This is a genomic window from Bradyrhizobium sp. JR3.5, from assembly GCF_054057015.1.
Window position 1 is genome coordinate 1 of the sequence record NZ_JBSRYV010000002.1, and the last position, 113,521, is coordinate 113,521.

General features: G+C 64.4%; 100 protein-coding genes, 2 tRNA genes, 1 other RNA gene and 11 pseudogenes (1 of these 114 cut by a window edge). 43 read left to right on the forward strand and 71 right to left on the reverse strand.

Annotated elements, in window-relative coordinates:
• The first annotated feature begins 122 nt into the window (after positions 1–122).
• The gene (locus tag ACVWW1_RS16590; RefSeq protein ID WP_176528776.1) at positions 123–1,466 is read left to right on the forward strand and encodes an IS1380 family transposase; all 1,344 of its coding nucleotides are present in this window, start codon (positions 123–125) and stop codon (positions 1,464–1,466) included.
• A gap of 176 nt (positions 1,467–1,642) precedes the next feature.
• Here ACVWW1_RS16590 and ACVWW1_RS16595 read toward each other — a convergent pair.
• The 4 genes from ACVWW1_RS16595 to ACVWW1_RS16610 form a co-directional block, all read right to left on the reverse strand.
• A tRNA-OTHER gene (locus ACVWW1_RS16595) sits at positions 1,643–1,706 on the reverse strand.
• A gap of 448 nt (positions 1,707–2,154) precedes the next feature.
• Positions 2,155–3,354 carry an IS256 family transposase gene (locus ACVWW1_RS16600; RefSeq protein ID WP_456655533.1) on the reverse strand — a complete coding sequence of 400 codons (1,200 nt, stop codon included), beginning with the start codon at positions 3,352–3,354 and terminating at the stop codon, positions 2,155–2,157.
• Between the two features lie 175 nt (positions 3,355–3,529).
• Positions 3,530–4,738, reverse strand: coding sequence for an ABC transporter substrate-binding protein (locus ACVWW1_RS16605; protein WP_456660599.1), 1,209 nt, complete (start codon positions 4,736–4,738; stop codon positions 3,530–3,532).
• Between the two features lie 42 nt (positions 4,739–4,780).
• On the reverse strand, positions 4,781–6,136 hold the full coding sequence (locus ACVWW1_RS16610; protein WP_456656708.1) for an NAD(P)/FAD-dependent oxidoreductase: 1,356 nt from the start codon (positions 6,134–6,136) through the stop codon (positions 4,781–4,783).
• A gap of 75 nt (positions 6,137–6,211) precedes the next feature.
• Between ACVWW1_RS16610 and ACVWW1_RS16615 the strand changes: the two genes are divergently transcribed.
• The 3 genes from ACVWW1_RS16615 to ACVWW1_RS16625 all read left to right on the forward strand — a co-directional run bounded on the left by ACVWW1_RS16615 (position 6,212) and on the right by ACVWW1_RS16625 (position 9,611).
• A complete protein-coding gene (locus tag ACVWW1_RS16615; protein ID WP_456656709.1) occupies positions 6,212–7,282 on the forward strand; it encodes a helix-turn-helix domain-containing protein in 1,071 nt (356 codons plus the stop codon).
• A 424-nt stretch (positions 7,283–7,706) separates the two neighbouring features.
• Positions 7,707–8,027: a hypothetical protein gene (locus tag ACVWW1_RS16620; RefSeq protein WP_456656710.1), complete on the forward strand. Its 321-nt coding sequence runs from the start codon at positions 7,707–7,709 to the stop codon at positions 8,025–8,027.
• Positions 8,028–8,084: 57 nt separating this feature from the next.
• A complete protein-coding gene (locus ACVWW1_RS16625; RefSeq protein WP_456656711.1) occupies positions 8,085–9,611 on the forward strand; it encodes a hypothetical protein in 1,527 nt (508 codons plus the stop codon).
• Between the two features lie 364 nt (positions 9,612–9,975).
• Here ACVWW1_RS16625 and ACVWW1_RS16630 read toward each other — a convergent pair.
• The 7 genes and pseudogenes from ACVWW1_RS16630 to ACVWW1_RS16660 all read right to left on the reverse strand — a co-directional run bounded on the left by ACVWW1_RS16630 (position 9,976) and on the right by ACVWW1_RS16660 (position 16,593).
• Positions 9,976–10,051, reverse strand: a tRNA-Lys gene (locus ACVWW1_RS16630).
• A 165-nt stretch (positions 10,052–10,216) separates the two neighbouring features.
• Positions 10,217–10,798 carry a Spy/CpxP family protein refolding chaperone gene (locus ACVWW1_RS16635; RefSeq protein WP_456656712.1) on the reverse strand — a complete coding sequence of 194 codons (582 nt, stop codon included), beginning with the start codon at positions 10,796–10,798 and terminating at the stop codon, positions 10,217–10,219.
• Between the two features lie 211 nt (positions 10,799–11,009).
• On the reverse strand, positions 11,010–12,293 hold the full coding sequence (locus tag ACVWW1_RS16640; RefSeq protein WP_176529941.1) for a TRAP transporter large permease: 1,284 nt from the start codon (positions 12,291–12,293) through the stop codon (positions 11,010–11,012).
• Positions 12,293–12,865, reverse strand: a complete 573-nt coding sequence (locus tag ACVWW1_RS16645; protein WP_092115779.1) for a TRAP transporter small permease — start codon at positions 12,863–12,865, stop codon at positions 12,293–12,295. Before ACVWW1_RS16645 ends, ACVWW1_RS16640 begins: the two co-directional genes overlap by 1 nt.
• A gap of 290 nt (positions 12,866–13,155) precedes the next feature.
• A complete protein-coding gene (locus ACVWW1_RS16650; protein WP_207831615.1) occupies positions 13,156–14,160 on the reverse strand; it encodes a TRAP transporter substrate-binding protein in 1,005 nt (334 codons plus the stop codon).
• Positions 14,161–14,679: 519 nt separating this feature from the next.
• Positions 14,680–15,890, reverse strand: a pseudogene (locus tag ACVWW1_RS16655) (ABC transporter substrate-binding protein).
• 115 nt (positions 15,891–16,005) lie between these two features.
• A complete protein-coding gene (locus tag ACVWW1_RS16660; protein ID WP_176529936.1) occupies positions 16,006–16,593 on the reverse strand; it encodes an exopolysaccharide biosynthesis protein in 588 nt (195 codons plus the stop codon).
• Between the two features lie 89 nt (positions 16,594–16,682).
• Between ACVWW1_RS16660 and ACVWW1_RS16665 the strand changes: the two genes are divergently transcribed.
• A complete protein-coding gene (locus ACVWW1_RS16665; protein ID WP_176529935.1) occupies positions 16,683–17,219 on the forward strand; it encodes a hypothetical protein in 537 nt (178 codons plus the stop codon).
• A 38-nt stretch (positions 17,220–17,257) separates the two neighbouring features.
• Here the strand turns inward: ACVWW1_RS16665 and ACVWW1_RS16670 are convergent, their stop codons facing one another.
• The 5 genes and pseudogenes from ACVWW1_RS16670 to ACVWW1_RS16690 all read right to left on the reverse strand — a co-directional run bounded on the left by ACVWW1_RS16670 (position 17,258) and on the right by ACVWW1_RS16690 (position 24,872).
• Positions 17,258–17,992: a substrate-binding domain-containing protein gene (locus ACVWW1_RS16670; protein ID WP_456656713.1), complete on the reverse strand. Its 735-nt coding sequence runs from the start codon at positions 17,990–17,992 to the stop codon at positions 17,258–17,260.
• Between the two features lie 31 nt (positions 17,993–18,023).
• Entirely contained in the window at positions 18,024–18,818 is a 795-nt protein-coding gene (locus ACVWW1_RS16675; protein ID WP_456656714.1) for a dienelactone hydrolase family protein, read from the reverse strand.
• A gap of 55 nt (positions 18,819–18,873) precedes the next feature.
• Positions 18,874–21,661: pseudogene (gene fdhF, locus ACVWW1_RS16680) on the reverse strand (formate dehydrogenase subunit alpha).
• Positions 21,662–21,695: 34 nt separating this feature from the next.
• Positions 21,696–23,410: pseudogene (locus ACVWW1_RS16685) on the reverse strand (NAD(P)H-dependent oxidoreductase subunit E).
• 208 nt (positions 23,411–23,618) lie between these two features.
• Positions 23,619–24,872 carry a molybdopterin molybdotransferase MoeA gene (locus tag ACVWW1_RS16690; protein WP_456656715.1) on the reverse strand — a complete coding sequence of 418 codons (1,254 nt, stop codon included), beginning with the start codon at positions 24,870–24,872 and terminating at the stop codon, positions 23,619–23,621.
• Positions 24,873–25,067: 195 nt separating this feature from the next.
• Here ACVWW1_RS16690 and ACVWW1_RS16695 point away from each other — a divergent pair, with 195 nt between their 5' ends.
• Entirely contained in the window at positions 25,068–25,952 is an 885-nt protein-coding gene (locus tag ACVWW1_RS16695) for a formate dehydrogenase accessory sulfurtransferase FdhD (protein WP_207831630.1), read from the forward strand.
• Positions 25,945–26,577 carry a molybdenum cofactor guanylyltransferase MobA gene (mobA, locus tag ACVWW1_RS16700; RefSeq protein ID WP_456656716.1) on the forward strand — a complete coding sequence of 211 codons (633 nt, stop codon included), beginning with the start codon at positions 25,945–25,947 and terminating at the stop codon, positions 26,575–26,577. The genes ACVWW1_RS16695 and mobA overlap by 8 nt, the downstream gene beginning before the upstream one ends.
• A 58-nt stretch (positions 26,578–26,635) precedes the next feature.
• Here the strand turns inward: mobA and ACVWW1_RS16705 are convergent, their stop codons facing one another.
• Positions 26,636–27,628, reverse strand: coding sequence for a LysR substrate-binding domain-containing protein (locus ACVWW1_RS16705; protein WP_456656717.1), 993 nt, complete (start codon positions 27,626–27,628; stop codon positions 26,636–26,638).
• A 412-nt stretch (positions 27,629–28,040) separates the two neighbouring features.
• Between ACVWW1_RS16705 and ACVWW1_RS16710 the strand changes: the two genes are divergently transcribed.
• Positions 28,041–29,321, forward strand: a complete 1,281-nt coding sequence (locus ACVWW1_RS16710) for an FAD-binding oxidoreductase (RefSeq protein WP_456656718.1) — start codon at positions 28,041–28,043, stop codon at positions 29,319–29,321.
• A gap of 89 nt (positions 29,322–29,410) precedes the next feature.
• On the opposite strand, the gene ACVWW1_RS16715 is transcribed toward ACVWW1_RS16710, so the two are convergent.
• Entirely contained in the window at positions 29,411–30,973 is a 1,563-nt protein-coding gene (locus ACVWW1_RS16715) for a 2-isopropylmalate synthase (RefSeq protein WP_207831638.1), read from the reverse strand.
• 406 nt (positions 30,974–31,379) lie between these two features.
• Positions 31,380–31,949 (reverse strand): bifunctional transcriptional activator/DNA repair enzyme AdaA, encoded by a 570-nt coding sequence (locus tag ACVWW1_RS16720; RefSeq protein WP_456656719.1) that lies wholly within the window; start codon positions 31,947–31,949, stop codon positions 31,380–31,382.
• 125 nt (positions 31,950–32,074) lie between these two features.
• Here ACVWW1_RS16720 and ACVWW1_RS16725 point away from each other — a divergent pair, with 125 nt between their 5' ends.
• Both ACVWW1_RS16725 and ACVWW1_RS16730 read left to right on the forward strand, forming a co-directional pair.
• Complete coding sequence (locus ACVWW1_RS16725) at positions 32,075–32,500, forward strand: nuclear transport factor 2 family protein (RefSeq protein WP_456656720.1); 426 nt, start codon at positions 32,075–32,077, stop codon at positions 32,498–32,500.
• A 360-nt stretch (positions 32,501–32,860) separates the two neighbouring features.
• Complete coding sequence (locus tag ACVWW1_RS16730) at positions 32,861–35,068, forward strand: spermidine synthase (protein WP_456656721.1); 2,208 nt, start codon at positions 32,861–32,863, stop codon at positions 35,066–35,068.
• A gap of 237 nt (positions 35,069–35,305) precedes the next feature.
• Here the strand turns inward: ACVWW1_RS16730 and ACVWW1_RS16735 are convergent, their stop codons facing one another.
• The 6 genes and pseudogenes from ACVWW1_RS16735 to ACVWW1_RS16760 all read right to left on the reverse strand — a co-directional run bounded on the left by ACVWW1_RS16735 (position 35,306) and on the right by ACVWW1_RS16760 (position 41,333).
• Positions 35,306–36,247 (reverse strand): polyphosphate kinase 2 family protein, encoded by a 942-nt coding sequence (locus ACVWW1_RS16735; protein ID WP_456656722.1) that lies wholly within the window; start codon positions 36,245–36,247, stop codon positions 35,306–35,308.
• Positions 36,213–37,223 carry a branched-chain amino acid ABC transporter permease gene (locus ACVWW1_RS16740; protein ID WP_092115807.1) on the reverse strand — a complete coding sequence of 337 codons (1,011 nt, stop codon included), beginning with the start codon at positions 37,221–37,223 and terminating at the stop codon, positions 36,213–36,215. The genes ACVWW1_RS16735 and ACVWW1_RS16740 overlap by 35 nt, the downstream gene beginning before the upstream one ends.
• Positions 37,220–38,102 (reverse strand): annotated as a pseudogene (locus tag ACVWW1_RS16745) (branched-chain amino acid ABC transporter permease). Before ACVWW1_RS16745 ends, ACVWW1_RS16740 begins: the two are co-directional and overlap by 4 nt.
• 193 nt (positions 38,103–38,295) lie before the next feature.
• Positions 38,296–39,002, reverse strand: a pseudogene (locus tag ACVWW1_RS16750) (ABC transporter ATP-binding protein).
• 5 nt (positions 39,003–39,007) lie between these two features.
• Entirely contained in the window at positions 39,008–39,781 is a 774-nt protein-coding gene (locus ACVWW1_RS16755) for an ABC transporter ATP-binding protein (protein ID WP_173637918.1), read from the reverse strand.
• Between the two features lie 241 nt (positions 39,782–40,022).
• The gene (locus tag ACVWW1_RS16760) at positions 40,023–41,333 is read right to left on the reverse strand and encodes an ABC transporter substrate-binding protein (RefSeq protein ID WP_456656723.1); all 1,311 of its coding nucleotides are present in this window, start codon (positions 41,331–41,333) and stop codon (positions 40,023–40,025) included.
• A gap of 322 nt (positions 41,334–41,655) precedes the next feature.
• Here ACVWW1_RS16760 and ACVWW1_RS16765 point away from each other — a divergent pair.
• A pseudogene (locus ACVWW1_RS16765) lies at positions 41,656–42,123 on the forward strand (RidA family protein).
• Between the two features lie 97 nt (positions 42,124–42,220).
• Here ACVWW1_RS16765 and ACVWW1_RS16770 read toward each other — a convergent pair.
• Complete coding sequence (locus ACVWW1_RS16770) at positions 42,221–42,922, reverse strand: NUDIX hydrolase (RefSeq protein WP_456656724.1); 702 nt, start codon at positions 42,920–42,922, stop codon at positions 42,221–42,223.
• Between the two features lie 42 nt (positions 42,923–42,964).
• A complete protein-coding gene (locus ACVWW1_RS16775; protein WP_456656725.1) occupies positions 42,965–43,990 on the reverse strand; it encodes an ABC transporter substrate-binding protein in 1,026 nt (341 codons plus the stop codon).
• Here ACVWW1_RS16775 and ACVWW1_RS16780 point away from each other — a divergent pair.
• Complete coding sequence (locus ACVWW1_RS16780) at positions 43,989–44,168, forward strand: hypothetical protein (protein ID WP_456656726.1); 180 nt, start codon at positions 43,989–43,991, stop codon at positions 44,166–44,168. The two genes, ACVWW1_RS16775 and ACVWW1_RS16780, sit on opposite strands and share 2 nt — an antisense overlap.
• A gap of 265 nt (positions 44,169–44,433) precedes the next feature.
• Here ACVWW1_RS16780 and ACVWW1_RS16785 read toward each other — a convergent pair whose 3' ends face one another.
• Positions 44,434–44,796, reverse strand: a complete 363-nt coding sequence (locus ACVWW1_RS16785) for a hypothetical protein (RefSeq protein ID WP_456656727.1) — start codon at positions 44,794–44,796, stop codon at positions 44,434–44,436.
• Positions 44,797–44,992: 196 nt separating this feature from the next.
• Between ACVWW1_RS16785 and ACVWW1_RS16790 the strand changes: the two genes are divergently transcribed.
• Positions 44,993–45,502, forward strand: a complete 510-nt coding sequence (locus tag ACVWW1_RS16790; RefSeq protein ID WP_456656728.1) for a 4Fe-4S binding protein — start codon at positions 44,993–44,995, stop codon at positions 45,500–45,502.
• 35 nt (positions 45,503–45,537) lie between these two features.
• Complete coding sequence (locus ACVWW1_RS16795; protein ID WP_456656729.1) at positions 45,538–45,783, forward strand: hypothetical protein; 246 nt, start codon at positions 45,538–45,540, stop codon at positions 45,781–45,783.
• Positions 45,784–45,998: 215 nt separating this feature from the next.
• Here ACVWW1_RS16795 and ACVWW1_RS16800 read toward each other — a convergent pair whose 3' ends face one another.
• Together ACVWW1_RS16800 and ACVWW1_RS16805 are read right to left on the reverse strand one after the other, a co-directional pair.
• Positions 45,999–46,724 (reverse strand): SDR family oxidoreductase, encoded by a 726-nt coding sequence (locus tag ACVWW1_RS16800; RefSeq protein ID WP_456656730.1) that lies wholly within the window; start codon positions 46,722–46,724, stop codon positions 45,999–46,001.
• Between the two features lie 19 nt (positions 46,725–46,743).
• Positions 46,744–47,635 (reverse strand): annotated as a pseudogene (locus ACVWW1_RS16805) (SDR family oxidoreductase).
• Between the two features lie 92 nt (positions 47,636–47,727).
• Between ACVWW1_RS16805 and ACVWW1_RS16810 the strand changes: the two are divergent.
• Positions 47,728–48,571 (forward strand): annotated as a pseudogene (locus ACVWW1_RS16810) (helix-turn-helix transcriptional regulator).
• On the opposite strand, the gene ACVWW1_RS16815 reads toward ACVWW1_RS16810, so the two are convergent.
• Together ACVWW1_RS16815 and ACVWW1_RS16820 are read right to left on the reverse strand one after the other, a co-directional pair.
• A complete protein-coding gene (locus tag ACVWW1_RS16815) occupies positions 48,568–49,353 on the reverse strand; it encodes an ABC transporter permease (protein ID WP_456656731.1) in 786 nt (261 codons plus the stop codon). The pseudogene ACVWW1_RS16810 and the gene ACVWW1_RS16815 overlap by 4 nt on opposite strands.
• Positions 49,353–50,168: an ABC transporter ATP-binding protein gene (locus ACVWW1_RS16820; protein ID WP_456660600.1), complete on the reverse strand. Its 816-nt coding sequence runs from the start codon at positions 50,166–50,168 to the stop codon at positions 49,353–49,355. The genes ACVWW1_RS16815 and ACVWW1_RS16820 overlap by 1 nt, the downstream gene beginning before the upstream one ends.
• 125 nt (positions 50,169–50,293) lie before the next feature.
• Here ACVWW1_RS16820 and ACVWW1_RS16825 point away from each other — a divergent pair, with 125 nt between their 5' ends.
• A complete protein-coding gene (locus tag ACVWW1_RS16825) occupies positions 50,294–51,139 on the forward strand; it encodes a ketopantoate reductase family protein (protein WP_456656732.1) in 846 nt (281 codons plus the stop codon).
• Positions 51,028–51,300, forward strand: coding sequence for a ketopantoate reductase family protein (locus ACVWW1_RS16830; protein ID WP_456656733.1), 273 nt, complete (start codon positions 51,028–51,030; stop codon positions 51,298–51,300). The genes ACVWW1_RS16825 and ACVWW1_RS16830 overlap by 112 nt, the downstream gene beginning before the upstream one ends.
• Before the next feature lie 32 nt (positions 51,301–51,332).
• Here the strand turns inward: ACVWW1_RS16830 and ACVWW1_RS16835 are convergent, their stop codons facing one another.
• The 4 genes from ACVWW1_RS16835 to ACVWW1_RS16850 all read right to left on the reverse strand — a co-directional run bounded on the left by ACVWW1_RS16835 (position 51,333) and on the right by ACVWW1_RS16850 (position 56,310).
• Positions 51,333–52,457, reverse strand: a complete 1,125-nt coding sequence (locus ACVWW1_RS16835) for a hypothetical protein (protein WP_456656734.1) — start codon at positions 52,455–52,457, stop codon at positions 51,333–51,335.
• The gene (locus tag ACVWW1_RS16840) at positions 52,405–54,786 is read right to left on the reverse strand and encodes a C2 family cysteine protease (RefSeq protein WP_456656735.1); all 2,382 of its coding nucleotides are present in this window, start codon (positions 54,784–54,786) and stop codon (positions 52,405–52,407) included. Before ACVWW1_RS16840 ends, ACVWW1_RS16835 begins: the two co-directional genes overlap by 53 nt.
• A gap of 177 nt (positions 54,787–54,963) precedes the next feature.
• Positions 54,964–55,110 carry a hypothetical protein gene (locus ACVWW1_RS16845; protein ID WP_456656736.1) on the reverse strand — a complete coding sequence of 49 codons (147 nt, stop codon included), beginning with the start codon at positions 55,108–55,110 and terminating at the stop codon, positions 54,964–54,966.
• Positions 55,111–55,500: 390 nt separating this feature from the next.
• A complete protein-coding gene (locus ACVWW1_RS16850) occupies positions 55,501–56,310 on the reverse strand; it encodes an IclR family transcriptional regulator (protein WP_456656737.1) in 810 nt (269 codons plus the stop codon).
• A gap of 126 nt (positions 56,311–56,436) precedes the next feature.
• Between ACVWW1_RS16850 and ACVWW1_RS16855 the strand changes: the two genes are divergently transcribed.
• Genes ACVWW1_RS16855 through ACVWW1_RS16890 form a run of 8 tightly spaced genes read left to right on the forward strand, consistent with a single transcriptional unit; the run spans position 56,437 to position 62,349 of the window.
• Positions 56,437–57,666 carry an ABC transporter substrate-binding protein gene (locus ACVWW1_RS16855; protein WP_456656738.1) on the forward strand — a complete coding sequence of 410 codons (1,230 nt, stop codon included), beginning with the start codon at positions 56,437–56,439 and terminating at the stop codon, positions 57,664–57,666.
• A 58-nt stretch (positions 57,667–57,724) separates the two neighbouring features.
• Positions 57,725–59,077 (forward strand): aromatic ring-hydroxylating oxygenase subunit alpha, encoded by a 1,353-nt coding sequence (locus ACVWW1_RS16860; RefSeq protein ID WP_456656739.1) that lies wholly within the window; start codon positions 57,725–57,727, stop codon positions 59,075–59,077.
• Entirely contained in the window at positions 59,074–59,880 is an 807-nt protein-coding gene (locus ACVWW1_RS16865) for an SDR family NAD(P)-dependent oxidoreductase (RefSeq protein ID WP_456656740.1), read from the forward strand. Before ACVWW1_RS16860 ends, ACVWW1_RS16865 begins: the two co-directional genes overlap by 4 nt.
• Before the next feature lie 30 nt (positions 59,881–59,910).
• A complete protein-coding gene (locus ACVWW1_RS16870; RefSeq protein ID WP_456656741.1) occupies positions 59,911–60,504 on the forward strand; it encodes a 3-phenylpropionate/cinnamic acid dioxygenase subunit beta in 594 nt (197 codons plus the stop codon).
• A gap of 15 nt (positions 60,505–60,519) precedes the next feature.
• Positions 60,520–60,714, forward strand: coding sequence for a hypothetical protein (locus tag ACVWW1_RS16875; protein ID WP_176529905.1), 195 nt, complete (start codon positions 60,520–60,522; stop codon positions 60,712–60,714).
• Positions 60,715–60,737: 23 nt separating this feature from the next.
• A complete protein-coding gene (locus ACVWW1_RS16880; protein ID WP_456656742.1) occupies positions 60,738–61,133 on the forward strand; it encodes a hypothetical protein in 396 nt (131 codons plus the stop codon).
• 15 nt (positions 61,134–61,148) lie between these two features.
• Positions 61,149–61,565 carry an FAD-dependent monooxygenase gene (locus tag ACVWW1_RS16885; RefSeq protein ID WP_456656743.1) on the forward strand — a complete coding sequence of 139 codons (417 nt, stop codon included), beginning with the start codon at positions 61,149–61,151 and terminating at the stop codon, positions 61,563–61,565.
• Positions 61,477–62,349 carry an FAD-dependent monooxygenase gene (locus ACVWW1_RS16890; protein ID WP_456656744.1) on the forward strand — a complete coding sequence of 291 codons (873 nt, stop codon included), beginning with the start codon at positions 61,477–61,479 and terminating at the stop codon, positions 62,347–62,349. Before ACVWW1_RS16885 ends, ACVWW1_RS16890 begins: the two co-directional genes overlap by 89 nt.
• 33 nt (positions 62,350–62,382) lie before the next feature.
• On the opposite strand, the gene ACVWW1_RS16895 is transcribed toward ACVWW1_RS16890, so the two are convergent.
• From ACVWW1_RS16895 to ACVWW1_RS16910, 4 genes are all read right to left on the reverse strand, one after another.
• The gene (locus tag ACVWW1_RS16895; protein ID WP_207831682.1) at positions 62,383–62,652 is read right to left on the reverse strand and encodes a DUF3551 domain-containing protein; all 270 of its coding nucleotides are present in this window, start codon (positions 62,650–62,652) and stop codon (positions 62,383–62,385) included.
• 78 nt (positions 62,653–62,730) lie between these two features.
• Positions 62,731–63,003, reverse strand: a complete 273-nt coding sequence (locus ACVWW1_RS16900) for a DUF3551 domain-containing protein (RefSeq protein ID WP_456656745.1) — start codon at positions 63,001–63,003, stop codon at positions 62,731–62,733.
• A 41-nt stretch (positions 63,004–63,044) separates the two neighbouring features.
• Positions 63,045–63,755, reverse strand: a complete 711-nt coding sequence (locus ACVWW1_RS16905) for a hypothetical protein (RefSeq protein WP_456656746.1) — start codon at positions 63,753–63,755, stop codon at positions 63,045–63,047.
• A gap of 124 nt (positions 63,756–63,879) precedes the next feature.
• A complete protein-coding gene (locus ACVWW1_RS16910; protein ID WP_176529900.1) occupies positions 63,880–64,716 on the reverse strand; it encodes a metal-dependent phosphohydrolase in 837 nt (278 codons plus the stop codon).
• A gap of 225 nt (positions 64,717–64,941) precedes the next feature.
• On the opposite strand from ACVWW1_RS16910, the gene ACVWW1_RS16915 reads away from it, so the two are divergent.
• The 3 genes from ACVWW1_RS16915 (at position 64,942) to ACVWW1_RS16925 (ending at position 67,661) form a co-directional block, all read left to right on the forward strand.
• Complete coding sequence (locus ACVWW1_RS16915) at positions 64,942–65,157, forward strand: hypothetical protein (protein ID WP_074131807.1); 216 nt, start codon at positions 64,942–64,944, stop codon at positions 65,155–65,157.
• A 168-nt stretch (positions 65,158–65,325) separates the two neighbouring features.
• The gene (locus tag ACVWW1_RS16920; RefSeq protein ID WP_456656747.1) at positions 65,326–66,114 is read left to right on the forward strand and encodes an ATP-binding cassette domain-containing protein; all 789 of its coding nucleotides are present in this window, start codon (positions 65,326–65,328) and stop codon (positions 66,112–66,114) included.
• Entirely contained in the window at positions 66,111–67,661 is a 1,551-nt protein-coding gene (locus tag ACVWW1_RS16925) for an ABC transporter permease/substrate-binding protein (RefSeq protein ID WP_456656748.1), read from the forward strand. Before ACVWW1_RS16920 ends, ACVWW1_RS16925 begins: the two co-directional genes overlap by 4 nt.
• A 139-nt stretch (positions 67,662–67,800) precedes the next feature.
• Here ACVWW1_RS16925 and ACVWW1_RS16930 read toward each other — a convergent pair whose 3' ends face one another.
• Both ACVWW1_RS16930 and ACVWW1_RS16935 read right to left on the reverse strand, forming a co-directional pair.
• On the reverse strand, positions 67,801–69,513 hold the full coding sequence (locus ACVWW1_RS16930) for a sulfatase-like hydrolase/transferase (RefSeq protein WP_456656749.1): 1,713 nt from the start codon (positions 69,511–69,513) through the stop codon (positions 67,801–67,803).
• A gap of 153 nt (positions 69,514–69,666) precedes the next feature.
• Positions 69,667–70,368, reverse strand: a complete 702-nt coding sequence (locus tag ACVWW1_RS16935) for a TetR/AcrR family transcriptional regulator (protein WP_456656750.1) — start codon at positions 70,366–70,368, stop codon at positions 69,667–69,669.
• Positions 70,369–70,478: 110 nt separating this feature from the next.
• Between ACVWW1_RS16935 and ACVWW1_RS16940 the strand changes: the two genes are divergently transcribed.
• Positions 70,479–71,099, forward strand: a complete 621-nt coding sequence (locus tag ACVWW1_RS16940) for a hypothetical protein (RefSeq protein ID WP_456656751.1) — start codon at positions 70,479–70,481, stop codon at positions 71,097–71,099.
• A gap of 22 nt (positions 71,100–71,121) precedes the next feature.
• Here the strand turns inward: ACVWW1_RS16940 and ACVWW1_RS16945 are convergent, their stop codons facing one another.
• The 3 genes from ACVWW1_RS16945 to ACVWW1_RS16955 all read right to left on the reverse strand — a co-directional run bounded on the left by ACVWW1_RS16945 (position 71,122) and on the right by ACVWW1_RS16955 (position 72,498).
• Positions 71,122–71,355, reverse strand: a complete 234-nt coding sequence (locus ACVWW1_RS16945; RefSeq protein ID WP_092115842.1) for a hypothetical protein — start codon at positions 71,353–71,355, stop codon at positions 71,122–71,124.
• A gap of 27 nt (positions 71,356–71,382) precedes the next feature.
• Complete coding sequence (locus ACVWW1_RS16950; RefSeq protein WP_456656752.1) at positions 71,383–71,781, reverse strand: lysozyme inhibitor LprI family protein; 399 nt, start codon at positions 71,779–71,781, stop codon at positions 71,383–71,385.
• Between the two features lie 492 nt (positions 71,782–72,273).
• Positions 72,274–72,498: a hypothetical protein gene (locus ACVWW1_RS16955; RefSeq protein ID WP_456656753.1), complete on the reverse strand. Its 225-nt coding sequence runs from the start codon at positions 72,496–72,498 to the stop codon at positions 72,274–72,276.
• Between ACVWW1_RS16955 and ACVWW1_RS16960 the strand changes: the two genes are divergently transcribed.
• Both ACVWW1_RS16960 and ACVWW1_RS16965 read left to right on the forward strand, forming a co-directional pair.
• Positions 72,497–72,934: an adenylate/guanylate cyclase domain-containing protein gene (locus tag ACVWW1_RS16960; protein ID WP_456656754.1), complete on the forward strand. Its 438-nt coding sequence runs from the start codon at positions 72,497–72,499 to the stop codon at positions 72,932–72,934. The genes ACVWW1_RS16955 and ACVWW1_RS16960 overlap by 2 nt on opposite strands.
• Before the next feature lie 182 nt (positions 72,935–73,116).
• Positions 73,117–74,223 (forward strand): DUF2336 domain-containing protein, encoded by a 1,107-nt coding sequence (locus ACVWW1_RS16965; RefSeq protein ID WP_456656755.1) that lies wholly within the window; start codon positions 73,117–73,119, stop codon positions 74,221–74,223.
• 163 nt (positions 74,224–74,386) lie between these two features.
• Here the strand turns inward: ACVWW1_RS16965 and ilvC are convergent.
• The 8 genes and pseudogenes from ilvC to miaA form a co-directional block, all read right to left on the reverse strand.
• A pseudogene (gene ilvC / locus ACVWW1_RS16970) lies at positions 74,387–75,408 on the reverse strand (ketol-acid reductoisomerase).
• Between the two features lie 150 nt (positions 75,409–75,558).
• Positions 75,559–76,167 (reverse strand): LysE family translocator, encoded by a 609-nt coding sequence (locus ACVWW1_RS16975; RefSeq protein ID WP_456656756.1) that lies wholly within the window; start codon positions 76,165–76,167, stop codon positions 75,559–75,561.
• A gap of 7 nt (positions 76,168–76,174) precedes the next feature.
• A complete protein-coding gene (locus ACVWW1_RS16980) occupies positions 76,175–77,053 on the reverse strand; it encodes an EamA family transporter (protein WP_456656757.1) in 879 nt (292 codons plus the stop codon).
• A gap of 44 nt (positions 77,054–77,097) precedes the next feature.
• A pseudogene (locus ACVWW1_RS16985) lies at positions 77,098–77,794 on the reverse strand (class I SAM-dependent methyltransferase).
• 3 nt (positions 77,795–77,797) lie between these two features.
• The gene (gene ilvN, locus ACVWW1_RS16990; protein WP_016841057.1) at positions 77,798–78,340 is read right to left on the reverse strand and encodes an acetolactate synthase small subunit; all 543 of its coding nucleotides are present in this window, start codon (positions 78,338–78,340) and stop codon (positions 77,798–77,800) included.
• 21 nt (positions 78,341–78,361) lie between these two features.
• Complete coding sequence (locus tag ACVWW1_RS16995) at positions 78,362–79,348, reverse strand: threonine dehydratase (protein ID WP_456656758.1); 987 nt, start codon at positions 79,346–79,348, stop codon at positions 78,362–78,364.
• Between the two features lie 196 nt (positions 79,349–79,544).
• The gene (locus ACVWW1_RS17000; protein ID WP_176529888.1) at positions 79,545–81,320 is read right to left on the reverse strand and encodes an acetolactate synthase 3 large subunit; all 1,776 of its coding nucleotides are present in this window, start codon (positions 81,318–81,320) and stop codon (positions 79,545–79,547) included.
• Between the two features lie 450 nt (positions 81,321–81,770).
• On the reverse strand, positions 81,771–82,700 hold the full coding sequence (gene miaA, locus ACVWW1_RS17005) for a tRNA (adenosine(37)-N6)-dimethylallyltransferase MiaA (protein WP_456660601.1): 930 nt from the start codon (positions 82,698–82,700) through the stop codon (positions 81,771–81,773).
• Here miaA and serB point away from each other — a divergent pair.
• Positions 82,699–83,604, forward strand: a complete 906-nt coding sequence (gene serB, locus ACVWW1_RS17010) for a phosphoserine phosphatase SerB (protein WP_456656759.1) — start codon at positions 82,699–82,701, stop codon at positions 83,602–83,604. The two genes, miaA and serB, sit on opposite strands and share 2 nt — an antisense overlap.
• A 112-nt stretch (positions 83,605–83,716) precedes the next feature.
• Here the strand turns inward: serB and ACVWW1_RS17015 are convergent, their stop codons facing one another.
• The 12 genes and pseudogenes from ACVWW1_RS17015 to ACVWW1_RS17070 all read right to left on the reverse strand — a co-directional run bounded on the left by ACVWW1_RS17015 (position 83,717) and on the right by ACVWW1_RS17070 (position 94,295).
• Positions 83,717–85,213 carry a Do family serine endopeptidase gene (locus tag ACVWW1_RS17015; RefSeq protein WP_456656760.1) on the reverse strand — a complete coding sequence of 499 codons (1,497 nt, stop codon included), beginning with the start codon at positions 85,211–85,213 and terminating at the stop codon, positions 83,717–83,719.
• Between the two features lie 186 nt (positions 85,214–85,399).
• A complete protein-coding gene (locus ACVWW1_RS17020) occupies positions 85,400–85,600 on the reverse strand; it encodes a DUF2065 domain-containing protein (protein ID WP_456656761.1) in 201 nt (66 codons plus the stop codon).
• A 108-nt stretch (positions 85,601–85,708) separates the two neighbouring features.
• On the reverse strand, positions 85,709–86,608 hold the full coding sequence (gene hflC / locus ACVWW1_RS17025) for a protease modulator HflC (protein ID WP_176529884.1): 900 nt from the start codon (positions 86,606–86,608) through the stop codon (positions 85,709–85,711).
• Positions 86,605–87,747 carry an FtsH protease activity modulator HflK gene (gene hflK, locus ACVWW1_RS17030; protein WP_207831710.1) on the reverse strand — a complete coding sequence of 381 codons (1,143 nt, stop codon included), beginning with the start codon at positions 87,745–87,747 and terminating at the stop codon, positions 86,605–86,607. Before hflK ends, hflC begins: the two co-directional genes overlap by 4 nt.
• A 144-nt stretch (positions 87,748–87,891) precedes the next feature.
• The gene (locus ACVWW1_RS17035; RefSeq protein ID WP_456656762.1) at positions 87,892–88,404 is read right to left on the reverse strand and encodes a dihydrofolate reductase; all 513 of its coding nucleotides are present in this window, start codon (positions 88,402–88,404) and stop codon (positions 87,892–87,894) included.
• The gene (locus ACVWW1_RS17040) at positions 88,404–88,889 is read right to left on the reverse strand and encodes an N-acetyltransferase family protein (protein ID WP_456656763.1); all 486 of its coding nucleotides are present in this window, start codon (positions 88,887–88,889) and stop codon (positions 88,404–88,406) included. The genes ACVWW1_RS17035 and ACVWW1_RS17040 overlap by 1 nt, the downstream gene beginning before the upstream one ends.
• 8 nt (positions 88,890–88,897) lie before the next feature.
• Positions 88,898–89,692, reverse strand: a complete 795-nt coding sequence (locus ACVWW1_RS17045) for a thymidylate synthase (RefSeq protein ID WP_456656764.1) — start codon at positions 89,690–89,692, stop codon at positions 88,898–88,900.
• A gap of 176 nt (positions 89,693–89,868) precedes the next feature.
• Positions 89,869–90,849 (reverse strand): tripartite tricarboxylate transporter substrate binding protein BugD, encoded by a 981-nt coding sequence (locus tag ACVWW1_RS17050; protein ID WP_176529879.1) that lies wholly within the window; start codon positions 90,847–90,849, stop codon positions 89,869–89,871.
• Positions 90,850–91,036: 187 nt separating this feature from the next.
• Positions 91,037–92,555: pseudogene (locus tag ACVWW1_RS17055) on the reverse strand (tripartite tricarboxylate transporter permease).
• A 4-nt stretch (positions 92,556–92,559) separates the two neighbouring features.
• Positions 92,560–93,060, reverse strand: coding sequence for a tripartite tricarboxylate transporter TctB family protein (locus ACVWW1_RS17060; protein WP_176529877.1), 501 nt, complete (start codon positions 93,058–93,060; stop codon positions 92,560–92,562).
• 93 nt (positions 93,061–93,153) lie between these two features.
• Positions 93,154–93,687, reverse strand: a complete 534-nt coding sequence (locus tag ACVWW1_RS17065; protein ID WP_456656765.1) for a chromate transporter — start codon at positions 93,685–93,687, stop codon at positions 93,154–93,156.
• On the reverse strand, positions 93,684–94,295 hold the full coding sequence (locus ACVWW1_RS17070; RefSeq protein WP_456656766.1) for a chromate transporter: 612 nt from the start codon (positions 94,293–94,295) through the stop codon (positions 93,684–93,686). The genes ACVWW1_RS17065 and ACVWW1_RS17070 overlap by 4 nt, the downstream gene beginning before the upstream one ends.
• Positions 94,296–94,395: 100 nt before the next feature.
• On the opposite strand from ACVWW1_RS17070, the gene ssrA reads away from it, so the two are divergent.
• The 6 genes from ssrA to ACVWW1_RS17100 all read left to right on the forward strand — a co-directional run bounded on the left by ssrA (position 94,396) and on the right by ACVWW1_RS17100 (position 98,164).
• Positions 94,396–94,762, forward strand: a transfer-messenger RNA (tmRNA) gene (gene ssrA / locus ACVWW1_RS17075).
• A gap of 143 nt (positions 94,763–94,905) precedes the next feature.
• Positions 94,906–95,427 carry an SspB family protein gene (locus ACVWW1_RS17080; RefSeq protein ID WP_456656767.1) on the forward strand — a complete coding sequence of 174 codons (522 nt, stop codon included), beginning with the start codon at positions 94,906–94,908 and terminating at the stop codon, positions 95,425–95,427.
• Between the two features lie 176 nt (positions 95,428–95,603).
• A complete protein-coding gene (fumC, locus tag ACVWW1_RS17085; protein ID WP_456656768.1) occupies positions 95,604–97,019 on the forward strand; it encodes a class II fumarate hydratase in 1,416 nt (471 codons plus the stop codon).
• 275 nt (positions 97,020–97,294) lie between these two features.
• Positions 97,295–97,483 (forward strand): DUF4169 family protein, encoded by a 189-nt coding sequence (locus tag ACVWW1_RS17090; protein ID WP_173637960.1) that lies wholly within the window; start codon positions 97,295–97,297, stop codon positions 97,481–97,483.
• Entirely contained in the window at positions 97,480–97,755 is a 276-nt protein-coding gene (locus ACVWW1_RS17095) for a ribbon-helix-helix domain-containing protein (protein ID WP_024580116.1), read from the forward strand. Before ACVWW1_RS17090 ends, ACVWW1_RS17095 begins: the two co-directional genes overlap by 4 nt.
• Before the next feature lie 55 nt (positions 97,756–97,810).
• Positions 97,811–98,164, forward strand: a complete 354-nt coding sequence (locus ACVWW1_RS17100) for a VOC family protein (protein ID WP_456656769.1) — start codon at positions 97,811–97,813, stop codon at positions 98,162–98,164.
• Positions 98,165–98,232: 68 nt separating this feature from the next.
• Here the strand turns inward: ACVWW1_RS17100 and ACVWW1_RS17105 are convergent, their stop codons facing one another.
• The 3 genes from ACVWW1_RS17105 to ACVWW1_RS17115 form a co-directional block, all read right to left on the reverse strand.
• Complete coding sequence (locus ACVWW1_RS17105; RefSeq protein WP_456656770.1) at positions 98,233–101,013, reverse strand: hypothetical protein; 2,781 nt, start codon at positions 101,011–101,013, stop codon at positions 98,233–98,235.
• Entirely contained in the window at positions 100,985–101,935 is a 951-nt protein-coding gene (locus ACVWW1_RS17110; RefSeq protein ID WP_456656771.1) for an AsmA family protein, read from the reverse strand. The genes ACVWW1_RS17105 and ACVWW1_RS17110 overlap by 29 nt, the downstream gene beginning before the upstream one ends.
• 190 nt (positions 101,936–102,125) lie before the next feature.
• Positions 102,126–103,358 carry a cytochrome P450 gene (locus tag ACVWW1_RS17115; protein ID WP_456656772.1) on the reverse strand — a complete coding sequence of 411 codons (1,233 nt, stop codon included), beginning with the start codon at positions 103,356–103,358 and terminating at the stop codon, positions 102,126–102,128.
• A 172-nt stretch (positions 103,359–103,530) separates the two neighbouring features.
• On the opposite strand from ACVWW1_RS17115, the gene ACVWW1_RS17120 reads away from it, so the two are divergent.
• Positions 103,531–104,142: a TetR/AcrR family transcriptional regulator gene (locus tag ACVWW1_RS17120; protein WP_456656773.1), complete on the forward strand. Its 612-nt coding sequence runs from the start codon at positions 103,531–103,533 to the stop codon at positions 104,140–104,142.
• Between the two features lie 4 nt (positions 104,143–104,146).
• On the opposite strand, the gene ACVWW1_RS17125 is transcribed toward ACVWW1_RS17120, so the two are convergent.
• Positions 104,147–105,439: an MFS transporter gene (locus ACVWW1_RS17125; RefSeq protein ID WP_207831728.1), complete on the reverse strand. Its 1,293-nt coding sequence runs from the start codon at positions 105,437–105,439 to the stop codon at positions 104,147–104,149.
• Between the two features lie 587 nt (positions 105,440–106,026).
• Here ACVWW1_RS17125 and ACVWW1_RS17130 point away from each other — a divergent pair.
• Genes ACVWW1_RS17130 through ACVWW1_RS17145 form a run of 4 tightly spaced genes read left to right on the forward strand, consistent with a single transcriptional unit; the run spans position 106,027 to position 111,156 of the window.
• The gene (locus tag ACVWW1_RS17130; RefSeq protein ID WP_456656774.1) at positions 106,027–107,619 is read left to right on the forward strand and encodes an adenylate/guanylate cyclase domain-containing protein; all 1,593 of its coding nucleotides are present in this window, start codon (positions 106,027–106,029) and stop codon (positions 107,617–107,619) included.
• Positions 107,600–107,935 carry a tetratricopeptide repeat protein gene (locus ACVWW1_RS17135; RefSeq protein ID WP_456656775.1) on the forward strand — a complete coding sequence of 112 codons (336 nt, stop codon included), beginning with the start codon at positions 107,600–107,602 and terminating at the stop codon, positions 107,933–107,935. The genes ACVWW1_RS17130 and ACVWW1_RS17135 overlap by 20 nt, the downstream gene beginning before the upstream one ends.
• Positions 107,890–109,086, forward strand: a complete 1,197-nt coding sequence (locus tag ACVWW1_RS17140) for a phosphatase PAP2 family protein (RefSeq protein ID WP_456656776.1) — start codon at positions 107,890–107,892, stop codon at positions 109,084–109,086. Before ACVWW1_RS17135 ends, ACVWW1_RS17140 begins: the two co-directional genes overlap by 46 nt.
• Before the next feature lie 39 nt (positions 109,087–109,125).
• Positions 109,126–111,156, forward strand: coding sequence for a hypothetical protein (locus tag ACVWW1_RS17145; RefSeq protein WP_456656777.1), 2,031 nt, complete (start codon positions 109,126–109,128; stop codon positions 111,154–111,156).
• A gap of 81 nt (positions 111,157–111,237) precedes the next feature.
• Here ACVWW1_RS17145 and ACVWW1_RS17150 read toward each other — a convergent pair whose 3' ends face one another.
• Together ACVWW1_RS17150 and ACVWW1_RS17155 are read right to left on the reverse strand one after the other, a co-directional pair.
• Positions 111,238–111,981: an ABC transporter ATP-binding protein gene (locus ACVWW1_RS17150; protein WP_456656778.1), complete on the reverse strand. Its 744-nt coding sequence runs from the start codon at positions 111,979–111,981 to the stop codon at positions 111,238–111,240.
• Positions 111,962–113,521, reverse strand: partial view of a branched-chain amino acid ABC transporter ATP-binding protein/permease gene (locus tag ACVWW1_RS17155; protein ID WP_456656779.1) — the 3' portion only. The gene runs 240 nt beyond the window's last position; 1,560 of the gene's 1,800 nt are visible here — the last part of the coding sequence; the start codon falls outside the window, past its right edge; its stop codon occupies positions 111,962–111,964. The genes ACVWW1_RS17150 and ACVWW1_RS17155 overlap by 20 nt, the downstream gene beginning before the upstream one ends.

The following is a 113,521-nucleotide window of genomic DNA, read 5'->3' on the forward strand; positions in this document are numbered from 1 at the left end:
CTAACCCGTCTTATTCATCAGCGGCTTGTTGAGAGGCTGGCGAGCGTGGCGTAAGCCGCTGAGATGGCGTAGGATCGGTTGCTGACACCCACCCTCCGCGCATCCGGGCCGCCACACTCACCATGACCGACGATACGAGTCTGCCGTTCTCATTTCCAGCCGTTTCCCGCAAGAAGATCACAGCCTCGTTCGACGGCGGCAAGCTGACGTCGGATGGCGGCGTCATGCTTCTGGCCATGGCGGACCGGCGCCTCGGCTTGGCCGCGAAGTTGTCCTGCGTATTCCCCGAGCGGCGCGATCCGGGACGCATCGTGCACAGCCTTGCGGATATGATCCGCGCCCGCATCTTCGCCATCGCGTGTGGCTACGAGGATGGCAATGATCTCGATCGTTTACGCGGCGATCCGGCGTTCAAGCTGGCTTGCGGCCGACTGCCGGACACTGGCCGGGATCTGTGTTCGCAGCCGACCCTATCGCGCCTGGAGAATGCACCACACCTGCGCGAGGTGATCCGGCTGAGCTCTGTGCTGGTTGACCTATGGATGGACAGCTACGCGCGAGCGCCGAGCGCAATCACGCTCGACATCGACGACACGGTCGACGTGGTGCATGGCCGTCAGCAACTCTCGCTGTTCAACGCCCATTATGATGAACACTGCTTCCTGCCGATCCACGTCTACGACACCGAGCACAGCCGGCCTGTTGCGGTCATCCTGCGCCCCGGCAAGACGCCGAGCGGCCGCGAGGTGCGGGCACACCTGCGCCGCCTGGTTCGGCGCATTCGCCGGCGCTGGCCCGATACGCGTATCACCTTCCGCGGCGACAGCCATTACGCCGGCCCCGAGGCGATGACTTTTTGCGAGCAAAACGGCGTCGATTACATCTTCGCGCTAGCCGGCACGAAGCCGCTCGCCAGAAAGGTCGACGAGGTCTGTGATGCATTTCGAACCGAACGTGCGATCGAGAACAAGATCGTGGTTCGCGGCTACACCGAGACCCGCCACGCGGCCGGCTCCTGGCATCGTGAGCGCCGCGTCGTCGCCCGCATCGAGGCAACCCAACAAGGGCTCGACGTCCGCTACGTCGTCACCAGCCTGGATATCGGCTCGGCTGAGTGGATCTATGACAGCCTCTATTGCGCTCGCGGACAGGCCGAGAACCTGATCAAGCTGCACAAGACCCAGCTCGCCTCCGATCGCACCAGTTGCCGCTCGGCGCTCGCCAACCAGGTCCGCCTCGTCTTCCACACCGCCGCCTATTGGCTCATCCTCGCCGTGCGCGATGCCATCCCAAAGCCGCGCGATCTGGCAACGGCCGAGTTCAACACGATCAGGCTCAGGCTTCTCAAGATCGCAGCCCGCGTCATCGAGACCGCCACCCGCGTCCGTCTCGCCTTCGCTGCGGCGTGCCCCGACGCCGACCTGTTCCGCGGCTTGGCAAACGCTCTGGTCCCGCAAGCACCCTGACGCGCGGGGCATGAGCCCCCGGTCACCCCGCTGCCGTCCTCCAACGCGTTCACGAAGTCGGGTCGAAAAGCGGCGAAAAAGCCGAAGCGTTCGCGCGCGCCTTCACCCCGACCGGAAATGTTCCAGCTGCCCCGCCCGGCAATCATGAATAAGACGGGCTAAGTGCCTGAGTTTGCTGGCGCTCCCTAGGGGAATCGAACCCCTGTTTCAGCCTTGAGAGGGCCGTTGTCCCGCAATCAATCCTTCCCGCAATATAACCCACCACTTGTTGGTATTTTTGTTGGTATCCGACAGATCAACATCTTACCAGATGATTGATTCTACTTACAAAATCCACGCATATGGTAGCTGCCGGGCCCACCAGAAATCAACGGCTTAGTCGCTGTTACTTCATTGGCTCTGAGCCACCGCACCAGAAATGCACGGCTTTGCTGCTCGTTGCCGAGGTTCAGTGCTTGGCAAGCTAGTCAGCCTTGCTTGATCTGACCATAGTCTCTGGTTTCACATCGTAGAATCGGCGGCCTTGTCGCGCGAAAACGGCAGAACATCAATCTTCGATTCCATGGCCGAACGAACCGCCAACGGCCGGCCATGTCTGGCAAACGGTTCGTCGTCGCCCCTGATCGTGCCCCGTGATGTGGTGTAGCTGGCGGCGGGTGACCGCGTTCGCCGGCGAGAGCCGGGCTGGTCAGCTGGCGATAGCCGTGAGGCTGACGTTGGGATCATCGCTCAATGGCGCGATTGTTTCCAGCGTCATGTAGCGAGCGCGTTGGACCGCCCATTCGTCGTTCTGTTCGAGCAGGATCGCCCCGATGAGGCGGACGATGGCATCTTCGTTGGGGAAGATGCCGACCACTTCGGTCCGCCGCTTGATTTCGCCGTTGAGGCGTTCGATCGGGTTGGTGGAGTGCAGCTTGGTCCGATGCTGCGGCGGGAACGTCATGTAGGCGAGCACGTCGGTCTCGGCCTCGTCGAGGAAGCAGGCCAGCTTTGGCAGCTTGGGGCGCAGCTGGTCGGCAACCTTACGCCATTGGGTGCGGGCGGCTTCGGCATCGTCCTGAGCAAATGCGGTGGCGATGAAGGCGGAGACGACGCGCCGGCCGCTCTTGCCGGCATGCGCCAGCGCGTTGCGCATGAAGTGGACACGGCACCGCTGCCAACTGGCGTTGAGCACCTTGGCCACGGTGGCCTTGATGCCCTCGTGGGCGTCGGAGACGACGAGCTTGACGCCGCGCAGGCCGCGGCGGGCGAGCTTGCGCAGGAACGCGGTCCAGAACGTCTCGGCTTCGGACGGTCCAATATCCATCCCGAGAACCTCGCGCCGGCCGTCACTGTTGACGCCGACCGCGACGATCACCGCGACAGATACGATACGGCCGTTCTGGCGCACCTTCACATAGGTGGCGTCGATCCACAGATACGGCCAGTCGCCCTCGATCGGACGGGCGAGGAATGCCTTCACCTTGTCGTCGATCTCCGCGCAGAGCCGGCTCACCTGGCTCTTGGAGATCCCGCTCATCCCCATCGCCTGCACCAGATCGTCGACCGAGCGGGTCGAGACGCCCTGCACATAGGCCTCTTGCACCACGGCGGTCAGCGCCTTCTCGGCCATCCGGCGCGGCTCCAGGAAACCCGGAAAGTAGCTTCCCTTGCGCAGCTTGGGGATGCGAAGCTCGACCGTGCCGGCCCGGGTCTCCCAGGTCCGGTCGCGGTAGCCGTTGCGCTGGGCCAGGCGCTCGGGATTCTTCTCGCCGTAGGCTGCCCCGGTCTGGCCTTCGACTTCCATCTCCATCAACCGCTGGGCAGCAAAGCCGATCATCTCGCGCAACAGATCGGCATCAGGGGTCTTCTCCACGAGCGTGCGCAGGTTCATCATGTCGTCGGTCATCGGTGGTTCCTCGGTTGCGTTGGCGTGTCGCAACCCGATCCTACCGGAGAACTGCCGGTGACCACCGCAAAGCCGCCCGCCCGCTACGGCGCTATTGGAGGCGCGCGTCCGGGCGGCTTTGCTCTACCGAGCTACACCACCTCCGGGGACACGACCGTCGCCCCTCCTGGCTAAGCTAGTTCGAAGAAGGTGCAACCTGCTCGGCGTGCCCATCCAATATCGGGCCGAACATCTGCCATCGCTCGCCCATGAAGCGCATCATTTGTACCTGCTCGATCGGAAAGAAATCCGTCGGAGTCGTCTTTATGCGAATGCCTGGAATCAAAGTGTCGATCTCAAAGTCGAGATTGGCCACCACCTTCATGACGTTCTCGCGGGTGAGGTTATCGCCGCAGCGCTTCAGCACCTCCACGAGTGCGGCCGATGCGTTGAAGGCGATTGACGGACTGCTGCCCGAACGGTCTGCCTCAGGATAGTATTTGGCCATGAAGGCATGGAAGCGCCGCATGCCCGGGTGGCTCTCCCATTGCGGATCGGTGACATTCATCTGAAAGCCGGCACTGAGAATACCCTTGGCGTTATCGAGCCCGGCGGGTTTCAGCACTGCTGCAACGGACACCGATATGTTCGTCACGATATGGATGGGATGCCAATTGAGCTCAGCGAGCTTCTTGATCGCTTGCGCGGCAACTTTCGGCGTGGCGAAGTCGAGGAAAATATCGGGATGGGCGGCCTTGATCGCAACGACCTGCGAGTCCACCGTTGGTGTGCCGGTTTCATACGGCGTACTGGCGACAACCATCCTGTCGTAGTCATCTCGCAGACCGTCCTTCAACCCCAGAAGATAGTCCTTTCCGAAATCGTCGTTCTGGTAGAGCACGCCGATTTTGGCGTTGGGATGATGCTCGAGAATATAGGCTGCGTAGACGCGCGCTTCAGCGCGATAGTTTGGCTGCAAGCCGATCGTCCAGGGGAAATGCGCAGGGTCGCCCCAGCGCGAGGCGCCGCTCAACACGAACAGCTGCGGCACGCGCATCGTGTTCATGTACCTCTGGATGGCGGCATTGGTCGCGGTGCCAACGGCGCCGAAGATCAGAAAGACTTCGTCGCTTTCAACCAGCTTGCGCGCCTGCTCTACGGTCTTCGGCGGACTGTAGGCGTCATCGTAGGAGATGAAGTCGATATTACGGCCATTGATGCCGCCGTCGTCGTTGACCATGCGGAAATAAGCGCTCATGGTCTTGCCGATGATGCCGCAGGCGGATGCCGGACCGCTGTATGGCATGATGTTGCCGATCTTGATCTCGGTGTCGGTCACGCCGGGACCGTATTGCTTCTGGGCAGACGCGCCGCCCGCAAACAGAGCGAGTGCCGCGGACAGCATCACCAATTGTAGAGCTCTGACGGCCATTGGACCTCCTCCTTCTCATTGCACAGGAACGGTGGCAGCCATCAGCACCGTTACCCGATCGACGATCTCCGGGTCGCGCAGAGCGCTTGATGGCTTTATGAGATGACCGACCTCGATCATGATCCGATGCACCGTTGCGTCCTCCACAGCGAGGCGCTGCAGCGCGGCGTTGAAATTCAAGCGCTGGTAAAAATCATTCGGGCGTTGCCCGCGCGTCTTCTCAAAAATGAAGTCGCTCTCCGCCACAGCCCACGGCGCGGCGAGCAGGTTCTGAATCGCCGTAAAGAAAGACCGCGCCAGTTCCCTGAGTGGGTCAGCGTCGAAAGCTCGCGCCTCAATTAACCGTTTCAGCACGCATACTTCCTGCGCGGCCACACTCATTCCCTGGCCAAACGCCGGATTGAAGCGGCAGATCACGTCGCCGAGCGGCAAGAGACGATCCGGAAAGCGCTCAAGCGCCTCGAAGCGCCGGCGAATGCTGCACGGAAAGACGAACCGGTGAATTGGACCAATCGGCACGGCGTCCTTGATCGCGGCATGAATCGTCTGCGTTCGCAGCGTGCCGGCAAACGCGATGAAGTCCCCGACGTTTTCCGGCACCGTTCCGCCGTGCATATGCGTGAGATTGACTTGCCAGCGGTCGTTCTCGACTGGAACGAGCAACCCACCGCGGCCGCTCTGGGCGGAAGCCCGATGCAGCACCGCGCGCCAGTCAGGCGGCGCGGAAGTTGGAATCCGGAACAGCGCCGTTGCGTAATGCAGGTCGATGCCGATCTGTATCTCCTCAGGCCTCGGCAGGCCAACCCTGTCCAGCAATTCGAGGGTTAGTGCGCCGCGCGACGATGCGTCGACGATGAAGTCGGCCGCGAGCTCGATGCCTCGTCCATGGGCATCGTCGTAACGGACGCCGATGACTGCGGTTCGGTCGGCGGATTCCAGCAATTGAGTGACCCGGCAACGCGATATCAGCGCAATATTGCCGTGCTTCTCGATCAGGCGCCTCACCGCGAATTCCAGGAGCGGCCGCGTCAAGGACAGAAAGTCGAATCCAAGATCACGCCGCGGAAACGGATCGAAGCCTGGCAATTCCAGCCGAGATTGAGAGCCGAGCCGCACGCGGATGGCCCCGGCCCGCTCGAGCCTGGTTTCCAGTTCCGGCAAGAACTCGATCAGCGCATCGAGACCGCCCTTGAGCAAAACGTGAATTTGCCGCGCCTGGGGCGTGCCGATGCGCGCGATCGGCTCGGAAGGCAAGGCGTCGCGCTCAAGCACGGTGACGGTTTCGAAGTATGCAGACAGGGCCTTCGCAGCGACGAGACCGCCAATACCAGCTCCGACCACGATCGCATGTCGCCCAAGCAATTTCGGCATCGCAATGACCCACCCGGGAAATGGCGTTGAGCGCTTTCGGTCCGCTGTCTCTTAAGATCACCCAAGCTCGAGGTCTTGGACTGGAGGGAACGACGGCTTGGACTAAAGTGCCCTGATTTGGTAGAAGCGTACTCGGCGAAACGATCCTTGTTGGCCCTTGGAAGAGGACGGCTGATGCTGACTTCGACGCCCGGCTACACGGTTGTTCGGTTCTCGAGCCGCACTTTGCCGGACCAGGGGCGAGGCAAAGCGCTCGAAGAGCTGCATGAGCGCAGCCTGCTTCCGACCAAATTTGTTCGCTACGGCAACGCGGCGCCGCGGGTCGATCTTGTCAACCGCACGATGCCCGGGCTCCGCATTCTGACGGCGAGCTACGCGAGCGTCCGCCGCGAGGGCGTGAGGCAGGAAGGCGACCTCCTCTACCTCTGCATGACCCTGAGTGGGACGACCTTGGGGCGCCAATGCGGATGCGAGATGGTGCTCGGTGAGGGGGACGCCGTGCTGATGACCAACGAGCAGGCCGCCTGGACCATGACCTCGCCCTCGTCCGTCAAGATCGCCGGAATACGCGTGCCCCGGTCGGCTATTGCGCCGCTTGTTCCCAAGCTCGAAACCGCAACGATGCGACGGATCATGAGGGATACAGGCGGGCTGAGGCTCCTGAGAAAATATCTCGATGTCGTCGCCGACGATGAGGCGTTGGCGGCGCCCGCCTCGCAGCGCCTCATCATCAGCCACTTCTATGATCTCGTCGCGCTGGCACTTGGTGCGAGCAGCGACGCCAAGGCGCTTGCCGCGGACAGAACCGTGGGCGCGGTCCGGCTGGCAGCGATCAAGGCCGACATCATCGCCAACCTCCATGACGGGAATCTGAACGCGACGACAGTCGCGGTCCGCAATCGCGTAACAGTGCGCTATCTGCACAAGCTGTTCGAGAGCGAGGGCGTCACCTGCTCAGAGTTCGTACTCGGCCAGCGCCTAGCGCGCGCCTTTGGCATTCTGAGAAACCCATTGCATTCGCGTCGCGCGATCAGCACGATCGCGTTCGAACTCGGTTTCAATGATCTCTCGTACTTCAACAGGGCGTTTCGCCGGCACTACAACGCGACACCATCCGACATCAGAGATGGTGCGAGGGCAAAATAAGGTCGTCGCCTGGGGCAGGCTGGACGCTTGGCCGCGGACCGCACCAGTTTCGCACCAGAAACGACCTCATCGAATCGCAACGAACACGAACGAAATCGAACGAAAATGCAGGAAAATCAACGAAGCTAACGGATATCCCGTCGCTCATAACGGCGTAGTTCAAGGATCGACCTCGCTAGCCAGCTAGTGAGTCCTTGGCCCGATCAAGTATAAGTCGGGATCACCGCACCAGTTGCGACCTGGATGCCGTGACTCTCTAAAGCGCGAATGTGCGGACTAATAGCCCTGCTAGCATCCTATTTGCACTCCAAAGAAGCCGAATTCCCTACGCCCGATGCGGGACCCTTTCGCGTTCGTTTTCTCTGCTCTTATGTTGCATGGACGTCGGCCAAAGTAGCTAAGAGTGACAAGGCATCGCGGAATTATGCATCTGCGTCCGGTGAATACTTTACAGAGCATAGTACTGCCGTATTCCTCGGCCGAGGTTGCGGCGGCGATCGGCATCTCGCTAGATACATTCTATCGGACGCGCCAGATCCGACATGGCCGCGACGGACTGCCAGCGCCGATCAGCGAACGCGGTCCGCTCAAATGGGAGCGCAGCGGCTTCGATGCTTGGCTGACTCGCCACCATCCAATCCGTCCGAAGACCATCGCTATTGACACATTTGCGCCACCGGCGGCGGCAAGCGATGAAGAGCATCGCGAGCGGCTGCGAATGGCCTATGGACACCACGGCGCTTGACATTCTGTTGGGCTCGATTCCAATGGGTCCACATCTCACTTGGCACCGAGGCTGGCTATGGCCGATCCGAAGTTTCCCTACGTGAAGTGGCGCGACGGCCGTCCACGCTCATCGCATGGCGCTTACGCCCGGGCACTCGGCTTTATCGATGGCGACCTGCGCCATCCGCCAAATGATGAAAAAGGCCGCCCGGTTGGTCGATGGTTCAATCTTCAGGAGGCATCCGACTTCTCCGACAAAAGAAAGTCTGAAATCGAGGCGGCGCGTCGCGCTGGTAAATTGCCGAAGAAGATTACCGTTCGCAAACGTAGCACGATCGAAGACCTTCTCGACGACTGGAGCAAATCGGACGAATTCAAGGCGCTGTCAGCCTCCTCTCAAACTTCCTATCGCAAGTGTATCTCCGCCATTCTCTACCGGCCACAAACGCGCGAGGCCGCGGCGAAAATGCGAGCCGAAATCCGCGCCGCGAGGCTGCTTGGCGTGGCCGAGCCCGCGCGCGAACTCGAAGCGATCGCGACTGCCACCCCTTCATCGATCGGCAAGCCGGAGTTCCGAGCATTCTACAACTATGCGAAGTCGGTACGCGGCCATCATATGGCGCTGGCGATGATTGCAGCACTCTCAGCCGCATTCACTTGGGGGCAGGAAAGCATTCTGTGGCGTCTCGGACCCAACCCGCGCGAAGGTATGGAGTTCGATCATCCAGATGGCCGCATCGTGCTTGTCGCAATGCCTGAATTTTCCGCGTGGGTCGCCGCAGCTGATGCAATCGAGCGGCCCTCAATCGGCGACAGTCTCTACCTCGCGCTATTCACCGGGCAGCGCCAAACCGACCGTCTGATCATGCGCAACGAGAGCGGTGTCGAGGGACGTCACGCGTTCCGACAGAGCAAGACTGGCGAACTGGTCGACATCAAGGAGGCGCCACAACTCAGCGCACGGCTGAACGCATCTCGCGTGCGAGTAAAGGAACTCAAGTTACGTCTTCAGCTTGAAGCGGTCCCGTTCGAACTCGTTGTCAACGAGGACAATGGGGAGCCGTACGACGAGAGCACTTATCGCCATTGGGTCTCAACCGCGCGCGCGGTCGCCGTTTTCGGCTTTCTGGCACAGGATACTATCCGGCAAGCAATTGTGCGCGCAGAGCGGCTGAGCACTGAGTTGATCGGAAGTGTCAACAAACTCTTTGCACCTTTCCCACTCGATGAAGAGAACAAGGCGCACCGCGCCCGAGCGGTTGACCAGCGCGAGCGTGTCTTGGCGGAATGGCTTAGCGCGCAAGCCGCGCGCGATTGCAATGGCGACGAAACAGCGTGGCGACTCAAGCCGTGCCCTGCCCTGATATTCGTCAACGGCGGAGGTGAACTCGACCAGAAGCACGACCAGGATCTACGCGATACCTGCGTGATGCTACTCGACCGGGCCGGCTGCGACCTGTTGACGATCTGCGATATCACCGGGCACTCGTACCGAAGTGCACAGACTATCGTAAAGCACTACCGCGCCCGCAATGTGGACCGCGCCGATTCCGGTATCGACCGGCTCCAATTGCAGGTTGGTAAGGAAGGGATGAAGGGCTGACCGCAAGACCGGTTTTCCGGCTCCTTAAGCCCTTCACGGTCCTGTGGTGCCCACCCCGACAGTATTGGAGTTGCACAGCGCGGCCCGATAACGGCGTCGGCCCCAGGCAATCTTCACAGCCGGTCATCGGACCTGATTCCGGGTAAATTCTACCGAGTCAGCACTTCGCTTCAAACCGGGCGGCAGCAATCCCTCGGCCGGTTTTTGTCGAAGTGAGGGCAGGTATCGGATGCGACTAAAAACGCCCAGAAGATCATATCTCGTCGCATGGCGTGCGACGTACGACCACAAAAAGCGTCGCACGAGACCAGTTTTGTTCTATCGGCCAAATTAAAAAAGCCCTTGCGGGCCAACCTCTTGAGGGTGGTGGGCGCACCAGGGCTCGAACCTGGGACCCGCTGATTAAGAGTCAGCTGCTCTACCAACTGAGCTATGCGCCCGGAACTTGTCCGGAAATGACCCTCGCAAGAGAGGCCGTCGTTTAGCAAAGCGATTCCGCGATGTCCAGCAAGCTGGCGCAACTTTTCCCGACTTTCTGACAGCCGAAAAGCCGCCGGATTCCAGCGGCCTTTCATAGGCTTGGCGAGGATGCCGGCGGCTGGCTGTCAGAGCCGGCCGGAGCGCTCCTGATCCGGACCGTCGTCGCGGTCGAAATGATGGTCGCGGCCGCCGCGCTCCCAGCGATCCATGCCGCGCTCGAGGCGATGGCGGCGCCAGCCCTCTGCGCCGAAGCCGCGCCCTTCCATGTGGGTGAGCATGGTCAGCCGCCGCTTCTGGTTGTCGTCGAGCGTCTTGTAGAGCGGGTCGGCGGCATCGGCGATCTTCTTCAGCGACGCCGCGGTCGCGGCCATGTTGTCGGCGCGCTCGCGCAGCCGCGCGACCGGATCATCCGGCTTGTCGGCCTTGTCCGCATCGGTCTTCTCCGCGGCCATCCGCGCATTGGCGCGATCGAGCCGCATCTTGGCGAAGTCGCGCACCGCGGTTTCGACCGGCGGCCACAGCTTCTCCTGATCGGCGGTCAGCTTCAGCCCGGCGTGCACCGCGGCAATGCGCGCGTCGAGGAAGGCGGCCCGATCCTCGGGGCTCATCCGCATCTGGCCATGGAACCACGGGCGATGCTGGGCATAGACCGCGGTCGAACCGGCAATCGTGAGCGCCGCGATGCCGGCGAGCAGAACTTTCTTCATCCAAACCTCCTTTGAAGGTTGCCTGAGAATGATACCGCCTGCTGCGGCCTTCAACTTACGGATTGGACAGAGAGACCTTTCTTGCCAAGATGTAATCCGCTTCATTGCCCGCCAGAAACATCCAAAGCGCGAGGTCGCGCTTTGGTTTTCTGATTGTTTGCGCATGATCTCGTCGGAAAACCGCTTCACACTTTTCCGGATCATGCGCTCGCTAGATCATTCCCAACAGCCGCGGCAGCCACAGCGAGATCTCCGGCACGTAGGTGATCAGGCCGAGGAACACCAGCATCGCGCATAGCCACGGCAGGACCGAGATCGTGATCTCGCTGATGCCCATCTTGGCGATGCTGCTCGCGATGTAGAGATTGAGCCCGACCGGCGGATGGCACAGCCCGACCTCGGTGTTGACGATCATCAGGATGCCGAGATGCACCGGATGCACGCCGAGCTTGGTCGCCAGCGGAAACAGGATCGGCGCCATGATCAGGAGGATCGACGACGGGTCCATCACGTTGCCGGCGAGCAGCAGGATGACGTTGACGACGAGCAGGAACATCCAGACCGAGAAGTTCTTGTCGATGATCCAGGCCGCCATCTCCTGCGGGATCTGTTCATGCGTCATCAGGAACGAGAACAGCACCGCGTTGGTGATGATGTAGAGCAGCATCGAGCTCATGCTCGCCGCCTGCAGCAGCACCTTCGGCACCTCGGAGAGCTTCAGCTCCTTGTAGACGAACACGGTGATGAAGAAGGCATAGGTGGCGGCGACCGCGGCCGCTTCGGTCGGCGTGAAGATGCCGCCATAGATGCCGCCGAGCACGATCGCGATCAGCGACAGGCCCCAGATGCTTTCGCGGAACGCCGTGAACTGCTGGCCGATGGTCGCGCGCGGCATCTTCGGATAGCCGTTGCGCCGCGCCACGAAGAAGGTCACCGCAGCCAGCATCAGCGCAAGCAGCACGCCCGGCACGATGCCGGCCATGAACAGCGCGCCGATCGAGGTGTTGGTGGAGACGCCGTAGAGCACCAGGATGATCGAGGGCGGCACCAGGATGCCGAGCGCGCCCGAGGTCGAGATCACGCCGACACCGAAACGCTTCGGATAGCCGTGATCGACCATCGCCGGCATCATGATCGAGCCGATCGCGACCACAGTGGCGACGCTCGAGCCCGAGATCGCCGCGAACATCGCGCAGGCCGCGACGCCGGCTAGCCCAAGGCCGCCGGGCAGATGCCCGACCAGCGAGGTCGTGAACGCGATCATGCGCCGCGCGACGCCGCCGCGGGTCAAGAACGTGCCTGCCAGGATGAAGAACGGGATCGCCATGATGCCGAAATTGTCGAGGCCCGAAAACAGCTTCAGGCCGACGCTCTCGATCGGCACCTCGGTCATGGTGAACAGGAAGGTGAGCACGGTCAGGCCGAGCGAGATCGAGATCGGCATGCCCGTCAGCATCAGGGCAAACAGCAGTCCGAAGATAAGTGCGGCGCTCATCACGCTTCTCCAAGCGCGACGGGCGCGGTCTTGCTGGTCTCGACGCCATCGACATGGGAGGCGTCATGGTGCGGCAGCTCGTCGGTCCACCAGTAATTCCAACACACCTGCAGGAAGCGGAAGCACATTAAATAGGAGCCGAGCGGGATGCAGGCGTAGACGATCCAGCTCGGGATCTCGAGATCGGGCGAGACCTGATCGGTGTGCATCAGCTCGAACACGAACTTGGCACCCATGGTGCCGACGATCGCGGTGAACAGCGCGCCGCCGAGCAGGCCGAAGCTGATGGTGCGCTTGCGCCAGGCGTCATTGAGGCGATTGATCAACACGTCGACGCCGACATGGATGCCGGTGCGCACGCCATAGGCGGCACCGAACTTCGCCATCCAGATGAACATGTAGATGCACAGTTCCTGCGACCAGGCGAGATTGATGCCGAACAAATACGGATAGAGCACCGGCACGTCGACCAGGAAGCGGTGCACGACCGTGACGAAGGTCAGAAGCGTCGCAGCGCCCATCAGGCTCGCGATGATGATTTCCTCGAGCCGGTCCAGAATTTTCAGCAGCATTGATCTCCCCTGTCATGGCCTGATGCGGCAACCGGCCACGGCACCCAGGCCGCGGCCTCACGCGGCCGCGGCATTCGTTAGATTTGCGAGACGGCTCTCGGCTGAGAGGCCCGTCCACACACTCAGTCCACCTCTCCCCGCCTGCGGGGGAGGTCGCATTGCATCGAAGATGCAATGCGGGTGGGGGCTCTCTCCACAACGCGACTCGCGGAGAGAGCCCCCACCCCAACCCTCCCCGCAAGCGGGAGAGGGAGCGCACCGCCTGTTCGGCGGCTAATAGGCGATCCGCCTTAGTTCATCGGGCTGCGGCCCGTTTCCTTCAGGAATTCGTCGATCAGCGGCTGGCCGACGCGCGAGGCGACGTCCTTGTAGACCGGCATCATCGCCTTGCGCATCGCCTCGTCCTGCTCCGGCGTCAGCGAGATGATCTCGGTCTTGCCCGCCTTCTTGATCTCGGCGAGCGCGTCCTCGTTCTCCTTGGCGGACTGGTTGTTGCCGAACTCGGTGGCTTCCTTCATCGCCTTGTTGAGTTCGTCGCGGATGTCGGCCGGCAGGCCGTCCCAGAACTTCTTGTTCACGACCACGACGTAGCCGATGTAGCCGTGATTGGTGACGGTCGCGTACTTCTGCACCTCATGCATTTTCTGGGTGTAGATGTTCGACCAGGTGTTCTCCTGACCGTCGACCACGCCGGTCTGCAGCGCCTGGTAGACGTCGGAGAACGCCATCACCTGCGGAATCGAACCGAGCGCGCGGAACTGGGCCTCCAGCACCTTCGAGGACTGGATGCGGAATTTCAGTCCCTTGTAGTCGGCGGGCGCGACCAGCTTCTTGTTCGCGCTCATCTGCTTGAAGCCGTTGTCCCAATAGGCGAGACCGGTCATGCCCTTGGAATCCAGCTTCTTGAGCAGCTGGGCGCCGAGCGGACCGTCGGTCACCTTGCGCAGCGATTTCAGGTCCGGGAGGATGTAGGGCAGATCGAAGACTTCGAATTCCTTGATGCCGATCGGGCCGAACTTCGAGTTCGACGGCGCCAGCATCTGCACCGCGCCGAGCTGCAGTGCCTCGAGCTCTTCCTTGTCCTTGTAGAGCGTCGAGTTCGGATAGACCTCGACCTTCACCTTGCCGCCCGTGTACTTCTCGGCGAGTTCCTTGAACTTGTCGGCCGCCTTGCCCTTCGGCGTATCCGAGGCCACCACGTGGCTGAACTTGATGACGATCGGCGACTGCGCCGAGGCCTGCCCGACAAAGGTCAAGGCCGCGATCGACGCCGCGGCCAAAATGAACTTACGCATGTTTCCTCCCGCGTATTGCGGAGCACGAATACCGGCCCCGAGACATCCGGTCGCACCATTACAGACAAGCAACGACGATTGCCATTGCCCCTTTAGCAGGGGCTAAATTGCGCCATTGCTGCACTGCAAAAATCGATACGGCGGTATCCCTTTCGGCTCTTGCGACCGTTCAATGACACCGCCCGCACGCTGTGCCCGGCCATGGCGGCGCGGTCAATGCGAGGTTTGGCAATGGCGAGTTCGCCGGGCGCGAATGCTGGTGCCCATATCCGATGTCGCCCCTGCCGCAGATCTCAGAACCGTCATCCTGAGGCGCGAGCACTTGCGAGCCTCGAAGGATGCACGGCCACCGCCGGTGGCCGTCGACCCTTCGAGGCTCGCCGAAAAGGCTCGCACCTCAGGGTGACGGGGTAGAATTTTCCGCTGCTCCTTCCATGGTCATTGCGAGCGATTCGCATGGATGCAGCAGATCTTCTGCATCCATGGATGCCGGACAGCACAGCCGCCTCTCGCTTCTCCTCAGCGCGACGCGGTGCTGATGTTCTCGCCAAAGAACTTCCATGTCTTGCCGTCGAACTTCGCAAGCTTGAACGTGTCGAAGGTGGAGTAGTCCGTCGGCGACACCGATACCGTGATGCCGGGAAGCAAGAGCGGCAGTGAGACCTTGCTCAGGCTGGTGGCCTGCTTCAGCAGGTTCTCGCGCGTCAGCACGTCTCCGCAGTTCTTCAGGATGATGGCCGTGAACTGCGCCGACAGATAACCGATCTGGTTGCTGCCATCGATCGGATTGCCTTCGGGATACCACTGCTTCATGAAGGCGAGATAGTCCTGCACGCCCTTGTCGGTGTCCCACGCGGGGTCGCCGACCACCTTGGCCGCCAGCGCGGTCATGAGGCCGGTGGATGCTTCGAGGCCGGCAGGCTCGAGCACGCCGCCGATCGAGCTCGCGACGGACACAATGAAGTGCGTGGGCTTCCAGCCGAGATCGGCGACCTTGCGGATCGCCTGCGCGCCGAACTTCGGCGTCGTGATCGTCATCAGCACGTCGGCGCCGGTGGCCTTCAGATTGACGATCTGGGAATCGATCGTGGGATCGGTCACCTCGTAGCTGAGCTCCTTGACGATCAGACCGGCCTTCTCTCCCAGCCCCTCCTTGAAGCCCTTCAGATAGTCCTTGCCGAAGTCGTCGTTCTGGTAGATCACGCCGATCTTCGCGTTGGGCAGCTCCTTGGCGATGTACTTTGCGTAGATCTTCGCTTCCTGCGCATAGGGCGGATAGAACGGCGTGGTCCACGGGAATTCCTTCGGATCGTTCCACTTCGAGGCGCCGGTGGAGATCAGCAGATGCGGGATCTTCTTGCCGTTCAGATATTTTTGGATCGACGAATTTGTCGGGGTGCCCAGTGAGCCGATGTTAGCAAGGATCTCATCCTGCTCCACGAGCTTGCGCGTCTGCTCCACCGTCTTCGGCGGGCTATAGCCGTCGTCCATGCTCAGCAGCGTGATCTTCCGGCCGTTGATTCCGCCCTGGCTGTTGATCATCTTCCAGTATGCGGCCTCGGCCCTGCCCTGCGTGCCATACGCCGAAGCCGGACCGCTGTAGGGCATGGTCTGCCCGATCTTGATTCGGTATCGCTGGCGCCGGGATCGTATTTCTTGTCGGCAGCGAGAACCGCCGAAGTGGAAACAAGGCTGAGCGCGGCGACGGCCGCGAGCGTGATGCAACGCATGTGTTCTCCCCATTCGCGTCGCTGTTTGCCGCGACGTCCGGCGAGATCATGATCAAGCCCGCGCGAGATGTCGACCCCTGAAGTCGGGACATCGAACTGCACTAGCCGTCGAGCGTCACAGCCCCATCCAGTTCATCACGGCTCCGAACGTTGCCCAGAGCGTCCATCCGAGCCCGAGCAGGCAGATCAGCGCAGCCGCCATCGCAATCGCCAGCAGCAGGCCGTCCTCCTGCAGGTAGGCGACCGCGATCAGGACGACCACCATTCCCGGAATGACGTTCACCAGAGGCAGCGGCCAGCCTGCCGAGAAGGCGAGCAGAAACACGACCAGTCCGACGAGGCGGTCGATCACGTCGCGACGCGCGTCCCAGCGCGGCCGGCTGATGCGCTCGATCGCCTGCAGCATCGGACGGACGAGAACGGTGAACCGCTTGAAGCGCTTGAAGTCGAACTGTCGCTTCGACAGGAAGCTCGGAAACGACGGCGCGCTGCGGCCACGCATCATCTCGACCGCCGGAAACAGCAGCGCCAGCGTCGCAACCGTCGCGACGCCGGGGATGATCACCAGCAGCCCCAACAGCAGCAGGAGCAGGCCGAACGACCGCTTGTCCAGGTTGCTGAGGAGCCATTCGAGATCGACGGGGCCGTCCGGTGCTTGAGCGACGAGTTCCTCAAGAAGTTGGGACGTGTGCGTGGGCGCCAATGGGGCTCCGGACGAGGGGGACATAGCTGCCAAAGTGGTCAGACTCGGCATCGATTGCAACAGCTGCCGAAGCAGACTAGGAAGCATGGGTGACCAACGATTCCGACCAGGCATGGCAGCACCATGCGCCGTCAAGCCCGATTCCCGCCGTGCGCCGCCGCTGGCCGTGGTTCCTGTTGATCGTCGTCCTCGCCTGTGCGGGCGCCGGGGGCGTCTACGCCTGGCCCCAGATCGCGCCGCTGGTCCCGTCCCTGGGCAACGCTGCGGTCAGCGACAGAGTGGCCGCAGGCGACAAGGAGACGTTGCCGGATCTGCTCGCGACCCAGCAGAAGCTCGAGGATGACATCGGCGCACTCGGCAAATCGGTGGCGGACCAGCAGGAGCAGCTGAAGGCCGTCGTCGACCAATTGGCGAGCCTGACGTCGAAGGTCGACGCGCTCCAGCGCCCGGCTCCGGCTCCCGTGCCATTGCCGGCCACGGCAGCGGCCGACCAACCGCATGCACCTGTCGCACAGGCTGCCCCGAAGCCCCGAAAGCCGCCGCCGGCTCGGGCACCAAAACCGGCAGGTCCGATTTCGACCGGTGGCGCGCCGCTCAATGTGGCACCCGGCGCCAGGGATCGCTGAGCCGCGCCGCGATCAGCGCAACAGTCGGCGACGGCAGCCTATCCGCCGAGCCGCTCCATGCCCGCCCGCTTGATTGCCGCGCGCAAGATAGCGGTATCCGAGGAAAGGAAATCGATCAGGCGCCTGGCTGCGGCAGGCGACTTTGAGTCGCTGACGACAGCGGCCGTGAAGGTCTGCACGAGCTGGAGATCCGGAGGCAGCAGACCGACAACCTCGATGCCGGTCTCCTGCACCAGTTCGCTGGTCGGCCCAATCGAGAAATTCGCCTTGCCCGCGCGCAGCGCTTCGGCCGCCTCGGTCCCCCGCGCCGCGAGGGTGAGCCGCACCGTGTCCGGCAGGTTCAGCCTGGGGAAGACGTTGTCGCGGACGAATTGTCCGCTCGTGCTGCTTGGCGCCACCACCTCGCCCGCATCGATCAAAGCCTTCCTCAGCGCGACAGCATTGCCGATGTCCGGCTTCGGAGCGCCTGAGCGAACCGCGGCCGCCAAGGGAGCCGTCGCGAGGCCCGTGTCGGATCCCGCACGAATCCGCCCGTCTTCGTTCAGCTTTCGCAGTCCTTCCCGCGAAAGGATCACCACATCCGCTTTGGTGCCGTGCGCAAGCTGATGCCTGATCGTTTTCGGACCGGTGCCCTCGGATGCGCCGGATCCGGTCTCCACCTTGATGCCGGTGCTGCGCTCGAATTCGGGCAGCACTTCCCGGTAGACCGCCGCGAAGCCGCCGGAAATGATGACCTTGATCGTTTCCGGCGTATCGGTGATTGCCGTCGTCAATGCTGCGGCACTCTCTCGGCGGCCCGTTGGCTCATTTCTGAAGGTTTGCGGCAAACAGCTTGGCCGCTTCGGCCTTCGATTCCTGATCGGCCTTGGCGTCGTATCTGAGCGGCAGGTTGAACTTCTTGCCGAGCTCGGTGGCTTCGGGGTTCGTGAACGCGTGCACGGCGCCCGGATATTCGATGATCCGGTAATCGGCCTTCGCTGCGTCGAAATCCTTCTTCAGCGCATCATACTGCTCGCGCTTCACGAACGGGTCGTCGGCGCCGTTCAGAATCAGGATTTTCGCCTTGACGGTGCCCGGCGCCGGTGCCGGCGTGTTGAGACCGAGCGTAGCGTGGAAGCCCGCAACGGCGGTGAGATCGGCGCCGGCGCGCGCCATGTTCAGCACCACCGCGCCGCCGAAGCAGTAACCGACGGCCCCGATCCGCTGAGGATTGACCGAAGCCTGCTTGGCGAGTTGCTCACGCGCCGCGTTGAAGCGCAGCTCCATCACCTTCGCATCCTTCATGACCGACCCCGCGAGCGCGCCGGCGTCCTTCGGGTTGTCGGCGGTCTTGGCGTCGCCGTACATGTCCGCAATGAAGGCTGTGTAGCCCTGCTCCGCGAACTTCCGCGCCTCGTTATGGATATGCGGCGTGATGCCCCACCATTCGTGCACCATGACGATGCCGGGCCGCTTGGCCTGGCTCGCGTCGTCATAGACGACGAAGCCCTTCATCGTGGTCTCGCCGTCGGAGTAGGTGACCGGCTCTTCCTTGACCGCGGCGTGTGCGCTCGCGACCATTGCGATGGCGCAAAGTGCTCCGACGATGATCGTTCGCATGCTGATCTCCCTGTGGGTTCGCGTCGCTTCGTTGCGTTTGTTTTGGCCCGGACGGCTATTCCGCCGCCGTCCGGATATCGATCTTCTCGGCGCGGACTGCGCAGAACTTGAACTCCGGAATCTTGCCGAACGGATCGAGCGCCGGGTTGGTCAGCAAATTCGCCGCCGCTTCCGCGTAGCAGAAACGGCATGAAGACCATGTTCTCGGGCACGTCGCGGTCGGCGCGCACCTTGACCTCGACCGCGCCGCGGCGGGTCTCGAGGCGGATGAAGTCGCCGGGCGCGAGCCCCTTCTTGCGCATGTCCTTCGGGGTCATGAACGCGACCGCCTCGGGCTCGATCTGGTCGAGCACCTGGGCACGGCGCGTCATCGAGCCGGTGTGCCAATGCTCGAGCACGCGGCCGGTCGACAGCACCATCGGGTACTCGTCGTCCGGCAATTCGTCCGGCGGGATCACCTTGGCCGGCACGATCTTGCCGCGACCGCTCTCGGTCGGGAAACCGGTCGTGAAGATGATCTCATTGCCCGGCTTGTCGGGATCGTCGACCGGATAGGTCACCGCGCCCTCGCGAACCAGCCGCTCCCAGGTGATGTTCTTCAGCGACGGCATCAGCTGCGCCATCTCGGTGAACACCTCGCCCGGCCCCGCATAATTCCAGGGCAGTCCCATCCGCTTGGCGATTTCCTGGATGATCCAGAGATCCTGCCGCGCATCGCCCGGCGGCTTGATCACCTCGCGCGCCAGCTGCACGCGGCGGTCGGTGTTGGTGAAGGAGCCGGACTTTTCGGCGAACGCCGAGGCCGGCAGGATGACGTCGGCATGGAACGCCGTCTCGGTGACGAACAGGTCCTGCACGACGAGATGATCGAGCTTCGCCAGCGCCTGGCGCGCGTGCTGCAAATCGGGATCCGACATCGCGGGATTTTCGCCCTCGACATACATGCCGTGGATTTCGCCGGCGTGGATCGCGTTCATGATCTCGACCACGGTCAGCCCGCGCACCGGATCGAGCTCCTGCCCCCACAACTTCTCGAACGCGCCGCGCATGTCGTCGCGGCCGACCGGCTGATAGTCCGGCAGGAACATCGGGATCAGGCCGGCGTCGGAGGCGCCCTGCACGTTGTTCTGCCCGCGCAGCGGATGCAGCCCGGTGCCGGGGCGGCCGACCTGGCCGGTGATCAAAGCCAGCGCGATCAGGCAGCGTGCATTGTCGGTGCCGTGGACATGCTGGCTGATGCCCATGCCCCAGAAGATGATCGACGACTTGGCGCGGGCGTAGGCACGCGCCACCTCGCGCAGCGTCTCGGCGGGAATGCCGCAGATCGGCGACATGCGCTCCGGCGTGAACTCCTGGATCTTCGCCTTCAGCTCGTCATAGCCCTCGGTATAACCGGCGATGTACTGCTCGTCGGTCAGGCCCTCGGTGATGATCGTGTGGATCATCGCGTTCAGCATCGCGACGTCGCTGCCCGGCTTGAAAGCGAGATGCTGCGTGGCATGACGCGACAGCGACTGCCGGCGTGGATCCATCACGTAGAGCTTGGCGCCTCGCTTGGCCGCATTCTTGATGAAGGTCGCGGCGACCGGATGGTTCACGGTCGGATTGGCGCCGATCACCCAGATCACCTCGGCATCGGCCGCGGCCGAGAACGGCGCCGATACCGCGCCGGAGCTCAATCCCTCGAACAAGGCCGCCACCGACGAGGCGTGGCACAGCCGCGTGCAGTGGTCGACATTGTTGGAGCCGAAGCCGGTGCGGACCAGCTTCTGGAACAGGTAGGCTTCCTCGTTCGAGCCCTTGGCCGAGCCGAAGCCGGCGAGCGCCTTGGCGCCCTTCTCATCGCGGATTTTCTTCAAGCCGGCCGCGGCAAGATCGAGCGCCTCTTCCCAGGATGCCTCGCGGAAATGGGTGTAGGGATTTGCCGGATCGACCTGGTCGTTGGCATCCTTCTTCACGCCTGGCAGCCGCACCAGCGGCTTGGTCAGCCGGTTCGGATGATGGATGTAGTCGAACCCGAAGCGACCCTTGACGCAGAGCCGGTTGTGATTGGCGGGACCATCACGGCCTTCGGCGTAGATCACCTTCTCGTCCTTGACCTCGTAGGTGACCTGACAGCCGACGCCGCAATACGGGCACAGCGAATCCACCTTGCGGTCGGGCCAGGTGACGCGCGTCTGCTTGTCGTCGAGCATCACCGCCGGCATCAGCGCGCCGGTGGGACACGCCTGGACGCATTCGCCGCAGGCGACGCAGGTCGATTCGCCCATCGGATCGTCGAAGTCGAACACGATTTTCGAGCCGTGACTACGATAAGCCATGCCGATCACGTCGTTGACCTGCACCTCGCGGCACGCCCGCACGCACAGGCCGCACTGGATGCAAGCGTCGAGATTGACGCGCATCGCCGGATGGCTGGTGTCGGCGTGCCAGCGCTCGGTGGCGGGGAAGCGGCTCTCGGTGACGCCGGTCTTCTCGGCCCAGTGCCAGAATTTCGAGTCCGGATCGTGCGAGGTCTCGCGCGCCGGCTGATCGGCGACGAGCAGCTCCATCACCATCTTCTGCGCCGCGATGGCGCGCTCGCTGGCCGACTTCACCTTCATGCCGACCGAAGGCGTCCGCTTGCAGGACGCCGCCAGCACGCGCTCGCCTTCGATTTCGACCATGCAGGCGCGGCAATTGCCGTCCGGCCGATAGTCCGGCGCGGGAGAATAGCAGAGATGCGGGATCTCGGTGCCCTGGCGCTTGGCGACCTGCCAAATCGTTTCGCCGGCCCGCGCTTCGACCTGATGCCCGTCGAGCTCGAACTGGATCGTCTGGACGGAGTTGTGATCGTTGCTCATTCAAATCCTCGTCGAATTCGCCTGCTTGATCCACCTACTCGGCGGCTTGCTGCGGACGAAACCCGTCCGGAAAATACTTGATCACGGAAGTCAGCGGATTGGAGGCCGCCTGACCGAGCCCGCAGATCGACGCGTCGCGCATCGCCTGGCCCAATTGGTCGAGCAGGTCCTTGTTCCAGACCGGTTGCTGCATCAAGAGTGCCGCCTTCTCGGTTCCGGCGCGGCAGGGCGTGCATTGCCCGCAGCTTTCATCCTCGAAGAACTTCATCAGGTTCAGCGCGGCCTCCCTGACGTCATCGGCCTGCGAGAGCACGACGACCGCGGCGGAGCCGATGAAGCAGAGCCGTATTTCTCCAGCGTGCCGAAATCGAGCGGGATGTCGTCCATCGCGGCCGGCAGGATGCCGCCGGATGCGCCGCCCGGCAGATAGGCCTGCAGCGTATGGCCGTCGGCCATGCCGCCGCAGTACTCGTCGATCAGTTCGCGCACGGTGATGCCGGCCGGTGCGAGCTTGACGCCCGGATTCTTGACGCGTCCCGACACCGAGAAGCTGCGCAGGCCGTGGCGCTCGTTGCGGCCGTGGCTCTTCCACCAGTCGGCGCCCTTCTCGACGATGTCGCGAACCCACCACAACGTCTCGATGTTGTTGATCAGCGTCGGCAGGCCGAACAGCCCGACCTGGAACGGATATGGTGGCTTGTGCCGTGGCAGGCCGCGCTTGCCCTCGATCGATTCCAGCAGCGAGGATTCCTCGCCGCAGATATAGGCGCCGGCGCCACGCCGCAGATGCAGCGTCGGACCGCCGGGCGGAAGTTTTGCGATCTCGCGCGCAAGGATCTCGCGGCAGGCCGGGTACTCGTCGCGGATGTAGATGTAGACTTCGGGCGCCTCGACCACGTGGGCGCCGATCAGCATGCCCTCGAGGAAACGATGCGGATCGGTCTCGAGATAGTAGCGGTCCTTGAACGTGCCGGGCTCGCCTTCGTCGCCGTTCACCGCCATAAGCCGCGGACCGGGCTCGCCGAGCACGGCGCGCCACTTGCGGCCGGTCGGGAAACCGGCACCGCCGAGACCGCGCAGCGACGCATCGTCGAGCGCCTTCAACAGGTCTTCCCGCGGCAACTCGCCTGAGCGCAGGCGCGCCAGCAGCCGGTATCCGCCGTCGTCGACATAGGCGTCGTAATCGATGTAAGGGGGGAGATGCACATGCGTGTCGCCGCTCTTCGCCGCAGCGAGCACGTCGCTGACGGTCGCATGATCGACGAAGTTGTGGCCGACCTCGGCGGCGGGTGCGGTGTCGCATCGGCCGACGCACGGTGCCCGCACGACGCGGATGCCGGGGCCGGCGCGGCTCTGGAGATCCTTCAGGAGCTTCTCGCCGCCGAGCATCGCGCAGGTCAGCGAATCGCAGACACGCACGGTGAGCGGCGCGATATCAGGCTCGCCTTCCTTCACGATGTCGAAATGCGCATAGAAGGTCGCGGTCTCGAACACTTCGGCGAATGACAGCCTCATCTCGTCGGCGAGCGCCGCAAGATGCGCCGCCGAAATCTGATGGTATTTGTCCTGGATCAGATGGAGGTATTCGATCAGCAGGTCGCGACGCCTCGGCCGGTCCGCGAGCAGCGCCTCGATCTCATGAGCGGCCGCAGGGTCGACCTGGCGTCCCTTGGGCGTGGCTTTCGCCCGCTTCCTGCCTGCTCCGGGATGCTCGAACGCGCGGACCTTGTGAACGTCGTCTCCACTCATGAAACCTCGCCTTGGAACCCGGCTTTGCGCAAGTTGCGCCGCTTCAACCAACTCTATTCTCTGGCATGCCACAGGCAAGCACATTTAGGAACGCCTCTAGCAGCGTCGGGTTGCCGCGCAGCCCATTGTTACTGTTTGCCTATCGGTCGATCTGAATTCCCAATCGCGCAAGCGGCCGGCTCGCGCGATCTCGACCACGTCTGCGGCATCAGAGCAGGTCGGCGTAGCCGAGAAAGCCGACCGTATCGCCCGGCTCGACCCGCACGATGGACTCGCCGAGCTCGATCAGCCCATCCGTCTCGATCAGCGACGACAACAGGCCGGCCCCTTCGCGGGGAAACTTGGTCGCCTCCAGCGAGCCGTCCGCCGCCCGGCGCAGCGAGGCGCGGACATATTCGCGGCGGCCGCTCTTCTTTTTGTAGCTGAACGCGGCACGGACCGGCATCGGCAACAACGGAGACAGGGTTGCTCCCGACAGCGCCAGCACGGTCGGCCGCACCACGTGAACGAAGGTGACGAAGCCCGCCACCGGATTGCCGGGCAGGCCGATCAGCGGCGTGCCGTCGATGATTCCCATCGCCACCGGGCGGCCCGGTTTGATCGCCATCCGCCACAGCACCAGCGAGCCCGCCTGCTCGATGCCGGCCTTGACGTGGTCCTCTTCGCCGGTCGAGACGCCGCCAGTGGTCAGGATCAGGTCGTAGCGTCGTGCAGCCTGCTTGAGCGCATTGGCGAGCCCGGCCCGTTCGTCGCGCAGGATGCCGAGATCGCCGACCTCGCAACCGAGCCGCCGCAACATCGCGATCAGCATGAAGCGATTGGAATCGAACAATTGCGCTTCGGCGCGCGGGCTGCCCGGCGCGGCCAGTTCGTCGCCGGTGGAGAACACCCCGACACGCAGGCGTCGCACCACGTCGAGCGTGGTGAGCCCGAAGGCCGCGGCGACGGCGATGTCCTGCGGCCGCAGCCGCCGACCCGCCGCCAGTGCGACATGGCCGCGTGGAATGTCTTCGCCGGCAGGACGCACATTGGCGCCGGCCTTCAGGCCCGACGGCAGGATGACGCTGCCCGCATCGTCGATCCGCACGTCTTCCTGCATGAACACGGTGTCGGTGCCGTCGGGCATCGGCGCACCGGTGAAGATCCGCACCGCCTGGCCGGGCCGTGCGGGCGCTGCCGGCGCTCCCGCCTGCACGCGCCCGGCGACGGGAAACGCGCGCTCACCGCTCGCCGGCAGGTCCGCACCGGAGATTGCGTAGCCGTCGACGGCGGAATTCATGAAAGGCGGCAGCGGCAGCGGCGCGGCGACGTCGTGGCTAAGGATGCGTCCGTCGGCGTCCACCAGAGCGACGGCTTCCGTCTCGCCGACAGGCTTGACGCGCGAGGCGATGATCGCGACGGCCTCGTCGACCGACATCATCGGTCCGCCGAAAGCGAAGCAGTCGTCGGAAAGCTGCGCCATGATGTCCCTCAGTCCTCGGCCATCGACAAGATTTGTTCGACCCACATCGCGAACTGCGGCGTTATCCTCAAGGCCGGACCATCCTTGACGAATCCTTGGCAGTTCCGGCGAAGCGGCGGAGAGTGGCCAGTCAGTCTCCGATCGTGCTTATATCCCCAGCTTCGTTGCCATGTGAACCCATTGGGACGCCGACCTGTGACCGAGAAGACCACCGCTCCCGTTATTGTTCCAGACCCGGACGACCCGCGACTGACCGAGCGCGTCATCGGCATCGATCAGACCGGCGCGCCGACCGAGATCAAGGTGCCGGTCGAGCGGCCGCTGACGCTGTACCTCAACGCACAGGAGATCGTCACGATGATGACGATCAACGACTATCCCGAATACCTCGCGCTCGGCTACCTCCTGAACCAGAACATGCTCAAATACGACGACGTCGTCACCGAGGTCGAATATGACGACGACCTCCAGGTGGTGGTGGTCCGCACCGAGCACCACACCAATTTCGAAGCGAAGCTGAAGAAGCGGACGCAGACCTCGGGCTGCGCGCAGGGGACAGCGTTCGGCGACCTGCTCGAAGCCGTCGAGAAGGTCGCGCTGCCGAAGGCCGAACTGCGGACCTCCTGGCTCTACCAGATGACCCACACCATCAACACGATGCCGTCGCTCTATCTGGAAGCGGGCGCCATTCACGGCTGCGTGCTGTGCAAGGAGAGCACCCCGGTCTGCTACACCGAGGATGTCGGCCGGCACAACGCCGTCGACAAGATCGCGGGCTGGATCTATCGCCACAATGTCGATCCGGCAGACAAGATCCTCTACACCACCGGGCGGCTGACCTCCGAGATGGTGATCAAGACGGTGCGGATGGGCATCCCGATCCTGGTCTCCCGCTCCGGATTCACGGCGTGGGGTGTCGATCTGGCGCGGCAGGTCGGATTGACGCTGGTCGGGCGCGCGCGCGGCAAGCGCTTCATCGCGCTGTCGGGTGAGGGGAGGATCGTCTACGACCAGAACCTCGACTATGTCGAAGAGGAATCGATGCGGCACAAGCGCAAGGGCGAGGCCGACAATGGCTGATATCCCGGGGACTGACATCCCGGGCGTGCTGCTGGCCGGCGGCCTCGCGCGGCGGATGGGCGGCGGCGACAAGCCGATGCGCAAGATCGCCGGCCGGACCATTCTGCAGCGGGTGATCGACCGTCTCGCCCCGCAATGCAGCGGGCTGATCGTCAACGCCAACGGCGACCCCGCGCGCTTCGCCGCCTTCGGCCTTCCCATCGTCGCCGACGATGTCGCCGATTATCCGGGTCCCCTCGCCGGCATCCTGGCCGCGCTCGATTGGACCGCGGCCAACCGGCCGGATGCGAAATGGGTGCTGAGCGCGGCGGGCGACTGTCCGTTTCTTCCGCGTGATCTTGTCGCACGCCTGGAGCAGGCGCGCGCGGCAGAGAATGCCGAACTCGCGGTCGCCTCATCCGGCGGGCAGACGCATCCGGTCATCGGTCTGTGGAGCGTGCGTCTGCGGAACGAATTGCGCCACGCGCTCGTTGAGGAGGACGTGCGCAAGATCGATCGCTGGACCGCGCGCTATCCGCTGGCGACGGTCGAATGGCCGACCGGGCCGCTGGATCCGTTCTTCAACGCCAACACCGTCGAAGACATCATGGAAGCCGATCGCCTCGCCGCACTCGACGGCGGCTGAGACGCGCGCCTGCGCTTGCGTCCGGAACGAACATCCCCGGCTGCGAGCACGCACGCAGCTAGCCGAGCTGTTCGCCGGCCCGCCCTCTCCGATCCGTTTCCACGGCGCGCAGATAGTCCAGCATCAGGCGGCCGGTTCCGGACAGGTGCGCGGCATCGCGGACCACAATCTTCAGCTCGCGCCGCCCCCAATCGTCGCGCAGCGGGATCGCACGCAGGCCCATGCCGGCACCGACGACTGCGAAGGCGCGATCGGGGATCAGGCCGAGGCCCATATTGGCCTGCACCATGCGGCAGACCGCATCGAAGCCCGGCACGTTGATGCGCAGCCGCATCGTCTTGCCGGCTTGCGTCGCCGCATATTGCGAGCGCAGATAGATCGAGCTCGCGGTGTGTAGGCCGATGTGGTCGAAATCGAGCGTCTCGATAAACAGCAGCTTCTCGCGGCCGGCGAGCGGATGGTCCGGCCGCATCACCACCACCAGATTGTCGTAGCGATAATGGAAGACCTCGAGCGCGCGGCTGTCGGCTTCGGCCGAACAGATGCCGAGCTCGGCCGCGCCCTCCTCGATGCCGCGCACAACCTGCCCGCTCGGGCGCTCCTGCAAATCGACGCGGAGCAGCTCGTGCGCGGCGAAGAAAGCCGAGAGATCCTCGGGCAGATACTGCACGATCGCCGAGAGGTTGGCGAGCATGCGGACATGGCCGCGCACGCCTTGCGAATATTCCGACAGCTCGACCGCGATCTTCTCGACATTGAGCAGCGTGACCCGGGCGTGATGCAGCAGCGCCTCGCCGGCCGGCGTCAGCGCCATGCCCTTGGCGAGCCGCTTAAACAGCGTGACGCCGAACGCCAGCTCGAAATCGTTCATCCGTTTCGACACCGCGGAGGCCGCAATCCCCTCGCGCTGCGCGGCGCGGGTGAGGTTCTGCTCGTCGCAGACGGCGACGAACAGGCGAAGCGTGGTGAGGTCCACACGGCGCGTCAGCGCGGTTTCCGCGGGTGTGGCGGCGCGCGGGATGTCGACGTCGATGATGGAGGCGAGCGGCATGGGCGGCGTCCTTGCGGGAGGGACGCTGACAGGCTAGCGCGGGCGGCCGCGCAAAAAATCCCAAACCGATCCGGAGACAGTCGGATTGTTGGGAATAGATTCCAACAAAGCCCTTCAAGGGCAAACTTTATTCCAATCGAAAACCATTCTCTTCAGCATCAGATGACGCAGCTACCGCCAATATCTGGTACAGTGCAGCCCTCGGGTGCCCCGACTAGCGTCAGCAATTGACAGGGCCCTGTTCCGACACGGACGCAGTACGCCCATCGGGCTGCCCTGCTGATTCCTTGGATCAGGAGAGCATCATGCGTGACGAAGTCAAAATTGAACTACGTGAAAATTTGCGCGGCGTGGTCATCGCGCGCGGCGATTCGAAACCGATTACGACGAAGCTCGTGCACTCTTTAACGGCATGATCGACAAGCGGCCCTCGCTCATCGCACGATGTGTCGATGTCGCCGACGTCATCGCCGCGGTGAAGTTCGGCCGCGAGAACGACCTGCGCATCGCAATTCGCGGTGGCGGTCATAATGGACCCGGTCTCGGCAGCGTGGATGACGGACTGGTCATCGACCTGTCTGCCATGAAGGGCGTGCGCGTCGATCCGGTTGCCCGCACGGCGCGGGTCGGCGCGGGATGTACCCAGGGCGATGTCGACCATGCCACCCATGTGTTCGGCCTCGCCGTCCCGGCGGGTATCATCTCGACCACCGGGATCGCAGGCCTGACATTGAGCGGCGGCCATGGCTATCTCACCCGCAAACATGGCCTCACGATCGATAATCTGCTCGAAGCCGACGTCGTGCTCGCCGACGGCAGCTTTGCCGTCGCCAGCAAGGACGAGAACGCCGACCTGCTCTGGGCGCTGCGCGGCGGCGGGGGCAATTTCGGCATCGTCACGTCCTTCCTGTTCAGGCTCCATCCGGTCAATGCCGTGTTTGCCGGACCGATCGCCTGGGATCAGCAGCATGCGCGCACGATCATGCAGCATTATCGCGACTTCCTGCCGACCGCGCCGGAGGAGCTCAGCGTCTTCCTCGGACTCAAGACAATCCCGTCAGGTCCGCCATTTCCGCAAGAGCATTGGGGAAAGCGCATCTGCCTGTTGATGTGCTGCTACGACGGCGCCGAGGACGGCGGCAGAGGAGCGCTGGCACCGCTGCTCGATGCCTTGCCGACGCCATGGTTCAACTGGATGGGGACGATGCCCTATCCTGCCGTGCAGAGCATGTTTGACGGGCTCTACCCCAAGGGCATGCAGTGGTATTGGCGTGGCGATTTCGTCAAGACGTTGCCGGACGCCGCGATCGACGCCCATCTTGAGCAGGCCGCAAAGACCCCGAGCGAATTGTCGCTCATGCATCTCTACCCGATCGACGGCGCCGTCCATCGCGTCGGCGGCGGCGAGACCGCGTGGAATTGTCGCGACGCGACCTGGTCGATGATCATCGCCGGAATCGATCCGAATCCGCAAAAGGCAGGGCCAATCACACGATGGACCAAGGCCTATTGGGAGGCGGTTCACCCGTTCGACCTCGGCGGCGCCTACCCGAATTTCATGATGGATGATGAGGGCGAAGCCCGTCTCAAGGCTACCTACGGATCCAACTATGCGCGGCTGGCTGAGGTGAAGCGCAAATATGATTCCGCCAATCTGTTCCGGGTCAACCAGAACATCAGGCCGGCCGCTTGACGCCGACTCAAAAGGTGACGGCGCGCCTGGCAAATGAAAACGCGGCGCCCAAGGCGCCGCGTTTTCGAATGCTTTGATCGAGTGAACGGTCAGCCCGCGACCTTGGTCGCCGGGACGTCGCGCTGGCGCTTCATCACGATCTTGTTCAGCGCGCCGAGATAGGCCTTGGCGGAGGCAACCAGCGTGTCCGGATCGGCGGCGCGCGCGGTCATCGAACGGCCTTCATGGGCGAGACGCACCGAGACTTCGGCCTGTGCGTCGGTGCCTTCGGTCACGGCGTGGACTTGGTACAGCTCCAGCTTGGCCTCGTGCGGCACCAGACGCTTGATGCAGTTGAAGACGGCATCGACCGGACCGTTGCCCTCGGCTTCCTCGATCTTGATCTGGCCGTCGACGTCGAGCTTCATGGTCGCGCGCTGCGGGCCATGGGTGCCGGCGATCACGGTCAGCGAGGCCAGCTTGATGCGGTCGTGCGCGGCCGCCATCTCCTGGTCGACCAGCGCCTCGATGTCCTCGTCGTAGATGTCCTTCTTGCGGTCGGCCAGCGCCTTCATCCGCGTAAAGGCATCCTCCAGCTGGTTGGCGCCGAGCTTGTAGCCCATCTCCTCCAGCTTGTGGATGAAGGCGTGGCGGCCGGAATGCTTGCCGAGCACCAGCGAGGACTGCTTCAGGCCGACCATCTCGGGCCGCATGATCTCGTAGGTCGAGGCATCCTTCAGTACGCCGTCCTGGTGGATGCCGCTCTCATGGGCAAATGCGTTGCGGCCGACGATCGCCTTGTTGTACTGCACCGGGAACGAGGTGGCCGCGGACACGACCTTCGAGGCGCGGGTCAGCTGCGTAGTGTCGATCTTGTTCCAATACGGAAACTTGTCGTTCCGCACATTGATCGCCATCACGATCTCTTCCAGCGCGGCATTGCCGGCGCGCTCGCCGATGCCGTTGACGGTGCACTCGACCTGCCGCGCGCCGCCGACGATGCCGGCCAGCGAGTTCGCCACCGCCATGCCGAGGTCGTTGTGGCAGTGCACCGAGAAGATCGCCTTGTCGGAGTTCGGCACGCGCTCGATCAGCGTCCGCATGAAGTGGGTGTATTCCTCCGGCACCGTGTAGCCGACGGTGTCGGGGATGTTCACCGTGGTGGCGCCGGCCTTGATCACCGCTTCGACGATCCGGCACAGATAGTCCATCTCGCTGCGGGTGCCGTCCTCGGCCGACCATTCGACGTCGTCGATCTGGTTGCGGGCGCGGGCGACCATGGCAACCGAGGTCTCGATGACCTCCTCGGGGGTCTTGTTCAACTTCACGCGCATATGCAGCGGCGAGGTCGCGATCACGGTGTGGACGCGGCCGCGGCGGGCGAACTTGACGGCTTCGGCGCAGCGATCGATGTCGGCCGGATGGGCGCGGGAGAGGCCCGCGATGACCGCGTTCTTGGAGCGGCGGGCGATCTCGCTGACCGCCTGGAAGTCGCCTTCCGAGGTGATCGGGAAGCCGGCCTCAATGACGTCGACGCCCATATCGTCCAGCAACTCGGCGACCTCGAGCTTCTCCTCGAAGGTCATGGTGGCGCCGGGGCACTGCTCGCCGTCGCGCAAGGTGGTGTCGAAAATGATGACGCGGTCCTTCTCGGACTTGTTCGCGGTGGCCATGTGAGAAATTCCTTTAAGCTTTGCGCCCGTCATGTTGCTTGGGCGATATCAGGGTCCGATGATCTCGTACAAACCCCTGAGTGCCCAGGCGCAAACGCCCAGCCGGCCCTCAGGGGCAGGTAAGAAGAAGGCCGCCAATAAGCAGGGTGGGCGCCGCGGCCGGGATCGTGGCGGTAGCCTGCGCCACCTCCCCCGAAATCCCATCGATTTGGCCGCGAATCAGCATTGCCAGACCCTGTTGAGCGCCGAAATCCTCGGTCAAAACCCTTGACGGTTGGTTGCCGGGACGCGCTATGCGCCGTCGTTCTAGACGATTATGGCAAGCCGCCGCAATGGGTAAAGATGGTCAGCGGGGTTGACCTATCGTGCCGCATGGCTCGGCGCGTCCGGCCCCGTCCCTGTCCCCTCACCTCCGCCCGCGCGAAGACGCGCGCAGGCTCGACGGCGAGCGGCCGTAGAGACCGGCGAAGGCGGCGTTGAAACGGCGGACGCTGCCGAAGCCGGCGCGGAAGGCGATCTCGGTCATCGCATCATCGGTGGTGTCGATCAGCCGCTTGGCGCGCTGCACGCGGCGGGTGGTCGCGACTTGCTGTGGGCTGGCGCCGACGTGGCGCTCGAACAGCCGTCCGAGGTGGCGCGCGGTGATGCCGAGCCGGTCGGCCAACGCAGCAACCGAGCCGCGCTCCAGCGCGCCGCCATCGATCAGCTTCAGCGCGCGCGCAACCGTGGAGCGCGTGCCGTTCCACGCCGGACAGAACGGCGCGGTTTCCGGACGGCAGCGCAGGCATGGCCGATAGCCCGCCGCCTCGGCCGCGGCGGCCGTCGGGTAATAGGTGACGTTGCGTGGCAACGGGTGCTTCACCGGACAGACCGGGCGGCAATAGATCCGCGTGGTCTTCACCGCGGTGAAGAAACGGCCGTCATAGCGCGCGTCGCGCCGCAGCCGCGCAGCGTTGCAGACCTCGAAGCTGAGCATGGCCGCAGACTAGCGCATCACGCGATCGGGGAAAGTGGCCGGCGGTGATGAGGTCCGATTCCGGCCAGCAGGCCTCGCCACGCCGACCTAGATCGAGCCGATCGATCACCCCTGGAGACATCGCAATGACCACCCCAACCGTCAAGGAAACCGTCCTCAATGCCTGGCAGACGTTCAGGACCCGCGACACCAACCTGATCGCCGCATTGTTCGCACCGGATGCCGAATGGATCGCGCCGGCCCGCAACGCCACCGCGATCGCGCTCGATCACACCGATCACATGATCGGCGCGGAGGCGATCGCACGCTTCATCTCGACCGAGATGCATCGCCTGTTCACCGAGATCGACATCGCGTTCCGCGCCGTTCATGCCGACAGCGACAGCGTGATCGTCGAGGAGCGCATGCGCGCGACGCTGCCGGACGGCCGGCGCTACGACAACGACTACTGCTTCGTGTTCGTGGTCGAGGCAGGCCGCATCAAGCAGGTTCGGGAATACATGGATACGCGCAAGGGCTGGCAGATGGTGTTCGGAGAGGCTGCGGCGTGACCACGGCTGCGTGCGGCGCGATTCGAGCGTGATTTCGCCCGCCTTCTCGCGAGGGGAAGGCTTCCTTCCCCTTGCGGGTCGCGCAGCCTGATTGACATCGACTAACCTATCCGCACCGTCATGGCCGGGCTCAGCCGTCCGAAGTACGGCGTCGCTTCCGCTCGCCGATGTCCCGGCCAAAACACGAGCGCAGCGAAACCCTTCCTACACCATGACAGCATGCGCGGCACCGGCCGGCGACAGCCGTGGCGCGTATGCGGCCGGGTAAATCAATCTTTGCTCAACTGGTTGCATCTAGTGTGCCGGCGGCGACCGGGTGTTAGGGCGCGTCCTTTGGTTGGTTAAGGAGATATCAGGATCATGCCCACGACGAACCTGGCCGATGGGCCCAATCAGCGCCAAGCCGGCTTCAATCTCTTCCTGGTCGGATTCCTGATCCTATTTCTCGAGCTGGCCTGCATCCGCTGGTTCTCGGCCAAGGTCGTGTTCCTGCAATTCTTCACCAATATCGTGCTGCTCGCGGCCTTCCTCGGCATGTCCTGCGGCTGCCTTGCCGCGCGGCGGACCACCAACTGGCTTGCGCTGTTTCCGGGGCTCGCCCTCGTGACCTTCGCTGCCGTGGCCACGATCATGGTGCTGTATTCCAACTGGGGCCAGTTCGCGGTCGACGTCGGCCATCAGGCCTCGCCGCAGGAGGTGTTTTTCGGCACCGAGTATCGCAACCCGGATCTCGCCAAGTTCGTCGTGCCGATCGAGGCGATCGCCGGGCTGTTCTTCGTGCTGATCGCGCTGATGTTCGTCGGCCTCGGCCAGACGCTCGGCCGCGCCTTCGACGCCTATCCCAACCGCGTCGCCGGCTATTCGCTGAATATCGGCGGCAGCCTCGCGGGCATCGTCGGGTTCTCGCTGCTGTCGTTCGCGCAGGCGCCGCCGGTGGTCTGGTTCGGCATCAGCTGCGCCGGCATCGTCTACCTGCTCTACCAGGACAAGGCGCTGTCGATCCTGCGCCTTGCGACGATCATCATTGTGGTGGGATTTACCGCCTTCTACACCGATCGTTCCGACAGCCATGACATCCGCTGGTCGCCCTATTACGCCGTCGACCTCAACAAATCGAACGGCGTGATCACCGTCAACAGCATCGGCCATCAGGAAATGATGCCGTTCAGCGAACGCGGCTCGTCCTATTCGCTCATCCACCTGCTGCAGCAGCACAGCGGCGGCGCGCCGTTCAAGAACGTCATGATCATCGGCGCCGGCTCCGGCAACGATCTTGCGCACGCATTGCGCTTCGGCGTCGAGCGCATCGATGCGGTCGAGATCGATCCCGTGATCCAGAACATCGGCATCCACAACCATCCCGACAAGCCCTATCAGGACCCAAGGGTGGTGCCGCATCTCGACGACGGCCGGCATTTCCTGCGCACCACCGAACGTAAATACGATCTGGTCGTGTATGCGCTCGTCGACTCGCTGATCCTGCACAGCGGCTACGCCAACATTCGCCTCGAAAGCTATCTGTTCACCGAACAGGCGTTCCAGGACGTCCGCCGCGTGCTGAAGCAGGACGGCGTCTTCGTGATGTACAACTACTATCGCCAGGGCTGGATCGTGCAACGCGTGGCCGAAATGGCCAAGCAGGTGTTCGGCTGCGATCCGCTGGTGCTGCCGCTGCCCTACAAGGAAACGCTGACCTCGTCGGAAGCGGTCGGCTTCACCACGATCATCGCGGGCTGCAATCCGCGCATCTCGACAGCATTCCGCGACCGCGGCCAGTTCTGGCTGAACAGCATTCCGCCGGAAAACCTGGCGGTCAACGGCTTCGACAAGCCGCAAGAAAAGGGACAGGACAAGGCTGCAGCCCAGCACGGCGACTGGGTGCCGCTGGCGCCGGCGAAACTGGTGGTCGACAATGAAGGCGCCAGGCAATCGACCAGCGACGACTGGCCGTTCCTCTATGTCAGCGGCAGGCTGATTCCCGACCTGACCGTTCGCTCGATGATCCTGCTCGGCGTGCTTGGGCTTGGCCTCGTCTATCTGTTCAAGCCGAAGGGCGCCTGGCGACCCAACAACCGGATGTTCTTCCTCGGCGCGGCCTTCATGCTGCTCGAGACAAAGGCAGTGGTGCAGATGGCGCTGTTGTTCGGCAGCACCTGGCTGGTCAACTCTGCGGTGTTCTTCACCGCCCTGCTGCTGATCCTCGCCGCCAATTTGTATGTGATCAAGGTGCCGTCGACCCGCCTGGCGCGGCACTATGCCGGGCTGCTGGCGCTGCTGGCGGTCTCGGTGCTGGTGCCGCTCGACACGTTCCTGAGCGGCGGCATCGTCTGGCGCTACGTGATCCCGTGCGCGCTGGCGCTCGGCCCGATGTTCTTCGCCGGCGTGATCTTCGCCCGCTCGTTCCGCGACGAAGCCAATCCCGATCAGGCGTTCGGATCCAACATCGCGGGATCTGTTATCGGCGGCCTCGCCGAATCGTGCTCGACCCTGCTCGGCTTCCGCTATCTCCTGATCGTGGCGATCGGCTTCTATCTCTTGTCGGCCTGGATGCCGTCACGCAAGGGCTAGCGCGCAAGGGACGCGCTGGCAGACCGGAGAACGGTACTCGCTACCGCAGATATCTGCGGTAGCGATCGAGCTCCCGTCGCAGGCGCGCGCGGCCAAAATATCGAAAACAACCCCATGCAAAGGAGCCGGCGGCTGCCGGGACTCGACCGGGCCACTTGACACGTCGGGCAAATCAAGGGCATATTTCCAGTATTCCGAAATCGCGCCTCGCCCACAGAGCGCGAGAAAAACGCCGCCCTACTTCTTCGCCACATTCTTCTCCGCCGCGCCGCCCTTGCCTTCCGCCTCCAGCGCAGCACGGACACGCTTGAATTCGCTCAGGTCCGCCTTGTCGACCTCGGGGAATTTCAGCTCGAGCCTGTCGAGCGCATTGACGATGGTCGAGCCGATCACGACGCGGGCGAACCATTTGTGGTCGGCGGGCACGATGTGCCAGGGCGCCTCCTTGCTCGCGGTCTGGTGGATCATGTCTTGATAGGCGGCCTGATATTTGGCCCACAGCGCGCGCTCGGAGACGTCGGCCATCGAGAACTTCCAGTTCTTGGCCGGCTCCTCGAGCCGGTCGAGGAAGCGCCGGCGCTGCTCCTCCTTGGAGACGTGCAGGAAGAATTTCAGGATCACGGTGCCGTTGCGGGACAGATAGCGCTCGATCGCGGAGATGTCCTCGAAGCGCTCGCGCCAGATGTTCTTGGTCACCAGCCGTTTCGGCAGCTTCTGCTTGGCGAGCACATCGGCATGAACGCGCACGACAAGGCATTCCTCGTAGTAGGAGCGGTTGAAGATACCGATGTGGCCACGCTCCGGCAGCGCGATCATGGCGCGCCACATGAAATCGTGGTCGAGTTCCTTGGTCGAGGGCTGCTTGAACGAGGACACCTCGCAGCCCTGCGGGTTGACGCCCTCGAACACGCTCTTGATCGCACTGTCCTTGCCGGCGGCATCCATGCCCTGGAAGATCAGGAGCAGCGACCAGCGGTCCTGGGCGTAGAGCTTCTCCTGGAAGTCGTTGAGCCGCGTGCGGTTGGCTTCGATGATCTTGCCGCCGACGTCCTTGTCAATGCCGCCTTTCTCGGCGGTCGGATACGATTTCAGGTGGAATTCGCCTGCTCCGTCGAAGCGGAACGGCGCGACGAAGGGCTTCAGTTCATCGGCGAGCGATGGGGACGGTTTGTTGCTCATGGCCTCTCGACGGCTTGCGGGGCGATTTGATCCGGTCGATCACGCTACCAAGAATGCCCTTGGGCAGGAAGATGATGAAGAGCACCAGCAGCACGCCATAGACCAGGTTGTCCCAGCCGACCGCCTTGGTGCCGAACGAAATGCGCAGCACCTCGGCCAGCACGATGGTGATGATGGCGCCGACGGTCGGTCCCAGCGCCACATAGACGCCGCCGACGATCGCGGCGAACACCATCTGCAGGGAGACCGCGATGCCGCTCACGGTGTCCGGCGAGATGAACATCTGGTACTGGCAATAGAGCGCACCGGACAGCGCGGTCATCAGCGCGCTGATCAGGGTGATCTTGAGCTTCTCGGCGGTGACGTTGACGCCGGCGGCGGCCGCCGCATCCTCATCCTCCGAGATCGCCTCCATGGCGTGGCGGATCATGCTGCGGTCGATCGCGCGCCAGATCACGAGACCTGCGACCCAGACTGCGAGCGCAATCAGATACCAAGTGATCTTGTCGTCGAATTGCAGTGCGAACAGCCCCTTGCCGCTCGGCGCGCGCTGCGGCGTGTAGCCGAGCGAGCCGCCGGTATAGTCGCGGGTCGCGGTGATGACCTGAAGCACGATGCCGGACAGCGCCAGGGTCACCAGCACGAAATAGTGCCCGGTGATGCGAAAGCGGAAGCAAGGATAGGCGACGACGAGCGCGAGCACACCGGCTGTCGCCATGCTCAGGGGAATCCCGATCCAGGGCGAGACGCCGAGGTGATTCCAGAGCAGCGCGGTGACATAGGCGCCGATACCCATGAAGCCGCCATGGCCGAGCGAGACCAGGCCGAAGCGGCCCATGATCGACCACGAGGTGTAGGCGAACGACCAGATCAGGATCAGCACCAACACGTGCAGATGATAGGGGTCGCGGTGCACGAAGGGCAGCGCGACGAGCGCGAGCAGCGCGATGATCCAGCCGGCGAGCCCTCTGTTCACGAGCGCCTCGCCAGGAGGCCCGCGGGCCGGATGAACATCATGACGATGAAGAAGGCGAACGCCAGCACGTAGCCCCATTCGAGATCGGAGAACAGGCCGCCGAGCGAGATGATCTCGGCAAACACGAAGGCCGCGACGAAGCCGCCGATGAAATTGCCGAGACCGCCGAGCACGCAGATCAGGAAGGTGATCGGCCCGAACGACAGCCCGACGAACGGATGCACGTCATATTGCAGCACCAGGAGGCAGGCGGCGAGACCGGCGAGCCCGCCGCCGATCGCCGAGGTGACGAGGTAGATGCGCCTGGGATCGACGCCCATCAGCGGCATGATCTGGCGGTCCTGCGCGATGGCGCGGATCGCGGTGCCGGTGAAGGTCCGGGTCAGGAACAGATAGACGCCGATCATTCCGACCAGCGCCGCGCCGAACGACAACAGTCGCGCGTAGCTGAAATTCATCTCGCCGAGCGCCAGCACCGGGAGGCGGATACCGAGATTGCGGAAGTCGATGCCGAAGGCGACGGTGGCGAAGCTCTGCAGGATGAACAGCACGCCGCCGGTGGCGAGCAGCTGGTTGATCGGCGGCGCGGTCAAGAGCGGCGCGATGACGAGGAAATGCAGCGCGGCGCCGAGCAGCGCTACCAGGAGGATGACGAGCGGCGCGGCGGCCCAGTACGGCAAATGAAACACCTGCACGAGATAGTACATGCCGTACATGCCGATCATCACGAGCTCGGCGTAGCAGATCCAGGTGACGTCGATGACGCCGAAGATCCAGGTTGAGCCCGAGCGCCAGGAGCGCCAGCACGCCGCCGAGCAGGATGCCGTTGATCACGGCCTCCAGCAGGTAGATGTCGAAAATGTCGAGGAAGGATTGCATGCTGCTAGCCGCCGTCCTTCACCTCTCCCCTCCGGGGAGAGGTCGCGCCGAAGGCGCGGGTGAGGGGTCTCGGGTGCCATGAGAGGACGCAACCCCTCACCCGGATCGCATCTATCGATGCGATCCGACCTCTCCCACGAGGGGAGAGGTGAGCCGTTGATGCCGCACGAGCTCGATCTACCTTCATCATGTTCTACACTCCCAGATACGCCTGCTTGATGGTGTCGCTGGCCGCGAGCTCCGCTGCCGTGCCGGCGGCGCGGATGCTGCCGGCTTCCAGCAGATAGGCGCGGTCGACCACACGCAGCACCTGCTGCACGTTCTGCTCGACGATCAGCACGGTCAGCCCGCTGGCGCGGATGCGCTTGACCAGCTCGAACACCTGCTGCACGACGATCCCGGCGCAAGCCCGGCCGAGGGCTCATCGAGCAGCAGCAGTTTCGGGTTCGACATCAGCGCCCGGCCGATCGCGCACATCTGCTGCTCGCCGCCCGACATGGTGCCGGCCATCTGGTGGCGACGCTCCTTCATGCGCGGGAACAGCTCGAACACGAAGTCGAGCCGCTCGGCGTAATGCGCGCGGGCGCCGGGCATGTAGGCGCCCATCTTCAGATTGTCTGCCACGGTGAGCCGCGGAAACAACCGGCGGTTTTCCGGCACATGCGCAATCCCGAGGCTGACGATTCGATGCGCCGGCGTCCTGACGACGTCGGCACCCTCCATCGATATCTTGCCGTTACTCGGGCGGATCAGGCCGGAGATCACGCGCATGAGGGTCGTCTTGCCGGCGCCGTTAGGCCCGATCACGCCGACCGCCTCGCCCGCCTTGACGTCGAGGCTGACGTCGAACAGCGCTTGGAAGCTACCATAGCCCGCGTCGATCGATCGGAGCTCCAGCATGCCGGTCACGCCCCGATCCGGCGGCGCGCCTGCTCGGCGACGGCGGCAGCCAGGCTCGCATCCGCGTCGGTGCCGAGATAGACCTCGATCACCCTGGCATCGCCCGCGACGTCCGCCGGCAGGCCTTCGGCGATCTTCTCGCCGTGATCCAGCACCATCACGCGATCGACCACCCGCATCAAGACACCCATGATGTGCTCGACCCAGATGATGGTGATGCCGAGCTCGTCGCGGATTCGGCGCAGCATGTCGGCGGCCTGGTCCATCTCGGTCTCGTCGAGACCGCCGAGGCTTTCATCGGCCAGCAACAATTTCGGTCCGGTGGCGAGCGCCTTGGCGAGTTCGAGCTTCTTCAACCCGGCCGCGCCCAGGCCTTCGACGCTGCTATGCCGATCGGTCGGCAGGCCGACCATCGCCAGCGCGCGTTCGGCTGCCTCCTCGGCCTTGCTGCGGCTGTGGCGGCCCTGGCCGTAGAAGCCGGCGAGCACGACATTCTCGAAGATGCTCAGGCGATGGAACGGCCGCGGGATCTGGAAGGTGCGGCCGATCCCGCCGACGATGATCCGGTGCGGGGCGAGACCGGCGATCTCGCGGCCGTCGAACAGGATCGAGCCTTCGGTCGGCGGCAGCGTGCCCGACAGCATGTTGAAGATCGTGCTCTTGCCCGAGCCGTTCGGCCCGATCAGGCCGAGGATTTCGCCCTGCTCGACGCGGAACGACACGTTGTTGACGGCGCAAAAGCCGCCAAACCGCTTGACCAGGCCTTCGACGGCGAGCACGGCGTCCCTTTCGCGAGCGCTAGAGCAGGAAGAAGTCAGGTGGAGACGGCTTGGCCGCAGACTCGCTGCACCTCTCCCGCTTGCGGGGGAGGTCGGAACGCATCGAAGATGCGGTCCGGGTGGGGGCTCTCTCCACAATGAGACTCGCGGAGAGAGCCCCCACCCCAGCCCTCCCCCGCAAGCGGGAGAGGGAGCGCGGTTCCTTCGCGGCTGCTGTTTGACCTGATCTCATCTTGCTCGGCTATTTGTAGCTGTAGGTGGTGCCGGCCGGCAGCGGCAGCACGGTCTCGCGCTGCATCTGGCTCTTCGGCCACACCACATAGGATTTATCGTCGATATATTGCAGCACCACCGGGAACGAGCGCGCGTTCTGCCCGGCGTACTGCTCCCCCTCGCCGTAGAACTTCACGCCGTAACCGAGCATGGTGCCGCCCTCGGGAATGTCGGTGTCGAGCGCGGCCTTGCGCAGCGCATCCGGATCGATGCCGCCATACTTCTTGATCGCGCGCGGCAGCACGTCGTCGAGGAAGACATAGGCGTTGGCTGCGCCGATGCCGACGTGGGCGGAGCGGATCGGCACGCCGGGCTTCAGCTTGTCAAACTCCTCACCGACCATCTTGATCACCGGCGGCAGCTTGGCATCCATGCCGTTCTGGTTGGCGAGCCAGATCGAGATCGGGTCGGTGTTGAAGAGATAGTTGGCGTCGGCGCCGAGGCCTTCCTTCAGCTTCTCATAGACGCCATAGCCGGCGCCGTGGCCGACGATGGCGCCGAACTTCAGCCCCTGCTCGCGCGCCTGACGGAATAGCAGCGTGATGTCCGGATTGTAACCGGTGTGGAAGATCACGTCGGGCTTGGCGCGCTTCAGCTTGGTGACCAGCGCCGACAGGTCGGGCGCGGTTGCCGAATAGCCCTCCTTGAGCACGATGTTGAAGCCGGCCTTCTTTGCACCGGCTTCGTTGCCCTTGGCGACGTCGACGCCATAGGCGCCGTCCTCATGGATGATGGCAACGCGGAGGTCCTTCGGCTCCTTGCCGAACTTGGACATCGAGTATTGCGCGATGAAGTCGGTCGTCATCATGCCGTACTGGTTGCCGGCGGCTTGCGGACGGAACACGTATTTGTAGTTCTTGCCGTCGAACACGCCCGAGGAGATGCAGGTCGTGATCCACATGAACTTCTTCATCTGGTCGACCCGGGCCGCCACCGGCACGCATTGCGCCGAGGAGAAGAAGCCCATCACCATGTCGACCTTTTCCTGCTCGAGCAGGCGGACGGCCTCGTTGATGGCGATGTCGGGCTTGCTCTGCGCGTCGGCGTAGACGGCCTCGACCTTGTAGCCCTCGACGCCGATCTTGGCGTAATGGTCGAGCATGATCTTGACGCCGGTATATTGCAGCTCCGAGCCGCCGCCGGCCAGCGGGCCGGTCAAGTCGAAGATCACGCCGATCTTGATCTTCTTGTCCTGCGCATGCGCGGCACCGGCCACGCCCAGCGCCGCAAGCGCGACAGACAGACCCGCAAGCCAGCGGGCGGCCTTCCTGACCGGCATAAATCCCTCCCCAGAGATTGTGCACTGCATTTTTTGTTCGTGCCGCCCTATCACAGGGGGAGCGGCCGATGATGTCAAGCGCGATGGCTGCGTCGCCACGGCGCAGGCTTGCGCAAAGTTTCGGCGGAACGTTGCCGACGAGCTTTCGGACCGGAGAACTACGGAAGGCAACTTCGCTATTTCTGACTTATCCTGAGGGCTGCGAAGTAGCTGTCAGTGGAGGTGACACATGACTCATGTGCTTTGCAGAGCGAGACTCATCTCGTGGTTCGGTGCGTGCGTGCTTGGATTGGGAGCATCGATTGCCGCTTCGTCGGGTACGGTGGCGCAGAATTCACCTACCGCCGAGGCCAGGCTGAAGGAGTTGAACATTACGCTGCCGGCCGTGCCGACACCGGTCGCCAACTACGTCGATGCGGTCCGGGTCGGCAATCTGCTCTTCCTCGCAGGAAACACTCCGGCTGCCGACTGGAAGTACTAGGGCAAGGTGGGCAAGGACCTCACCGTGCAGGAAGGTTATGACACGGCCCGTCAGGTCGGCCTGATCATGCTGGCAAAAGTGCGCGTCGCACTTGGGAGCCTCGATCGCGTCAAGCGCGTGGTCAAGGTCTTCGGGATGGTCAATTCGGCCGAAGGCTTTGGTGACCAACCGAAAGTCGTGAACGGCTTCTCCGATTTGATGGTGCTCGGCGAGGCGGCCGGCAAACACGCGCGATCTGCTGTTGGAATGGCGGGCCTTCCATTCAACAACGCCGTGGAGGTCGAAATGATCGTTGAAGTGGCCGAATGATCGGCCAACCGTTGTTTCGGGTCACAAGCCGTCGATGACGACTGATCCAGGCAACGACCACTTCACCCTCGGAAGCTGACTCTTATGACTACGCGCCCTACGCCGGCAGCTGCGTTTCGATGAACGCGGTGACGAAGCGCGGCATTGCGGAGTTGAGATCGGCGCGGCTGCGCACCAGATGGATGCCGGCGAGTTCGGGATTTTTCTGGCGCGCGAGATTGGATTCGATACGTGCACGTAGCGTGTCAGCGGGCATGTCGACGCGCAGGATCTGCATCATCGCGAGCGCGACACCGGTATAGATGCAGTGCCAATCGGCATCCGCGCGGCAATCTGCTGCGGTAAGACCGGTCTCCTCCTCGAGTTCCCGCATCACGCTGCCGGCGATATCGACCGTGTCGACGCTGATGTCGTCGAGATCGGGCGTGCCGGAGGGGAAATAGATGCGTCCGGCGTTCGCCGTCCGCTCGCCCATCACCCCACACACGAAGGCGCCGTCGCTCGAGAGCAGCGCGCCCATGCCGAAGCCGTTGAATATCTCCTTGTCCGGAAAACCCCAGTCGCGCCAAGCGAGGAAGCTTGCGAAATCGGTCTCGAAATAGCTCGTGCTGAGCCGCTCGCCGGCGAAGACCGGATCGCGCCCGAGCAGAACGCGGCCGTTCCACAGGTTCGGGTTGAGCCGCTGCTGCTCGGCGAAATGCGCGTCGATCTCGCCGCGCCGCTCGTCCGCGAACGGCCAGGGACGCCGCTGCAGCGCCAGGTCGAGCGCGGTGACGCGACAAATCAGCGGAGACGGCATGTCACTCACCGCAAACTCATTTCGGCATGATCTCCGCGCAAACTACTTCGCGCTTCCGGTCGTCTTCTTGACCTGATCGACATATTTGTTGGTGTAGGTCTTGGTGACGTCGATGCCGGCCTTCGCCACTTCGGGTGACCCCTCGCTGAACACGGCGAGCACGGCGTCCGCGCCCTTGGGATCCATCTTGCCGGTCTCCGAATACATCGGGATCGTGTTTTTCAGCGCTGCGAGATACTGCGCCCTGTCCTTTCCGACGATCTCGTCCGGCATCTTGGCCATGATGTCTTCGGCGGTGTGCGAATGGATCCAGGCCAGCGTCGCCATGATGGCATTGGTCAGCGCCTGCACCTCCTTCTCGTGGCCGTTGACCCAGGCCGCGGTCGAATAGAGCGCGCCACCGGGATATTCGCCGCCGAACACCGCAAGCGTGTCGTGCTGGGTGCGGGTGTCGCTCAGGATCTTGAGATCGGAATGGCTGCCCTGCAGAACGGTGACGGCGGGATCGAGCATCACGGCAGCGTCGATCTGGCCCTGCTCCATCGCCGCGACCGCGGTCGCGCCGAGGCCGACGCCGATCACGGCGGTGCCTTGGGGATCGAGTCCGTTCTTCTTCAGCATGTATTTCAGGAAGAAGTCGGTCGAGGAGCCCGGCGCGCTGACGCCGACCTTCTTGCCGGCGAGATCCTTGATCGAATTGATCTCGCCGGTGTGCTTGGGCGAGACCACCAGCACGAGGCCGGGATAGCGGTCATAGACCACGAAAGCCTGCAGCTCCTGCTTCTTGGCCGCGAGATTGACGCAGTGGTCGAAATAGCCGGAGACGACGTCGGCGCTGCCGCCGAGCACGGCCCTGAGTGCATCCGAGCCGCCCTTGAGATCGACCAGCTCGACCGCGAGCCCGGCCTTGTCGTATTCGCCAAGCTGCTTGGCCAGTACGGTGGGCAGATAGCACAGGCAGGCGCCGCCCCCGACCGCGATGGTGATCTTGCTTTGCGCCGCGGCAAGGCCCGTGGACAGGGTCAGCGCCAGCAGCGTTCCGGCAAGCTTGCCAAGCAGTTTGTTCATGACGTCCTCCGTTCGACTGGCCGGCAAGATAGAGGAGCAAGCCTGCCTTGAGAAGGCATTGATCGTGATCCCCAAGGGCACGCCGCATGGCGGCACCAAGCCGAACGGCCGCGCCATCAAGGCAATCGCGATCAAGACGCCGCCGCAGGCGCCTGACGATACCAAGCTGCTGGATTGACGACGGTCCGTCAGCCGTCATCGCGAGGCGCGTACCGTCACCCTGAGGAGGCCGCGAAGCGGCCGTCTCGAAGGGTCGACGGCCACCAGCCGGGCCGTGCATCCTTCGAGGGCCGCTGAAGAAGCGGCCACCTCACGATGACGGAGTGCATGGCTCGATCAACGTGTCGTGTTCGGGCCGGCGCGCAACCCGGAGGTTCCACTACATGACCATTGACAGATAATTCGCTTGCCTCACGTCCGCTCGCCCCATAATATGATGATCGTCATTTTATAGAGAGCGAACCATGAGCCTGGACGATCACCCCACGGTCAAGGCGGTGCGCGCGCGCAGCAGCCAGCACGTTCAGGACGTCCCAGTCTCTTCGGAATTGCTCAAGCGGATCGCGCGGGAGTGCGGAGCCGATGACGTCGGCATCATCGAATTCGAGCGCGCCGCCATCGCGCCGCAGCGCGATTTCATCCGCAAGGTCTACGGCCGGACGCGTTCCCTGCTCGCGATCGTGTGCCACATGAACCGCGAGCCGGTGCGCTCGCCTTCGCGCTCGGTCGCCAACGAGGAATTCCACGGCACTTACGATCACGTCAACGAAACCGCGCGTGCCATCGTGCGCGCGCTCGACGAGCACGGTATCCCGGCCTGCAATTCAGTCGCCGCCTTCCCGATGGAGATGGACCTGCCCCGGATCATGATGGTCCAGCACAAGCCGATCGCGGTGGAAGCAGGCCTCGGGCGGATGGGAATCCATCGCAGCATCATCCACCCGAAATTCGGCAGCTTCGTGCTGCTCGGCACTGTCCTGCTCGGATGCGAGGTGGACGCCTATGACCAAGCCGATCGACTACAATCCCTGCCTGGAGTGCAAGCTGTGCGTGGCCGCCTGCCCGGTCGGCGCCATCAAGCCGGACGGCGGCTTCGATTTCCTGTCCTGCCACACCCACAATTATCACGACTTCCTCGGCAACTTCACGCAGTGGGTGGAGAAGGTCGCGGACTCCAAGGACGCCAATGATTATCGCGCGCGCGTCCCCCGCACCGAGACGCTGAACATCTGGCAATCGCTGTCGTTCAAGCCGGGCTACAAGGCAGCCTATTGCATCTCGGCCTGTCCGGCCGGCGAAGACGTGATCGGCCCCTTCCTGCATGATCGGGACGCGCATTTCACTGAGGTGGTGCAGCCGCTGATCAACAAGGACGAGTTCGTCTACGTGATCCCGGATACCGACGCCGAGGACACGGTGACGCGGCGCTTTCCGCACAAGAAGGTCCAGCATGTCACGTCCGGCCGCCATACCGGCAGCATCCAGGCCTACATCTTCTCGCTCTCGCTCTAGGATTTCAGCGCGGCAGGGCGCGCGGTCTGGATTTCGTGACGCATCTGCGCTTCACCGGGGCAAGCGCGCTGGACATGACAGTCGTGATCAAGGGCAAGGATCTGCAGGTGGTGCCGGGGCGTCATGTCGGAGACGCGGCGCTGAACATCACCGCCGATACCCAGGCATGGCTGCGCATCCAGAACCGCGACCTCGACCTGACCGACGCGATTGCATCAGAGCTGGTGAGCTTCAGCGATGAGAAGCTGTTCGCCGCCTACATGCGGTGCTTCCCGCTATAATCGGCTGCGTAGGGTGCGGTAGCCGAAGGCGTAACCCACCATCTTTCATTGCCGCACAAAGTTGGCGGGTTACGTGGCGCTAACCCGCCCTACGATCTTTAACCCGCCTTACCTCTCCACGTCATTGCGAGCGAAGCGAAGCAATCCATCTGTCCGCGCACGCAGATGGAGGGATTGCTTCGTCGCTTCGCTCCTCGCAATGACGGCGTCGTGCGTCACACCAACAGACCACCGCCATCAACCGCAAGAATCTGCCCGGTCACGTAGCTGTTCAGCATCAGATAGACATAAGCCGCGGCCGCCTCGCTCGGCGATGCGGCGCGCGGTAACGGCAAGCCTGCCACGTAGCCGCGCACCCTCTCCTCCGGCATCTGCTTGACGCGCTCGGTGAGAATGAGCCCTGGGCAGACGGCATTGACGCGGACTGGCGCAAGATCGACGGCAAGGCCGCGGGCCAGGCTCTCCATGGCACCCGCGGCCGCGGTAACAAACGGCATCCCCTTTTGCGGGCGGTGTGCCAGCAGGCCACCGGTCAGCGTGATCGATCCGTTCGCAGCGATCACGCGGCTGGCGTGCTTGACCGCCGCGAGCGAGCCCCAGAATCGAAGAGTGAGAGCCTCGCGCGCTGCAACGAGATCGAGATCACGCGTGGCACCGAACGCCGGGAGGCCCCGATCGCCCGCCGTGATCGCGAGGTGATCGAAGGCGCCGACGCGATCGAAGAAGCGCGACGCGCTGGCTTCGTCGCGCAGATCGACGGTCATGCCCGCAGATCCCGGCAGCCGCGCGACCGCCGCATCGACATTGGCCGGCTTGCTGGAAGCAATCACCACCTCCGCGCCCTGCTCCCGCGCGAGCGCAGCGACGGCAAAGCCGATCCCCGACGATCCCCCGATTGCGATCACGCGCTTGCCGTCGAGCGACATCTTGGCGTCTGTCATGGTCCGTCCTCCGCGGCAGCTACGCGAAATAAGCGGGATGATCGATGTCGGCGATCAGTCCAGGCTGCCGCGGCTGCCAGTCGAGCCGCGCGCGCGTCCGCGCACTCGAGGTCGGCACATCGAAGGCGACGAACCGGCTGAACATGCCGAAATGCTCGGCCGCCTCCTCTGAAGACTTCGACACCAGCGGAACGTCGAGCCGGCGGGCGATGACCTCGGCGATCGCCTTGAACGGCACGCCCTCGTCGGCGACCGCATGGAACGGGCCGCCTTCGACCGCCGCGCTCGAGCGCGAGCCGGTAGACGTGGGCTGCATCCAGCCGATGCACGCCGGGCCAACGGTTCTGTCCCTCGCCGATATAGACAGAGGCGCCCTTCTCGCGCGCAAAGGCGACGAGGCGCGGCACGAAGCCGTGGTCGCCGTGACCATGCACCGAGGGCGGCAGCCGGACCACCGCGGCATGCACGCCGCGCGATGCCACCGCCATCGTCGTCGCCTCGGACGCACGCGGATAGGCCTCGGAGACCGGAATCGGCGGATCCTCTTCGGTGGCGACGCGGCCCTGCGCCACCCGCGCGACGCCCGATGTCGTGATCAGCGGACGTTTCGAGCCTTCGAGCACGGCACCGAGCGTCTCGATCGCCCGCCGGTCGTCCGCGCAGTTCTGCGCAAACCTCGAGAAGTCGTGGTTGAAGGCGCAATGGATCACGGCATCCGCCTGCGCGGCGCCGCTCTTCAGGCTGTCGAGATCTTCCAGTGTTCCGTAGTGAACCTCGGCGCCGGCGGCGGCGAGCGCTGCCGCGCCCTTGTCGGAGCGGGTCATGCCGAGCACCCGATGGCCGGCGGCAATCAGATCATTCACGACAGCCGAGCCGACCCAACCGGTGGCTCCAGTGACAAACACGCGCATCAGCAAGTCTCCAGGTTTTGCTGGCGACAAATCTGGGTCGCTGCGCTATCGTGGTAAAGTAGTGACGTTATCATGGTATAATGGCTAACAGGATGAGCGAACCGCTCACGTATGAGAACCTGCTCGGCGCCTATCTGAAGGACCGCCGCAGCAAGCTCGATCCTGCAACGTTCGGCTTTCCACCGGAGCGGCGACGCACGCCGGGCCTGCGCCGCGAGGAAGTCGCGCAGCGCGCCAACATCTCGGCGACCTGGTACACCTGGCTCGAGCAGGGCCGCGGCGGCGCGCCGTCAGCCGATGTGCTGGACCGCATCGCGCGGGCGCTGATGCTGACGGAGGTCGAGCGCGAGCATCTGTTCCTGCTCGGGCCTCGGCCGCACGCCCGAGGTGCGTTACCAAAAGAATGAAGGCGTGACGCCGCGGCTGCAGCGCGTGCTCGACGCGTTGCTGCCGAGCCCCGCCGTGATCAGGACTGCGACATGGGATATCGTCGCCTGGAACCGGGCGGCGACCGTGATGCTGACGGACTATGGATCGCTGGCGCCGCGCGAGCGCAACGTGCTGCGCTTCATGTTCCTCGATCCGCGCGTCCGCGCCGCGCAACACGACTGGGCGAGCGTGGCGCGCTTCGTCGTTGGCGCCTTCAGGGTGGACGCGATGCGCGCCGGCGCGGCCGCCGAGGTGCAACCTTTTGTCGATGAGCTCTGCCGGCTCAGCCCGGAATTCGCGGCGCTGTGGCGCGACAACGACGTGCGAACCCATGGCGAGGGCGTCAAGCAGCTCCAGCACCCGATCCTCGGCCCGGTCAAGTTCGAATACTCAGCGTTCGCGGTCGATGGCCGGTCCGACCTCAGCATGATCGTCTACAATCCTGTTGACCCGGAGGTGACGGAGAAGATCCGCGGGCTGATGGATGCCGCACCGGCAGTGGCCTAGTCCCGTGCCGCCGCCGTCGGCCGCCAGACCAGCAGCCGCTTCTCCACGACAGTCACCGCCATGTCGATCAGAATGACGAAGGCCGACAGCACGAACATGCCGGCGAACACGCCGGCGACGTCGAACACGCCCTCGGCCTGCTGGATCAGATAGCCGAGGCCGGCCGCTGAGCCGAGATATTCGCCGACCACCGCGCCGACCACGGCAAAGCCGACCGAGGTGTGCAGCGAGGAGAACATCCAGGACAGCGCCGAGGGCCAGTAGACGTGGCGCATCAGCTGCCGCTCGTTCATGCCAAGCATGCGGCCGTTGTCGAGCACCGTGGTCGGCACTTCCTTGACGCCCTGGTAGACGTTGAAGAATACGATGAAGAACACCAGCGTCACGCCGAGCGCGACCTTGGACCAGACGCCGAGCCCGAACCACAGCGCGAAGATCGGCGCCAGCACCACGCGCGGCAGCGCGTTGACCATCTTCACATAGGGATCGAACACCGCGGCGACACGCGGCTGCCGCGCGAACCAGAAGCCGACCAGGATGCCGCCGGCCGAACCGATCACGAAGGCGAGGATGGATTCCCACAAGGTGATCGCAAGATGCTTCCAGATCACACCGGTCGAGAACCATTTTACAATCTGGCTGAAGACGTCGACCGGATTGGAGAAGAAGAACGGCGGCAGCAGCACCTTGCCGAAAACCGGCACGGTGGCAAATAACTGCCACAAGGCCAGCGTGACGACCGCGACCAGAACCTGCAGGGACAGCAACGTGACGCGCGACATCAGGCGGCCCCCGCCTGCGTCGACTGCACGTAGCCCTTCATCACCTCGTCCTTCAGCACGCCCCAGATCTCGCGGTGCAGGGCATGGAAATCCTTCTCCATCCGGATTTCGGCGATATCGCGCGGCCGCGGCAGCGTGATGCGCCAGTCGCCGATGATGCGCGCGCTGGGCCCGGCCGACATGATCACGACGCGGTCGGCAAGCGCGATCGCCTCCTCGAGATCGTGGGTGACGAACAGCACCGCCTTGCGGTCGGCGGTCCACAATTCCAGCAGCAGATTGCCCATGATCTGCCGGGTCTGGGCGTCGAGCGGGCCGAACGGCTCGTCCATCAGCAGGATCTTCGGATCGCGGATCAGGACCTGCGCGAGTGCGACGCGCTTGCGCTGGCCGCCCGACAGCATGTGCGGATAGCGGCCGGCGAAGGCGCCGAGCCCGACCGAGGTCAGCCATTGCTGCGCGCGCGCGAGCGCATCCGTGCGCGGCGTACCTCGGATCTCAAGCCCGATCGCGACATTGTCGATCGCGGTCTTCCACGGGAACAGCGCATCCGCCTGGAACAGATAACCGGCGTCGCGGTTGAGGCCACTGAGCGGCTTGTCGAAAATCCGCGCCGCCCCGGCAGCCGGTTTCAACAGCCCCGCGGTGACATTGAGCAGCGTCGACTTTCCGCATCCGGTCGGGCCGACAATGGCCACAAACTCGCCATGCGCGACCGAAAGATTGGCTCGCTCGACCGCGGTATAGACCCGTCCATCCGCCAACCGAAACGCCACCGTCGCACTGTCAAGCGCGACCGCCGTCGGCTCCGTCATCGCCACGCATTCCTCCCGAATATCAGGCACATGGCTTAGCGGTTCGCTCGGGCAAGTTCAACGCAGGAAGATGGCGCAGGACGCGTGCTGAGGGACCGCGGTCACGCGATTTTCAGAGAGGCCGGGTGGCGCACTGCGCAACCGGGGTTGCGCATCGCACCGACTTCGTCGAGGCTGCGGCCAAGGCCGTGGACAAGGAGACAATCATGCGGATCGCAGTGGTAGGCGCCGGAGGCGTCGGCGGCGGCTTTGGCGCGGCACTGGCGCATGCCGGCGCCGACGTCATCTTTATCGCGCGCGGCGCGCACCTCGTCGCCATGCGCAGCGAAGGTCTGAAGGTTCAGGGCGGCCGCGGCGAAACCCATCTGGTCCCGACCCAGGCGACCGACGACCCCGCAAGCGTCGGCCCGGTCGATATCGTACTGTTCTGCGTCAAGCTGTGGGACGTCGAGAGCGCCGGCGAGCACATCAAGCCGATGGTCGGTCCCGACACCGCGGTGATCCCGCTGCAGAACGGCATCGACGCGCCCGACCGGCTGATCCCGATCCTGGGCCGCGACGCCGTGATGGGCGGCGTGGCGCAGATCTCTGCCTCGATCATCAAGCCCGGCGTGATCAACCAGGTCGGCACCTTCATGCGGATGATCTTCGGCGAGCTCGACGGCCGCATCACGCCGCGCGGCAAGGCGCTGCTCGCGCTCTGCCTGAAGGCCGGCTTCGACGCCACGCTGAGCGAGCAGATCAACACCGAGCTGTGGATGAAGTTCGTTGGCCTCGCTACCAATGCCGGGATGACCGCGGTCACGCGCCAGCCGATCGGCAGGCTGCGCGCGACGATCCCGACCTGCGCCCGTTGTTCGTGTCGGCCTGCGAGGAGACCATCGCCGTCGCGCACGCCAGCGCCATCAAGCTGCCGCCGGACCCGCTTGCGAAAGTGCTCGACTTCATCGGCCACGCGCCGCCGGCGATGAAGGCCTCGATGGCGCTCGATCTCGAGCGCGGCAACCGGCTCGAACTGCCCTGGCTGAACGGCAAGGTGGTCGAGCTCGGCCGCAAGCTCGGCGTGCCGACCCCGACGCACGAATTCCTCTATGCCGTGCTGAAGCCCTATGCGATGGGCACGCCGTCGTAAGCAGGCGGTCGCGGTCGGAGCAGCGGCCCCGCTCAGGCATGTTGCGGCGGGGCAAGCGTGGCGACCTGATCCGTATGCACCGTGATGCTCGTGCCGCCATGTCCATCGCTCGCGGCGACGAAGGTGGACGCCATGTAGTTTCCGAGCAAGGCGATGCTGGCGGCGTGCACGCCGTCCGAGACGGCGATCGATCCGCCACCTGCGGTGTTGCCGGCAAAGCCCACGGTTTGCCCGGCCGCAAAACTGATATTGGCGAAATCGATCGCGTCGGCTCCCGTCATGCCCGCGACGGTGCCGGAGAAGTCGGCGGGGTCGTCGAGCTTCAATGTCCCGGAGCTTGATGCAAAGGAGATTTGCGCCGAGCTCGCCGACGCAAGCTCGAGGGTCTGTCCGGCTGGAATGATCGAGGGATCGCTGATCGTGAAGGCGCTGGACCAGGCGCCCCAGACGGTCCCGTCATTGGCCTTGATCCAGAGCGTGTCCGTGTCCGACCCGACATGATACGCAAGCTGGGAGAGCTGCGAGGCCGCGACGACGTTGTCCTGATTTGCTCCGAGCGCAACACCGTTCAGCGTGAAGTAGCCGTTGCCGCCTCCGCTATTCCAGACATCATATGATGTCGCGGAACTGCCGAACGGATCCGAATAGGTGAAGAGCGAGGACACCGAGAACGTCTGGCCCTGAACGGACAGCGTGCTCGAATTGGTCGGGGTCACCACCGGACCCGAGTCCACCGGCGCAGTCACGGTGAAAGCGCTTGACCATGATCCCCAGACGGTGCCGTCGTTCGCGCGGACCCACAGCGTGTCCGCGCCCGAGCCGGATTGATAGCTCAGCGACGCCAGCTGGGCTGCCGTGATGTAATTGTCCTGGTTGGGCGCAAGCGCCACCCCGCTCAAAGCAAAGTGCCCGCCACCTGTGCCCGTGTCCCAGACGTCATATTGGGTCGCGGCGCTGTTGAACGGATCGCTGTAGGTGAACAGCGACGAGACCGCATAGCTCTGACCGTGAGCCGCAACGATGATCGACACCGCTTCAACGGGCCCGCTGTCAACCGGAGCATTGACGGTGAAGGCGCTCGACCACGCTCCCCACACCGTGCCGTCATTGGCGCGGATCCAGAGCGTGTCGGTCCCCGAGCCGGATTGATAGGTCAATGACGACAGCTGCGCGGCCGTGATGTAGTTGTGCTGATTGGCCCGACAGCGCCGACCCGTTCAGAAGGAAGTGCCCGCCGCCTGTGCCCGTGTCCCAGACGTCATATTGGGTCGCAGCACTGTTGAACGGATCGCTGTAGGCGAACAGCGACGAGGCCGCATAGCCCTGGCCGTGGGTCGCGACGATGTTCGACACCGTCTCAACGGGTCCGCTGTCGAGGGGAGCATTGACGGTGAACGCGCTCGACCACGCGCCCCACACCGTGCCGTCATTGGCGCGGATCCAGAGCGTGTCGATGCCGGAGCCGGATTGATAGGTCAGCGACGCCAGCTGGGCGGCCGTGATGTAATTGTCCTGGTTGGCGGGCTGCGCCACGCCGTTCAGGAGGAAGTGCCCGCCGACGGTGCCGCTATCCCAGACATCGTACACGGTCGCGGCGCTGTTGAACGGATCGCTGTAGGTGAACAGCGACGAAGCCACATAGCTCTGGCCGTGGGGCGCGACGATGTTCGACACCGTCTCGACGGGCCCGGTGTCGACCGGAGCATTGACGGTGAAGGGGCTCGACCACGCTCCCCACACGGTGCCGTCATTGGCGCGGATCCAGAGCGTGTCGATGCCGGAGCCCGATTGATAGCTCAACGACGCCAGTTGGGCGGGCGTGATGTAGTTGTCCTGGTTGGCGGCAAGCGCCACCCCGTTCAGAACGAAGTGGCCGCCGCCTGTTCCCTTGTCCCAGACGTCATATTGCGTCGCAGGACTGTTGAACGGATCGCTGTAGGTGAACAAGGACGAGGCCGCATAACTCTGACCATGAGCCGCGACAATGTTCGACACCGCCTCAACGGGACCGCTGTCGACCGGCGCGGTGACCGTGAAAGCAGCCGACCATTGGCCCCACACCGTGCTGTCGTTGGCCCGGATCCAGAGCGTGTCCGCGCCGGAGCCGGATTGATAGGTCAATGACGACAGCTGCGCGGCCGTGATGTAGTTGTCCTGATTGGCGGCAAGCGCCACCCCGTTCAGGACGAAGTGGCCGCCACCGGTGCCGCTGTCCCAGACATCGTATTGGGTGGCTGCGAGGCCGAACGGGTCGTAATAGGTGAACAGCGACGACACGGCAAAGCTCTGGCCGTGCGTTGCCGTCACGTTTGCGGCCGCCACCACGGGCCCTTCAGGGGTTGCCGTAAATTCGCTCCAGGCGCTCCAGAATACGCCGTTGAACGCCTCCACCCACAGCTGGTCGCTCGCGGGACCGAACTGATAGGCAATGCTGGACCACTGTGAAGCAGCGACGTCGATCTCGACCCCGTTCGCCTGCGCCACCCCGCCCACGGTGAAGTGGCCGTTACCGGTGGAGTCCCAAAGCGCATATTCGATGACGGGCAGAGTACCGCTCGTCACATAGAACATGGACGACGCTGCAATCGAGGTTTGCACGCGGCCGGTTATGTTTGACGCGACCACCGTGGGCGCGACGTCGACCGCGCCGGAATTGTCGATGACGAAGTCGCCGCCCTCGCCGGCGATCTGTGTCAGCGAGACTTCAAATTGTACATCCCAGTTCTGGCCGGAATAGCTGTTTCCCCATGGATTACGAACGATGAAATTGCCCGTCGCACTGTCATAGCCGACGACTCCGAAGGCATGGTCCGGGACCAGCTGGATATTTCCGGCACTGTCGTACGTGTACGGAGACGTTGAGGGAATCTCCAGGATGACATCGTCGTGGTTGGAGAGCGCTGCGATATAGACGGACTTGTTGCTGTACCAGGAGGATGAACTGCTCAGATAATAGTTGACGCTCGTCGCGTCGGTCAGATTCTCCAGGACGTCTGTCGGAGGGTCCGCGGAAATGTTGTTGTAGCTGTTGACCGCCGGGTGCCCGATCTGCCCCGTTGCACTGAGCTGCGCGTAGGCCTTCTCCACCAACGCAACCCACATTGCAGTGGGCTGCTCATTATAGTTGTGGCCATAGTCAAGTTCGGTGCCACTGACGACTGGAAACTCGTCATTGACGGTCTCCCATGTCTCCTGACCATTGACATAGAAGCGCACGCCATAGGTGCCGTTTCCATTGTCCACGATCATGGAGCTCATGACCTGAGGGTGAAAGACGACGACGTCGATCAATCCCGACATCAGTTCGCAATCGCCGTCTGCTCCCTGACAGATGTCGTTGACGGTGGCCGCGCCCGTCGAAGAATACAACGGTCCGGTAACCGCGCTGTAGCCCTGCAATGTCCAGCCGCTCCCGCCTGCATCGGGCGGCAAAGTCGGGTCCGGAAGATCGGTCCCCTGGAACCACTTTCCGATCAGTTCAGACATCTGCGTCGACGTCGTGCCAACCTGCAGATTGCCGAGCGTGATGTGAGCAGTGCCGCCCCTGTCCAGGTGGCGTTGGCCGGATTCCCATCAACGAGCTGAACGAAAAGATGGGAGACATAATCCGATGTGGAGAGGCCGCTGTTCAGATTGGCCGCAATCAGCTGCAGCGAGTTCAGCTCATTCGCGGTGACACTCCCTCGATTGGCCACGTCCAGCCAGCAACTGGATGGCTTCAGCGTCGGTGAAGACGCCGTCCGCGGCAAAGTTGAGCATGTCGGACTTGATGCCGCTGTCGACCAGTGAATTGACCCAGCTTGCCGTCATGGAATTCCTTCGCAAGTCTTGACGCAATATGATTGCTGTCGGCCAGGCCTGTCCTGGCGAGGTTGCGCGCGTCCCGTCGCGACGAATCCGGCAATAGAATGCGTGACTATCGCCATAGTTGTGAACGAATTCGGGACGCGTGTCGATCTAGCCGAACGCTGCCAACAGCCAAAGCAGCCCGCATGATCGTGAAGATTCGTTAACGTCTGCCTGATGCGCCGTCCACCACCCGGGATCGCGGCAGGGTTTGGCCCCGACCGCCGCGCCGGGTCCCCAGGGAAGCCGAACCTAGTCCGGGTTCCCTGCCGAGCTTGACCCGCGCCGCCGTCGCTTCGATGCCCTGGCGCGCGCAGCATGAAGGGATGGCCGAGCGCCGCCGGCCCGACCGCATCACGCGCGTTCGGGAGCAGCCGGCTCGGCCCCCTGAAATCCCAGCAGAACTGAAATCTGCCGGCCGGCCTCACGCACCAGCTTCGAAAATTCCAGCAGCTTCTGCTCGTCGATGCGCGCGCCCGGTCCGTAGAGGCCGACCGAACCGACGACGTCGCCGCGGTGATCGAAGCAGGGCGCGGAGACCGCGACCGTGCCGGCGAATATCTCGCTGTGGCTGGTCGCATAGCCGTTGCGCCGCGCAAATGCCAGGGCTTCCTCCAGCCGCGCACGGTCGGCGCTGTTCGATATGGTGGCGAGGAGTTCGGCCCGCCGCGCCGGGTCCATGAAGGCCAGCATCGCCTTGCCGGTCGAGCCGCGGGTCAGGCTCAAACTGTCGCCGACGCCGCGGCTGATCGAGAGCACGTGACGGCTCTGGCATTCGAGGATGCAGATGCTGCGATCCTCCTGCACGCGGAACAGCGCGGCGGTCTCGCCGGTCGCCTCGCGCAGCCCTTCGACGACCGGGCGTGCGATCGCGACGACCTCGAGCCCCGTCAGCCAGACATGGGACAGTTTCATCACGCCATGGGACAGCCGGAAGCGCTGCGGATCGCCTTCGGCCTGGATCAGGTCGCGCTGCGCCAGCGTCTGCAGCAGACGATAGAGCGTCGGCCGGCTCAGCCCGACGCGCTTCTGGATCTCGATCACGCTCATCGCCGGCTGATCGGGGGTGAAACATTGCAGAATCGCGATCGCGCGGTCGACCGCGCGCACGCCTGACACCCCCTGCTCCGCGTCGTGAGCTTCCGCCTTCGGTTTCTTCGCCATCCGTCCACATCCGCAAATTCGGCAGGGCGCGCTGCATCCCGCGCGCTTGACCAATCGGCCCGCATGGATACTATCATATTATGAGAATAATGTCCATCAGACGGACATACTAAAAATGACGGAGGATTGGAATTGCTTCAGACAGACGCCACGCGCAGCTGGTCTGCGATCGCCGTGCTGATGCTCTCGACGTCGCTGGCATATGCCGCGCCCGATGGCTCGGGCATCTCCGACGGCGTGGTGCGGATTGCGGTCCTGGGCGATTACGGCAGCGGCCGCGATCTCGGCGGGCCGGGCTCGGTGACCGCCGCCAGGCTTGCCGCTGCGGATTTTCACAACAAGGTGCTGGGCAAGCCGATCGAGATCATCTCGGCCGATCACCAGAACAAGCCCGACGTCGCAGTCGGGATCGCGCGGCAATGGTTCGACGTCGAGCATGTCGACGCGGTGACCGACCTTGCGGTCAGCTCGGTCGGCCTCGCCGTCGCCGGGCTCGCGACACAGAGCAACCGGACCGCGCTGGTCTCGGGCGCCGCGACCTCCGATTTGACCGGCGACAAATGCTCGCCCGTCATCACGCATTGGGCCGACGACACCTACGCACTGTCGGCCGGATTGGTCGGCGAGCTGAGCCGCCGCGTCGGCAAGGAATGGTTCTTCGTTGCGGTCGACTATTCGTTCGGCACCGCCATGGTGAAGGATGCTTCGCGCGCGGTGACCGATGCCGGCGGCAAGGTCGTCGGCGCGGTACGCTATCCCTTCAACACCACCGACTTCTCGTCCTTCCTGCTGGCGGCGCAGAATTCCGGCGCCAAGGTGGTGGCACTGGCCGGCACCGGCGCCGACACCGTCAACGCGGTCAAGCAGACCCACGAATTCGGCCTGCAACAGGGTGGGCAAACCATCGTCGGCATGCTGACCTTCATCTCCGACGTCCATTCGATCGGCCTGCGCGACGCGCAGGGCATGTACATCGCGTCCCAATATTATTGGGATGACGACGACGGCACCCGCGCCTTTGCCAAGCGCTTCATCGAGATCGAGAAACGCGAGCCGACCAAGCTGCAAGCGGCGACCTATGCCGCCGTGCGCCACTATCTGAAGGCGATCGAGGCCGGCGGCAGCGACGAGGCCAAGGCGGTGAATGCCGAGATGCGCAAGCTGCCGGTCGATTTCTTCGGCCGCCCCGCGCACATCCGCAAAGACGGCCGCGTCGTCTACGACCTGTCGCTTTATCGCGTGAAGAAGCCGGACGAGAGCAAATATCCCTGGGATTACTACCAGAAGATCGCGGTCATTCCCGGCGACAAGGCGTTCCGCTCCGAGGGAACGGGCGGCTGCAAGCTTGACAAATAGGACGCACCACCATTCGCCGCGACGCACGGTCGCGCATGCAAGAACTAAGGAGGAGCCGATGCCGCTTCGCAACGATTTCGATCAACTTGTTGACGTCAAGGGTGGCTTCATCAGCCGCGAGATCTTCGTGGACGCCGACATCTACCGGCAGGAACTCGACAAGGTCTTCACGCGCGCCTGGCTGCTGGTCGGGCACGAAAGCCTTGTGCCCAATCCCGGCGACTTCTACACCTCGCGGATGGGCGAGGAATCCGTCATCCTCTGCCGCGACAAGAAAGGCGAGATCCACGTCTTCCTGAATTCGTGCCGGCACCGCGGCATGAAGGTGTGCCGCTACGAGCAGGGCAACACCTCGCTGTTCACCTGCCCGTATCACAGCTGGACCTACACCACAGACGGCAAGCTGCAGGGTGTTCCGCTGCACCGGACGCTCTATGACGGCGTGCTCGACCGCGAGGCCAACTCGCTGGTCTCGGTGGCGAAGCTCTGCAACTACAAGGGCTCGATCTGGGCGACCTGGGACAAGGATGCGCCCGACTTCATCACCTATCTCGGCGATGCCAGGATCCACCTCGACCAGGCGCTCGACTGCCGCGACGGCCGCGAGGGCGGCTCCGAGGTGATCGGCGTCCACAAATGGGTATTCCCGGCCAATTGGAAATTCGCCGCCGAGAATTTCCTCGGCGACACCTATCACAATCCGAGCCACCGCTCGGTCGATCTGATCGGCATCGGGCCGAGCGCCGCGGCCGGCAAGAAGGGCCGCCGCGACGACGAACTGGAGAAGGCACAGCACGTCTGGATCAGTTTTCCGGGAGGCCACGGCGTGCACAGGAGCGCGATCCAGCCGGAAGCCAACGAATACACCGAGTCCTTCCTCGACAATCCGATCCTCGAACAATACTTCCGGCACTGTTTCGAGGAGCGCAAGCGGCGGCTCGGCGAAGGCGCGCGGCTGCTGCCCTTCGTCGGCACGATCTTCCCCAACACCTCCTATCACGGTCGTCAGCCGCGCGGACTTTGCGCCTGGCATCCGCACAGCCCGACCTCGACCGAAGGCTGGCGCTTCTTCCTGGTCGACAAGGACGCACCACAGGAAGCCAAGGACTATCTGCGCCACTACTACATGCGCTACTCCGGCCCGGCCGGCATGACCGAGCAGGACGACATGGAGAACTGGCTCTATGCGACCGCCGCGAGCACCGGCACGGTCGCGCGGCGCTATCCCTTCAACTATCAGCAGTCGATGGGCGCCTACGTCACCGATCATCCGCTCGGCGGCGATGTCTCCACGCAAGTCACCGAGCAGATCGCGCGCGGCTTCTACCGCCGCTGGACCACCTACATGCAGGGCGGCGACTGGCACGAGTTGCTTGGATCCCCCGCGGGCAGCCGGGAGGCCGCAGAATGACCGCGCCCCGAAAAACCGTCCTCGTCAGCGGGGGCACCTTCGGCATCGGCCGCGCGATCACCCTCGGCCTCGCCCGCCGCGGCCATGCGGTGGTGGCGTTCGGCCTCGAGGCGCCACAGGTCTCGAGCACCGCACAGAACGCCATTCCGGCCCTGCGCCAAGAGCTCGATCGCGAAGGCCTCTCCGCCGAATTGACGGAAGCCGATGTGTCGCAATCGGGCGATGTCGGCAGAGTGGTCGCACAGGCCATGGCGCGGTTCGGCCGCATCGACGGCGTCGTCAACAACGCCGCGATCGGTCCGCTCGGCACCGTGCTCGACACCGACGAGGCACTGTTCGATCGCATTATCGCCGTCAATCTGAAGGGACCGTATCTCACCAGTCGCGCGGCAGTCCCCCACATGATCGCGCAGGGCGGCGGCTCGATCGTCAACATCGGATCCGGCGCCGGCTGGGGCAAGCCGAACATGGCGGTCTACAGCGCGAGCAAGGGCGGCGTCGTCGCGTTGAGCGCGGCGATGGCCTACGACTTCTTCCACCAGCGCATCCGCGTCAACACCGTGATCCCCGGTGGCGGCGGCATCGTCAGCGGCATGAGCCTTGGCCGGGTCGGTGGCGACGCCGCGCGCTTCGGCAAGGGCGCGCCCGGCACCGCCGCGGGCCGGGTCGCTAGCGGCGACGACATCGCCAATGTCGTGGCCTTCCTGCTGTCGCCGGAAGCCGAAACGCTGTCCGGCACCGTGATCGACGTCGGCTGCTTCGCGCAACAAGGCGGACCGATTCCGCCCGCTCCGGCAACCTGACAACCCGCGATCCCTGAAGAGGAGATACCGATGACGACGAGTGTTCAGGATCACGACAAGCAAGCGCACCTTGCCGGCGCCGCGATCGAACGATCGGCGGCCTATTACCGCCTGAAGGCCGATGTCGAGGATTTCTACTACCACGAGGCCGACCTGCTCGATGACCGGCGCTTCCGCGACTGGCTCGAGCTGCTCGCCGAGGACGTCAGCTACTTCATGCCGATCCGGCGCAATGTGAAGTTCGGCCAGCAGGCCACACGCGAAAACACCAAACGCGGCGAAGGCATCAGCTGGTTCGACGAGGACAAATGGACGTTGACCAAACGGGTCGAACAGATCCTGACCGGCGTGCATTACGCGGAAGAGCCGCTGTCGCGGATCACGCACATGGTCAGCAACGTGCAGATCAAGGGCGCGCGGCCGGATATCGGCGCGGCGCGCGAGCTCGATGTCACCAGCCGCTTCCTCGTCTATCAGAACCGCGTCGAGTACGAGACCTACATCTTCGTCGGCCGCCGCAACGACACGCTGCGCCTGACCGACAACGCCTGGAAGATCGCGAGGCGCGAGATATTGCTTGAACAGAATATCCTGCTGGCCAAAAATCTCACCACGTTCTTCTGAGCAAGGTGTGGTGCGATGATTGACGTGACGGCGATCAAGGTGGGGACGCGGCTCAAACTGGAGGCGGGCGTCGTCGCCGAGGTGGTGGAGAACATGGACGACGGCCAGTGGCTGCAAGTGCGCTATCTGGAGTCCCCTGCCCGTCCGGGCGATGTCGGCACGGTGGAGCTTTGCCATGCCCAGGACGTCGTAGAGGTTCTCAGCGACTAGTTCCAGCCAACGGACCATCGATCATGCTGCGATTTGAATACATGCCGAGCGATTTCCATCCGCTTTTTCTGTTCCTCGGCGAGGCCGCCGATCTTGCCGCGCTGGCAAGGCTGTTGCGGCGCTTTGCCGAGAACCCGCAGGCCGTTGCCGTGGCGGAGCGTATTCCCGGCGCGGTCTCGCGCAACGAGGTGGTGCTGGCGCCCGCCGACGAGGAATTCGGCATGCGCGATCTCGGCGGACGGTTTGCCTGGAAGCTGACGGATTGGCAGGCGGAGCGGATCGCCGAGCGCATCGAACTCCTGACGCCTGAGGATAACAAGTCCGGCTCGGAGCTCGTCGAGATCGGCAGCGAGGGCGAAATCCCGGTCAAGGTCTCGCGCGGCGAGTTCACCGATGACTTCCTTGTCACGCGCAGATAGCGGCGGATGGATCGCGTGAGCGCAAACCGCAGGCCAAAAGTCCTGATTGCCGGCGCCGGGATCGGTGGCCTCGTCGCGGGGCTGTCGCTGCTGCAACGGGGGATCGAGGTTGAGATCTTCGAACAGGCATCGGAGCTGCGCGAGCTCGGCGCCGGCGTCCAGCTCAGCGCCAACGGCACAAGGGTCCTGATTGCCCTCGGCCTCGAGCAACAAATGCAGGCGATCGCTTGCGAGCCCTCGGGCAAGGAGATCCGGCTGTTCAGCACCGGGCGGACCTGGAAGCTGTTCGACCTCGGCGCCTCTTCGCGAGCAATCTATGGCGCGCCCTACTGGATGGTGCATCGTGGCGACTGTCACCGCGTGCTGGTTCGACGCATTCAGTGCACGGGCACCGGGACGCCTGCATCTCAACAGCCGCTGCGCCGGCTTTGACGAGGATGGTGACGGCATCTGGCTGCATCTCGCCAATGGCGAGCGGCGCCGCGGCGACGTCGTGATCGGCGCCGACGGCGTGCACTCCGAGATTCGCCGGCAGATCGGTGGCGACACAAAGCCATTCTTCTCAGGTGTGGCCGCCTGGCGCGGCCTGGTCCCGATGCAGCGGCTACCGGCGAGCCTCAGGCGCGACGTCGGCACCAACTGGGTCGGTCCGGGCGGCCATGTCATCACCTATCCGGTTCGCCGCGGCGAGTTGTTGAACTTCGTCGGCATCTTCGAGGGCGAGAGCTGGTCGGTCGAATCGTGGACCGAACGCGGCACGCGGGAGGCCTGCGGCGCTGCTTTTGCCGGATGGAATCCGGATATCCACACCATCATCGACAACCTCGATATTCCCTACAAATGGGCATTGCTTGGCCGCGATCCGCTCGGTCGCTTCGCCGTGGGGCGGGCCTGCGTGCTCGGCGACGCCGCGCATCCGACACTGCCGTTCCTGGCCCAAGGGGCCAACATGGCGATCGAGGACGGCATGGTGCTGGCACGCTGCGTCGAATGCTTCCCGCCCGAAGAGGCGCTGCAGCGCTATCAGGCCGCGCGGCTGACGCGGACGAATATGATCGTGATGAAGTCCGCCGAGAATACCAGGCGCTTCCACAATCCGGCGCTCGCCGACGCTGAAGGCGCCGACGCCTATGTCTCGCGCGAATGGCAACCGGACCGGGTGCGCGAGCGCTATGATTGGCTGTTCACCTACGACGCCTTGAACGTGCCGGTCTGACGGCAGGCATTCGAGCTGCCTGGTGTTCCCACATCAGTGGGCACGATGCCGTCCGCGGTGCGCCCGGCGCTTCGGAGGTGGCGGCGGCGTAAAGAAGGGATTCTCGGAGCACATCGCACCCCGGCCCGACGCCGACGCCTGGCACTGCGGGATCGAGGTGAAGCTGCAATCGATGTAGCTTCCGCCGTACTTGCCCTGAAAGACGTGCATGCATACCGGATAGTTCGGATCGTAGGCCTGCCCGGCGGCAGGTCCGGCCAGGGCGACCGCAGCTGCGGCGATCGCGAACAGTTTCAGGCGCATCGGTGTCCCCCTTGTCGCTAGGAAGGTTTCCCCACGACCGCCGGAGTTAGTCAACTGCGCCAGCGACGCGACGGCGCGCTAGTTGACAGGCTGACGCGGTCGCTGACCCCGCTCCCTGGTCGGCTTTTTTGGACCATTGTAGAAGGGATTGACCGAGCATGTCGCCGATCGTCCCGAGGCCGTTGCCTGGCATTGCGGAAGCGACGTGAAGCTACAATCGATGTACTCGGGCGTCAGCCTGCCGCCATAGACTCCCATGCAGACCGGATAATTCGGATCGTACATTTGCGCGGCGGCGGGCCCGGCGATGCCGACGCCGATGGCGGCGATGATGATGAATTTCAAGCGCATCGAATTCTCCTCAAGCTCGCTCCGGAACGCCGGGCGCGCGGCTATCGCTGCTCGCCGGCCGGCTTGCCGTCGTCCTCACCAAGACAACGGATCATGAAGGCCGTGGTGTCCCGCGGAAGAACCTGCGCGGCCCGCGCCTTGAGGCGGCATTCGAGCTGTGCGATCTGGCGTGCCAGTTGCCGTTCCGACGGCAGCGTCGATTGCCGCAGCCGGCGCAAGGTGATCGGCGAGCCATCCGACTCGAAGCTCAGCTCGTACCGCTTGCCGTTCTGGTCGGTGGCGGCGCAGGTGATGGTCGACACCTGCCGCGTGATGAAGCTTCCGACCTGGCGGCAGGAGCCTGTCGACATCTCGACCAGCGGCACCGGCAGACCATCGACACGCGGACGGTCGCTCGACTTCAGCAACATGCGGTCGACCGCGAGCTCGAACAGATTGTCCTGGGTGCGCTCGGTGCTCTCGCCGGAGAACGAGACGATATGGCTCTTGTCGGCGGGATCGTCGAGCACGACGGTGAATTCGGAACGGCCGCGCAGGGTGTGGAAGTAGGCCACCGCCTTGCAGGTATAGCTGCGGCCGGCGACCGTGACATTGCGGCAGGTACCTGACATCAACGCATACAGGTCGACGTCGTAGACCGGGCCGGCGGCAACGGCGAGCGCAGGCCAGCACACGATAGCAATCGCAATCAATTGAGCGAAACGGTAGATCATGCTGGAACGATCGAGAACACGGTCGATGGAGAGGTCCATGGCGCAAGGTCGCCGATTTCCACGGACTGTGCAACGATGAAGCAGGCCGAAATGTGGACGTCCCGCAAACGACCGGGGAATGCAGGCGAGCCGTGCTGAAAGGCCGCGCCGCTGGTGCCGTGCGTCAGATTTGCGGGCCGGACAGGGTGACCTCGCGCTCGGCGCGGAAGACGTTGCTGTAGAGGTTCGCGATCCACTGACGGCCGCTTGCCGTCATGTTCAGGCAGTTGATGGCGCCCTGGATGTGCGGCGCGACCATATTCCAGTAGAATTGCGGATAGCGGTCGACGATATCGGCCGGCGATTCATAGCCGAGCTGGCGGTTGATGCCGACTTCCTCGAACTCGTGATAGAGCGCGTTGGCTTTCCTGATGTAGTTGGGATCGCCGAGCTGTCCGATGAAATCGGCGGCCCGGACGATCGCCGCCTCGTCGTCATATTGCAGGCCTTCGGGTGCCGGAAACCGCGTGCCTTCGATGTTGCGCGCGACACGTTCGCGATCGAGCGGGAGGACGGCCTCGAGCCTGTCGAGCACATAGAGCTTCGAGCGGTCGACGTGATACGGCATCAGGCCGGCATCCGACGAGCCGCGCGGCAGCACGACCTTCTTGCCGGAGGCATCGATTACATAACCATCCGGTCCGTCGCCCTTCAGCAGGCCGCGCACATAGCCGATGTCGTGCGTCAGGCAGGCGATGATCGTGTGGGTGTAATCCTCCGCGGTGACATGGGTGTGCAACGCGCGACCGCGGATGATGTCGTGCCCGGCCAGCGTGACCAGCATGGTGTGCTCGACATTGTGGTAGAGCGCATCGCTGTTGCCGATGCATTCAAGCGCAATGCGGGCTGCGGCCGGCAGGAGTTCGCCGAAGCGCGCCTGCGAGGCCCCAAAGGTGCGGCTAACGTGCGTGGAGAGAAACTTCTCCAAAGCACCTGCCGCCAACTCAGGTAACGTCATCATCGATGCAGCCCCGACCGCGCAACGTTCCTCGCTCGCCCCGATCTCACGTCGTAGTTGGGCAGAACTATAGCGCATCTGCGGGCGTGCGGCTACGCGCCGGCGAGCGCGTCATTCGTTCCGCCGTACTTTCCCGGTCTTGCCGGCTGCGGCACCAAAACCGCTGATAATGGCATGAACCGTGCATGATTCGGTTCAGCCGGGTTAATCTTACGGATAAAGACCATCATGCTTGTTACGCTCGTCGCCATCCTTTGCAATGCTCAGCTCTGCATGGAAAAGGTCGTCACCAATAGCGACCAATCCGGCATCACCATGGGCGCCTGCGCTGTGAGTGCCCAGATCGGCATCGCCGACTGGCTCGCCAAGGGGCCGTATCACGATTGGCGGTTGCAGAGCTATAAGTGCATCATGGGCAAATACGTACCCAAGAACGAAGTGTGATGTGTGCTCACAGCCCCCGAAGGGGCTGACCCGCTTCGCGCGCCCGACTGGAACAGCCTGCGAAACCGCGTGATGCAGGCGCGTGCACCTCGAGTCAAAGTCCATTTTATGGGCTATCACTGTCGTTCACGATGGTGAGACGTGAGGTCGCCCAGGAATGGCCCGAGAATGCCCGCAACGTCGCTGATTGCCTACGCGCATGTCGGCAAGAGTTTTGACAATGGTCGCGTGGTAGCGGTCGACGACGTCTCGCTTGACGTGGCCGAGGGTGAATTCCTGGCTGTTGTCGGCGGCTCGGGCTCCGGCAAGACGACGCTGCTCAGGCTGGCCAACCGCCTGATCGAGGCCGACCGCGGCCGGATCGCGGTCGAGGGCGAGGACGTCAGCCGCATCGACCCGATCCTGCTGCGGCGCCGCATCGGCTATGTCTTCCAGAGCGGCGGACTGTTTCCGCATCTCACCGTCGCCGGCAATGTCGGCATCACGCCAACGCTGCTCGGCTGGCCGCAGGCCGAGATCTCGGCGCGGGTCGATGAACTGCTCGACCTCGTGCGGCTCGACCGCGCGCAACATCGCGACCGCCTGCCGCACGAACTCTCCGGCGGCCAGCGCCAACGCGTCGGCGTCGCGCGTGCGCTGGCGGCGAAGCCGCGCATCGTGCTGATGGACGAGCCGTTCGGCGCGCTCGATCCGCTGACCCGCGACGCGCTCGGCGACGATTATCGCAGACTGCATCGCGAGCTCGCCCTGACCACGGTCATGATCACCCACGACATGACCGAGGCGCTGCTGCTGGCCGATCGTGTCGCGGTGATGCGTGGCGGCAAGCTGCTCGCTTTGGGCACGCCGGCGGAGCTCGCGGCCAACACCGACGCCTATGTCGGCGAACTCTTGCGTACGCCGCGTCGACAGGCGGAACGGCTGGGCGCGTTGCTGCCGCGGGACGGCACGGCATGAGCGATCCACGCTGGAGCGAGGCGCTTGCGCATCTGCCCGACTATCTCGGCAACCATGTCCGGGTCAGCGTCGCCGCGCTGGCGCTCGGACTTCTGATCAGCCTGCCGCTTGCGCTCATCGCGCGCAACCGGCCGGTGCTGCGCGGCACGTTGCTCGGGCTTGCCAGCATCGTGCAGACGGTGCCCGGGCTCGCTTTGCTCGCGCTGTTCTATCCGTTGTTGCTGGCGCTCACGGCGCTGACCGCGGCGTGGCTCGGCTTCAGCTTCTCCGCCTTCGGCTTCCTGCCGGCGGTGCTGGCGCTCGCGCTCTATTCGATGCTGCCGGTGTTGCGCAACACCATCACCGGCCTCTCCGGCGTCGATCCGGCGGTGCTGGAGGCTGCCCAAGGCGTCGGCATGACGCCGCGGCAATCGCTCACCATGGTCGAGCTTCCGCTGGCGCTGCCGGTGATGATGGCGGGGATCCGCACCGCCGCGGTGTGGGTGATCGGCACCGCGACGCTGTCGACGCCGATCGGCCAGACCAGCCTCGGCAACTACATCTTCGCGGGGCTGCAGACCCAGAACTGGGTGTTCGTGCTGTTCGGCTGCTTCGCCGCCGCCGTGCTCGCACTGGTCGTCGACCAATTGCTGGCGCTGATCGAGAATGGCCTGCGCAATCGCAGCCGCGTCCGGACCGCACTCGGCGGGCTCGGCATCGCCGCCCTGATCGCGGCGACGCTGGTGCCCGCGATCGCGCGGCCGCAGGCGCGCTACGTCGTCGGCGCCAAGACGTTCACCGAGCAATATGTGCTGTCGGCGCTGATGGCACAACGGCTGCAAGCGGCCGGGCTGCCGACGACGACCCGCGCCGGCCTCGGCTCCAACGTGATCTTTGATGCGCTCGCGGCCGGCGATATCGACGTCTATGTCGACTATTCCGGCACGCTGTGGGCGAACCAGTTCCACCACACCGACATCAGGCCCCGCGGCGAGCTGCTGGGCGAACTGAAGACGACGCTGGCCAGGCAAGACATCACGCTGTTCGGCGAGCTCGGCTTCGAGAACGCCTATGCGCTGGTGATGCCGAAGAAGCGCGCCGATCAGCTCGGCATCCATTCGATCGCCGACCTCGCGTCGCACGCCGCGACGATGTCGATCGCCGGCGACTATGAATTCTTCTCGCGGCCGGAATGGGCCGGCATCCAGAAGGCGTATGGGCTGACGTTCCGCGCCCAGCGTCAGATGCAGCCGGACTTCATGTATGCCGCGGTTGCCTCCGGCGAGGTCGACGTCATCGCGGGCTACACCAGCGACGGGCTGATCGCGAAATACGACCTGGTTGCGCTCGCGGACGACAGGCACGCGATCCCGCCCTATGACGCGATCGTGCTGCTGTCGCCAAAGCGGCGCGACGACGAGACTCTCAAAGGGGCGCTGCGGCCGCTGGTCGGCAAGATCGGCATCGCCGCGATGCGCGAGGCCAACCTGCGCGCGTCGGGCAACGACGCATCATCGTCGCCCGACGCCGTGGCGCGCTGGTTGTGGGAGAAGATCGGGCCGAAATAACCCCATCGTCATTGCGAGGAGCTCGCGACAAAATTGCAAAGCAATTTTGCGCTGAAGCGACGAAGCAATCCATCGTCCCGCGCATGCCGATGGATGGATTGCTTCGCTCGCAATGACGGCGGGGGACGCATGTTGCGTCTCACAATCCCTTGATGATCCCTGCGTCGATCAGCAGGCGGTTGAAGCGGCGCGCCTCCGCGCCGTCCTTGCAGGAATAGAACGCGCCGTTGCAGCGAAGCATGATGGCCTTCTGCTCCTCGAACGATGGATCGAGCGGAATGCCCGCGGCTTCCTGAATCACCAGCGGCAGATAGGCGGCGTCGATCGTGTCCATCACGGCCTGGCTCTTCACCGGTTCGAAGTTGATGGCGTCGATCGCGTAATAGGTCGCGTAGTAGCGCGGATCATAATCCATCAGCTTCTTGCCGATGCCGGCCTCGTCGAGCCCGGGATCGAGCAGCTGCGGCGAGAACTCCGGCTGATGATCGCCGTAGCGCACGATCAAGAACGGCTGCGCCGGAAACTTCTTCTTCAATGCGGCAACAAAGCCGGCATAGTCGCTGGCGCTCATCGCCTGCCGGCGCAGATATTCGTCGACCGACGGCGAGTTGCCCGGCCGCTTCCATGCCGGCAGCAGCTCGGGACGGAATTTCCTCTCCCACGGGAAATGGTTGGCGGCGAGATAGACGAAGGTGAACAGCGGCGTGCTGAGCGTCTTCTGCTCGGCCATCAGCTTCAGCGCCTTGTCGTAGAAGAAGCTGTCGGGTTCGACGTCCTTCGCATGCAGGTCATGCGCGTCGTAGAATTGCTGGATGCCGGTCGTGGTCTGGAAGCTGCGCGCGCTCATGAAGGCGCCGAACGCCGGATAGAGCGATAGCGTGTCGTAGCCGCAGCGGTGCAGCGCCAGCGGCAGGCCGCGCTCGACCCGGCCCGATGCGATGCGGGTGACGAAATAGGCGAACCGGCCGAACGAGCGCGAGGACAATCCCGCCAGCACGTTGTACTCGGTGAACCAGCTCGGCCCGCCATTGCTCTCGGCGAGGAATTTGCGTTCGACACCGTCGTAGGATTTGAACTGGCCGCCATAGCCCGGCGGAACCTTGACGCCGGACGCGGCGCGGATGTCGAAGCTCGATTCATCATGGATCATGATGATGTTCGGCCGCCGACCGGCGGGGTGGCAGGCGTCGACCAGCGGCATCTTGAGCTGATCGCTCGCGCTCGGGTCCGACTCCATGAAGCCATAGGCGACAAAGTCCGACACCGCCGTCACGCCGGAGCGCGCGAATTTCGACAGATAGCCGTCGTCGTAATAGCCGCGCCAGGCTTCATCCGGCCAGGCGAAGGCGTAGCCCGAGAGCGCGGCGGTGCAGGCAAGGCAGGCGGCCGCGGCCGGCAGGCGGCGGATGCGGAACGGATCGAGCCACCACAGCGCATACATCAAGGGCAGCGTGACGAGGCCGGCGCCGATGATCGACCAGCGCAGGTTCGGAAAGATCGTGAGCAGGAACGCCGCGGTGTCGCGATCGATCACCATCAGGTCGACGAAGTTCGCGGTCATCTGCACCACGTCGTGCTTGAACCGCGACAGCAGCACCAGCACCACGACCAGCGTCAGCGACAGCGCGCCTGACAGCGCCGGCCTGCGCAGCAGCGCGATGAACAGGAAGTTGAGGATTCCCCAGGCCAGCAGGAAGCAGAGCCGCGAGCCGAAATCGGTCTCGGTCCGCAGCATCAGGATCAGCGTGCCGAGATGCGGGGTGGCGACCGCCATCAACCGCCAGACGCCGATCGCGGCGAGACCGCCGGCCAGCGCGGCGACGGAAGAGTTTTGCTGAGGCGCGGGCGCCATGGGTGGGACGCAATACAACCCGGCGCAATGCCACGGCCTTGACTGGCAAAGGCCAGGAGGCACACGGCACAGCCGGAGTCTGCGCCGTGTCATAAAAACGTAATTGAATCGTCATGAACGCGCAATGAATTTGCCCGGCCGGCACGGCGAGCCTCAGACCTTCGCCGCAGGCCTTGCAATGCCGGCGATGAAGAGGTCGACGATGTCAGCGGCCATCTGCTCGGCCTCCGCTTCGCCAACGCCCCAACGCGGCAAATGGCCGTCGATATGCATCCGCGCAAAACCGTAGACCAGGGCGCGGCCGGCGATCTGGACCTGCTTCTGATCACGCGCCGCAAGCTGACCGGCCGAAAACGCCTCCGCCAGCGTGCGCTCGGTGAGGCCGATCAACTCCGCATTGTCGCTGGAAACGCCAGCCGAGCGGTCGTGGTCGAAGAAGCGGCGGCTGGAGATGACCTCGAAATGGGTCGGGTTCCTCATCGCCCAGCGCAGATAGGCGATCCCAAGGCAGCGGAAGCGGCCGAGCGGATTGCCTGACGGTGCATCGGCCAGCGCTGTCTCGATCTCGGCGCGGAAGCGGCGCTGCGCCTCCTCCGCCACCGCATTCATCAGGGCATCCCGGCTCGGGAAATGCCGGAACGGCGCACCCGGCGAAACCCCGGCGCGGCGGGCGGCCTCGCGAACGCTGACCGCCTCCGGCCCGCCCTCGCCGACCAGCTGCATGGCCGCATCGATCAGTACGCGGCGGAGATCGCCATGATGATAGGGCTTGGCCGCCGGCGCCCGCGCCCCGACGGCCGGACGCGGCTTGGCGGGCCGGCGTCCGATCGGCGGGTTTTTGGCGGGGCGGCGCATGGCGCATCTCTAGCATCACCCGCTTGTGAATGTAAGCGGCGATTACACGGATTGACCGCGCTCCATCGCGAAATGTAACTGGCGATTACATCAACGGTAGGAGGCGGGATATGGCGACGCGTCGAAACTGGTTGGAGGGCTGGCGGCTGTTCGGCCTGCTCACACTGACCCTGATCGGGCTTTCGATCTGGATCGCCGCGATGCGGCAGTTCGAGGTCGACGGCGTGCGGATGGTGATCCGCTTCACGGCGCGGACCTCGCTGCTGTTGTTCTGCCTCGCCTTCTCCGCGGCGGCGCTGGCACGGCTCTGGCCGAACGCCTGGACGCACTGGCAGCGCCGCGACCGCCGCTATCTGGGCGTCACCTTCGCCGCCTCGCACGCCATCCACGCGGTCGCGATCACCGCGTTCGCAATGCTCGATCCGGCCGGCTTCGCCGCCGCAACCTCTATCTTTTCCTATATCTTCGGCGGTATCGGCTATCTCGCCATCATCGCGCTGACCGCGACCTCGTTCGATCGCACGGCTGCGCTGCTGGGCCCGCGCGCCTGGCGCAGGCTGCATCTGATCGGCGGCTACTATCTGCTGCTGCAGTTCACGGTCTCGTTCGGCAAGCGGATTCCCGAGATGCCGCCCCACGCGCTGTTCCTCGTGCCGCTCGCCACGGTGTTTGCGCTCAGGATGATCAGCATGGCCGCGCGGCCTGCGCCGCGTCAGGCACAGGCGAGCTGAGGCGCGACCGGGTCAGATCGGATCACACCAGGTGAAACTGGCGGCCGAGCCGGCGATGCACCGATAGCACCGCGCGGTCGACGTCGCTGATCAGGCTGTCGCCGAGCACGACGTTCGGAATCTCCCAGTTGCGCCCGACCTGCCCATCGGGCAGCGCGGCAACCGCCGGCACGCGGGCGGTCTCGCAGCCGGGCTGGGCGCGCAGCGCCTCCTCCGCAAGCTGGGTCAGTTCGTTCTGGCTCTTTCCGTCAGTCATGACCAAGTCCTGGCACCGGAAGATGGCTCACTGATGGCCGAGATTCTCCAGTTCCTTGGCACGGATTTCGGTCATGCTGCGCATGCATTCGCCGGCGTCGAGGCGGGCGATGGTGCCCTCGCCGAGGTCGTAGTACAGGCAATTCGCGTCACGGTACTGGATCCATAACCGTTGCGCGGTGCGCAGCTGTTCGCGCTGCTTGTCGCCGGCGGCATCCTTCAGCGCCTGCTGATAGGCGACATTCATCCGCTTGTCCCATTGCGCGGTCTTGGCCTTGAGGCACTCGACCATCTGGTAGGTATTGCCGTCGCAGGACTGTTCGGGATCGCCCTGATCGCCGGCCCAGGCCGACGAGGTGGCGATGATGAAAATGGCCGCAACCAAGGACCCGAGCCTGAACACGCCTGTCGTGAGAGCCGATTTCATGCCGCCTTCCCTTTCCGATGGACCCCGTAAGGCCATACGTTAGTGCGGCCGTAGCCCATCCCGTTCATATCGGTCGCACCGCGGCTGGCCTTCCCGATCCCTGCAGGATATTTCAGGGGCATGGAGGTATTCATGCGGCGGACCGTGACGCCCGCAGTCGTTTTGGCCGTGTTCGGCTTGCTCGTCGGCGGGCTGTTCCGCTACGCCTTCGACGAGTCCGACGAGGCCTCGGTCGCGAACTATCTGCGCAGCGCACTCGAGGGTGCCGCCATCAGCCTGATCGTCTGGGCGACGCATCTCTATCTGGTCGCACGCGGCGGCTGGCTGCGGCGGCAGCCGCTGATCGTCGAGCTCGTCGCGCGCTCCGTCATCCTGGCCGTCGTCGTCGCAATCTCGGCTGTTGTGCTGGAGATCGTTCTGTACGGGCATGGGCTCGAGGCGAAGTGGGTTCGCGACACCTTCCTGAAGATCATCGGCGTCGGCCTCCTGATGTCAGTCCCGATCACGATGATCTATGAGCTGGTCCGGATGATTGGTGGACGGACGCTGCTCAGCGTCGTGCTCGGACGCTATCGCCGCCCGGGGCGCGAGGAGCGCGTGCTGCTGTTCCTCGACCTGGTCGGCTCGACGTCGCTGGCGGAGGCGATGGGCGAGGTGCGCGTGCAGGAGCTCTTGACGCGCTTCTTCTTCGACATCGACGAGCCGATCGTGGCGCATGGGCGGCGAGGTTCATGCCTATGTCGGCGACGAGGTCATCGTGACCTGGCCAGCCGACACGGGCCAGCCGTCGCAGCGCTATCTCGACTGTGTGTTCGCGATCGAGGACCGCCTCGCCAAGCGGGCCGACCATTATCGCAAGGAGTTCGGCGTGGTGCCGGCGTTCCGCGCCGGGATGCATGCCGGCCCGGTCGTCATCGGCGAATGCGGCGACTCGCGGCGGCAGATCGCCTATTTCGGCGATACCGTGAACGTCACGGCGCGGCTGCAGGCGCATTGCAAGGAGGCCGGCCGGCCGCTGCTGATATCGGGCGAACTGCTTCGCCTGCTGCCCTCGGACCCGGATTTTGCCATCGAGCCGCTCGGCTCGACGCAGCTGCGCGGGCGCGCCGCCTCGATCGACATCTTCGCCGTCACGCGGCACGCATCGTCCTAAACAATCTCTTAAGACGCACGGCCATTGTAGCGAAAGCACCAATTGAGCCCTGTCCGGTCGCGGCCCGTTAAGGATGCGATGCACCCGTATTTGCACCGGGTTCCTCCTTAACGCAGGTGTAAGACCGCGCCCTGCATGGTGCACGGATAGGTGTCATTCAACAAAAACAAGGTTGCCCATCGATGGCGCAACAGGCGTCACAATCGATTATTGCCGAACTCGAGGATGCGGTCCGGGACGGGACGTCCGCCAAGCGCGTGCAGACGCTGCGGCAGGTCACCGATCTGTTCCTGAACGACGGCGACCGTCTCAACGATGAACAGGTCAAGGTGTTCGACGACGTGCTTTGCCTGCTCGTCGCGCGCGTCGAGACGCGTGCGCGAGCGGAGCTCAGCAAGCGGCTCGCGCCGCTCGACTACGCGCCGTTTGAGGTGATTCAGCACCTCGCCTGGGACGACGACATCAGCGTCGCCGGCGACGTGCTGACCCACTCCAGCCGCCTCTCGAACGACGCGCTGCGCGAGATCGCCGCCAGCAAGGGCCAGGACCATCTGTTCGCAATCTCGGCGCGGGAAAACCTGCCGGCGTCCGTTACCGACGTGATCATCGACCGCGGCGAGGACAAGGTGATCCGGCGTCTTGCCAAGAACGCCGGCGCGCAGTTCTCCGACAACGGCTATTCCTCGATCGTCGCCCGCGCCGAAGGCGACGACGAGCTGGTCGAGATTCTCGGGCTGCGCATCGATATTCCGGCCAAGCTGCTGCGCGACCTGTTGCAGCGCGCCAAGGATACAGTGCGCGCCCGCCTGCTCGCGATCGCATCGCCCAGGGCCCGCGAGGAGATCAGCCAGGTGCTGAACGACATCGCGCAGGAAGAGGCCGCGGCTCCCCGCCGCAACTACGGCATCGCCGAAGAGCTGGTCAAGCTGATGAAGCAACTGAACGAGCTCGATGATGCGGCGGTCTACAAATTCGCCGAAGACGGCAAATTCGACGAGGTCACGGTCGCGCTCGCCGTGCTCAACGACATGCCGATCGCGATGATCGAGCGCCTGATGCTCGGGCTGCGCTCCGACCTGCTCCTGATCCCGTGCCGCTCGGCTCGGCTCAACTGGCCGACGGTCGAAACCATCCTGCGCAAGCGGCCGCTGCCGCATGCGCTCGACCATGCGACCCTCGAGGTCGCGCACCGCGACTACCGGCGGCTGTCGCTGGAAACCGCTCAGCGCACCGTGCGGTTCTGGCAGCTGCACAACAGGATCGAGAAGCAGTCGACCGCGGCCGGCTAGCCCGGCGACGTCTTCGTGACAAAGAAAAAGGGTGGGCAACGCGCCCACCCTTTTTTGATTCGATGCGTAGGGTGGGTTAGCCGAAGGCGTAACCCACCAATTCGTTCCGCGGAGACGCGGTGGGTTACGCTTCGCTAACCCACCCTACACCTACGCGTCGAGCTTAGTTCTTGCTCTTGTCGACCAGCGCGCCCTTCTTGATCCAGGGCATCATGTCGCGCAGCTTGGCGCCGACTTCCTCGATCGGATGCTGGGCGAGCTTGGCACGGGTCGCCTTGAACGAGGTCTGGTTGACCTTGTTCTCCAGCATCCAGTCGCGGGCGAACTTGCCGCCCTGGATGTCGGCGAGCACGCGCTTCATCTCCGCCTTGGTCTCGGCCGTGACGATGCGCGGACCGGTGACATACTCGCCGTATTCGGCGGTATTGGAGATCGAGTAGTTCATGTTGGCGATGCCGCCTTCATAGATCAGGTCGACGATCAGCTTCACTTCGTGCAGGCACTCGAAATAGGCCATCTCGGGCGCGTAGCCCGCTTCGACCAGCGTCTCGTAGCCGCCCTTGATCAGCTCGACCAGGCCGCCGCAGAGCACCACCTGCTCGCCGAACAGGTCGGTCTCGCACTCTTCCTTGAAGGTGGTCTCGATGATGCCGGCGCGGCCGCCGCCGATCGCCGAAGCGTAGCTGAGGCCGAGGTCATGGGCGTTGCCCGACGAATCCTTGGCGATCGCAATCAGGCAGGGCACGCCGCCGCCGCGCTGATACTCCGAACGCACGGTGTGTGGCCGGGGCCCTTCGGCGCGATCATCAGCACGTCGAGGTCGGCACGCGGATCGAGCAGGTTGAAGTGCACATTGAGGCCGTGGGCGAACACGAGCGCCGCGCCCTTCTTCATGTTGTCGTGCAGGTGCTCGCGATAGATGTCGCCCTGCAGTTCGTCCGGGGTCAGCATCATGACGAGGTCGGCCCACTTGGCGGCCTCGGCGACTTCCATCACCTTGAAGCCGGCGTTCTCGGCCTTCTTGGCCGAGGCCGAACCCTTGCGCAGCGCGATCGCCACTTCCTTGACGCCGGAATCCTTCAGGTTCAGCGCGTGGGCGTGGCCCTGGCTGCCGTAGCCGACGATGGCGACCTTCTTGCCCTTGATCAGGTTCAGGTCGGCATCGCGATCGTAGTAAACTCGCATCGTGTTTTCCTCGTTTGAAGGGGGCCAAAATCGGCCGATGAGTCAGGCTTTCGGAAGGTCAGAACCGCCGGGCGCCCGCGAATTTCCGGCGTTGTCTAGAGCATTTTTCCCCTCAGGGGAAACCCCCATCTCGCATGGCGCGGTGCGGCATCATGCGTCCATGAAGACCGGGTAGAGCGAGGCCAGCAGCAGGATGGCCATGACTACGTTGAAGGCACGGATCGCCCGGGGCGAGGTCAGGACCGGCCGCAGGGCGGTGCCGAACAGCGCCCAGACGATGCAGGACACCGTCCCCAGGGCCAGGCTCAGGCCGACCTGGATCGCGATGTTCCAGGGGAAGGCGGCAATCGCCGCGTAGGCCGTGATGGTGCCGATCACCATCACCCAGCCCTTGGCATTGATCCACTGGAACATGGCCGCACCCCAGAAGGTCATCGGGCCGCGGCCGGGCCCGTCGTCCTTGTCCGCCGAGGGCGGCTCGGCCATGGCGATGACGGCGGCGAGATAGACCAGATAGGCGACGCCGCCATATTTGAGGATCGTCTGCAGCACCGGATAGGCGATGAAGACGGCCCCGAGCCCGACGCCGACCGCGCCGACCATGAAGGCGAAGCCGACCGTGATGCCGGCGATGTGGGGCACCGTGCGGCGGAAGCCGTAGGTCAGCCCCGAGGACAGCAGCATGATGTTGTTGGGGCCCGGCGTGAAGAACATCACGACGGCAAACACGACAAAGGCAAACAGCAGCGAATTCAACATAGTGCCCTCACGCGACTTTCGGCAGAGCCTTTGGCCGCTTCGACAGCAGCATCACGGCGATGCCGGCGATGACCGTGAGCATGCCGGCGAGCCGTAGCGGCCCGAACCTCTCGCCGAACACGATGCTGGAGGCGGCGGAGCCGACGAACGGCACCAGCAGCGCGAACGGCACCACCTGCGCCGCCGGATAATCCCTCAGCAACCGGCCCCACAGCCAATAGGCGATGCTGGTGGAAACGGTGCCGACGAACAGCATGGAAACAATGCCGGCCGGCGACAGATGCGACAGCGCCTGCCACATCGGCTTCGCACCCAGCGTCAGCAGCGACAGGCCGAACAACGGGATCGCGGCACACAGGCACAGCCATGCGAACAGGTCGAACATGCGTGCGCCTTGCGCCGGCCGCAGCAGCAGGTTTCCGATTGCGAACGAGATCGGCGAGATCATCAGGATGGCAAAGGCGGCGACGCTGAAATCGTATCCGACGGTGCCGCAGATCATCAGCAGGCCGATCGCGGCGACGGCGATGCCCACGGTCTGCAGCCGCGACGGCATTTCGCCGAACAGCACCGCAGCAAAGCCGATGGTGAACAGCGCCTGGCTCTGCACGATCACGCTGGTGAGCCCGACCGGCATGCCGTGTGCGATGGCGATGGATTGCGCAAGGAACTGGCCGAGGAACAAGGTCAGGCTGATTCCGATCAACAGCGGCCACGAAACCTGGCCCGGCCTGGGCAGCAACAGGCACGGTACCGCCGCGATGCCGAAGCGCAGCGCCGTCATCAATTCGGGCGGCAGCTCATCGAGCGCGATCCGGCTCGCGACGAACGCAAGTCCCCAGATCACCGCGACCATGACGGCGATGCCAACATCGGCCGGCTTCATTGTTCTTCTTCTTTGGTTCGGTTTGGCTCTGTCGATGCGAGGATCTAGATCTGTTCGTCCGGCTTCGGTTTGCGCAGCAGATAGGTGCCGTGCAATGGCGCATGATAGTCGGCGGCGACCAGCGTGAAACCGGTCTCGGTCAGCATGCGCTCCATCACCCAGCCGAAGGTCGAGTACTCGTCGCGCATATGGGTCATGACGCTCTCGCGCTCGAAATCGTGGTTCTTGATCGAGAAATCCGCCCAGCCCTCGACATCGCGATCGACCCCGTCGGGCATGCTGACGAACACCATGTCGCGCAGATAGAAGTTCGCGCCGGGCTTCAGCGCGTTGAAGATCCGCGACAGCGCCACTGCCTTCCAGAAGTCCGGCAGGTGGTGCAGCGTGAACTCGCTGACGATGAGGTCGTAGGAATTCGGCTGATAGGCAAAGGACAACAGCCCCGGCCGGCTGGGTCCGGATCTTCGCCTTGCGGTCGCGCGCGTAGATTTCGGCAAGCCCGATCATCGCCGGCGAGATGTCGATGGCGTCGACCTCGGCGTCCATCAGCGCCGCCTCGGTCGCCAGCACGCCGTTACCGCAGCCGATATCGGCGATCCGCCACCCCGGCTTGACGCCGAGCATGGTCAGCGCCTGGCGGGCACGGACATCGCTGTCCTCGCTGACGTCATAGATCGAGGCAACCGCGGTATCGAGACCGACCTGCCGCCGTTGCGTGTAGTACCAGTCGCGCGCCAACATGATTCACATCCCTTCCGGCCCACGCGTGATCGCGGCCACCCCGGTTCGTGACACCTCGACCAGGCCCAGCGGGCGCATCAGGTCGATGAATTGACTGATCTTGGACGAATTGCCCGTGATCTCGAACACGAAGCTCTCGGTCGTGGCATCGATCACCCGGGCGCGGAACGCATCCGCCAGCCGCAGCGCCTCGACGCGGTGATCGCCACCGCCCCTCACCTTGACCATCGCAAGCTCGCGCTCGATCGAGCTGCCGGTCAGCGTCATGTCGACGACCCGATAGACCGGGATCATGCGGTCGAGCTGATGCTTGATCTGCTGGATCACCATCGGCGTGCCCGTGGTGACGATGGTGATCCGCGAGAGGTGTTTCTGGCTCTCGGTTTCCGAAACCGTAAGACTCTCGATGTTGTAGCCGCGGCCGGAGAACAGCCCGATCACGCGCGCGAGCACGCCGGGCTCGTTCTGCACGAGGACGGACAGCGTGTGCGTCTCGTTCGGATCGTGACGTTCTTCGAGAAAGTAGGCGGATGCGGGCTGGTTCATGGTCGTCCCCTTACATTCTTTTCACGCCACCACCCGCTGGGCGGCCGGCGCAGCATCCGTCCCGATCCAGGTCCGGAACAGATCGAAATCGATATTGCCGCCGCTCAGGATCAGGCCGACCCGCTTGCCGGCGAGCTTGCTCTTTTCCTGCAGCGCGGCTGCGAGCGCCGCGGCGCCTGCGCCCTCGGCGAGGTTGTGGGTGTCGTTCCAGTAGGCACGGATCGCCTGCCCGACCTCGTCGTCGGTGACCTGCACGATGCGCGAGGCGCCCTTGCGGATCAGGGCGAACGCGTCCGCGTCCGGAATCCGCGTCGCCATGCCGTCGGCAAGCGTGTTGCTGGTCTCGGTGGTCACGATCTTCCCGGCCGCGAACGACAGCGCATAGGACGGCGCCTCGGTCGACTGCACGCCGATGACCTCGGTCTTCAGGCCGAGCAGGTCGCGCGCCATGATGCAGCCGGAGATGCCGGAGCCCTGCCCGATCGGCACATAGAGAATGTCGAGATCGGGCGCCGCACGAAACAGCTCGAGCGCGTAGGTCGCAACACCCAGCACCAGGTCCGGGTGGAACGACGGCACCATGTGCAGCCCTGCGAACTGGGCACGGCGCTCGGCCTCTTCGCGCGCGGCCTGGAAGTCCTCGCCGTGCTCGACCAGCTCGGCGCCGAACGCATGCATGGCACGGTTCTTCTCGACCGAGTTGCCGCGCGGCACATAGATCACCGCCGGCACGCCGTGGCGGCTCGCGGCAAACGCCAGACTCTGGCCGTGATTGCCGCGCGTCGCCGAGATGATGCCGGGCACATCGGGCCGCTCGCGCTTCAACCGCTCGAGATAGACCAGGCCGCCGCGCACCTTGAAGGCGCCGATCGGCGTGTGGTTCTCATGCTTGACCACGACCTCGGTGCCGAGCCGTTCGGCCAGTAACGGCCAGGCATACGCCGGCGTCGCCGGCACCGCGGTGCCGACAATCCTGTGCGCGCGCTCGAGCTCTCCTAGATCGAACATGGCAGCCCCGCCAGCGGTCTGCTCCCTCGCCCCGCTTGCGGGGAGAGGGTTGGGGTGAGGGGGAGCCTCCGCAGTGGCGGTGAGAGTCGGACTCGCGGAGAGCCCCCCTCACCCGGATTGCGCTCACGCGCAATCCGACCTCGCCCCGCTTGCGGGGCGAGGTGAAGCTGGAGTGCTCGTCGCGTGTCGCGCATCATCACACCAGCGCCTTGCCGCCGGCGAAGGCCTTCGCGGTCGCCTCATCGGTCGCTTCTTCCGGCAGCAGCATCTCGTTGTGCGCCTTGCCCGACGGGATCATCGGGAAGCAGTTCTCCAGCGCCGCGACGCGGCAGTCGAACAGCACCGGGCGCCTGATCGAGATCATCTCCTTGATCGCGCCATCGAGGTCGGCTGGCTTGGTCGCCTGCAGGCCGACGCAGCCATAGGCTTCAGCGAGCTTGACGAAGTCCGGCAGCGCTTCGGAGTACGAATGCGACAGGCGGTTGCCGTGCAGCAGCTGCTGCCACTGCCGCACCATGCCCATGTACTGGTTGTTCAGGATGAAGATCTTGATCGGCAGCTCGAACTGAACCGCGGTCGACATCTCCTGGATCGTCATCTGCACCGAGGCGTCGCCGGCGATGTCGATCACCAGACTGTCCGGATGCGCCACCTGCACGCCGACCGCGGCCGGCAGGCCGTAGCCCATGGTGCCGAGACCGCCGGAGGTCATCCAGCGGTGCGGCTCCTCGAAGCCGAAGAACTGCGCGGCCCACATCTGGTGCTGACCGACTTCGGTCGTGATGTAGGTGTCCTTGCCGCGGGTCAGCTCGAACAGCCGCTGGATCGCGTATTGCGGCAGGATGATATCGTTGTTCTTGCGGTAGGACAGCGAGTTGCGCGCGCGCCATTGCGCGATCTGCTGCCACCACGCCTTGATGTCGGGCTTCTTCGCCTCTGCCTTGAACACCTGCAGCAGGTCGCCGAGCACGTTGCCGGCGTCGCCGATGATCGGCACGTCGACGCGGATGTTCTTGTTGATCGAGGACGGGTCGATATCGATGTGGATCTTCTTCGAGCCCGGCGAGAAAGCATCGACGCGGCCGGTGATGCGGTCGTCGAAGCGCGCGCCGACGCACAGCATGACGTCGCAATCATGCATGGTCATGTTGGCTTCGTAGGTGCCGTGCATGCCGAGCATGCCGAGCCAGTTCGGCCCCGACGCCGGATAGGCACCCAGTCCCATCAGGGTCGAGGTGATCGGGAAGCCGGTCGCCTCCACCAGCTGACGCAGCAGCTTGGAAGCCTCCGGACCCGAATTGATCACGCCGCCGCCGGAATAGATCACGGGACGCTTTGCATTGGCGAGCAGCGCCACCGCCTTGCGGATCTGGGTCGCATCGCCCTTCACGCGCGGCGTGTAGGAGATGTGAACGTCCGACTTGCGCGGCGGATGATAGGTGCCGGTCGCGAACTGCACGTCCTTCGGCACGTCGACCAGCACCGGACCGGGGCGGCCGGTGGTGGCGACATAGAAGGCCTCGTGCAGCACCCTGGCGAGGTCATTGACGTCGCGCACCAGCCAGTTGTGCTTGGTGGCGGGCCGCGTGATGCCGACGGTGTCGCATTCCTGGAAGGCGTCGTTGCCAATCAGGTGGGTCGGCACCTGGCCGGTGATGCAGACCAGCGGGATCGAATCCATCAGCGCGTCGGTCAGCGGCGTCACCATGTTGGTGGCGCCGGGACCCGATGTCACCAGCACCACGCCGGGCTTGCCGGTCGAGCGGGCATAGCCTTCGGCGGCATGGCCGGCGCCTTGCTCGTGGCGGACCAGGATATGCTCGACTTCGCTCTGCTGGAAAATCTCGTCGTAGATCGGAAGGACCGCACCGCCGGGATAGCCGAAGACATGCTGCACGCCGTGATCGATGAGCGCGCGCACGATCATCGCGGCGCCGGTCATCTGATTGGGATCGTGGCTCTTGTCGGTCATGGTTCGCTCCGGATGCGCTTGTTTTTGCGCGGCTTTTGTCAGTTCTCGTCAGTTCTGCTTCGGGCAATAAAAAGGGGCCCTAGAGGCCCCATGCACACCGCCCGAATTTGGATGGCCGCTAGCCATCCCCGGCGGTGTGCCTGGGTACGACGGCGATAAGCAGTTTGGTAATAATGTTGCGCACGAGACGACCCAGTCTTCCCAAAGGTTGCGCGAACATAGCGGCCAAAGCCCGAATGTCAAGGCAAGGCAGGCAGTTTCGCGATTTTTGAAGTGTAACGGGGTTCCAGCCGTTCGGCGAGTGTTTTTGCGCGGCGCAACGCGCATGGCAGACGGGCGCCCGGAGGCCGGAGTCCGAGAGGCCGTAGCCCGGATGGAGCGCAGCGTAATCCGGGACAGTCTGCCCGAATGGACCCCGGATTTCGCTGCGCTCCATCCGGGCTACGGGGCCTACGAGATCCGCCCCTCCAGCCAATCTCCCGCGGCCTCGGGCACCACCCATTCGAATTCCGGGAGCTGGTGACGAAACCAGGTGAACTGGCGCTTGGCGTAGTGGCGGGTGTCGGCCCGGCCGATCTCGGCGGCCTCCTCCCGGCTGATCTCCCCCTTGAGGTGCCGGATCAGCGCCGGGACGCCATGGGCCTTCATAGCCGGCAGCAGCGGATCAAGCACGCGCGCGGCCAGCGCCGCGACCTCGTCGAGCGCACCAGTATCGAGCATCGCGCCAAACCGCGCATCGATCCGCGCATAGAGCCGCTCGCGCTCCGGCGCGAGAAACAGCGCATGGAATTGCCCCGGCGGCAGCAGCGCCGGCAGGCCATCGCGATGCCAGTCCGGCAGCGGGCGGCCGGTGGCCTCGACGACCTCAAGCGCCCGCGCGATGCGGGTGCGGTCGCGCGGCTTCAGCCGTTCGGCCGATACCGGATCGCGCAGTGCAAGCTCGGCATGCAGCGCCTCGACGCCGTGCTGCTCCAGCCTTGCGCGCACGCCGTCGCGCACATGAGGGGGTATCGGTGGCACCGCCGACAGCCCGCGCGTCAGTGCCTTGAAATAGAGGCCCGAGCCACCGATGAAGATCGGCAGGCGCTTGTCCGCACGGGCCCCACCGAGCACCCTGGCCGCATCCGCCACCCAGGCGCCCGCGGAAAAATTCACGCCGGCATCGACATGGCCATAGAGCCTGTGTGGAACCTGTGCCTCCTCGGCGGCGGTCGGCCGCGCGGTGATGATCCGGAGGTCGCGATAGACCTGCATCGAGTCGGTGTTGATCACGACCCCGCCGGCGCGCTGGGCAAGCTCGAGCGCCAGCGCCGACTTGCCGCTGGCGGTCGGCCCTGCGATAAGCACCGCCTTGTCCAACAATCCTGAATGCGCCTGCATGTCCCTCGTTGCCACGCTGATCTGCAATCCTGCAAGCCCCGCGCTCGACTCCACCATCGTCGACGGTGCGCGGGCCGTGCTGCCCTCACCGGGCCCGGCGCAGTGGCTGTTCAACGAGGTCGCCGTCGACATTCCGTTCGAGCGTCAGGACGCCAGCAGGGACGACATCAAGGCCATCGAGGAGCGCCTGCGCCAGGCCCGCGGCGACCTGCCGATCGACATTGTCGTGCAGCCTCGGATCGGCCGGCGCAAGAAGCTTTTTCTGGCCGACATGGATTCGACCATGATCGGCCAGGAATGCATCGACGAGCTCGCCGATTTCGCCGGGCTGAAGGCCCATGTCGCAGCCATCACGGAGCGCGCGATGCGCGGCGAGATCGAGTTCGAGTCCGCGCTGCGCGAGCGCGTCGCGCTGCTCAAGGGCCTGCCGGTCGGGGTCGTCGACGAGGTGCTGGAGAAGCGCATCACGCCGACGCCGGGCGGCCGCGCGCTGGTCATGACGATGCGCGCGCACGGCGCCTATACTTGCCTGATCTCCGGCGGCTTCACCCTGTTCACCAAGGTGGTCGCGGAGAAGATCGGCTTCCAGGAGAACCGCGCCAACCAATTGCAGGTCGCGGACGGCAAGCTGACCGGCGAAGTGGTCGAGCCGATCGTCGGCCGCGCCACCAAGCTCGCCACCCTGGTCGAGCTGACCGAATCCTTCGACCTCGACGACATGGATACGCTGGTCGCGGGCGATGGCGCCAACGATCTCGGCATGATCCAGGCCGCAGGTCTCGGCGTCGCCTACCACGCCAAGCCGGCAGTCGCAGCCGCCGCGGCGGCGCGGATCGATCACGGCGACCTCACCGCGCTGCTCTATGCGCAGGGCTATCGCCGGGACGAATTCGCGGCGGAGTAGGCTCGCGAAGCTTGTCGTCCCCTGCCTACTTTTCTCAACAAGAGCGGCCGCGGCGTACTGGATCCCCCGCTTTCGCGGGGGATGACAGTGAGGGTGAGGCGTCAGCGCGCTTCTACTGCACGCCGAGCGCGACGAAGCGCAGTTCGCCGTCGCCGTTGGAGACCAGCAGCAGCACGGACTTCTTGCCGTCCTTCTTCAGCTGGTCGACGCGCTTCTTGATGTCAGCGGCGCTGGACACCGCCTCCTGCGCCACCTCGACGATGACGTCGCCGGCCGACAGCCGCTTCTCGGCAGCATCGGAGGCATTGTCGACACCGGTGACGACGACGCCCTTCACGCTGTCCTTGATCTTGTACTTGGTACGCAGATCCTTGCTCAGCGCCGCGAGATCGAGACCGAGCGCCTTCTGGGTCACCGGCTTCTCGGCGGTGTCGTCCTTGGGCTTGGCGTTGGCCTGCTGAACCTTGTCGTTGTCCTCGAGCCGGCCGAGCGTGACCTTGCGGGTCTCTTCATTGCCCTTGCGGATGACGACGACGTCGACTTCCTTGCCGACCGCGGTATCGGCGACGATGCGCGACAGATCCTTCGGGTCCTTGACGTCCTTGCCGTCGAACTTGACGACGACGTCGCCCGGCTCGATGCCGGCCGGCTTGGCCGGGCCCTTGTCGTCGACCCCGGCAACCAGCGCGCCGCGTGCCGGCTTGATGTTGAGGCTGTCGGCGATCTCGTCGGTGACCTGCTGGATGCGAACGCCGAGCCAGCCGCGGCGCAATTCGCCGAACTTCTGCAACTGGTCGACGACGCCGGCCACCGTCTTCGACGGCACGGCGAAACCGAGGCCGATCGAGCCCCCGGTCGGGGAGATGATCAGCGTGTTGACGCCGATCACCTCGCCATCGAGGTTGAACAGCGGACCGCCGGAATTGCCGCGGTTGATGGCGGCGTCGGTCTGGATGTAGCTGTCATACGGGCCCTGGCTGATGTCGCGGTTCTTGGCCGAGACGATGCCTGCGGTCACCGTGCCGCCGAGGCTGAACGGGTTGCCGATCGCGACCACCCAGTCGCCGAGGCGGATCTTGTCGCTGTCGCCGAACTTGACCGCGGTGAGCGGCTTCGGCGGCTTGAACTTCAGGACCGCGAGGTCGGTTTTCTTGTCGACGCCGACCAGCTCGGCCTTGATCTTGGTGCCGTCGTTGAGGATGACGTTGATCTCGTCGGCGTCGGCGATGACGTGGTTGTTGGTGACGACGATACCCGCGGTGTCGACGATGAAGCCCGAGCCGAGCGAGTTGGTCTTACGCGGCTGGAACTCGCCGCTCTTGTCGCCGCCCTTGCCAGGCGGGCCGCGGCGGTTCTTGAAGAAGTCGTCGAAGAATTCCTCGAACGGCGAGCCGGGCGGCAATTGCGGCATCGTCCGGTCCTTGGCCTCGATCGTCTGCGACGTCGAGATGTTGACGACGGCGTCGATCACCTTCTCGGCGATGTCGGCGATACCCTCGGGGCCGCGTGCGAACGCCGGCACAGAGCTCAGCATGCTCGCAGCACCGATCGAGATCGCAGCTCCCATCATGCGGAGGCGACGGCTCAGGGCTGGTCTGGCAGCGATCATGTCGGAGTTTCTCCAGGCAAACGGGTTCAAATTAGCTGGTCGCAGTATGCGCCCGTGGTCACAGAGTGCGCCCGAACGGGCATATGGCGCAAGCATCTCACCCGGGCATTTCGGCGAAAAACCGGCTGCGAGAGGCTCACGATTATGTTCATTCCGGCGCGATCTGCGCGGTGGAACAGGCAATGATCAGCGCCGCACCAGCCAGATCAGGATCAGTCCCGCAACCGCCGAGCCGATGCCGACGACGCGCAGGATGTTGTCGGGCGTGGCCAGCGCGCTCTTCATCGCCCGGCGCATCCAGGCGGGGCTTGCCGCAAACAGGATGCCTTCGAGCACGAACAGGATTCCCAACCCGATGAGGAAGTCGCCGAACGCTATGGACTTCATCGGATGGCAGCCTCCCGCTCGATGCTTATTGTTGTTGAGTGGCGGCGACGCGTGATCCGCATCGCCGCCAGGTCGTGGTGTTCAAATCGTGATGTTCAGGTCTGGACGTTACTGCTTCGGCGCGGCGGCCGCCTCAGGCGCCTTGCCGTTCGCATTGCCGAAGTATCTGAAGAATTCCGAGTCCGGCCGCAACAGGAAACGCGTGTCGCCGGACTTGAGGCTGTTCTCATAGGCCGTCATCGAGCGATAGAACGCGAAGAAGTCCTTGTCCTTGCCATAGGCCTCGGCGAACAGGCGGTTGCGCTCGGCATCGCCCGCACCGCGGGTTTGCTCCGCGGTCGAGTTCGCATCCGCGACGATCACGGTCGCTTCACGGTCGGCCCTGGAGCGGATCTCCTGCGCCTTCTGGTCGCCCTGGGCACGGAACTCGGCGGCTTCGCGCTGACGCTCGGACTTCATCCGGTCGTACACCGCCTGGCTGTTCTGCTCCGGCAGGTCGGCGCGGCGGATCCTGACGTCGACGACCTCGATGCCGTAGCCGTCGGCCTCCTTGTCGAGCTGCTCGCGAATCCGTGCCATCAGCTTCTCGCGCTCGTCACGCACCACCGTGATGAAGGTGACCTCGCCGAGCACGCGGCGCAGCGCCGCATTCAAGAGCGTGGTCAGCTGCAGATTGGCGGCCTGGATCGAGCCGACGCTGGTGTAGTAGCGCAGCGCATTCTTGATGCGATAGCGCGCGAAGGCGTCGACCACCAGCCGCTTCTGGTCGGAGGCGATCACCTCCTGCGACGGGTTTTCGAGATCGAGGATGCGCTTGTCGACGTTGATCACCGAATTCCACGGCGCCTTGAAGTGCAGGCCGGGATCGGTGACGACCTCAACCGGCTCGCCGAACCGCAGGACGATGGTCTGCTCGGTCTGCTGCACGGTGAACATCGAGCTGTAGCCTACGGCGAGCACGACAAAGAGGACGATCAGGGACACAATGCCGGTGACAGGGGACCTCATCGGGTGGCTCCCTGCTGCTGGCCGGTCGTGGCCGGCGCTGCCGGCGGCCGCCGCGGCGTCAGTTCGCCGAGCGGAAGGTAGGGCACGATGTTCTGGCCCTGGCCGCCGTCATAGACGAGCTTCTCGGAACTGCCGAGCACGCGTTCCATGGTCTCCAGATAGATGCGCTCGCGCGTCACTTCGGGTGCCTTCTTGTACTCATCATAGACTTTCAGGAAGCGTGCGCTCTGGCCCTTGGCCTCGGCGACCGCCTGCTCCTTGTAGCCTTCGGCGGCCTGCAGGATCTGCGCGGAACGGCCACGCGCTTCCGGCACGATCCGGTTGGCGTAGGTCTGCGCCTCGTTCTGCTTGCGCTCGAGGTCGGAGCGCGCCGCCTGCACGTCGCGGAATGCGTCGATCACCTGCGCCGGCGGATCGACCTTCTGCATCTGCACCTGCGCGATCTGGATGCCCGCGCTGTAGGAATCGAGCGTCTTCTGCATCAGCTCCTGGACGTTCTGCTCGGTGACGTTGCGCGCCCCGGTCAGGATCGGCTGGATCTGCGAGCGGCCGATCACCTCACGCATCGCGCTTTCGGCGACCGCCTTCACGGTGCCTTCCGGATTCTGGATGTTGAACAGGTAGGCGCCGGCCCCGCCTGGCTTGATACGCCAGAGCACGGTGAAGTCGACGTCGACGATGTTCTCGTCACCGGTCAGCATCAGGCTCTCTTCCGGCACGTCGCGCATGGTGCGGCCGCGCCGCGCGGGATCGTCGATCAGGGTCATGCCGATCGAGATCGTGTTGACGCGCAGCGCCTTCGGCAGCAGCACCGTCTCGATCGGATACGGCAGGTGATAGCGCAGGCCCGGCTGCGCATCGCGGACGTATTTGCCGAAGCGCAGCACGACGCCGAGCTCTTCGGACTGGACGCGGAAGATCCCGGTGGCGAACCAGATCGCCAGCGCGGCGACCAGCACCAGCGCGATGCCCATGCCGCTGAAATGACCGCCGGGCAGCCACTGCTGCAGCCGGTCCTGGCCGCGCCGCAGCAGATCCTCAAGATCCGGCGGCCTTGGCCCGGCCGACTGCGGACCTGTGCCCCATGGCCCTTTCGGACCCGAGCCCCATGGCCCCCCGCCTTGATTTTTCCACGGCATCAAACGTCTCCTCGACAAGTCCGGACGGGACGCCCGGCCTCGAATGTCCGGCCCGGTTATAGGGGACCGCTCAGGCCCTTACAACGCAAGCTTCCTGGCCGGACGAGCTATGCGCCGGGCCACAATTGTCAATGCAAACATTGGTTAACCCCGGCCGCGCCGACGATATGTCACATAGGAGAAGTCGGCGCTGTCGTCCGGACCTGCCGGATTTCGCACGCGCGCGACCTCGTCCCACTCCTTTGCGTCGATTTTGTCGAACCGTGCATCGCCGTCCGGCCGGGCGTGAACCTCGGTGATCTCCAGCCGGTCGGCCGTGCCCATCCATTGCGCATAGATCTCCGCGCCACCGATGACGGCAATTTCAGTGGCGAAACGCCGCAGCGCGTCACCAAGCGCAATTGCACGAGCATTTTCGAACGATGTGGTGACGATCGCGCCACGCGCGCGATAGTTCGCATCGCGCGTCACCACGATGTTGGTGCGACCCGGCAGCGGCCTGCGCAGGGATTCGAACGTCTTGCGTCCCATCACGACGGGCCGGTTGATGGTGATGGCCTTGAAGCGCTGCTGATCGGTCTTCAGCCGCCACGGAATTGCGTTGGCGTTTCCGATCACGCCGTTCTCGGCGACCGCGACGACGAGCACGATCTCCATCAGCGCGCTCCTTCCGCGAGCGCCGACAGCGCCGGACCGGAGACGCGGCAAATCGTCCATTCGTCCATCAGCTCGGCGCCGAGCGACTTGTAAAATGCGATCGACGGCGCGTTCCAGTCGAGCACCGCCCATTGCAGCCGCGCCCAGCCATTGGCGAGGCATTGCTTCGCCACATGCACCAGCAGCGCCTTGCCGATCCCCTTGCCGCGCAGTGCCGGACGCACGAAGAGATCCTCGAGATAGATGCCGTGGCGACCGGCGAAGGTCGAGAAGTTGACGAACCAGACCGCGAAGCCGGCCGGCTCGCCGTTCCATTCCGCGATGTCGCAGGTAAGCCGCGGGTTGGGGCCGAACAGCGCCTCGGCGATATCGGCCTCGCTGGCGTGGACCTCGTGCAAAAGCTTTTCGTAGTCGGCGAGCTCGCGGACCAGCGAGAACACCAGTCCGGCCTCATCGGGCCGCGCACGGCGGATGGTCAGCGACATCTAATCCCTCAGACCGCGACTTCACCCTTGATGTGCGGATGCGGGTCGTAACCCTCGAGTTTGAAGTCCTCGTAGCGGAACGCGAAGATATCCTTCACGTCGGGATTGATCGCCATCGTCGGCAACGGCCGCGTCGGCCGCGTCAATTGCAGATGCGCCTGCTCGATATGGTTCGAGTAGAGATGTGCGTCGCCGAGCGAGTGCACGAAATCGCCGGGCCTGAGGCCGGTGACCTGCGCGACCATCATGGTCAGCAGCGCGTAGGAGGCGATGTTGAAGGGCACGCCGAGGAAGACGTCGGCCGAGCGCTGATAGAGCTGGCAGGACAATTTGCCGTTCGCGACATAGAACTGGAACAGACAGTGGCACGGCGGCAGCGCCATCTTGTCGACCTCGGCTGGATTCCAGGCGCTGACGATCAGCCGCCGCGAGTCCGGATTGCGCTTGATCATCTCGATCACGTTCGTGATCTGGTCGATGCTGCGGCCATCGGGCGCGGGCCACGAGCGCCATTGCGAGCCGTAGACCGGACCGAGATCGCCGTTGGCATCGGCCCATTCGTCCCAGATCGTGACGCCGTTGTCGTTGAGATATTTGATGTTGGTGTCGCCGGCGAGGAACCAGAGCAGTTCGTGCACGATCGCCTTCAGCGGCAACCGCTTGGTGGTCAGCATCGGAAAGCCGGCCGAGAGGTTGAAGCGCATCTGGTGGCCGAAGATCGACAGCGTGCCGGTGCCGGTACGGTCGTGCTTCTCGGCGCCGTCGGCGAGGATGCGTTCGAGCAGGTCGTGATACTGGTTCATGGCGCTGGTTTCGGACCCTTCGGGGAAGCGGCGAACTTAACGGCCGAGGCTGCCAACCGACATGCCGATTCGGCGGATTACACCGATTATACCCTGAAAAGTGAGCACCCTTGAGCCAAACGACAAGGGGCGGAACTTGTGTTCCGCCCCTGCCCTATCCGATTGATCGCGTTGGCTTAACTTGCCGGCTTGAGCACCGGGGTCCACTTCGCGATCTCGTTCTTGACGAGGGTCGCCAGCGCCTCCGGCGTGCGGTTGGCGGGCGCCGGGATCACGCTGCCGAGCTCGAGCAGCCGCTTGCGCACGTTCTCGTCGTTGAGCGCCTTGATGGCCGCGGCATTCAGCGTGGCGATGATCGCGGGCGAAGTTCCCTTCGGCGCGAAGATCGCGTTCCAGGCTTGGGCCTGGAACGCCGGCAGGCCGGCCTCCGCCGTGGTCGGGACATTGGGGAGCGACGGATTGCGCTCGGGGGTGGCGATCGCATAGGCCTTGATGGTGCCGGCGTTGATCTGCGGCACCGCGTTGACGATCTGGTCGCACATGTAATCGACCTGGCCGGCGACCAGCGCGTTCATCGCAGGGCCGGTGCCGTTGAAGGGCACGCCGACCGGCTTGACGTCGAGGATCGAGTTCAACAGCTCGCAGGAGGCATGCGAGACCGAACCGATGCCGGCATGCGCGGCGTTGACCTTCTCGGCATTGGCCTTCACGTAGGCGACGAATTCCTTCAGATCCTTCGGCGGGAAATCCTTGCGGGCAAGGATCAGGATCGGCGTGCCCGCGAGCAGCGCGACGGGCTCGAAATCCTTCTCCGGGTGATAGGCGAGCTTCGGATAGAGCGGCACGGAAGCCGCGTGCGTGCCCATATGTCCGGTGACCAGCGTGTAGCCGTCATTGGCGGCGCGCGCGGCACGCGTCGTCGCTGTGGTGCCGCCGGCACCGACCACGTTCTCGATGACGATGCTCTGTCCGAGCGTCTGCGCCATGTGTGCGGTGACGATGCGCGAGATGACGTCGGTCGGGCCGCCGGCTGCGAACGGCACGATCATGGTGATGGTGCGCGTCGGATAGGTTTGCGCAGACGCCGGCACGGCGAATGCGCCCAGCGCGGCAAATGCCGAAAGGCATGCGCCCGCAAGCGAGCGAATGGACATCATCTCAATTCCTCCCGGGAACGTTTTGACCAAATGAAAATGCCGGCCAAATCGGCCGGCATTTTCATTTCATGAGACGACATCGAGTGTCGATTCGACTTCCGCCTGCGGCGCGCCGACGCAGGGCCGGCGCTCCTTGTTTGAGCATGATCTATCCGGAAAACCGCTTCACACTTTTCCGGATCATGCTCTAGCCCTCGGACTCCACGAACACTTCGTCGCGCTTCGCACGCAGGGTCGGCAGCACGGCGAGCACCAGGAGACCCGCCGCGATCGCCAGCAGCGCCGCCGACAGCGGCCGCGACAGGAACACGCTCCAGTCGCCGCGCGAGATCAGGAGTGCACGACGCAGGTTCTCTTCCATCAGCGGGCCGAGCACCATGCCGAGCAGCAGCGGCGCTGGCTCGAAATCGTGCTTGATCAGCCAGTAGCCGACCAGACCGAAGGCGCCTGCGAGCACGACGTCGACCGGCGCGTTGTTCACCGAGTAGATGCCGATCGCGCAGAACACCACGATCGAGGGGAACATCAGCCGGTACGGTACGCGGAGCAGACGGACCCAGATGCCGACCAGCGGCAGGTTGATGATGATCAGCATCAGGTTGCCGATCCACATGGAGGCGATCATGCCCCAGACCAGGTCGGGCTGCTTTCACCATCACCTGCGGACCCGGCACGATGCCATGAATGGTCATCGCGCCGACCATCAGCGCCATCACCGCATTCGGCGGGATGCCGAGCGTGAGCAGCGGGATGAACGAGGTCTGCGCCGCAGCGTTGTTGGCGCTCTCCGGCGCTGCCACGCCCTCGATCGCACCGCGACCGAACCGCGATGGATCCTTTGCAATCTTCTTTTCCAGCGTATAGGCCGCGAACGAGGCAATCACCGCGCCGCCGCCCGGCAGGATGCCAAGGATCGAGCCCAGGATGGTGCCGCGGACAATCGCCGGCGCGGAATCCACCAGGTCCTTCCTGGTCGGCATCAGGCCGGTGATCTTCTGCTGGACCAGGTCGCGGCTCACCTCGGCACCCGCGTCGAGGTTGCGGATGATCTCCGCAAAGCCGAACACGCCCATCGCCACCGTCGCGAAGCCGAGCCCGTCTGCAAGCTCGGGGATATTGAAGGCCATGCGCGAGGCGCCGGTCTCGATGTCGGAGCCGACCATCGACAGCAACAGGCCGAACACGATCATCGCGATCGCCTTCAGCACCGAGCCCTTGGCAAGCACCACCGCGAAGATCAGGCCGAGCACCATCAGGGAGAAATATTCGGCCGGGCCGAACGCCAGCGCGAGCTTGGTCAGCGGCGCGCCGAGCACGGCGATCAGCACGGTTGCGACGCAACCGGCGAAGAACGAACCGATCGCGGCGATCGCGAGCGCCGGGCCGGCGCGGCCCTGTCGTGCCATCTGGTGGCCGTCGAGGGCGGTGACCACGGAGGTCGCTTCACCCGGAATGTTGACCAGGATCGAGGTCGTCGAGCCGCCATACTGGGCGCCGTAATAGATGCCGGCGAGCATGATCAGCGCGCCGACCGGCGGCAGGCCGAAGGTGATCGGCAGCAGCATCGCGACGGTGGCGATGGTGCCGATGCCAGGCAGCACGCCGACCAGCGTGCCGACCAGCGCACCGATCAGGCACATCAGAAGGTTGATCGGCGAGAACGCGACCGCGAAGCCGTGGGCGAGATTGGCAAACAGTTCCATCACGCCCTCACTGGATCAGGAAACGCGGGAACATCGGCATCGGAAGTCCCAGCACGTAGGGGAAAAGCAGCGCGCAGCCGATCGTCAGGCAGCCGCCGACGATGATGGCTTCGATCCATTTCGTTTCATGCGAGCCCATCGCCGCGATCAGGAAGGCGGCAAAGGCGGAGACCACGAGCCCGAGCGGACGGATCGCCACCGCGAAGAACACGATTGCCGCCGACACGAACAGCGGCCCGCGCCAGGAATAGGCCGCGATATGCGGACCATCCCGCAGAACTCCCACCAGCGCCACAGCACCGCCGAGCAACAGCAGCAGCACGGCGAACATGCGCGGCGCGGTTCCGGCGCCGAACGAGAATCCGTGCATGCCCTGCAGATCGCTGGAGGCCCACAAGGCAAACACCGCAACCGCCATCATGGCGATCCCGCCGACAAAGTCCTGCGGACCGCGCACCCATTCCGGCAAGATCGATTTGACCGGCGCCTCGCTTGGCGTATCGCTCATGACTTCGCTTCCCCCGTCAGGGCTGTCCCGCCCGTTGTGATTGAATGGCTTGGCTTGTGGTGCGTTGACCGAAAGCCTTGCTAGCGATTTTCGTCAGACAACGCCAGCAAAACCCAAGAGAGCTCCGGCAAGCAACATCCATAAGGGATTGATCCGTGTCGCAAAGGCAAGCGCGGCTGCGACAATGGTGATCAGGACCGCGATCCAACTTTGGTCTGATGTCTGCGCCACGATGAGGCCGGAGGCGGCCATCAAGCCGATCGACAGCGGAACCAATGCCGCCTGAATGATCGCCGGCCAGCGCGCGTCGCGCGAGCGATCGAGGAAACGGCTCACATAATAGGCGAGCAGCGCGGTCGGTCCGCACATCGCCAGCGTCGCAGCCAATGCCCCACCGACGCCTGCGACAGAATAGCCTATCAGCGTCACGATCAGCACGTTCGGTCCCGGCGAGAGCTGCGAGATCGCGAACACGTCGGCGAACTGCTTGTCGGTCAGCCAGTGATGCACGTCGACGGCGGCGCGGTGCATTTCGGGGATCGCCGAATTGGCCCCGCCGACCGCAAACAGCGACATCAGGCCGAAGGTCCAGACCAGCGCTGCGATCGGGCTGGACTCCGAGCTCATGCCTTCACCATGCGGCGCGCCAGGACCGTCGTTGCAATGCTGAGCGGGATCGCTGCCAGCAGCACGATCTGGAGCGGCCATCGGATCAGACCGATCGCGACGAAAACCGCCGCCAGAATGACGAGGCCCGTGACATCACGCCGCTTCAACAGCGGCATCATCATCTTGAGGACGACGGCGAACAGCAGCCCGACCGCGGCACAGGCCACGCCGGCGAGTGTCCGGCGCAGGATGTCGATATCGCCGTAGCGGGCATAGAGTGCGGCAAGGATTGTCGCGATCACCATCGGCGGTCCGACCAGCCCGGCGAAGGCCGCAAGCCCGCCGGCGATGCCGCGAAAGCGCGAGCCGAATACAACCGACAGGTTGACGATGTTCGGACCTGGCAGGAAATGGCACAGCGCGAAGGTCTCGTTGAACTCCTCCGCCGTCATCCAGCGGTGCTGCTCGACGATCGACCGCCGGGCCCAGACCAGGACCCCGCCAAAGCCGGCCAGCGACATCTTGGCAAAGGCCAGGAACAGCTCCAGCAGGCCGGGCTGGAGCGGCGGAGACGGTACGGATGCATCCGGCGCCGGGGCGGCAGCCGGCGGGGATTCCGGGGGCATGGGCAAATCTAGAACGGCGCCAGGACGGTGCCAAGACACAGCGCCAAAACGCCGGCCACCCCAAATCGGCGGGTTTTCACACCTGAACAAGCCTGAATCGGCTCTATTTTTCTCCGTCCGAGCCGCCTATATTGGGGGTGCCGGTTCGCCGGCTATGGAAATAAATGACCGTCGCAATAAACCATTCGGACCCGGGGGCGGTACCCGGCGCCTCCACCAAAACCCATCCCGAGCCCCTTGCTTCGGTGGCTTTTGGCGGGGGCGAAATAGGATCGACGAGGGCGTAAAGGGCGTGTTTTTTCTCGGTATGGTTCCGCCGTTATCGGGCTAATGCAATAGTTGCCAACGACAACTTTGCTCCGGTTGCTCAGGCTGCGTAACGCAGTTTGAAAGACCATCTTAAAGTCCTAACGGGTTAAGCTCCGTTAGGCGGGGTTCGGAGGCACCTGGCAACAGAAGCCTCCACTTTATTTTCCGATCGGGCGTCCGCCCGCATTTTCCGCTGCCAGCCCTGCTGATTTCCACGTCCCGGCGGAGTAGCATGGCCAAAAGGGCGAGTCGGACGGGTCCGGCGGTGCCCTGCCGGCATTTTCGAAGCGACAGGAATACAATGGCGACCGATCACATCCGATATGACGTGCTGGCGCGCGACGCGCTGCGCGGGGTGCTGCGCCGGGTCTTGTCCGACGCCGCCGAACATGGCCTGCCGGGTGAGCATCATTTCTACATCACCTTCCTCTCGCACGGCGACGGCGTGAAGCTGTCGCCGCGGCTGCTCGCGCAGTATCCGGAGGAGATGACCATCATCCTGCAGCACCAGTTCTGGGATCTGGTGGTGACCGAGGACCGGTTCGAGGTCGGCCTGTCGTTCGGCGGGATTCCCGAGCGGCTGAACGTGCCGTTCGCCGCGGTGACCCGCTTCCTCGACCCGTCCGCTCCGTTCGATCTGCGGTTCGACGTCTCGGAGGCATTGTCCGAGGAGGCCCCGCCCGCGACGGCACCGGCCGCTCCCCTTCCCGCAGCGGCCGCCCGGGCGGCAGTCGAGACCGAGACGGCCGAGACCGAGCAGGAGCCCGCGAAGCCCAGCGAAGGCGCCGAGGTCGTGCGGCTGGACCGCTTCCGCAAGAAATAATCTAAACACCGATCGATCCTCGACCTTGTAGGATGCATTCGAGGGCCGGGATGGCAGATCGTCATCCCGGACTATCTTCTGCATGAACGTGCTTCCGCGCGGACGCTGTCGCTTTGCCGCGGGGAAAAGCTGGCGCACCGCCGGATCACGTTCTGATGACGCAACGGAGTGCATCCATGGCTCAATCGACGACACCATCCAACGCCGCCACCCGTAGCGAGACCGACAGCTTCGGTCCGATCGACGTCGCCGCCGATCGCTACTGGGGCGCGCAGACCGAGCGCTCGCGGCAGAATTTCAAGATCGGCCACGACCGGATGCCGATCGCGATCATTCACGCAGTCGCCATCGTCAAGCTCGCCGCAGCCGAAACCAATCGCGAACTCGGCCAGCTCGATGCACGCCGCGCCGACGCCATCATCAGCGCCGCCAGGGAAGTGATCGAGGGCAAGCTCGACGATCATTTTCCGCTGGTCGTCTGGCAGACCGGCTCGGGCACGCAAACCAACATGAACGTGAACGAGGTGATCGCAAACCGCGCCAACCAGATGCTCGGCGGCGAGCTCGGCGCCAAGCAGCCGATCCATCCGAACGATCACGTCAACATGAGCCAGTCGTCGAACGACTCGTTTCCGACTGCGATGCATATCGCTGCGGCGGACCGCATCATCGCCGACCTGATCCCTGCCCTTACCGAGCTGCATCGGGCGCTGCACCAGAAGCAGGAAGCATTTGCCAAGATCGTGAAGATCGGACGCACGCATACCCAGGACGCTACACCGCTGACGCTCGGCCAGGAATTCTCCGGCTACGCTGCGCAGGTCGAGAGCGGTATCGCGCGGCTGCACTCGGCGGTGAAGGAGTTGTTCCCGCTGGCGCAGGGCGGCACTGCTGTTGGCACCGGCCTCAACTCGAAGCCGGAATTCGCCAACGCCTTCGCCAAGCATGTCGCCGAGATTACCAAGCTGCCGTTCACAAGCGCGGCAAACAAGTTCGAGGCGCTGGCATCCAACGATGCCTATGTGCTGGTGCACGGCGCGATCAATTCGGTGGCGACCGGCCTGTTCAAGATCGCCAACGATATCCGTTTCCTCGGCTCGGGCCCGCGCTCGGGCCTCGGCGAGCTGGTGCTGCCCGAGAACGAGCCGGGCTCGTCGATCATGCCGGGCAAGGTCAATCCGACCCAGTGCGAGGCCATGACCATGGTCTGCTGCCAGGTGTTCGGCAATCAGACCACGATCACCATCGCGGGCAGCCAGGGCCATTTCGAGCTCAACGTGTACAAGCCCGTGCTGGCATATTGTATGATAAATTCCATTCAGTTGCTGTCTGACGTTGTCCGCTCATTTACTGAGCATTGCGTTGTCGGAATACGCGCCGACGAAAAGCGCATCAACGAGCTGATGCAGCGCTCGCTGATGCTGGTGACGGCGCTCGCGCCAAAGATCGGTTACGACAACGCAGCCAAGGTCGCGAAGTCGGCGCACGCACGCGGAACGACGTTGAAGGAAGAGGCTTTGCGGCTCGGATTCGTAACTGCCGACGAATTTGATCGCCTCGTGCAGCCGGACAAAATGACACACCCCGGCTGAAGCGAAGCGCGCAATGTCCGGATAATTACGGTCAGCGCGCGTGATATAATTATGGATCATAACGCCTAAAGGCTAAGGCTGTTTGCCTATCAGCTCTGCGCTGCCGCATGGTACAGACGTCTAGTTTTCGCAGAGCGAAACGGATTCTTTGATGCTATCAGAAGCATCAAATGGGGATTCGGGATGGATATCGAGCCGGACGCTTTGCGCGATCGCTCTTGCTTTCGTCACGATGCATCACCAATTCCGCTCTGGGGACGATGAGGACGACGAGCATGGGCGACGTGGTCAACCTGAAACGATTCAAGAAGCGCGGTGAGCGCGAACAAGCAGCAAAGCAGGCCGAAGCCAATCGTGCGCTATTCGGTCGCACCAAATCCGAACGAGCGCGTGACGAATTTCTCGGCGAGCGCAGTACGCGCGTGCTCGATCAGCACCGCATCGAAAGTGGTGACGCATCATGAAGTCTCCCGTCGTCAAGCGGTCGATCGTCGTCGCCGGTCACAAGACCAGCGTCAGCCTCGAAGAAGCCTTCTGGAACGGCATGAAGGAGATTTCCGGTCTGCGGAACATGACGCTGTCGGAGTTGGTCGGCGAGATCGACAACAACCGTCAGCAGGGCAATCTGTCCTCCGCGATCCGGCTTTTCGTGCTCGACTACTTCCGTTCGCGCGCCACCCCGGCCGTGCCGACGGATGTCAGGCCGCAACAGGTCGACACGCGCCAGCAGGCCTGATGGCCTTGCCGACCGTCGATTCAGCAGACGGTCGTTCCGCTGCGTGGACTTCAGCATGAAGGTCAATCGCATCGTCGCGAACGTTGCCGCGTCAGATGTCGCGGCAGCGAAGTCGTTCTATCGCGATATCCTCGGCCTCGAGCCGCTGATGGATTTCGGTTGGGTTGCGACTTACGGTTCATCCGAAACGATGCAGGTTCAAATCAGCTTCGCCTCCGAAGGCGGCTCCGGCACGCCGGTGCCCGATCTCTCGATCGAGGTCGACGATCTCGACGAAGCGCTGCACCGGATGCAGGGCGCCGGCATCGCGATCGAATACGGACCGGCGGACGAGCCGTGGGGCGTGCGGCGCTTCTTCGTCCGCGATCCGTTCGGCCGGCTGATCAATATTCTCCAGCACCGATCGTAAGCTCTGGATTCCTGTTCCGACGGGTTTTCGCCACGCGAACCGGTCCCCACTTCGCTTGGACGCGCTTTCTAGTTCTGCATTGCCGGCCGCGGCGGCGGATTGGCGACCTGCGGCGTCAGCGACAGCGGCGGCCGCAGCGGCCTCGACCTGGCCGCGCCGGGCACTGGCTTGACCTCGATCGGCGGCGGCAGCGGTGCCAGCTGCGGCTGGCTCGCAGGCGGCGCAATGGCGACCGGCGGGACGATCGGCGGCCGCGGCGCAACGATCTTCGGCTTCGCCGGCACGCGGCGCGGATCAGGGCCGGGCACCGGCAAGTTGGCAGAAGGCACTCCCGCCGAATTTGGATTGGACGCGTCCGGCGCCGGTGCGGCGGGCGGCGGAAGGGCCGCCGGGGTCGCAGGCGGCACCGGTTCGCCCCGCTCGATCGCGTCGAGCCGCTTGGTCTCCCGGTCGATCGCGCGCACCGCCAGCCACGACGACAACGCTGCAATGTCGATGCTGCGCGACAATCCGTCGGGTGTGCCCACCGCAAGCAGCTGGATTTCCGGGCGGCTGGTGGCGGTGCCGATCTGCGTCGATGTCAGCGCGGTGCGGATGTCGGCCTGGTCGGCCGGAATGTCGTAGCCGCCGGACACGATGATGTTGGCACCGCTCGCCGCGAGCGTGGTGGTGCCGATCCGGATCCGGCCGTCGCGGATGTTGAAGGGAATTTGCGCGGAAGCGACCGACAGCCCGCCGGCTGCGAGCGCCGGTTCGACGATCTGCCTCAGCCGCGCGTCGTCGGTCGCCTGCCCGGAATCGCTGGCGCGGATCGCAACGTCGAACGCGCGCGGATCGAGGCCCGGAAGGTTCAGCCCCTCCAGCGTCACGGCGCCGCTGCCGGACAGCGCACCGATCAGCGCCGCGGCGCTGCGGCCCTGCGTCAACAACGTCATCTGCATCGAAGTGCGTGCCTTGGGCATCGCGAGACTGCGGTAGCGCAAGGCCGAACCGTCGACGCCCGAAAGCTGCACATTTGCATTCAAGGCGAGTCCATTGACGCCCTGCCGCGCATCGATGGAGGCGATCGCCTCGCCGCCACCGATCTTGCCCTTGACGCCGTCGAAGGTCAGCGACTGCCCATCCGACCTGATGGTGCCGCTGAACGGCTGCAGCTCGGCGCCGCCCGGCAGCAGACCGTGCAGCGCTTCGAACGTGACCTTGCCGCGCCAGGCGCTTGTCACTCCCTGGCCGAGCGGCTCCGTCGCATCGTGACCGGCCGCGCCGATCGCTACCGCGAAAATCGGTGCCAGCGTGATCTGATCGAGGCCGACTTCGCCGTCGATGCTCTTCTGATCGGCGAGCGTCAGCGCCAGCCGGCCGCGCAGCCGCGAACCGGCGACAATGCTGTCGAGATCGTCGAAGGTCAGCCTGTCCCCCGCAAGTGTGACCCGCGACGACAGGCGGATGTTTGCCGCCGGATCGGATGATTTCAGATTGAGCAGCGGACTGATGTCGGCGCTGCGGACACGGAGGCTGACGTTCGATTTGCTCTCCCCGGCCCCATCCTTGGACCACGGCTCCACGGTCCCCTCCGCATCCGCGTCGAGCCCGGCGCCCCAGAGCCGCGCCTTCAGCCGCAACGGCGCGTGCCACGCGCCGCTCGCGGTGCCCTCGAACTGCGTCACCCCCGCACCGGCTGCCACCGCTTGGTCGAGCCCCAGCAGCGCCAGCAGCGCATTGCCCTCGCTGGCGGAGAATTTCGCTTCGGCCGTCACGTCGCTGTTGCGAAGTGCGTCGACATCCAGCGCGCGGATCGCAGCCATCGACGGCGTCGCCGAGATCACCGTATTGCCCTTGAGTTGCGGCGTGTCGAGATCGACCGTCGCGCGCGCGCTGACGCGATCGGCGGCCTTGCCCTTGCCGAGGTCGAGCGCGAGCCTGGCACGGACCGGACCGGCATCCGCGCGCAGCACGCCGAGCCGCGCGGCAAGCGCCGGCGCGAACGGCTGAACCACGGCGGTGAGCCGGCCAAGCGACGCGGCGGTCGCATCGACCGCGAGCTTGCCGGTCGAATTGGCGCGATCGAAATTGCCGCTGCCATCCAGCGTGACATTGTCGGGCTGACCGATCTTCACGCGCTCGAGCACGATGTTCTTCGGGCTGTAGGCGATCTTCGCGAGCAGCGGCCGCAATTCCTGCCCCGAGGAGATCGCGCGCCCGACATCGAGCGACAGCTGCGCCTCGTCGGGCCATTCGGCTTGCGGGCCGGCCAGCGAGCGGATGAATGTTGCGGTCGCATCGAGATCGAGCCGTTCCGCCTTCAACTGCGCCTCGACCTTCGAGCCGCTCGTCGCCTCGCGATGCGCGACCGCGACGCGGCCCTCGACCGCGCCGCCCTCGATCTCCGCCTTCATCGCGTCGATCGAAAAACCGGCCGGCGACACCGTGACGTCGCCGCGCAACCGCAGCGGCTTCTGGCTACGGTAGGCGATGTCGCCCCGCCCCTGCAGCCAGCTCATCAACGTATCGGGGTCGGACGATTCGATGTTGAGCGCGGTCTTGAAGCTGTTCGAGGCACCGGCCTGCGCGCTGGCGCCGCTCATCGAGACCCGTGTCGATCCCGGCGCGCGAAACTCCAGCCGGCGCACGGTCCATGATTTCGCATCCGATTGCAGCTCTGCCGAGACGTCCTGCAACGGACGGCCGCCGAGCATGATCTGTTCGGAGGTGAGCTCCACCTGCGCCGGGATCGGGCTTTGCGGAAGACCCGACAGCACCGCGCGCATCGCCGGCAGCACGCGGACCGGCTCGACATTGCCGTTGTTGCTGTCCTTGGCGCTATCTTTGGCGGCCGAACTTGTCGCCATCAAGCTGCCGTGCCGAAAGCGCGGCGCGCAGCAGCGGCGACGCGCCGAACCGGAGGTCGCCATTTCCTGCGAGCTTCAGCGCGCGGTCCTCGCCGCCATAGCTCACCTCGACCTGGTCGAGACGCGCCGCCGAATAGTCCGATTTGATCTTGGCCGCGATCCGCCAGGGCGGCATATCGCTGCCGCCGCGCTGGCCAGGTGTGCCCGCCAGCGTCACGGCGCCCTCGAACCTCGGCGCGCGGGCCTCGAAGGTCAGGACACCGTCGAGATCGGCCGACACCGGCCGCTGCCCGGGATCGATGTTGAAGTGCAGGCGGGTGCCACTGCCGTCAGCGCTTTGCCCGGAGGAGACCCGAAACGGGTAGCGGTTGCCGTCGAACATGAAATTGCCGTCGCCGCGGATCGCGCCGGCAAGCGAGCGAACATCGCCGCTGAAGGCGATGTCGTTCAGCTCGAGCGCGCTGCGGCTTGCGGCGTCATGCAGTGTGATGCGGCCGGTCAGATTGAGACGGTCGATCGCCAGCGAAGCCAGGTTGAAGCTCCCGCTCGACGGCGACCAGTCGATCCGCCCCTTCGGATCGAGCCCGAGATCGAGCGACATGCCGTTGATGGTGAGTTCGTTGGCGCGCCACTCGCCGCGCATCAGCGAGCTCAGGCTGAGCTCGACCTCGAGATTGGTGGCCCGGACCTTGCCGCGGTCGTTGGCGCCGCCGACGGTGACATTTTTCAACCGCAGCGAGGGCGCAGGCAGCAGACGCGCGTCGAGATTGCCGGCGACACGAACCGGCATGCCGATGATCTTGGACGCCTCCGTCTCGAACTGCGGCCTGAACTGGTTCCAGTCAACGAAATACGGACCGACCAGCGCGGCCACCAGCGCAAGAATGAAGGCGATTGCCAGGCCGAGCAGCGTCGTCTGCACGGTGTCTCCCTTTGAGCCCGCTCCGCGGAGCTGAACCTTCGGCCGGAGCAACCCAAATATAGAGACAAGTATGGCGAAGTCACAGCGGCTTTACCGCTGCGATGTCAGGCGGATGACGGTTTTCCGCTCAAGCGTGCGTGCACACCGGCCTTCCGCGGCAGGATTGCTGCCCTGCCGCGCATCCGGGATGTCACCAGCTCGCCGGGAGCCGCTTCAGCCCGCGCAGCACGAAGGTCGGCCGCCACTCCGGATTTTCCGCGTCATCGAGCCGCAGGTCGGGGATCCGGCGCAGCAGCGTCGAGATCGCGATCTCGGCTTCGATCCGCGCCAGCTGGGCGCCGAGGCAGAAATGGATGCCGCCGCCGAACGACAGCGGCTTCACGTTCGGCCGCTGGATGTCGAGCTTCTCGGGATGGTCGGGATAGACGGCCTCGTCGTGGTTGGCCGAGCCCAGCAGGCACAGCACGCTCTCCCCCTTCGGGATGCGCTTGCCGCCGAGATCCTCGATGTCTTCCAGCGCGACGCGGCCGGTCAGCTGCACCGAGGAATCGTAGCGCAGGAACTCCTCGATCGCATTGGTGATCAGCCCCGGATTGGCCTTCAGCAGCGCGAGCTGGTCCGGGTTGCGGAACAGCGCGAGCAGGCCGTTGCCGATCAGGTTCACGGTCGTCTCATGGCCGGCGCCGAACAGCAGGATGATGTTGGCGGTCAGTTCCTCGTTGGTCAGCTTCTGGCCGTTCTCCTCGGCCTGCACCAATTGTGTGGTGAGGTCGTCGCCGGGCTGTTTGCGGCGCAGCTCGAACAGCTGGTGGAAATACATCGCGGCCATCGCGTTGCCGGCGTTGCCCTGCTTGATCTCCTCCGCCGTCAGCGGCACCGGCTCGAGCAGGCGGCCGCCGTCGCGCGAGCCGTTGTAGAAGGCATCGCGATGCTCCTCGGGGATGCCGAGCATGTCGCAGATGATCGTCACCGGCAGGCGGAATGCGAAATCCTCGATCAGGTCCATCTTTCCTTGCGGAATGATGCGGTCGAGCGTTTCGTCGACGACGTACTGAATCCGCGGGCGCATGTCCTCGACCCGGCGCGCGGTGAACGCCTTGACGACGAGGCCGCGCAGGCGGGTGTGGTCGGGCGGGTCCTGCTGCAGCATCCAGTGGCTCATGCTGCGGATGACCGGCTCCTCCATGATCTTGGGGCCGTAGCGGCGGATCGAGCGCTCGACATAGTCCTTGCCGAACCGCTTGTCGCGCAGCACGAGGCTCGCCTCGGCGTGCCGGCTGGCGACGAAGGCGCCATGCACATTGACATGCATCGGATCGAGGCGGCGTAGCCGCTCATAATACGGATAGGGATTGCGAATGAATTCGGGCGCCAGTGGATTGAAAAGCGGCTCGCCGCTGGCCGGCTGAACTTGCTCGTTCATGGTGACCTCGTTCGTGCGCTACGCCGGTGCCTGCACTCTGGCGCGCCTTGGTGTCATCCTCAAGACCGCACCAACACGGGTGCGGCCATTCTGGTTGTAGCAACTCTTGTCTTAATCAAATGCAACTCGATACACTCTTGTATCGAGTTGCATTGTGCCCTAAACTGCAGCGATGTCAAGGGTTCGAACCAGACCGACACGGGACGACACCTGCGAGAAGCTGTTCGAGGCGGCGGCGCGAGTGTTCGAGGAACAGGGAATCGGCGGCGCCAGCATCGAGGCGATCGCGGCTGCGGCGGGTTTCACCCGCGGCGCCTTCTACTCGAACTTCAAGAGCAAGGACGAGCTGATCTTCGCGATGCTCGAGGATCACGTCGAGCAATCGATCCGGCGCAATCTCGATTTGCTCACCAAGCACAAGGACCTGGCCGACTTCCTGGAGGCATTGCGCACCGTGGACCGCAGCCGGCAGGATCCGCTCGGCCGCTCGCCTCTCCTGCATATGGAGATGATCCTGTTCGTGGCGCGCGCCGAGAAGCGCCGGCCCGAACTCGCCAAGCGCCTGCGCGCGCGGCGCAAGCTGATCGCCGACATCGTCGAGACCGCGCAGAAGAATAGCGGCAGGAACGCCAGACTCAATCCGGACTGGACCGGCGCGATCGTGCTGGCGCTGGAAGATGGTTTCCGCCTGCACCGTCTGATCGATCCGGAGACCACCCCCGCCGACAGTTGCCTGCGCGCGATCACCGATCTGCAGCGGGCGATCGGCGTTTCATCCGCCTGATGTGTCAGGCCGCGCTGGCGGCCTTGTGCATCTGGCCGGCGACGGCACGGACCTTGCGCGGCGAAGCCTGCCAGATCGCGAATGCCGACAGCAGGCTGACGGCGATGCCGAGCAGGAACGCGCTGGTATAGCTGCCCGAGAGATCGTAGAGCTGGCCCGTGATCCAGGGACCCGCGGCTCCGCCCGCGAGTGCGGCCAGCATCACGGTGCCGAAAATGCTGCCGTATTGCTTGCCCTGGAAGATCTCGAGCACCACCGGTCCCATCACGGATGTCAGGCCATAGCCGAGCGCGCCCTGGGTGAAGACCATGAGATAGATCAGTGCCATGCTCGGCCAGTATTTCAAGGCGGCGAGCGCGGCAAAGCAGATCACGAAGCCCAAGCACGAGATCGCCCACACCCATTCCCGGCCGATGCGATCGGAGAGATGCCCGAGCCAGATCTGGCCGGGAATGCCGAGCAGGCTGACGACGCCAAGCGCCCAGACACCGACGTTGGAGCTGAAGCCGATATCGAGCAGGAATTTGGTCTGGTGCACCTGCACCGCATACCAGATGTACAAGCCGCAGAAATAGCCGGTCGCGATCCACCAGAACCGCGCGGTGCGCAGCGCACGCGACAGCGTCCAGTCGGTGCCGGCCCATACCGGATCGACGATGTTCGATGCCGGCCTGGCCGACGTCGCCGTCGGCGCCGCATCGCCATCCGGCTGCAGGCCGATGTCCTCCGGCCGCTTGTGCAGCAACAGGTTGATCGGCGCGAGCACGACCAGCACCACGATCCCCATTGCGGTGCAAGCGGTGCGCCAGCCGGTGTGCTCGATCATGTGCTGCACCCATGGCAACAATGTCACCGAGCCGATGCCGACACCGGCGAAGGCAAGCCCGATCGCGAGGCCACGGCGGCGGATGAACCAGTTCGGCACGAACAGCGATTGGCCGGAATAGCCGAGGCAGACGCTGCCGGAACCAACCAGCACGCCGATGGTGAGATAGAGATGCCAGGGCTGCGTGGTCAGCGGCGCCAGCAGCAGGCCGGAGCCCATCAAGAGCACACCAAGCTCCATCACCGCGCGCGGACCGCTGCGATCCATCAGCCGGCCGATCAGCGGGCTCGCGATCGCGGAAGCGACAAAGCCGAACGAGAATGCGCCCGCCGTAACGCCGCGCTCCCAACCGAATTCAGAGATGATCGGCGGATAGAACAGCGAGAATGCCGTCCGTGCGTTGACGCCGATCGCCATGGTGACGAAGGTCACCGCGACGATGACCCAGCCGTAGAAGAAGGGAAGTCGCATTGAAGCCTTGTGGCAGATTTGGACTGTCGATGCATCGGATTTTTCCACGGGGAACCTGGTGCAGATCGGTTAAGCTCTGCCGCACGCTTTCATCCCCTGCTGGGCGAAGGTGAAGAGCGCGGCACCAAAGTCAGCATCATTGAGTGAAACGCCAAGCGGAATATTTTCTTAGAATGGGTTTGACAGGTTTTGCTGATTTGCTGTCGAGACTGGGCAAGGACGTGCAATTAGTTCGCCAACGCCGGATAAAATGATGTGTATGGGCGGCTGCAACTGCACGGCATCAGAATCTCCTTGCCGAGGGTGAATACGGTTGGAGGGCTCTCGACGCCGTGTATTCCGCTGGGCGACATCAATTTCGCAAGAAGGTCAGCCAATCGTGTGAAGCAATTCATAGAATCGGGCCTATAGCGGCAGGCTTGCCGTGCGACATCGACACCTCGGCCCTTTCGAGCTGACATTCTGTCGCACCCGCAGGAATCCTGGCCCGGCGGTCTGGCCGCCCCTGCACCACTCGGACGGGAGCTTGGCTCAAGGTTCCAAGCCATCTAGGATAGGATTGCCGGGATCGCGAAATCAGGTCGCCTATGAGTGATGATGGGGCGGACAAGAGCGAAGGGCAGGCCGTCCGGACCGAGCAATCGGATCTTCGGACCGCAGGCGGCGGACTTGTGCGACAACAAGCCGTTGTGCTGCTCGTCGATCTCGTGGAGTCGGTGCGGCTCATGCGCCAACATGAGACGGACAGTGTACGCCGTTGGGCCGACTTTGTTCAGATCGTAGCCAGCCAAATTCTACCCCGCTATCGCGGCGTCCTGGTGAAAAGCCTTGGTGACGGATTGATGGCGCGCTTCGAGGTGGTGCCCGACGCTGTGGCTGCGGCAGCGGAGATGCATCGCACGCTTGCGACACAAAATGCCGGTATCCCCGAGGATCGTCAGTTTCACCTGCGTGCAGGGATCAATTCCGCCATCGCTTGGAGCGACGGCATCGACATCTATGGGACGGGCGTGAATCTGGCGGCCCGGCTGGCGACACTCGCAGGCCCGGGCGAAACCATTGCCAGCGCTTCCGCGCACGAACAGTTGGCGACCGCGCTCGCAAGCCTTGCCAATCCGGGCGAAACCATTGGCAGCGCCGCGGCGCGCGACGAACTTACGCACGGGGTGGATGCACTGTGCGAAGATCTGGGCGAATGCATTCTCAAGCACTTCGACAAGCCAGTGCGCGCGTATCGCGTTGGTCCAGCAAGTCCGCATCCCAGCCTTACCGCTCGGCGCGACTATGGGACATCCATGGAACCAACCATCGCCGTCATCCCCTTCAACGCGCGCAACGACGCGCTCGAACACTTCGATGTCGGCAATCTTATTGCCGACTGCGTGATCTGGCGATTATCGAAGTCGTCGAATTTGAAGGTCATCTCACGCCTGTCGACCAATGTCTTTCGCGGTCGGATGAGCGATGTCGCCGAGGTTTCGGCCCATCTCGGCGCGACCTATATCCTGAGCGGTGGCTATGTCGTGGACGCTGGCCGGATCCTGGTGACGGCGGAGCTTTCCGCTGCGCGTACCAACCAGGTGGTCTGGACCGATCGGATGAGAGGAGACATTACGGACCTGTTGCAGCCCGAAAGCGAACTGGCCCAGCGCATCGCAAGCGCGGTGCATCTGTCCGTCTTCGACGCCGAAGTCGAGCACGTTCTGACCCAACCGCTGCCGACATTGCAAAGCTATTCGCTGCTGCTCGGCAGCATCCGGCTGATGCATCGTTCCAGCAAGGATGAATTCCTCCAGACCCGCAAGATCCTCGACGAACTGATTGATCGGCACAGCCGGATTGCAGCGCCGCGCGCCTGGCTCGCCAATTGGTACATCCTGCGTGTTACGCGTGGATGGTCGGAGGACCGGAAGCGCGAGGCCGCCGAAGCTCTGAACGCTAGCCACGCGGCACTGGACCGCGACCCATCGGACGCGCTTGCGCTGGCGACCGAAGGGTTCGTCCACTGCCATCTGCTGAACGATCTCGATACCGCCCGCAAGCGATGCGATCAGGCTTGTCGATGCGAACCCGAGCCATGCGCTTGGCTGGCTGTATCGCGGCACGGTGAACGCTTTCAATGGAGAGGGCGAGGCTGCCGTCGTGGCGACGCGACGAGCATTGGAGCTCTCCCCGCTTGATCCGCAACGCTACTACTTCGAGTCGCTCGGCGCCACTGCCGAACTTTCCGCACATCATTACGAAGAAGCCGAGCGGCTTGCCCGTTCATCCCTGATACTCAACCGCATGCACCCCTCCACCTGGCGGGTGCTCACGATTGCGCTCGTCTCACAGGGACGGCTGGATGACGCGCGCGCCGCATTAGCCAGCATGCGCAGGCTTGAACCGGCATTGACCGTCGAACGATACATCGCGCGCATCCCGAATGCGCAACTCGAGACAGGCAGGCAGTGGGCGCGCTGTCTGGAAATGGCGGGTTTACCAACGACGAGCTGATTTTCACCCAAGCAGACTTTATTCATAGGGAGGCGGCAATGGCTCAGCTAGGCGGTGCGGGAGGTGCAGGCGGCGCAGGTGGTGCGGGCGGAGCCGGAGGCGCCGGCGGAGCTGGCGGGGCTGGGGGCGCCGGCGGAGCTGGAGGATCATTCCTTGGAACGCTCGCCGACGCCTATGCCAATTCAATCATGGTCGATGCGCTGATCCTCGGGCGCGAAGGTACGATCGTCCCCGAGCACCATTGCTACGCACCGCCCCTACCCGTGATCGATGACAGGCATCAATTGGAGCGCTGGGAGCCGTGGATTCGCGCCTATATCGCGATCGGAGAGATGATGCACGGGATAACGCTTCGAAAAGCGCCGTCCGGTCACGCTTTCCAGGTGCTGTCTTCCGCGTCCCTGATCGCGGAGGTCGGACGTCCGAAGCGGACGACCTTCGAGAAACAGATCCCGCTGGTGCTGAGCTGGGCCGAACTACGCTCCGAGCGCGCCACCGAGATCATGGCACAGATCGATCCGCAATACGCGTTCTGGTCGTCGATCGTCTACCTGCATCCCGACCGAACCCGGCGCACCTTCGAACTCATCAACCTCGTGCTGCAATTCTGCGTCTACGTGGAAATGCGGTTCAAGCATGCGATGGGCTGTTACCGCCCCGTTGAATACAACGCCGAAGTGCAGCCGATGATCACAACCCCGGGCCACGGCACCTTCCCGATGGGGCATGCAACGCAGGCCTATGCAGTGGTCCACGTGCTGAAAGCACTGCTGGGGCTCAATCCAGCGAAACCGCGACACAAGATGGTGATCGACCAGCTCGAGCGCCAGGCGGCACGCATCACGACCAACCGCGTGATCGCCGGAGTTCACTTCCCCGTCGACAGCATGGCAGGACGACTGCTGGGTATTGCCCTTGGCGAATACTTTGTCGGGCGTTGCAAGTCAGGCCACAAATTCAGGCGCCGCAAATTCCTCGCCGCCGGAATCGACAACGCCCCGAAGACGGATTTCAATCCGTTCAGTACAAGCCAAAACATCCACGGCAGCGCATTCTACTCCGAAGCCGTGGGGCCGAATATCATGAAATCAAACCTGATGGAGTATCTCTGGGACGCAGCTCGTGACGAGTGGGTAGGCAGATTCCCGTAGGCGAAGCAGCGTCCTGCAATCCGAAGCGGAGGGTGTTCCATGGCCCAATACGACCTGCCGAAGTGTTTTGGCCCGTATCTCCGGTACGCGCTCTCGGCGAACTTCAGGAATTTCGAGTTCTTCGACGAGAAGAAGCGCCACAAGCTATTTTTCCTCGTGGAGTTTAAACAAGCCGACTTCGTAATTGCGTTCCGGAGAAAGATGAGGAGGGCTGGATTCCACGTCGCGTTCGGCCCAACCCTCGACGGCACGCGATACGCGACGCTTCGCAGCGAAAGGGCTGCGGTACTCAACGCGATCGGGCTGTCGATCTGGGATGAGTACGTCTCCCGAGTAGAGCTGTCGCTACCGGTGAGGCCGTCGCCGGCGGTGGCTTTCAGCAAGCGGAGGATGATCAGTCGCATGTGGCCAGGCAAGCGATCGGCCGGACCGCTCCTGATTGGCATGCTTGACGATGGCTGCCCATTCGCGGCCGCACAGTTTCTCAGGCACACCGCGAATGGCGGCCTCACCACTCGGATTCGTGCCATCTGGGACCAGAACCAGGGCCGGCAACCGGTCCAGGTCAAGGATGGCGCCGGCAACCAGTGCCTGTTTGGAGAGCCGCTGCAGGGTTTCAACTACGGCCTCGAATTCCAGCGCACCTCCGAGGCGCCCGGCACGCCGGCGCGACAAGTCGGCCTCGACGAATGGATCCAGTTGCACTTGACGCCGTCCGGCAGCGTCGACGAGGACGGCTGCTACGCGGATGCTGGCTTCACCAGCCTGAAGGGCCGGTCGTCACACGGCGCACATGTGATGGATGTACTCGCCGGCCGTATCCCGACCTCGTCGCGGATCGGCCCTGCAAGCGACCGCCGCGATCCGCCGAGTTGGCACAGCGCCAAGGATTCTGCGTCGAGCGTCGACGTGGTGTTCGTGCAATTCCCCGAAACCTGCATCAAGGACGCGACCGGCGTTTGGCTCAAGGCTTATGTCCTTGACGGCATCCGGTACATCCTTTCGCATGCCGAACCGAACAGGACCGAGCGCGTCATCGTCAACCTCAGTTACGGTCCGACGACCGGCCCGCACGATGGCACATCGGAACTCGAGGCGGCGCTCACCGCATTGGTCGCGGAATTCAATGGAGCCAACGGAAAGCCGCAGCTCGAAATCGTGTTGGCGGCGGGCAATGCCTATCTGATTGACGGCCACGTCGCCTTTACGCGAGACAACACGCAACCTGATCATATCAAATGGACCTGGCGGCTTCCGCCCGACAATTCCGTGTTGTGCTTTGCCGAAGTGTGGATGAAGACAGCCGATGCCGGCGGAGTCGTCGTTACACTCACCTCGCCCAGCGGCATTGTCTATGCGCCGTCGCCCCCGCCTTCCTCCGGTCCCTCCGGCCCAATTCCGCCTGCCGGGGTCGACATCCCAATTGTCTGGGGCAGTGACACGATGTGGCGGCTGCAGGTCGAACCAACCGTCGTCGCGCCGAAAATCGACCCGGCCGAGCATGGGGACTGGACTATCACGGTCACCGGTATCCGCGCTGCGGCGGAGCTCCACGCCTTTGTGGCGCGTACCGACCCTAATATGGGTGTCGCGCCCGGCGCCAAGCTTTCTTGCTTCGTCGACCCAAGTTGGGAACGAACTCGGTCGGCCGAAGCCAGCTATATCCGTGACCACGGAGAGTTTGACAGGAGCGGATCGCTGATCCGCCGCGACGGCACCCTCAACGGGATTGCGACCGCCGAAGACGCGGGGATACACGTGGCCGGCGGGTATATTCTCTCGAATGGACGCAAGTCGATCTATTCGTCGGCCGGCCCCGCGCGCAGCGGACCGCTCGCGCTTCGCCGCGGCCCGGATTTCGTGCTTCCCTGCGACGACTCGTACGCGCTCTCCGGCGTGCGTGGCGGGGGTAACAGAAGCGGCTCGGTTTTCAGACTCACAGGCACCAGCGCTGCAGCGCCTCAATTCGCGCGGGAGATCGCCGACGCGACTCCCCCGCAGCCAACCAACATTCCCGGCACGCCGGCGGAAATTGGTAAACGCGGCGGAGGTAACCTGGACGCCCCATAGCGTTTGCATCGGCCGCCAATTCTCAAGCCTATCTCAAACGCGTGACATTCGTGACCACGGGCGCGATCGAGTTGCTCCGGTCTACCCCAGCGCGTGGCTTTCATGCCCGAAATAAGCGCGCTCGAGCCGGTGCGCGAGGTCGCTCTCGCCGGTCACCGCCTCCAGCGCGATCGTCCCCTGCACCAGCGCGTAGACCCGATCGGCACACGCCAGCGCCTTCTCGAGCAGCTGCTCGACCAGCAGCACCGAGGTGCCCTGCTCGCGCAGCCGGCCGATGACGTTGAGGACGCGATCGACCAGCACCGGCGACAGTCCCGCGGAGGGCTCGTCGAGCATCAACAGCCGCGGACGGCGGACCAGGCCCTGCGCCACCGTCAGCATCTGCTGCTGCCCGCCCGACAGCGCGCCGCCGCGCTCGTGCCGCTTCTCGGCGATCTCGGGAAAGAATGACAGCGCCTCCTCGACGCGCACGGCGCGCTCGGCGCGCGGCAGGTCATAGCCGGCGAGCAGCAGATTGTCGGTCACGGAGATCTGCGTGAACACGCGATGTCCCTCGATCACATGCACGAGCCCGGCACGCGCGGCATCGCGCGGCGTGGCGTTGGTCATGTCGCGTCCGCCGAACCGCACTTGCCCGGCATTGACTGGCAACAGACCCGACATCGCGCGCAGCAGCGTGGTCTTGCCGGCGCCGTTCGGACCGAGCAATGCGACGACCTCGCCGGCGGCGATCGTCAAGTCGAGGCCGTGCAGCACGCGGATCTTGCCGTAGCCGGATTCCAGCCCGCGCACGTCAAGCAGAGGTTCAGCCGCCGAGGTAAGCACTGACGACCTCCTTGTGGACGCGAATCTCCGCCGGCGTTCCCGCCGCCAGCGTGCGGCCGAGATTGAGCACGGTGACCTGGTGACAGATATCGAAGATCAGGTCGGCATGATGCTCGACCAGCAGCACACCGGTGCCGCGGCCGCAGACCGCCTTGATCAGGCTGGCGAGCCGCTCGATCTCGTCGTTGGAGAGGCCAGCCGCGGGCTCGTCGAGCAGCAGGAAGTCCGGATCGAGCATCAGCGCCCGCGCGATCTCGATGAAGCGCAGCTCGCTGTGCTGCAGGCGATCGGCGCGCCCATCGGCGAGCGCCTCAAGCCCGACCACGCCGAGCAGCGCCCGCGCCTTGGCGGCGAGCAGGCGTTCGTCCGCGCCGTTGCGCGGCAATGCGAGCATCGCCTCGACGAAATTCGCCCTGCCCTCGATCGAACCGCCGATCATGACGTTCTCCAGCACCGAGGCTTCGCCGATCACGCGCGGTGTCTGGAAGGTGCGCGCGATGCCGCTGATCGCCCGCCGCACGGGTTGGCCCGCCGGCAACATCTCGTCGCCGAGCGTCATGGTGCCGGCCTTCGCGGCGTAATACCCGGAGATCACGTTCAGCGTGGTGGTCTTGCCGCTGCCGTTCGGGCCGATCAGCCCGTGGATCTGGCCGGGCGCGACGTCGAGATCGAGGCCGTCGATCGCCTTCACATTTCCGAAACTTAGCGCGATGCCGCGCAGCCGCAGCGTCTTGCCGCCGTCGCGCCGGCGCACGATGTCGGCGAGCGCCGCCGGGCGAGGAACGATGGCGCGGTTGCTGGCGAGCGGACGGCGGTTGCGGAAATCGAGCAGCGCCGCGATGCCGCCGGGCATCACCAGCACGATCAGCAGCAGCAGCACCGCGTAGAGGAAGGTCGACCACGCCGCGAGCGGCGCCGCGATCTCCGGCAGGATGGTCAGGATGATGGTGCCGAGCATCGGCCCGAGGATCGAGCCGCGGCCACCAATCAGGATCGCGATGAAGAACAGCACCGAGAGATCGAAGGTGAATGCATCGGGCGTGATGTAGGTCTGCAGGGTCGCGAACAATCCGCCGGCGATCGCCGCCAGCGCGCCGGCGAACAGGAAGATCGCGATCAGCATGTTCGGCTTGGAGATGCCGCTGGCTTCGGCGGCGACCTCGGCGTCGCGCACCGCGATCAAGGCACGGCCGAACCGGCTGCGCGCGACATTGGCGCTCATCCAGGTGGTGAACGCGGCAAATCCGATGCAGAGGCCGTAGAAGCCCCACGGCGTATTGAACGGCGCCGGGAATTCCGGACCAGCAATGCCGATGCCGCCGCCGGTCACGCTCTGCCAGGCCAGCGCGATCTGGGTCACGATGGTCGCAAAGCCCAAGGTCGACATCGCGAAATAGAAGGTGCGCAGGCGCAAGGCCGGCAGCCCGACGATCACGCCGAAGATCGCCCCGATCAGGCCTGCGACCGGCAAGGCGGCGAACACCGGGATGGCCGGCATCACGTTGCCGGCGACCAGCACGCTGGTCGTGTAGGCGCCGAG

Excerpts from the sequence above, each read along its gene's own strand:
- ACVWW1_RS16790 (WP_456656728.1), top strand. The coding sequence starts at position 44,993 with ATGACCAAGCCGATCGACTACAATCCCTGCCTGGAGTGCAAGCTGTGC.
- ACVWW1_RS16950 (WP_456656752.1), bottom strand. The coding sequence starts at position 71,781 with ATGAAATCGGCTCTCACGACAGGCGTGTTCAGGCTCGGGTCCTTGGTT.
- serB (WP_456656759.1), top strand. The coding sequence starts at position 82,699 with ATGTCCCTCGTTGCCACGCTGATCTGCAATCCTGCAAGCCCCGCGCTC.
- ACVWW1_RS16975 (WP_456656756.1), bottom strand. The coding sequence starts at position 76,167 with ATGTTGAATTCGCTGCTGTTTGCCTTTGTCGTGTTTGCCGTCGTGATG.
- ACVWW1_RS16650 (WP_207831615.1), bottom strand. The coding sequence starts at position 14,160 with ATGCGTAAGTTCATTTTGGCCGCGGCGTCGATCGCGGCCTTGACCTTT.
- ACVWW1_RS16610 (WP_456656708.1), bottom strand. The coding sequence starts at position 6,136 with ATGCCGAAATTGCTTGGGCGACATGCGATCGTGGTCGGAGCTGGTATT.
- ACVWW1_RS17080 (WP_456656767.1), top strand. The coding sequence starts at position 94,906 with ATGGCGACCGATCACATCCGATATGACGTGCTGGCGCGCGACGCGCTG.
- ACVWW1_RS16940 (WP_456656751.1), top strand. The coding sequence starts at position 70,479 with ATGGCGACGCGTCGAAACTGGTTGGAGGGCTGGCGGCTGTTCGGCCTG.
- ACVWW1_RS17145 (WP_456656777.1), top strand. The coding sequence starts at position 109,126 with ATGGCCCAATACGACCTGCCGAAGTGTTTTGGCCCGTATCTCCGGTAC.
- ACVWW1_RS16955 (WP_456656753.1), bottom strand. The coding sequence starts at position 72,498 with ATGCGCCACGATCGGCTCGTCGATGTCGAAGAAGAAGCGCGTCAAGAG.
- ACVWW1_RS16925 (WP_456656748.1), top strand. The coding sequence starts at position 66,111 with ATGAGCGATCCACGCTGGAGCGAGGCGCTTGCGCATCTGCCCGACTAT.
- ACVWW1_RS16730 (WP_456656721.1), top strand. The coding sequence starts at position 32,861 with ATGCCCACGACGAACCTGGCCGATGGGCCCAATCAGCGCCAAGCCGGC.
- ACVWW1_RS16625 (WP_456656711.1), top strand. The coding sequence starts at position 8,085 with ATGGCCGATCCGAAGTTTCCCTACGTGAAGTGGCGCGACGGCCGTCCA.
- ACVWW1_RS16900 (WP_456656745.1), bottom strand. The coding sequence starts at position 63,003 with ATGCGCTTGAAATTCATCATCATCGCCGCCATCGGCGTCGGCATCGCC.
- ACVWW1_RS17000 (WP_176529888.1), bottom strand. The coding sequence starts at position 81,320 with ATGACCGACAAGAGCCACGATCCCAATCAGATGACCGGCGCCGCGATG.
- ACVWW1_RS16735 (WP_456656722.1), bottom strand. The coding sequence starts at position 36,247 with ATGAGCAACAAACCGTCCCCATCGCTCGCCGATGAACTGAAGCCCTTC.
- ACVWW1_RS16620 (WP_456656710.1), top strand. The coding sequence starts at position 7,707 with ATGCATCTGCGTCCGGTGAATACTTTACAGAGCATAGTACTGCCGTAT.
- ACVWW1_RS16760 (WP_456656723.1), bottom strand. The coding sequence starts at position 41,333 with ATGCCGGTCAGGAAGGCCGCCCGCTGGCTTGCGGGTCTGTCTGTCGCG.
- ACVWW1_RS17015 (WP_456656760.1), bottom strand. The coding sequence starts at position 85,213 with ATGATCGCTGCCAGACCAGCCCTGAGCCGTCGCCTCCGCATGATGGGA.
- ACVWW1_RS16895 (WP_207831682.1), bottom strand. The coding sequence starts at position 62,652 with ATGCGCCTGAAACTGTTCGCGATCGCCGCAGCTGCGGTCGCCCTGGCC.
- ACVWW1_RS17125 (WP_207831728.1), bottom strand. The coding sequence starts at position 105,439 with ATGCGACTTCCCTTCTTCTACGGCTGGGTCATCGTCGCGGTGACCTTC.
- ACVWW1_RS16945 (WP_092115842.1), bottom strand. The coding sequence starts at position 71,355 with ATGACTGACGGAAAGAGCCAGAACGAACTGACCCAGCTTGCGGAGGAG.
- ACVWW1_RS16640 (WP_176529941.1), bottom strand. The coding sequence starts at position 12,293 with ATGAGCGCCGCACTTATCTTCGGACTGCTGTTTGCCCTGATGCTGACG.
- ACVWW1_RS16845 (WP_456656736.1), bottom strand. The coding sequence starts at position 55,110 with ATGACGGCAAGCTGGGTCAATTCACTGGTCGACAGCGGCATCAAGTCC.
- ACVWW1_RS16880 (WP_456656742.1), top strand. The coding sequence starts at position 60,738 with ATGCTGCGATTTGAATACATGCCGAGCGATTTCCATCCGCTTTTTCTG.
- ACVWW1_RS16965 (WP_456656755.1), top strand. The coding sequence starts at position 73,117 with ATGGCGCAACAGGCGTCACAATCGATTATTGCCGAACTCGAGGATGCG.
- ACVWW1_RS16935 (WP_456656750.1), bottom strand. The coding sequence starts at position 70,368 with ATGCGCCGCCCCGCCAAAAACCCGCCGATCGGACGCCGGCCCGCCAAG.
- ACVWW1_RS17090 (WP_173637960.1), top strand. The coding sequence starts at position 97,295 with ATGGGCGACGTGGTCAACCTGAAACGATTCAAGAAGCGCGGTGAGCGC.
- ACVWW1_RS16915 (WP_074131807.1), top strand. The coding sequence starts at position 64,942 with ATGCTTGTTACGCTCGTCGCCATCCTTTGCAATGCTCAGCTCTGCATG.
- ACVWW1_RS16905 (WP_456656746.1), bottom strand. The coding sequence starts at position 63,755 with ATGGACCTCTCCATCGACCGTGTTCTCGATCGTTCCAGCATGATCTAC.
- ACVWW1_RS17115 (WP_456656772.1), bottom strand. The coding sequence starts at position 103,358 with ATGAACGAGCAAGTTCAGCCGGCCAGCGGCGAGCCGCTTTTCAATCCA.
- ACVWW1_RS16875 (WP_176529905.1), top strand. The coding sequence starts at position 60,520 with ATGATTGACGTGACGGCGATCAAGGTGGGGACGCGGCTCAAACTGGAG.
- ACVWW1_RS17070 (WP_456656766.1), bottom strand. The coding sequence starts at position 94,295 with ATGCCCCCGGAATCCCCGCCGGCTGCCGCCCCGGCGCCGGATGCATCC.
- fumC (WP_456656768.1), top strand. The coding sequence starts at position 95,604 with ATGGCTCAATCGACGACACCATCCAACGCCGCCACCCGTAGCGAGACC.
- ACVWW1_RS16865 (WP_456656740.1), top strand. The coding sequence starts at position 59,074 with ATGACCGCGCCCCGAAAAACCGTCCTCGTCAGCGGGGGCACCTTCGGC.
- ACVWW1_RS17130 (WP_456656774.1), top strand. The coding sequence starts at position 106,027 with ATGAGTGATGATGGGGCGGACAAGAGCGAAGGGCAGGCCGTCCGGACC.
- ACVWW1_RS17050 (WP_176529879.1), bottom strand. The coding sequence starts at position 90,849 with ATGATGTCCATTCGCTCGCTTGCGGGCGCATGCCTTTCGGCATTTGCC.
- ACVWW1_RS16870 (WP_456656741.1), top strand. The coding sequence starts at position 59,911 with ATGACGACGAGTGTTCAGGATCACGACAAGCAAGCGCACCTTGCCGGC.
- ACVWW1_RS16910 (WP_176529900.1), bottom strand. The coding sequence starts at position 64,716 with ATGATGACGTTACCTGAGTTGGCGGCAGGTGCTTTGGAGAAGTTTCTC.
- ACVWW1_RS16725 (WP_456656720.1), top strand. The coding sequence starts at position 32,075 with ATGACCACCCCAACCGTCAAGGAAACCGTCCTCAATGCCTGGCAGACG.
- ACVWW1_RS16600 (WP_456655533.1), bottom strand. The coding sequence starts at position 3,354 with ATGACCGACGACATGATGAACCTGCGCACGCTCGTGGAGAAGACCCCT.
- ACVWW1_RS16980 (WP_456656757.1), bottom strand. The coding sequence starts at position 77,053 with ATGAAGCCGGCCGATGTTGGCATCGCCGTCATGGTCGCGGTGATCTGG.
- ACVWW1_RS16920 (WP_456656747.1), top strand. The coding sequence starts at position 65,326 with ATGCCCGCAACGTCGCTGATTGCCTACGCGCATGTCGGCAAGAGTTTT.
- ACVWW1_RS16605 (WP_456660599.1), bottom strand. The coding sequence starts at position 4,738 with ATGCTGTCCGCGGCACTCGCTCTGTTTGCGGGCGGCGCGTCTGCCCAG.
- ACVWW1_RS16800 (WP_456656730.1), bottom strand. The coding sequence starts at position 46,724 with ATGACAGACGCCAAGATGTCGCTCGACGGCAAGCGCGTGATCGCAATC.
- ACVWW1_RS16995 (WP_456656758.1), bottom strand. The coding sequence starts at position 79,348 with ATGTTCGATCTAGGAGAGCTCGAGCGCGCGCACAGGATTGTCGGCACC.
- ACVWW1_RS16775 (WP_456656725.1), bottom strand. The coding sequence starts at position 43,990 with ATGAACAAACTGCTTGGCAAGCTTGCCGGAACGCTGCTGGCGCTGACC.
- ACVWW1_RS17100 (WP_456656769.1), top strand. The coding sequence starts at position 97,811 with ATGAAGGTCAATCGCATCGTCGCGAACGTTGCCGCGTCAGATGTCGCG.
- ACVWW1_RS17105 (WP_456656770.1), bottom strand. The coding sequence starts at position 101,013 with ATGGCGACAAGTTCGGCCGCCAAAGATAGCGCCAAGGACAGCAACAAC.
- ACVWW1_RS16960 (WP_456656754.1), top strand. The coding sequence starts at position 72,497 with ATGGGCGGCGAGGTTCATGCCTATGTCGGCGACGAGGTCATCGTGACC.
- ACVWW1_RS16590 (WP_176528776.1), top strand. The coding sequence starts at position 123 with ATGACCGACGATACGAGTCTGCCGTTCTCATTTCCAGCCGTTTCCCGC.
- ACVWW1_RS17060 (WP_176529877.1), bottom strand. The coding sequence starts at position 93,060 with ATGAGCGATACGCCAAGCGAGGCGCCGGTCAAATCGATCTTGCCGGAA.
- ACVWW1_RS17095 (WP_024580116.1), top strand. The coding sequence starts at position 97,480 with ATGAAGTCTCCCGTCGTCAAGCGGTCGATCGTCGTCGCCGGTCACAAG.
- ilvN (WP_016841057.1), bottom strand. The coding sequence starts at position 78,340 with ATGAACCAGCCCGCATCCGCCTACTTTCTCGAAGAACGTCACGATCCG.
- ACVWW1_RS16710 (WP_456656718.1), top strand. The coding sequence starts at position 28,041 with ATGATCGACAAGCGGCCCTCGCTCATCGCACGATGTGTCGATGTCGCC.
- ACVWW1_RS17045 (WP_456656764.1), bottom strand. The coding sequence starts at position 89,692 with ATGAACCAGTATCACGACCTGCTCGAACGCATCCTCGCCGACGGCGCC.
- ACVWW1_RS16780 (WP_456656726.1), top strand. The coding sequence starts at position 43,989 with ATGACGTCCTCCGTTCGACTGGCCGGCAAGATAGAGGAGCAAGCCTGC.
- ACVWW1_RS16930 (WP_456656749.1), bottom strand. The coding sequence starts at position 69,513 with ATGGCGCCCGCGCCTCAGCAAAACTCTTCCGTCGCCGCGCTGGCCGGC.
- ACVWW1_RS17120 (WP_456656773.1), top strand. The coding sequence starts at position 103,531 with ATGTCAAGGGTTCGAACCAGACCGACACGGGACGACACCTGCGAGAAG.
- hflK (WP_207831710.1), bottom strand. The coding sequence starts at position 87,747 with ATGCCGTGGAAAAATCAAGGCGGGGGGCCATGGGGCTCGGGTCCGAAA.
- ACVWW1_RS16720 (WP_456656719.1), bottom strand. The coding sequence starts at position 31,949 with ATGCTCAGCTTCGAGGTCTGCAACGCTGCGCGGCTGCGGCGCGACGCG.
- ACVWW1_RS16840 (WP_456656735.1), bottom strand. The coding sequence starts at position 54,786 with ATGTCTGAACTGATCGGAAAGTGGTTCCAGGGGACCGATCTTCCGGAC.
- miaA (WP_456660601.1), bottom strand. The coding sequence starts at position 82,700 with ATGCAGGCGCATTCAGGATTGTTGGACAAGGCGGTGCTTATCGCAGGG.
- ACVWW1_RS16675 (WP_456656714.1), bottom strand. The coding sequence starts at position 18,818 with ATGCGAACGATCATCGTCGGAGCACTTTGCGCCATCGCAATGGTCGCG.
- ACVWW1_RS17020 (WP_456656761.1), bottom strand. The coding sequence starts at position 85,600 with ATGAAGTCCATAGCGTTCGGCGACTTCCTCATCGGGTTGGGAATCCTG.
- hflC (WP_176529884.1), bottom strand. The coding sequence starts at position 86,608 with ATGAGGTCCCCTGTCACCGGCATTGTGTCCCTGATCGTCCTCTTTGTC.
- ACVWW1_RS17065 (WP_456656765.1), bottom strand. The coding sequence starts at position 93,687 with ATGAGCTCGGAGTCCAGCCCGATCGCAGCGCTGGTCTGGACCTTCGGC.
- ACVWW1_RS17035 (WP_456656762.1), bottom strand. The coding sequence starts at position 88,404 with ATGGAGATCGTGCTCGTCGTCGCGGTCGCCGAGAACGGCGTGATCGGA.
- ACVWW1_RS16860 (WP_456656739.1), top strand. The coding sequence starts at position 57,725 with ATGCCGCTTCGCAACGATTTCGATCAACTTGTTGACGTCAAGGGTGGC.
- ACVWW1_RS17040 (WP_456656763.1), bottom strand. The coding sequence starts at position 88,889 with ATGTCGCTGACCATCCGCCGTGCGCGGCCCGATGAGGCCGGACTGGTG.
- ACVWW1_RS16715 (WP_207831638.1), bottom strand. The coding sequence starts at position 30,973 with ATGGCCACCGCGAACAAGTCCGAGAAGGACCGCGTCATCATTTTCGAC.
- ACVWW1_RS16705 (WP_456656717.1), bottom strand. The coding sequence starts at position 27,628 with ATGCCGCTCGCCTCCATCATCGACGTCGACATCCCGCGCGCCGCCACA.
- ACVWW1_RS16645 (WP_092115779.1), bottom strand. The coding sequence starts at position 12,865 with ATGCTGCTGAAAATTCTGGACCGGCTCGAGGAAATCATCATCGCGAGC.
- ACVWW1_RS16690 (WP_456656715.1), bottom strand. The coding sequence starts at position 24,872 with ATGGCGCAGCTTTCCGACGACTGCTTCGCTTTCGGCGGACCGATGATG.
- ACVWW1_RS16770 (WP_456656724.1), bottom strand. The coding sequence starts at position 42,922 with ATGCCGTCTCCGCTGATTTGTCGCGTCACCGCGCTCGACCTGGCGCTG.
- mobA (WP_456656716.1), top strand. The coding sequence starts at position 25,945 with ATGGCTGATATCCCGGGGACTGACATCCCGGGCGTGCTGCTGGCCGGC.
- ACVWW1_RS16820 (WP_456660600.1), bottom strand. The coding sequence starts at position 50,168 with ATGACGGAGCCGACGGCGGTCGCGCTTGACAGTGCGACGGTGGCGTTT.
- ACVWW1_RS16635 (WP_456656712.1), bottom strand. The coding sequence starts at position 10,798 with ATGAAGAAAGTTCTGCTCGCCGGCATCGCGGCGCTCACGATTGCCGGT.
- ACVWW1_RS16850 (WP_456656737.1), bottom strand. The coding sequence starts at position 56,310 with ATGGCGAAGAAACCGAAGGCGGAAGCTCACGACGCGGAGCAGGGGGTG.
- ACVWW1_RS16815 (WP_456656731.1), bottom strand. The coding sequence starts at position 49,353 with ATGTCGCGCGTCACGTTGCTGTCCCTGCAGGTTCTGGTCGCGGTCGTC.